This is a genomic window from Paenibacillus sp. J2L1-98 (assembly GCF_056269405.1).
This window is the reverse complement of sequence record NZ_JBWDNW010000001.1, coordinates 345,589-460,931: the sequence shown is the minus strand read 5'-3', so window position 1 is coordinate 460,931 and position 115,343 is coordinate 345,589. Positions and strand designations below refer to the sequence as shown.

Below are 115,343 nucleotides of genomic sequence, written 5' to 3'. Positions count from 1 at the left end.
TTAACCCGCGAAGAAGAAGAGTATTTGCTGGAAAAGCTGCCTACCGGAGATACAGCGATACGCGCGATGCTTATTGAACGCAATTTAAGGCTCGTCGTTTACATTGCCCGTAAGTTTGAAAATACCGGTATTCATATTGAAGATCTCGTATCGATTGGCGCGATTGGACTTATTAAGGCAGTCAATACATTTGATCCGGAAAAGAAGATTAAGCTTGCAACCTACGCCTCACGTTGTATCGAAAATGAAATATTGATGTATTTGCGCCGCAACAGCAAGACACGTACGGAAGTATCGTTCGACGAACCGCTTAATATCGATTGGGATGGAAATGAGCTTCTTTTATCTGACGTTCTCGGAACCGAAAATGATACGATTTACCGCAATATTGAAGAACAGGTTGACCGGAAGCTGCTTCATAAAGCACTTGATAAGCTGTCCGAACGTGAGCGTATAATTATGGAGCTTCGATTCGGGCTTGCGGACGGCGAAGAGAAAACGCAAAAGGATGTTGCCGACCTGCTCGGCATTTCGCAATCGTATATTTCACGGTTAGAGAAGCGGATTATAAAAAGGCTTCGCAAAGAATTTAACAAAATGGTGTAATCCCTTATCCTGCTTGCTGTTGTCGAACGATGTCGCAATAGGAATAAAAAGACCTCTCAAGGAGATAATGTACAGTAATGTTTCTCCTTGGGAGGTAATCACGTTGACCCGAAATAAAGTCGAGATCTGTGGAGTGGATACCGCGAAACTGCCTGTCCTAAATAATGTCGAAATGAGAGAATTGTTTACGGCATTGCAAACCCGCAACGAGTGGGCAGCAAGAGAGAAATTAGTAAACGGCAACCTACGGCTTGTGCTAAGCGTTATACAACGGTTTAACAATAGGGGAGAGTTTGTGGACGACTTGTTCCAGGTCGGCTGCATCGGACTTATGAAGGCGATAGATAATTTCGATCTTGGCCAAAATGTCAAATTTTCCACCTATGCCGTACCGATGATTATCGGTGAAATACGCCGTTACTTACGAGACAACAACCCGATACGCGTATCGCGCAGCTTGAGGGACATCGCCTATAAGGCGCTTCAGGTAAGGGATAGCTTGACGAACAAAAATTCACGGGAGCCGACGATTTTCGAAATATCGGAAGCGTTGAATGTTCCGAAGGAAGACGTCGTGTTTGCACTTGATGCGATTCAAGATCCGGTTTCTTTGTTTGAACCGATCTACCATGACGGCGGCGATCCGATCTATGTCATGGATCAAATTAGCGACGAGCGGAACAAGGACGTATCGTGGATCGAAGAAATTGCGCTTCGGGAAGCGATGCATAAGCTGAACGACCGGGAAAAAATGATTTTGTCAATGCGTTTCTTTGAAGGCAAAACACAAATGGAGGTAGCCGATGAAATCGGCATCTCGCAGGCACAGGTGTCGCGTTTGGAAAAATCAGCCATACAGCAAATGCAAAAGCATGTTAAAACATGAAAAACGGTGCCGCGAGGCACCGTTTTTATTTGCAATAAACTTATGCGATTGCCATCATCCAGGTTGTTAGTCCGCAGAGAACGAGGCAGAGCGGTGAATAAAAAATCGTATCCATGCGTCCGAAAGGGGTATTCCGAATGCTCTTGAAAAAACCGACCGCTCTAAATTCACCGACCGCTCGCAATAGAAATACTACAGCAATCGCCCAGCCTGTGAACGCGGGCAGCCATGACGGCCCGATTGTCGGAATAATGTCGGCAAACATGAGAAGAAGAGCCGCAGCACCCCCAAAAATGAGAATGACTGCAGCGATTTCAGGCCGCCGCGGTTTGAAAAGAGGCTGCTTCGTACCGCTTCTTGTAGGTACAGCAATTGCGAAGCCTCCGCGTCCGCCAAGCAGCCAATAAACATGAATACAACCAACGAGAAACAGCACCAGACCAACGATAGCTGCCAATACCACCTGCATCCTAAACCCCTCCGTTACGATACAATATTTGTTCTTATAAATGTCATCAGCAGGTCGACCTGCTTCTCCGCCTCCAAGGCCGAGAGTGCGTGATACTTGTTGCGTTCATACCATCCCAAATAATAACTGTAAAATAGCTCTGAGGTGCTTCGTGCGTCTTCAGCTATTAAGCCGCACTGCATCAGTAAGCCGCTCATATAGTCTAATCGCTGCTGCTCGATCTGCAGCAAGAGCTCAGCATAGGTTGACTCGGATGCTCCTAATTTACGAAGGTGATAAATAAAATCTTTACCTTCGTTCGAACTGAACATGACGGCAAGCAATTGCCTTACCTTCTGTTTCGGCTCCGCAGCTTGATACTGCTGAATATGAGCAATGATCGAGACGGTTGTTTGTTCGTGCCAATAGTCAATGATGCGGTTTACAAACGAGGAACGGTTTTTGAAATACCAGTAAAAGCTGGTTTTACTGCTTCCGAGCTGTTTGGCAAGCTGCTCGACGACAAGAGCAGCTACGCCTCCTTCAGCAAACATTTGCAGACCGAGCTTAACCCAATCGAGCTCCGTTGCGACGATTTTTGGCATGAAACCTCCTTGTATCTCTTTTATGAAATTTGAATTTTATTGTACGACACCGTACATAAATCATAGCATAGATGATCGGAGTTGAGAAGTATTGTACGCAAGCGTACATAAACATTTCACATTCCCATTTGTGCGGCTCGTTTTTTCGATAAGAAGGACATTTTGGGCGAATTGCTCATATAGTTATAGGAGAGACAAACGGACGATCACTCTACTTGAAAAGCGGTGAACGGAAATGAAAATATCTGATTTCCAGACGAAGGACGTTATCAACATTGTGGACGGCAAAAAACTAGGTCAAATTACCGATCTAGAGCTCGATTTACGGCAGGGGCGGATCGATTCGATCGTGGTGCCGCAATTCACGAAATTTTTGGGGATGTTCGGCGGGGGCGGCACGGAGGTTGTTATTCCTTGGCGGAATATCGTGAAGATCGGAGCGGACGTTGTGCTTGTAAGATTGGATGATACAAAGCAGCTGCGGCCTGAGGAAGATGATTTGCACGCTCGCTCGTAACGCGGTAAACTGTGTCTATGCGTGCGAGACCGGTTTGCTCCGCAAACCTTTAAATAGAGGTGAATGCAATGGAAGCTTTTGAATACTTACAATCAGCGAAGGGTCCTTCGCTTTTTTTGTTATCCGAATGGAATGCCCGGCATGAGCGGTTGACGGCTGGGTTTACTGGACGGGACGGCGGTGTGAGCGCCGCCCCTTGGGCATCATTAAATATGGGTCTGCATGTCGGCGACCTTGATGAGTCGGTTATTGCGAATCGACGTTTATTGGCAGATGCAGTCGATTGGCCCTATGAAGCATGGACCTGCGCCGAGCAGGTGCACGGGAACCGCGTGTTTCAAGTTACCGAGGCTGACAGGGGCAAAGGCAGAGCCTCTCTTACCGATGTATTGAAGGACTGCGACGCGATTATGACGAATGTGCCGGGCGTGCTTTTGGCTTCCTTTTATGCCGATTGTGTACCGTTATACTTCTATGATCCTGAGCATGACGCCATTGCGCTTGCGCATGCGGGTTGGAAGGGGACGGTTCAGCAAATTGCCGCAGAAACGATACAGGCTATGGTAAACGCCTATGGGTCGGAGCCTCAAGCGCTTCTCGCAGCTATTGGACCCTCTATCGGCGGCTGCTGCTATGAGGTTGACGGTCCGGTAATAAACCAAGTACAGCAGCTTTTGGCGGAGCTTGGCTTTCAGGGTGAAGCGGCTGAATCGATGCTCAAGCAATCCGCCAATGGCAAAGCGAACTTAGACTTGAAAGAAATAAACCGACAGATTATGATAAAAGCAGGAATTTTGCCGATCCGTATCGAATTAACAGAGTATTGCACGGGATGCAGGCGGGATCTGTTTTTTTCCCATCGCAAAGAAGGTGGCTTAACCGGCCGGATGGCCAGTTGGATCGGGATTCGGGAGAGGTGAAGCATGGCGTCTACATTAGAGGATCGAATACAGCTCGTTGAAGAGCGAATTAAGAACGCTTGCGACCGCTCAGGACGCAGCAGGGATGAAATTCAAATCATCGCGGTTACTAAATATGTATCGTTAGATACGACCAAGGATGTCTTCGAGAAGGGCTTGCGTCATCTTGGTGAAAACCGTTGGCAGGTCGCGCAGGCGAAATGGGAAGCGATAAGCGGGAGTACTGTTCAAGAAACAGACGAACAGCCTATCTGGCATTTCATCGGTTCGTTGCAAACGAATAAGGTGAAGGACGTCATCGGGAAATTTACATACATGCATTCGTTGGACAGGCTGTCGCTTGCCGAGGCAATCGATAAACGGGCTTCACAGCTTGGTATTGTTGTTCCTTGTTTTATTCAAGTTAACGTCTCTGGAGAAGATTCCAAGCAAGGCCTTGAACCCGAACAGTTATTTCCATTTGTGGAGCAGCTCGAGCGGTTCGCATCGGTAAAGCCAATCGGCTTAATGACAATGGCTCCTTATGAAGCGGAACCAGAGCAAACCAGAACGGTCTTTAGAGCTTTGCGCGAGCTGCGCGATGAATTGCAGCAGCGCTCGGAACATCCACACACCATCACCCATTTATCTATGGGCATGTCGAACGATTTTGACGTAGCGATCGAAGAAGGAGCGACATGGATTCGCCTTGGTACGATATTAGTAGGGAAAGAGGAGGAATAATGGATGAGTGTCATGAACCGCTTTATGAGCTTTCTTGGTTTGCAGGATGAAGAAGAAGTTGTAGAGAAGGAACGTGTTGTACAGCAAGAAGAGCAAGAAGCTGAAACTTCTCCCTTTGAGGCACGTAAAAACACGAAGAGCAATAATGTCGTCAGCATTCACTCGCACTCGCAGAAAAATGTCCGGGTGGTGCTTAGCGAGCCCCGTTCTTATGATGAAGCGCAAGAAATTGCCGACCATTTGCGTTCGCGCCGCGCTGTCATTGTTAATTTGCAACGCGTCCGAAATGATCTTGCTGTTCGTATTGTTGATTTCCTAAGCGGCACAGTGTACGCTTTAAATGGGAGCATCTCTAAGCTTGGTCCAAATATTTTTCTTTGTACGCCGGATTCAGTCGAAATTCAAGGTGCTATAACGGAAATGCTGGCGGAGGAGAACGACTACAACAAAATGAGGTGACCTTGGGTTAATGAATGAAATTTATGGCATTGTGATGCTGGTCCAAAAGATTTACACATTCATGATTATTGGTTATGTACTGCTATCTTGGCTGCCCAATGCTCGTGAAAGCTTTATCGGCGTCTTTCTTGGGAAGCTGGTAGAGCCATACTTAGGGATTTTCAGGAAATTTATTCCGCCAATCGGAGGCATGCTTGACCTATCTCCGATACTTGCTGTATTCGCGCTGCAATTTGTAGCATACGGCTTGATTGCGGTTATTGGATTTTTTATTAATTAAAGGAATGAGATCGTATGAAACAAGGGATATATGATCATTTCCACCCTGATGAGAAAGCTTTCGTAGATCGGGCAGAGGAATGGATAGAGCGGTCCGCACAGCAGCATGAGCTGAAGCGGACCGATTTTTTAGACCCTAGGCAAGCACAAATTTTGACGATTTTAGCCAACCGGAACCCAGACGTTATCATTCGCTTGGAAGGCGGTTATGAACAGGCTGAACGGAAACGGGCCATTATTGGTCCGGATTACCGAATCTTGGACGACGAGCCGGTTGGCATTTCAGTGCTTGCGGTTAATGGGCCCGGACAAGCTCTGCTTGAGCTCGACCATGGTGATTTTTTGGGCGCTTTGCTCGGACTTGGGATTAAGCGCGACCGAATTGGTGACATACATGTACATGAACATTTTTGCCATATTATCGTTATGGATGAAATTGCCGATTATTTAAATATTCATTTGAGACAGGTCCATCGAATGAATGTTCTTACGGACATTATTCCTCTATCTGAACTGCAGACCGTCGTGCCGAAGCTTGAGGAAATGAGCTTGTCAGTCGCTTCCATGCGCCTCGACGGAATTGCAAGCGACGCCTACCGGATTAGCAGGTCCAAAATCGTTGATCCGATTCGTGCTGGCAGGTGCAGGGTTAACTGGAAGTCAGAGGAAGATCCTTCTGAGCAGCTCCGAGAGGGTGACGTTGTCTCAATCAAGGGTCTCGGCCGTTTTAAAGTGCTAGAGGTCGATGGTATGACAAAAAAAGGCAGAATCCGCGTCAAGATTGGCAAATTTATTTAAACGATTGCAGGAATTTACCTGCGGTTGTCGAAAGTGTTCACATCAAATAGTGTAATCCGGTTGCCAGAGTCACAAATACGATGAGGAGGTGCGCCAATGCCGTTATCGCCATTGGACATACATAACAAAGAGTTTGGCCGGAGATTACGCGGCTATGATGAGGATGAAGTCAACGAATTTCTTGATCAGGTCATCAAAGACTATGAATCGCTCATTCGTGAAAATAAAGAGCTTCAAAATCAGATTCTCGGCTTACAGGAAAGATTGAATCATTTTACTAATATCGAAGAAACGCTAAGCAAAACGATTATTGTGGCGCAGGAAGCTGCTGATGAGGTAAGAAACAATGCGAAGAAAGAAGCGCAGCTGATCATTAAGGAATCGGAAAAAAATGCCGATCGAATCATTAATGATTCACTCGCCAAATCACGTAAAGTTTCTCTTGAGGTCGAAGAGCTTAAGAAGCAAGCCTCAGTCTACCGTGCCCGTTTCCGTACGCTGGTAGAAGCTCAGCTTGAGCTGCTCACCGTTGACGGTTGGGATACGCTGGAGCCGAAAGTAAGACAATCCGAGCATGAACTGACGCGCGGCTAGTCTTTTGATAAATAGGCGAATTGACATTTGACATTTAGCCTGTTATTACGCTATAACTAATAGTAATTAATTGATGATCTAAACTTCGTTGATGAGAACGAGTACGTTCTAGGTTCACTCTTCAGAGAGCCGGCGGCAGCTGAAAGCCCGGTGTGTGAGCCATTGCGGAATATCCTCTCTGAGAAGCGGTGCCGAACCTGCGAGAGCAGCAGTAAGTGCTGACGGCTGTCCCCCGTTACAGGGAACGCGAACGAAACGTTCGCGACTAAGGTGCCGCATGAAGCACAGTTCAATCGAGCTGACGGCTTTCATCTACTTGCTTTGTTTAGAAGCATGTGCGGAACAAGGGTGGTAACGCGACTAAGCCTCGTCCCTTCTCATAGGGATGAGGCTTTATTTTTGTTCAATAATAGGAGGCTGGAACGATGCAACGCGTAGACGTTAAGGAACGTGCCCGCAGCCGCGAGCTGCGTGTGCTGGAGCAATGGAAGACAGATGAGACCTTTAAAAAATCGATTACAAACCGGGAAGGCAAGCCTAATTTTGTATTTTATGAAGGCCCCCCTACTGCTAATGGAGCGCCGCATATCGGTCATGTCCTTGGCCGTGTAATCAAAGACTTTATTTGCCGTTACAAAACGATGGCGGGCTACCGCGTAATCCGCAAAGCGGGCTGGGATACGCATGGACTTCCGGTTGAGCTTGGGGTAGAGAAGCAGCTGGGCATTTCCGGCAAGCAGGAGATTGAGGAGTACGGCGTTGAGAAATTCGTCAAAAAATGCAAGGACAGCGTATTTGAATATGAGAAGCAATGGCGTGAGCTTACTGAAGCGATCGCTTATTGGACAGATTTAGATAATCCGTATATCACGTTAAAAAATGAATACATTGAGAGCGTATGGCATATTTTATCGACGATTCACGGTAAAGGGCTGCTGTACCGCGGACATCGTGTAAGCCCGTATTGCCCGGATTGCCAAACGACGCTCAGCTCGCATGAGGTCGCACAGGGCTATGAGGATGTGAAGGATCTTAGCGCGACGGCGAAGTTTAAGCTTGCACAATCAGGAGAATTTATTTTGGCTTGGACGACAACGCCATGGACTTTGCCAGCTAACGTGGCGCTAGCCGTAAATCCTGAGCTTGATTATATTCGCGCCTCCAAAAATGGCGAAGTGTACATCGTTGCCCAAAATTTGGCGGAGAGTGTCCTTAAGGACGGATATGAGGTTTTATCTGTATTGAAGGGCGCCGAGCTTGTTGGCCTTAGCTACGAGCCGCCATTCAAATACGTTGCTCTCGAGAAAGGGCATATCGTCATTGCAGGCGATTTCGTCAGCGACACTAGCGGTACAGGTATCGTACACATCGCGCCGGCACATGGCGAGGACGACTATAGAGTATCGCGCGAGAATGGAATCAGCATGCTGAGCGTCGTTGATTTGGCGGGCCGCTATGTTGCAGAAGTAACGGACTTTGCAGGCCGGTTCGTGAAAGATAGCGAGCTTGATATCGATATCGTCAAAAACTTAAGCGAACGCGGCCTGCTTTACACGAAGGAGCGCTATGAGCATAGCTATCCATTCTGCTGGCGCTGCAAAACGCCTTTGATCTATTATGCAATGGAAAGCTGGTTTATCAAAACAACGGCAGTGAAGGATCAGCTGATCGAGAACAACAACAGCGTAGACTGGTACCCTGGTCATATCCGCGAAGGCCGCTTCGGCAAGTTTTTGGAAGATTTGGTGGACTGGAATATCAGCCGTAACCGCTACTGGGGTACTCCGCTGAACGTCTGGGTTTGCGAAGTGACGGGCAAGGAATATTCGCCTAGCAGCATCGCTGATTTGCGGGCTATGGCAATCGGCGATGTGCCGGAGGATATCGAGCTTCACAAGCCGTATGTTGATGAGATCAAGCTTAAATCGCCATATGCCGAAGGCGCCGAAATGACGCGTACGCCTGAGGTTATCGATGTCTGGTTCGACAGCGGCTCGATGCCGTTCGCACAGCAGCATCATCCGTTTGAGAATGAGCAGCAATTCGCTGAGCAATATCCTGCAGACATTATCTGCGAGGGCATTGACCAAACACGCGGCTGGTTCTACAGCTTGCTGGCGGTATCGACGCTCTACAACGGTAAAGCACCTTACAAAGCGGTTATCTCGACCGGTCATATTCTGGATGAGAACGGTCAGAAGATGTCCAAGTCGAAGGGGAATGTTATCGATCCTTGGGAAATTATCAATGAATACGGAACGGATGCGTTCCGCTGGGCATTGCTGGCAGACAGCGCGCCATGGAACAGTAAGCGATTTTCGCGCGGTATTGTAGGCGAGGCGAAATCGAAGGTCATCGATACGATCGTAAATACTCACGCGTTTTTCGCGCTTTATGCGTCGATCGACGGTTTCGATTATTCTGCCCATGCGGAGATCAAATCGGATAATAAGCTGGATCGCTGGATCATTTCCCGCTTGAACAGCTTAATCAACTCGGTGAACAAAGGGCTTGAGGTTAATGACTTCCTTAACCCTGCCAAATCGATTGAGACGTTTGTTGACGAGCTAAGCAACTGGTATATCCGCCGTTCGCGCGACCGCTTCTGGGGAAGCGGACTTACGGACGATAAATTAGCGGCATACCAAACGCTGCGCAGCGTACTGCTGACACTCTCCCGTTTGATTGCGCCATATGCGCCGCTCCTAGCTGAAGATGTGTACGGAAACCTGGGCGGAGCGGGCAGCGTGCATTTGGCTGATTATCCGAAAGCGGATGAAGCTGCAATCGATGAAACGCTTGAGCGCGATATGGAAAGCGCGAAGCAGATCGTTGAGCTTGCGCGCAACGTCCGGAACGAGACGGGCATTAAGACGCGTCAGCCTTTATCGGAACTGATCGTATCGCTTGACCACGATTTTAACGTTGCAGACTACGAGGACATCGTAAAGGATGAAATTAACGTTAAAGCGATCACGGTACAAAACTCCGACAGCGGCTTCGTTGATTTTACGCTGAAGCTGAATCTTAAGGTTGCCGGCAAAAAATACGGTAAAAACGTTGGACCGATCCAAGCGCAGCTGAAAGGCTTGAATGCCGATGAAACCCGCAGCATCGTAAACGGCGGAAGCTTCAACTTCACAAGCGCAGAGGGCGAGCAGCTAACGATCGCAATCGATGAGCTATTGGTTGAGAAGCAGGCAAAGTCAGGCTTTGCTTCTGCATCCGGTAATGGCGTTACCGTAGCGCTGAATACGGATATTACGCCTGAGCTGGAGCAAGAGGGCTGGGTGCGCGAAGTTATCCGTGCCGTTCAGGACACGCGTAAAAAGCTGGATCTGCCGATCGAGAAACGGATTGATCTCGTGCTGGATGTCGACAGCGAGCTGAAAGCGGCGCTTGAAGCATTCGAAGATGTGCTTCACGAAAACGTGCTTGTACAATCGGTTGCCTATGATGAAACACCAGAAATGGAAAGAGTTACGCTCGGCGAGAAGGTAATAGGGATTTTCATCCGCGGATAAGGATATAGTATATAGGAAAATAACAAGCGAAAAACGAGGCCGTCGCCTACCGGCTGCTGCAGTAAGCGACGTAAATAGTCGCATACTTGTATGAGCTGGGAGGTAAGGCCTCGTTTTATTGTTTGACAAAGGGGATACTCGTATGAAAACAAATAACCCGGAACAGCCGAAAAATTTGAACGAGCTACAAACTTCGTTAAGCATGCTTGATAAGCGCCTTCAGGGGATCGCCGCCGATATGGAGCGCACGCAAATGGCAGAATATGTGGATCTGCTGAACCGACCAAGAACGCTGATTTGGAAAAACCTGCTTGCCGGAACGGCGAGAGGCGTTGGAATCGCAATCGGCTTCACTTTTTTTGCTGCCACCATACTTTATGTGCTGCGAATACTAGGCGCCTTGAACCTGCCGATTATCGGCGACTATATCGCGGACATCGTTCGAATTGTACAAATACAGCTCGAAGGAAAAACGTATTGATCATCCATATTCATTTCCGCCTTGCTCATCGCTTTCAAGGTTATGATCTCCTTCGCCGGTTTGCATGTAATGCATGTACTCCCGGTTGCGAACGACGGAGACATGACGGCCGGTAATGTCGGTCGCAAGAAAGCTCTCAATGGGTTCGACGAAGCCGTCGTTCTCGTAAGCATCGATGCCGACTTGTTCATAATCGGCGACATCCCGGTTTTCCGAAAACGCAGGAGAATCCGCATTGCCCCATTGCTCGACAATTTGCCATGCATCTTCGCCGTCAAAGCCATTGTAGGAGTCTTGCTTGTCCATGCTTGTGCGGCCAAAAGGAGGAGCGAGCACTAATTCTTCAACAGGTCTGCGGTGAGACAATTGCTGCCGCGGCGCATGCTCGATGCAATGAAGCGTATCCGGAACGGCATCCAGCCGTTCAAAAGGAATCGGTTCGTTACATGTCATACATTTGCCGTATGAACCTTTGTCCATAGCATCCAGCGCCGCATCGATGCGGCTTAAATGCAGCTCCTCCTGCTCAAGCAGTGCAACATCCTTTTCACGTTCATAAAGCTCGCTTGCGGTGTCGCCCGGATGGTTGTCGATTGACGTTAGCTCACCGGTATCATCGCGAAGGGAATGTGAAAGGCCGTAATGATCATTTTCAGCGAGCCGGTGTTCGATCTCGCGCTGCTCATCTAACAATCTGCCTTGCAGCAGCTTTAATTGAGCGTTTGTTGGGGTTGTCATTTGGAGCACCCTCCTTAGCAGGGAACATAATTGCTGTATTAGCTTTTGCCGAAAGACGGATTTTAAGTATGGTCTTCAATGGAAGAACAAGTGTCAGATGCTGGCTCTCGTTTGGCCCGGTATGCTACAATTGATTGGTATTTAAAAAGGGCTTGCGGGCTGGTTATCTTTACCGGCGGTTGAGCGTTTTTGAATTGAAACGTTGCTTCACAAAAAAATAGGAGTGATTTTAGATGCGTTTTTATTATTACTGGATAGCCTTATTCGTGTTTGTCCTTGATTTTGTAACAAAGAAATTAATTGAAACAAAATTAAACATCGGGGATCAAATTAGCGTTATCGGTAATTTTTTTCTCATCACATCGCATCGGAATCGTGGTGCCGCCTTCGGCATCCTGCAGGAGCAACGGCTGTTTTTCATCATCATTACGATCGTCATTGTAACGGGCATTATTTGGTACATACAGGCGGTGCGTAAATCTGCCAAGCCGTGGCTGCTAATCGGGCTCGGGCTTGTGCTTGGAGGAGCGATTGGCAACTTTCTGGACCGCGCACGGTACGGCGAGGTTGTTGACTTCCTGCAATTCAATTTCGGCAGTTATGAGTTTCCGATTTTTAACGTGGCGGATTCGGCTATCGTCTGCGGCGTAGCATTAATTTTAATCGACACCCTGTTGTCCGCTAAGGACGACAAGAAACGTATGCAAAATGGAGAGGACAAGGATCATAACAATCATGAGCAGCAGCCTATATAATGAAGAGCCGTTGGAATGGATCGCTGAAGCGGAGCAATCCGGCGAGCGGGTAGACAAGTTTGTAACAGACAGCCTCGATGATCCTGCCGTATCGAGAACGCAAGTGCAGGAATGGATTAAATCCGGCGCCGTTCAGGTAGATGGAAAGATGGCAAAAGCAAACGTAAAGGTAGCAGAGGGCAATCGCGTTGTTCTTCAAATTCCGGAGCCGGAGGAAGCCGCGATCGTACCTGAGAATATTCCTCTAGAGGTTATTTACGAGGATCCGGATCTGATTGTTATCAACAAAAAGCGCGGCATGGTCGTTCATCCTGCACCGGGACATTCGTCCGGCACGCTTGTTAATGCGCTTATGTATCACTGTAAGGATTTGTCCGGCATTAACGGCATGATTCGTCCGGGCATTGTCCACCGTATCGATAAGGATACGACCGGGCTGCTGATGGCGGCCAAAAATGACCTTGCTCACATTTCGCTTGCAGAGCAGCTGAAGGAGCACACGGTAACACGCAAATATATCGCGCTTGTGCACGGCAATTTGCCGCATGATCAAGGGACGATTGATGCGCCGATCGGTCGTGACTTGAACGACCGGAAGCTGTTTACGGTGACTGACCGCAACAGCAGACATGCGGTAACCCATTTTCACGTGCTGGAACGTTTGGGGGATTACACCGTCGTCGAACTTCAGCTCGAGACGGGACGAACCCATCAAATCCGCGTGCATATGAAATATATCGGTCATCCGCTTGCCGGTGATCCGGTCTACGGCCGCAATAAGACGGTAGCCTTAAAGGGACAAGCTTTGCATGCGGCGCTGCTCGGCTTTACGCATCCGCGCAGCGGTGAGCGGCTGGAGTTCGAAATGCCATTGCCGGCAGATTTCGAGTATGTATTGAGCAGCTTGCGGTCAAGGTAATGCGTAACGTGCAAAAGTGCAAACTTTTGACCACTTTATTCATTATTTCAAGCTTAGAAGTGCGTTATTCTAAACAGTAACAACGGAATAAAATGATAAAATAAGGATAGGTGACACTTAATGACATCCATTAATCAAAATTATTTGGAGCTGCAAGGCAGCTACTTGTTTTCTGAAATTGCAAAGCGCCGTACGAAATTTATCCAAGAAAATCCTAACGCCGAAATCATCAGCTTAGGTATCGGCGACGTTACCCGCGGCTTGCCTGATGCAGTTCTAAAAGCTATGCACAGCGCTGTAGACGAGCTTGCGGCTCCTGGTTCATTCCGCGGTTACGGTCCTGAGCAAGGATACGATTTCCTTATTAACGCAATTATTGAAAATGACTATAAAGCGCGCGGCATCGATATCGCTTCTAACGAAGTGTTCGTAAGCGATGGCTCGAAATGCGACGTCGGCAATATTCAAGAGATTTTCAGCGAGAACAGCATCGTTGCCGTTCAGGATCCTGTATATCCGGTATACGTGGATACGAACGTCATGGCTGGCCGCTCCGGCAAATACAACCAAGAAACGAAGCGTTATGAGAACATTGCCTATTTGGAGTGCACAGCTGAAAACAACTTCAAACCAAGCTTGCCGGACCGCAAAGTAGATATCATTTACTTGTGCTACCCGAACAACCCGACAGGCATGACGCTGACGAAGGAAGAGCTTAAAGTATGGGTTGACTATGCGAAAGCAAATAACTGCATCATCCTGTACGATTCTGCTTATGAAGCGTTCATTCAAGAAGAAGATGTTCCGCACAGCATTTACGAAATCGAAGGCGCGCGCGAAGTAGCAATTGAATTCCGCAGCTTCTCCAAAACAGCAGGCTTCACTGGCGTGCGCTGTGCTTACACAGTCGTACCGCGCGAGCTGAAGGGCCTAGATGCTTCCGGTAATGAAGTGTTGATCAACGATTTGTGGAATCGCCGCCACACGACGAAATTTAATGGCGTATCCTATGTAACTCAGCGCGGAGCAGCTGCTATTTACTCGGCAGAAGGCAAAGAACAAATCAAATCTTTGGTTGATTATTATATGACTAACGCTGCAATTATCCGCGATGGCCTTGCATCCATCGGTCTAGAAGTATTCGGCGGCGTTAACGCTCCTTATATTTGGCTGAAAACACCGAATGGCATGGATTCCTGGTCCTTCTTCGATAAGCTTCTTACGGAAGCGAATATCGTGGGTACACCTGGCGTTGGTTTCGGTCAAAGCGGGCAAGGCTATTTCCGCCTGACAGCATTCGGCAGCCGCGAAAATACAGAAAAAGCAGTTGAAAGAATCCGTAAGCTTAGCCTGTAGTAACCATCGCTATCCTTGTATAGCTTATCGGAATTGGACCACACTACGTACAAGCGGAAAAATTCGTTTTTACTTGACATCTTTTGTCGAACGTGGGATAATTCCTATGATATACAGCAGTACCTTTAACTCAGTCCCGAGAGGCTGGCAAGGTAGCGTGAAATACAGGTCAATAGAAGAGAAGAATAGGACATCCTAATGCGCGGTTTTCTGTGACGAAAGCTGCGGTGGCATGTACCCTATCTCTTCATGACTTTTCACAAGCTCCTTGCGATTATGCAAGGAGCTTTTTTGTCGCAACTTGGCATTTGGGCGATTATGGAAGGAGTCAGCGGAAATGACGGAAGAAGAGCATTTGGTCATCATGGATGAAACGGCGATTCGCCGGGCATTAACGCGAATTGCTCACGAAATCGTGGAGAAGAACAAAGGCATCGATAATTGCGTGATCGTCGGTATTCGGACGCGGGGGATATACTTAGCACGCCGGGTAGCGGAACGCATCGGTGAAATTGAAGGCAAGCCGGTGGTCGTAAGCGAGCTTGACATCACACCTTACCGCGATGACCGCAAAGCCGGCATTTCTTCGGACATGGAGGTAGCAGCCGCAATTGGCGACATGGATGGCGTACCCTTCACGGTGGAGGACAAACGGGTTATCTTGTTCGATGATGTGCTGTATACGGGACGTACCATTCGAGCGGCTATGGATGCGCTCATGGATTGCGGGCGGCCTCAAAGCATACAGCTTGCGGTGCTTGTAGACAGAGGACATCGTGAACTGCCTATAAGGCCAGATTTTGTCGGCAAGAATGTGCCAACCTCGAAACAGGAGCAAATTGAAGTGGCGCTTACCGAAATCGATCAAATCGATCAAGTTACGATTATTAACCAGAGGGGGCAGGCTGGATGACGATGACAAAGCTGAAACAACGGAGTTTGCTCGGATTAAAAGAACTAAGCAAAGAAGAGATTGAATCGATTCTCGACCGCGCTGCTTATTGGGAAAATCATTCAACCAAGGTTCATAAAACGATGCAAGGCAAATTCGCAGCCAATATGTTTTTCGAAAATAGCACGAGAACACGCTTTTCCTTCGAAGTGGCAGAGAAACGGCTCGGAACAGAGGTGTTAAACTTCTCAGCCGCAGTATCGAGCGTACAGAAAGGCGAATCGATTTACGATACGGTTCGTACACTCGAATCGATGGGGATCGACGTTGGGATTATTCGTCTGAAGCCAATCGGCGTTCTTGCCGAGCTGGCAACGAAAATCAAGGTGCCGCTCGTTAACGCCGGTGACGGCAACAATGAGCACCCTACTCAAGCGCTTCTCGATATGTATACGATGCGCAAGCATTTTGGACAACTCAAAGGATTGACTGTCTCGATTGTCGGGGATGTGCTGCACAGCCGCGTTGCGAGATCGAACCTGTGGGCGCTGCAAAAATTCGGTGTCAACGTGAACTTCTGTTCGCCGCCGAACATGCAGGCATCGGAGCTGGATGTACCTTATGTATCTATAGATGAAGCTTTAAAATCAGATGTTGTCATGATGCTGCGCGTACAGCTCGAGCGTCATGAGAGCGGCATGCTGAGCTCCGCTGAGAGCTACCGCGAGCACTACGGATTAACGGTGGAACGAGCAAGCAAGCTTGCCAATCATGCGATCATCATGCACCCTGCACCAATCAACCGTAACGTAGAAATTGATGACGAGCTGGTTGAGCATCCGCAATCACGCATTTTCCCGCAGATGGAAAACGGGGTTCCGGTTCGAATGGCCGTCATTGAGCGCGCACTTAGCTAACAGCATTAACATAGAACCGAACAAATTCGGAGGGTGAAATAACAATGTCATTGTGGATTATAAACGGCAACGTATGGAACGAAACTTCGGGCAGCTTAGAAAGTAAGCATATTCGAATCGAAAACGGTAAAATCGAAGCAATCGTAGACGGCGCACAAACACCGGATACGGGCAGCTCAGAAATTTTCGATGCGCAGGGCATGCTAGTATCGCCAGGCTTTATCGATATGCACGTTCATTTACGCGATCCGGGGTTTGAATATAAAGAAGATATCGCGACTGGCACTCGTTCGGCTGCAAAGGGCGGGTTCACAACGATCGCTTGCATGCCTAATACTCGCCCGGTAACAGATACGGCCGAGACGGTTCGCTACATTACGAATAAAGCGGAGCAGGTTGGTATCGTTAAGGTGCTGCCATACGCGTCCATTACAAAAAATGAGCTCGGACGTGAGCTTACCGACTTTGCTTCTCTGAAAGAAGCGGGAGCGATCGGTTTCACTGACGACGGTGTAGGCGTTCAAAACGCTCAAATGATGAAGAACGCAATGGCGCTTGCGAAATCGATGGATATGCCGATCATTGCACACTGCGAGGATGACTCATTGGTTGAAGGCGCTTGGGCATCAGAAGGCGAATTTTCCCGCAAGCACGGTTTAAAGGGTATTCCGAATGAATCGGAAGCGATACATGTCGGCAGAGACGTGCTGCTTGCGGAAGCGACAGGTGTTCACTACCATGTATGCCATGTGAGCACAGAGCAATCGGTACGGCTGATTCGTCTCGCTAAGCAAATCGGTGTCCGCGTAACCGCTGAGGTTTGCCCGCATCATCTGATTTTGTCTGATGAGGATATCCCGGGCTTGGATGATGCAAATTGGAAAATGAATCCTCCGCTCCGCACGCCGCGCGATGTTCAAGCGGTTATTGAAGCGCTTGAAGACGGAACGATCGATATGGTCGTAACCGATCATGCACCGCACAGCGCGGAAGAGAAGGCTCGCGGCGTACAGCTGGCACCTTTCGGCATCGTCGGGTTCGAAACGGCTTTCCCGCTCTTGTACACGAAATTCGTTCAAACCGGACAATGGACACTCGGCTTCCTGTTGCAGCGCATGACTGCGGATCCGGCTCGCGTCTTCCGTCTTCCGACCGGACGTTTAGAACAAGGTGCGCCTGCCGACATTACGATCGTGGATTTGAACAGCGAGCGTACCGTTGATCCGGGCACATTCGCTTCAAAGAGCAGCAATACGCCTTTCGGCGGCTGGAAGCTTAGCGGCTGGCCGGTAGCAACTATTGTTGATGGCGCTGTCGTTTGGTCAGAATAATAACAATTAACTACTTTCTTAAGCCTATATATGGGGAACAATCAACACCTGAGGAGTGATACGGATGCAAGCAAGATTATTGTTGGAAGACGGTACATTGTTTACGGGCCTTTCGTTCGGTGCAGAAGCGCAAATGATGGGCGAGGTTGTATTTAATACGGGTATTACAGGATATCAAGAGGTTCTCTCCGATCCGTCCTACTGCGGTCAAATCGTTACGATGACATACCCTCTAATTGGTAACTACGGCATTACACGCGATGATTTTGAAGCGGTTCGCCCTTTCATTCATGGCTTCGTCGTTCGCCGTCATGAAGAAGTTCCAAGCAACTGGCGCGCTCAATATTCGCTTGGCCAGCTTCTGAAAGAATACGGCATTCCGGGCATTAGCGATATCGATACACGGATGCTTACCCGCAAGCTGCGTAATTACGGCACGATGAAGGGCTTGATCACGACAGGCAACGAGCGCGTGGAAGAGCTTGCTGAGCGTCTTAACATTTCGAAGCTGATGACAGATCAAGTGGCACGCACTTCGACACCTAATCTATTTTCAAGCCCTGGTGAAGGCGAGCGCATCGTACTCGTTGACTTCGGTGCTAAAAGCGGTATTTTGCGCGAGCTTACAAAACGCGGCTGCGATGTAGTCGTTGTTCCTCATAACACAACTGCAGACGAAATTCGCCGATTAGCACCGGACGGCATTCAATTGTCCAATGGTCCTGGGGATCCGCAGGATGTGCCATACGCGGTAAAAATGATTTCCGAGCTGCTCGGCGAATATCCGATCTTCGGTATTTGCCTAGGCCATCAGTTGTTCGCGCTAGCTTGCGGAGCTGAAACAACAAAGTTGAAATTCGGACACCGCGGCGGAAACCACCCGGTAAAAGAATTAGCGACTAACCGCTGCTTCATTACTTCTCAAAATCATGGTTACACCGTTCTTGAAGAGTCTGTGAACAATACGCCATTGACTGTTACGCATATAAATAACAATGACCGCACGATCGAAGGATTGAAGCATAACACATTCCCGGCTTTCTCGGTTCAATATCACCCGGAAGCGGCTCCTGGTCCATACGATTCCAGCTATTTGTTCGATGAGTTCCTGGAGATGATCCGTACGCACAAGAAAAATAACCCACAAAAACCTCGTCAAGCTGTGTTATCGGAGACGTTGAAAGGAGAGCTTCAGTATGCCCAAAAATAATGAACTCAAAAAAATTCTCGTGATCGGATCCGGTCCGATCGTTATCGGACAAGCGGCTGAATTCGATTACGCCGGCACACAAGCTTGCCAAGCGCTCAAGGAAGAGGGCTACGAGGTTGTTCTTATAAACAGTAACCCGGCTACCATCATGACAGACACGAACATGGCAGACAAAGTATACATCGAGCCTATTACGCTTGATTTCGTCTCCCAAATTATTCGCCAAGAGCGTCCGGACGGATTGCTCCCGACGCTTGGCGGTCAAACCGGCCTTAACATGGCGGTTGAGCTTGCTCGCGCCGGCGTTCTGGAACGCGAGAACGTCAAGCTGCTCGGAACGCAGTTGACTGCCATTGAGAAAGCGGAGGATCGCGATTTGTTCCGTGATCTGATGCGCGAGCTGGAGCAGCCGGTACCTGATAGCGATATCGTAACGACTGTCGAGGAAGCAATCAGCTTTGCTAATTCGATCGGCTACCCAATCATCGTTCGTCCTGCTTATACGCTCGGCGGAACGGGCGGCGGTATTTGCGCGAACGAAGAGGAGCTGCGCGAGACGGTTGCTTCCGGTATTCGTTACAGCCCGATCAGCCAGTGCTTGATCGAGAAATCGATCGCCGGCATGAAGGAAGTTGAATATGAAGTTATGCGTGATGCGAACGACAACTGTATCGTCGTTTGTAACATGGAAAACTTTGATCCGGTTGGCGTACATACTGGCGACAGTATTGTCGTAGCGCCTAGCCAAACTTTGTCCGACCGCGAGTATCAAATGCTGCGCTCGGCATCGTTAAAAATCATTCGCGCGCTTAACATTGAGGGCGGCTGTAACGTTCAGTTCGCGCTTGATCCGCAAAGCTATCAATATTATGTTATCGAAGTAAATCCGCGTGTTAGCCGCTCGTCGGCACTTGCATCCAAAGCAACGGGCTACCCGATTGCGAAAATGGCTGCGAAAATCGCGATTGGCTATACGCTTGATGAGCTTGTAAACCCGGTTACGGGTCAAACATACGCGTGCTTCGAGCCAACGCTCGACTATATCGTATCGAAAATTCCGCGCTGGCCATTTGACAAATTCGTTAATGCGAACCGTAAACTGGGTACGCAAATGAAAGCAACCGGCGAAGTTATGGCAATCGGCCGCACCTTCGAGGAATCGATTCATAAAGCGGTTCGCTCGCTCGAAATCGGCGCACACCGCATCCATCTGAAAGAAGCTTCTTCCCTGGACGACACTGTTCTGCGGACACGTCTTGCGAAACCGGATGATGAGCGCATGTTCCTCGTAGCAGAAGCGTTCCGCCGCGGCTATAAGCTTCAAGAAATTCAGACGATTACAAACATCGATTGGTGGTTCCTTGATAAAATTCAATCGATTGTAGCTTTTGAAGACCGTATGCGCAGCGAGTCAACGCTTAATCAACAAACGTTGTACGAAGCAAAACGCAAAGGCTTCTCCGATCGTTCGATCGCAGAAATCCGCCGCGAGGGCTTCCCGAACGGCAGCCATACAACAGAAGAAGAAGTACGCGCATTGCGCATTCAGCTTAACCTGAAACCGGTATACAAAATGGTTGATACCTGCGCCGCTGAATTCGAAGCGTCGACGCCGTATTACTATTCGACATATGAAGTAGAAAATGAAGTTACCGTAACAGACAAACAAAAAGTGCTCGTACTTGGTTCCGGTCCGATTCGTATCGGCCAAGGCATCGAGTTCGATTACTCGACGGTTCATGCCGTATGGGCGATCCAAAACGCCGGCTACGAAGCGGTTATTATTAACAATAACCCGGAAACGGTATCTACTGACTTCAGCACATCCGACAGACTGTACTTTGAACCGCTGTTCTTCGAGGATGTAATGAACGTGATTGAGCAAGAGAACCCGATTGGCGTCATTGTCCAATTTGGCGGTCAAACAGCAATTAACCTTGCGGCGCCGCTTTCCAAAGCAGGCATTCGCATTCTCGGCTCCAGCCTTGAAAGCATCGACGCAGCGGAAGACCGCAAAAAGTTCGAAGCATTGCTTCGCGGCTTGAACATCGCACAGCCTGAAGGTAAAACCGTTACTTCTGTAGATGAAGCGGTTGTTACAGCACAAGGCCTAGGTTATCCCGTACTTGTCCGTCCGTCTTACGTACTCGGCGGCCGTGCAATGGAAATCGTATACTCGGATGAAGAGCTGCTTAACTACATGGAGGTTGCCGTGAAAATCAACCCGGAGCACCCGGTATTGATTGACCGTTACATGCTCGGAAAAGAAGCAGAGGTCGACGCGATCTGCGATGGCGAAACGGTTCTTATTCCAGGGATTATGGAGCATGTAGAACGCGCAGGGGTTCACTCCGGCGACTCGATCGCGGTATACCCGCCACAATCACTTTCGGATGATATTAAGAAACAAATCGTCGATATTACGATCAGCATCACGAAAGCATTGAATGTAGTCGGACTTTGCAATATCCAGTTCGTTATTCACCAAGATAAAGTGTACGTAATCGAAGTTAATCCGCGTTCGTCGCGTACCGTTCCATTCCTGAGCAAAGTAACGAATATTCCAATGGCTAACCTAGCAACAAAAGCGATTCTCGGTACGAAGCTTACAGAGCTTGGTTATGTGGAAGGCTTGTGGCCTGAGGATGAGTATGTATCGGTTAAAGTTCCAGTGTTCTCCTTCGCGAAGCTGCGCCGCGTTGACCCGACTTTGACACCTGAGATGAAATCGACGGGTGAAGTTATGGGCCGCGATGTGCAATATGCGAAAGCATTGTACAAAGGTCTCATCGGTGCAGGAATGAAAATTCCGACAACAGGCGCCATTATTGCTACGGTAGCGGATAAAGATAAGGAAGAAGCAACTGAGCTGCTTCGCGGCTTCTTCAATCTTGGCTACAAAATTATCGCAACAGGCGGAACTGCGAAGGTTCTTGAGGATGCCGGCTTGATTGTTACGACTGTCAATAAGCTAAGCGAAGGCTCACCGAACATTCTAGATCTTGTACGCGAAGGGCAAGCACACTTTGTCGTTAATACGCTCACCAAAGGTAAAACACCAGAGCGTGACGGCTTTAGGATCCGTCGTGAAGCGGTTGAGAATGGCGTTGTTTGTATGACATCGCTCGATACTGTTCGTGCATTGCTAATCATGCTCGAAACGTTAAACTTCTCCTCACGCTCCATGCCAGTGCTGCTTCAAAAGAATTAGGCTCATTGCAGCTTAAAAGTACGGCCAGCGTCATGGCTCCGCTATCATTCACAGGGCTCCCAGCCTTGCGAATGATAGCATGGAGCAGGGCGGATGGCCGTTTATTATGCAAATGAACAGAGAAATGGAGAGATTACGGATGAAGTTGACGAACGAGCAAGCCGCAGGACGGATTATGGTTGCGCTGGATTATCCGGAGGCAGCAGCGGCAGAACGATTAATAGCCGAGCTTCAGGGCATTCCTTGTTATATGAAAGTAGGGATGCAGCTGTTTTACGCCGCAGGTCCTTCATTTGTGCAGAGCTTGAAAGAGCGCGGCTACTACGTTTTTCTCGATGTCAAAATGCATGATATTCCGAATACGGTCAAAGGTGGAGCAGGCAGCGTGACCAAGCTTGGCGTGGATATGTTCAACGTTCATGCGGCAGGCGGCAGCGCTATGCTTGAGGCAGCGCTTGAAGGCGTGGACATCGCGCTTACGGGCAGCGGCCTTTGCAAACCGACCGTTATCGCCGTTACGCAATTGACAAGCACAAGCCAATCGATGCTGAATGAGCAGATCGGTATAAGCGGTACAGTGGAGTCGGCAGTGCTGCGTTATGCGGAGCTTACAAAAAAGGCTGGGCTCGACGGCGTAGTCGCATCACCTTCCGAGGTTGAAGCGATCAAAGCGGCATGCGGCGCTGCTTTCAAAACGGTGACGCCCGGCATCCGGCCGGCAGGCGCTGACGTTAACGATCAATCGCGCATCATGACGCCAAGCGAGGCATTGCGTCAAGGCACCGACTATATGGTTATCGGTCGTCCCATTACTGCGGCACCGAGCCCGCGTGCTGCATTAGAATCTATTATTGAGGAGCTGACATCCTATGAGTAAATTGACATTAACCGAATTGCCTAACCAAATTGCCAAGAGCTTGCTTGAAATTGAAGCGGTAGCCCTGCGTCCAAGTGAGCCATTCACATGGACGTCCGGCATTAAATCGCCGATTTATTGCGACAATCGTCTTACAATGACGTACCCTGCTATTCGCGATCTCGTTGCGGAAGGCTTCGCTGCGATTATTCGCGAGCGTTATCCGGATGCGGAGGTCATTGCCGGAACTTCAACGGCGGGTATTCCTCATGCGGCATGGGTTGCGCAAAAGCTTAATTTGCCGATGGCGTATATTCGTGATAAAGCGAAGGGCCACGGCAAGCAAAACCAGATAGAAGGACGAGTTCTTCCTGGCCAAAAGGTCGTTGTCATCGAGGATTTGATCTCGACAGGCGGCAGCTCGCTGAAAGCGGCGCTTGCCGTTCGTGAAGCCGGCGCAGAAGTATCGGCTGTGCTCGCTATTTTCACATATGAATTCGATACGGCTATTCAAGCCTTTGCAGCTGAGCAAATGCCGCTTGAAACGCTGTCTAACTACAGCGCGTTGATTCAAACGGCTGTTGAGCTGGGCAAAGTAGCTCCTGAAGATGTAGCCGCTTTGCAGGCGTGGAGACAAGATCCGCAATCCTTTGGCAAATAATTAATAAATGGTGAAGCAATGAAGCCAAAAGCTGCTGTCAGTGTGATGCGAAAGCATTCGCTTACAGCAGCTTTTTTTGTTTCCAATTGTTTTGAAAAGTTGTTTAATTTTGACGTAACTTTTTGAGCATGTCCTTCGTCTATCATGTAAGATGAGAATTATGAAAGCTGGTTGAGGAGGGATCGGAAGCGCTAATGGCCATTCCACTTGAAGAAGAAGAGACAACTGAAGCGCGGCTCGAACCCGTTGAAGAAAGGCGTAATCTACTTACCGTTACGGATGTAGAGCGTACTTTTCAAGTAGGAGGTTCGCCGCTGCATGTATTAAAGGGCATTCATATGGAGCTCAAGGAGCGCCAGTTAGTTATGCTTAAAGGCAGATCGGGGTCAGGCAAGACGACGCTGCTGAATTGCTTGGGCGGGCTGGATACTCCCAGCAGGGGTGAGATTTTGTTCAATGGCCTGCCTTTTCACAGTATGAGCGACAATCAGCGAACGATCGTTAGGCGTCAGCATATGGGCTTTATCTTTCAGGCCTTCGCTCTAATGCCCCTTTTATCCGCGCGGGAGAATGTCGAGCTTTCCCTCCGCATGGCTGGCGTTCCGCGTGCACAGTGGAAGGATAGAGTCGCAGAGTGCCTTGAGCTGGTTGGACTCGAGCGGCGTATGAATCATCGGCCTTTCGAGCTTTCGGGCGGCGAGCAGCAGCGCGTAGCTATCGCTAAGGCGATCGCCCACAAGCCGATGCTGCTGCTGGCCGATGAGCCTACAGCAGAGCTTGATTCAGGTATGTCGGCTCAAATTATGGCAGTTTTCCAAAATATCATTCGCACTGAACAAGTTACTATTTGTATGACTACACATGATCCTACGATTTTGGAGGTTGCCGACCATGTCTATGAAATGGTGGACGGGAAATTTATTTAAACGTTCAATGGTTGTTGTTATGAGTGTATCTTTAGTATTCGCAAGCGGATGTTCATTGCTTCCTGCGGAGGAAGAGGAGGAGGTTTTGCCTGAAATCTCTCCGCCGCAAATATCCAAAAGACCGGAGTATGAGGTGACGACAGCGACACTTGAGACGAAGGTGCAAGTCATTGGCAAGCTGATCTCCTTAGAGGAAGAGACCTTATTTTTCACATTGGACGGCAAGCATTTGAAGGAGCTGTATGTGAAAGCGGGTGAGGCGGTAAAAGCCGGTCAAGTTATCGGTGAGCTGGACGTTGACGATTTGGTCAAGACGCTGCGTATGGAAAGGCTTTCTTTTAAGAAAGAGGAAATTGCGATGAAGGAGACGCTGCGTCAGCGCGATGAGATGGACCCGATCGAATTCGAGGAGAAATCGATTGCATTCGAGGAACGCAAGCAGAAGCTGGTCGATATGGAAGAGGAGATCGCCAAGGCAAGCTTGAAGGCGCCATTCAGCGGAACGATCGTTACGCTGAATGTACAGAAGGGCGATTTAATTAAGGCCTATGCGCCGATTGCGATCGTAGCTGACACGAGCAAAATAACGGCAGCTGCGAAGCTAACCAAAACGGAGCTTGAAAAAGTGGCCGTCGGCATGGAGGTTGCAGCCAATATTAGCAATGTGGGCAATTTTACAGGCAAAGTAAAGCTCCTCCCGGTCAAGACGGACGACCAGAATACGGGCGGCGGAACGGGCGGTTTGCCGGAAGAAACGAAGCCGGAGCGGCCTGAGGACTACTTAATCGTCGATCTTAACAAATTGCCAAAAAACTTAAATCGCGGTACGCCATTGTCCATTAACATTATTACGAAGCGAACAGAAAACGCCATCGTTATTCCTCCTTCCACGCTTCGTTCGATCGGCTCCCGTACGTATGTGCAGGTTATTGATGCAAACGGTAAGCGCGAGGTGGACGTAGAGGTCGGTCAACAAACCGCGACGCAGGTTGAGATCCTGCAGGGCCTAAAGCCGGGGCAGAAAGTTGTAGGTCGATAGCTGATGGGAATTCCGTTGTTTCGTTTTTTGTTTCGCAAAATGTGGAACACACGCTGGCTGACGTTAAGCACGCTGGCGGGACTGACCTTAGCGGTTGCATTTGCCACGAGCATACCGATGTACGCGGATGGCGCGCTCAAAAGAGTCGTAGCCGAATCGCTGCAGCAGAAGAGCGCTGGCTTACCGGCCGGTTCGCTGCTCATGAGGTATCAATCACCCGCTGGCGGGAAAACGGATTTACCTTCGTTATCGGAGCTTGAACGTTACATTTCTGAAGGAGTGCCGAAGGAGATTGGTTTTCCTTTTAAAACGTTTGTTAACAGCTACTCCATCCGCAGTACGGAGGTCGTGCCTGAGGATTCTTCGAAGGTCGATGCCGGGCGTAACCGCCAGCTGACGATTATGACGATGTCGGGTCTTGAGACCAACACCGAGCTGACTCAAGGCAGATGGTTTGTGAATGCTGAAGGGGATGGTGAGCTGCTCGAAGCAGTTATGTTCGAGGAAGCCATGTACCGCAACGATGTACATATCGGCGATGTTTTTGAATATCCGGTATACGGCGGATTGGACCTTACGTTGCGGGTCAAAATCGTCGGGGCGGTTAAGCCGCTTACTGATACGAGTTCATACTGGTATCAAGGGATGGAAAGCCTGCTGAACACTTTGCAAATCAGTGAGGTTGCATTTGAGAAGGTGCTGCTGGCTAAGAAAGGCATTCCGCTTCATAATGCCAGCTGGTATTACGCCTTCGATTTATCGGAAATTCAAACGAGCCAATTATCACCGCTGGGCAGAACGCTTGAGCGCTTGAACATTGAATTGTACCAGCGCCTAAAGGATACGAGAGTAGAAATTTCCTTTGCGTCCACGCTTACTGAATTTAAGAAGCAGAGCCTGCAGCTGCAAACGCTTCTGTTCACTCTCGCTGCTCCAATGCTGGCCATGGTATTTTTCTTCATTGCCATGAACGCCCGCCAATCGCTTGATAAACAGCGCAGCGACATTGCCGTGCTCCGCAGCAGGGGAGCAGGAACAAGGCAAATTATATGGATCTATTTGTTAGAAGGTCTGCTGCTCGGCGGTATTGCGCTTGCGAGCGGTCCCTTTATCGGCTGGTTTATGGCGAAGAGTATCGGGTCGGCCAACGGCTTCCTCTCTTTCGTCAACCGAAAGTCGATACCGGTCGGCTTCTCTACGGAGGCTATAATCGCCGGCTGCGCGGCGGTTTTGCTTGCACTTCTTGCAACGGTTATTCCTGCTGTCATTTATGCAAGATCATCAATCGTCAGCTACAAGCAGGAACTGGCGCGCTCTGACCGTAAGCCTGGTTGGCAGCGCTGGTATCTCGACGTATTATTGCTGGCTGCTGCAGGTTATGGCTGGTATATGTTCAATGAACGTCAAATGCTGACATTCAAAACAGGCATGACAACGGATCAATTAAACGTTCAACCGTTTCTGTTTTTTGTACCGGCGATTTCGATTTTTGCACTCGGATTATTTTTCCTAAGGTTATTCCCTTGGCTATTAAGTCTCTTCACATGGCTTGGACGTAAGTTTCTGCCTGTGCCGCTTTATTTGACGCTCACTCAGCTTTCACGATCGTCAAAGGGCTATTACCCGCTCATGATTTTATTAGTGCTAACGCTGGGACTAGGCGTTTACAATGCATCGGCAGCCCGAACGATCGATTTGAACTCGACGGAGCGGACGTTATATAAGTACGGAACCGACGTTACCGTTCAAACGGTTTGGGAAGGTACTGCCGAGACCGTAACGAAGCCGGGAAGCGGCGGCGGCACCGGCGGTGGAACTGGCGGTGGTGGAACCGGCGGAGGGAATGGCGGAGGCTCCGGGGGCGGGGGTCAAAGCGTGCCTACGAAAATTTTGTATAGTGAACCTCCTTTCGAGATATTTCGTTCCCTGGATGGGGTAGAAGCTGCAGCCCGTGTCTTACAGACGAAGGGGAGCGTCGTCATTTCAGGGAAATCAATCGGTCAAGGTACAATCATGGGGATCGATAACGTGGATTTCGCCAAAGTGGGATGGTTCCGCAACGACTTATATCCCGTACATCCGTTTTATTATTTAAATAATCTAGGTCTGTCTGAGCATGCTGCACTTATTCCTTCAAAGGTAGCCGAGAAGTATCAGCTGAAGCTGAATGATCCTGTATCGGTCGGCTTCCCGGAAGGCAAAGTCGATTTTGTAGTGGTAGGGATATTGCCTTACTGGCCTAGCCAATATCCGGACAAATCGCCGTTTATCATTACGAATCTGGATTATATTTACGATCAGCTTCCGATCATCCCTTATGAGGTATGGCTGAAGATGAAGCCTGATGCAAAAGTTGCGCCTATCGTTCAGGAGCTGCAGAAGGCGGGTATAGAGATTGCGTCCGTTAAAGATGTCAGGAGCGAGCTGATCTCGCAATCAAAGCTCCCGACCAGAGGCGGCGTCTTCGGCATATTGAGCTTAGGCTTTCTCGTTTCCGTAATCATAACTTTAGCAGGCTATGTACTCTTTTGGTTCTTTAACTTATCCGGCCGTGTCGTCCAGTTTGGGGTTTTGCGCGCGATGGGATTATCGCGTAAACAGCTTACCGGTATGCTTCTGCTAGAGCAGCTTTTCACAGCCGGTCTTGCGATAGGTCTGGGAGTCTTAATCGGGAAAGCGGTCAGCATGCTCTTCCTGCCATTCCTGCAGACGACTGAAAATGTTGAAGAAACCGTACCGCCGTTCCGGGTCGTATTCGAATCGAGCGACACGAATCAATTGTTCGTCGTAGTCGGATTCATGATGCTGGTCGGAGCATTGCTTCTCTTCCTGCATATTCGCAGGCTGAGAGTGCATCAAGCGGTTAAGATGGGAGAGGAACGATGACAACAGCGATGATCGATTGCGAAGGTCTGGTGAAGATTTACAAGACAGACGATCTGGAGGTCGTCGCTCTTCAAGGCTTGAACTTAAAAGTAAACGAAGGCGAGCTCATGGCCATCATCGGCAACAGCGGCAGCGGGAAATCTACGCTTCTGAATACGTTGGGCGGTCTTGACCGCCCCTCTGCCGGACAGGTGCATGTTGGGCCATGGGATCTGCTCAAAATTAGCGAAGAGGATCTCGTGCAGTACAAGCGGGAAACGGTAGGGTTTATTTGGCAAAATAATGCCCGCAACCTGCTGCCTTACCTCTCCGCGCTTGAAAATGTGGAAATGCCGATGATGTTATCGGGCAAAGTTGATCGCGCATATGCGAAACAGCTGCTTGAATGGGTCGGTTTGAAAGAGCGCATGCATAACAAGCTCCATCAACTATCAGGCGGGGAGCAGCAAAGGGTCGCGATTGCGATTTCGCTGTCGAACCGTCCAAAGCTGCTGCTGGCCGATGAGCCGACAGGCTCTGTCGATACAACAACCTCCGATTTAATTATGGGCATTTTCCGCAGGCTGAACCGCGAGATCGGCATTACGATCGTGATCGTTACGCATGACTTGACGCTCGCGAGCAAGGTCGATCGGGTCGTTGCGATTCGCGACGGTTTAACGAGCACCGAGTTTATTAAACGAAATCCGAATATTAATCTTGATGGAGGTGAGGCAGAGCTTCCGGCTGTTGCCAGCGGACTGCAAGCTGTGCATGAAGCCTTTGTCGTCGTAGATCGGGTCGGACGGTTGCAAGTGCCTAAGGAATATTTATCCGCATTAAACATTAAAGACAAAGCAACGATGGAGTTTGACGGTGAGCGGATTATTATTACTCCGCCTAAATCATTGGGGGGTTAAATCGGATGGATAACAAACGGTTGTCAGGAATGCGGATTCGTAAATTTGCTTTGGTTAGCTTGACCCTTGCTTTGCTTATAAGCCTGCTGGCTGCGTGCAGCAGCGGCTCTGAAGAGTCCGCTGAAAAACGGGTATTACGGGTTGGCGTGCTTTACGGCGGATCGGATAACGAGCCTTATTTCCGTCAGCAATACACAGATATGTACGAAATGTCCCATCCGAACATCGAGTTTGAAATCGTTGGCGCAATCAACTATGATGATCAACGTTTCGAGCAGCAAGATCCATCCAAGCCGGTAACGCAGCCGGATCCTTACGAGAAAATGAAAGAGATGCTAAACGGTCAAAATCCGGTTGATGTGGTCGTCCTGGACTACAACATGCTTCGCCGCCTGACGCAAGACAATCTGCTTCAGCCGCTTGATCCGCTTGTGACGCAGGATAAATTTGATTTAAGCGATTATGTTCCAACTGTTATTGACGGTATTAAGGCGGCAGGCGACGGTAATCTGTACGCATTAACGCCTACGTTCAGCTCTTCTGCGCTTTATTACAATAAAAAATTGTTCGCCGATGCGGGCATACAGCCTCCAACTGATAAGATGCAGTGGGCAGACGTTCTTAACTTGGCCCGTCAAGTTGCCAAAGGAGAAGGCGAGGATCGTAAATTCGGCTTCTCGTTCAACCGTTGGCCATCCGACGGCTTTAATGATACGCAAGTTTACAGCCAAGCGCTGCAATTGAAAATGTGGGATGACAAAGGCGAGAAAATGCTCGTAAACAGCGATCAATGGGAACAGGTATGGAATTCCGTATCCTCGCTTTACAAAGAAGAAATTATTCCGACTCAGGAATACATGCAGAAGATTTATGAGAAGCAAAACGCTGCAGGCGTCAATGATCCTTTCTATGGCGATTTGTTTATCAAAGGCAAAGTAGCGATGACAATCGGCGATTACGGCTATATTAACGAGCTTAAGAGAGCGGCAGACAACGCTTCGAAAATCAAAGATTTTGAACCTGTTGACTGGGATGTCGTAACCGTGCCTGTACATCCTAACGATCCGGATGCCGGCGGCAGCATTAATCTTAGTCAACTGATGGGTATCAACAGCAAGGCGCAAAATGATAAAGACGCTTGGGATTTTATTAAATACTCGAACAGCAAGGAATGGGCTAAGCTGAAATCGCGAAGCCTTTACGAAATGGTAGCGCGTAAAGAGTTCTTGAAGCCAATCGGCGGCATGCAATACAACATGGAAGCATTTACGACGCTTAAGCCTCTGCCGCCTACAAGCACGGATGCGGCTAAACTTTATCGTGAAAAACCAGGTATTTGGGAAGCTCAAAATCCAGGCTATGAGTTATTCCAGGAAGTAATCAAAGGAACGAAGACATCACGCGAGGCGCTTGCCGAGTGGGAGACACGCGGCAACGCAGTGCTGGAACGCTTGAAGACGAATCCGAACGGGGGCATGGACGGCGGAGGCGGCGCAATCGATGTAAAGCCGATGGGTGATTAATTAGCAAAATCGCAGAAAGCCCGCAATCGGCCTGAGTGTCGTTTGCGGGCTTTTACGCGTTAGGTTATTTTTAGGTCTATCCTCTTAGCAGAAACGATTGATAAGCGGTCCAAGAGCCGTTATCGGTTTGATAAAGCAAATGAACGCGATCGATTTTTGAAGTGAAGTCAATGGACTGCATACGCAGATTGCCATATAGATCGTGAAGCTCATCAGCCGAAAGCTGCTGCCCGATCGTGAGATGCGGCGTGAAAACGTATTTAGGCGTTTCGATTGTTAATGGACCGCTGCATACGTCCTCATGGAGCTTCTGCATCGAGGCTGTATCCTGAAGCGCCAGATAGAGCACATGATTGACCGGATAGAAGGTAGATACTCGGTTAAAATAAATGGAGAAAGCCGGTATCGCAGACGTTACCCGCTCTAAATGAGCAACAGCAAGCTGCAGCTCGACATCGTTCCATTCCTCTTCTTCTCGTATTGTCAGATGAGCAGGGATTGCTGAGTAATGCGGATCATGGCGTCTTCGCCAGTTATTCGCGTTATCTTGCACATGCTTTTCCGGAAAAACGACGATTCCATATAACATTGTCTTCAGCTCCTTCATAATGACCTAATTTGAGTATACCCGATTTGCATTTATTATCCCAATTTTGGGGCATTCTAATGGATATAACCTTTATTGAGGCGGCAGAACAGCTGCTTATCCTATCAGACAGTGGGTGATTCGCATGAGATGGGTGTACTGGGTTCGCCTATACGAAACGAAGTTTCAAGCTGGGTGCCTGGTTAGAAGAATGGAAAATGACTGGTGGGTTTACGGCTACGAATGCCCGCGTGAGGTTGAGGTTTTCAAGTCGCGCAAAGGGCGTTTCGGCGTTAGATTTATTCCTTAAAAAACATAAAAAAATAAATTAGAATATTTTGCTTGACTTAAAACACCTCCATATAGTATATTATTTTATGTCGCCATTTCAAGAAGCTTTGCTCAAATGGAAATACGTCGCGGGGTGGAGCAGCCCGGTAGCTCGTCGGGCTCATAACCCGAAGGCCGCAGGTTCAAATCCTGCCCCCGCAACCAACCTTTCGATGAATACGTTGAAATAGACGTTTTTCGAGGGCCCTTAGCTCAGTTGGTTAGAGCGGTCGGCTCATAACCGATTGGTCGGGGGTTCGAGTCCCTCAGGGCCCACCATTAGCAAAACCTTCACAACATGCCGGGGTGGCGGAACTGGCAGACGCACAGGACTTAAAATCCTGCGGTGGGTGACCACCGTACGGGTTCGATTCCCGTCCTCGGCATACCTGGAAAACCTTGAGGAATCAATGGTTTTCACGAAGTACATACGATGTGCATTATGCACAAGCCGAAAAAACCTCCTTTGCAAAATCTGACTAAATCAGATTTTGGCGAAGGAGGTTTTTTCGATCGTCACACTACTCTTGTCTGCTAGCAGCATCTCTGGCAGCATTATGAGCCAATCTGTGCAGAGCATTATTTTTCTTGTGACTGCTAATGTACTTTACGATTACTTCAACCTCAGGGAACCTATTATTCAGGTGATGTATCGCAGCCAATATTTCATACCTTGCTTGTTCATAATACTGATGTGAGAAGTGAGGTTTTGATAAAATTTTTGCTATACTGCTGCAATCCGTAAATATGACAGCGAGTTTCGGTTGATGCTCGGTTAGTGCTTCAGCGAGAATTTCAAGACTGTATACGATCGCTTGCAGCTCGCCGTAATTTGAACCTCCGTCTTGTTCAATTTGCAATTTTTTGGCGGTAACATTTATCGTCCGGTTGTAGACAAAGCAGCAAGCTATTCCATAGTTATTTTGTGCAGCAAAACCAGAGTAATCGCAATAAAGGCAGATCATGCCCTTGTTAACTATATTTTGTCTCAAGCTAGGCTTGGCATAGGCTTTTTTGATCAATAAATCATTGGCAGAATTCACGAGTTAATAAAACCACCTTTTAATGAGGATAGTAATGGTAATCAGTAGTGTCTCACTTTGAAAGTTAATTTATTCTGTCATACATCTATCCCTGTACCGCATACATCTTATTCGATGAGTGAAAACCGCTTTATTGGTTAGCATTGCGCATCGGGCAACAACATTAAAGCATTGTTGGAGGGATTTCTCATGAACGCAGGATTTTGGATTCGATTAGGAGCTTCTTTATTGGATGGTTTAATTGTTGGCATTCCGTTATTTTTTATTTCTTGGTTAATTTCAGGAGGGTTTGAGGGAAGAGAATTTTTTACAGATGTGATTTCATTCCTCTATTCGTTATTGCTTCCGGTATTTTGGAACGGTTACACAATCGGCAAACGGATTTGCAGTATTCAGATTAGAAAGCTTGACGGCTCATCGCCTGGAATAGGTACCATGCTACTGCGCAACGTTGTCGGCGGGCTTGTATATGCAGTAACTTTGGGGATAGCGGTCATCGTCAGCGCATTTATGGTTGGATTACGCGAGGATAAGCGGGCCATTCATGATTTTATCGCGGGGACCGAGGTCGTGCGTGTCAAATAGGATGGGAATGAAGCCTGCTGCGATAAGTCGCAACGGGCTTTTTTATGCTTCTAAGAAAAGTTTTTTGCATTCTCCAATTTGTATGCAGTAAACTAGAAGCTGTAACGCAAACCTGAGCAAATAGGGGAAGTAGGCGGTTGAATGAATCAGCACAAGAATGAGGAGTCTTCGCTCAAGCAAAGCTCACGGCGGTTATATGCAGAGTTGTTCTCGTTGAAGGATACACTGTATAATGATCTGCTGGAAAGGTTTAAGGACGATGTTTCTTTAAAGGATAAGGCAGAGCAGTGGAAAACGGGTATTATGGCAGCATCCATTTCGACTGCGCTCTATAGCTCCATATTAGCCGGCAGCAAGGAGTTTCCTTATATTTATTCCTATCTGAAAATAAAGCTAAAAGCGTATCATCCTGAAGGCGAAGACGCGATCGAGGATTGTATGGGTACTATTTCGAGCCTCCTGAATGGAGCTGCTTATCATCCTGAGTCATTTTCCGGAGGGATCGCGCTGTGGCTTTATTTTAGCATCAGAGGCAGGGAAAATTTTGTTGAGGAAGAAACGATGCCATACATGCTGGCGGGGCAATATATTAATCAATACTTTTACAATTGGTTTGATAAGCAGGTTTAACCGCCTTCAGCGGCATAGAATGGCCCGAATGAGATCCTTACTTTGCCATGATCTGTACGCTTGCGACAGATTGAGCAGGGGAAGGATCTTTTATGCATATTTACCTATCCATATTTTGATTTTGCCCTACATTTTATGACATTGAATTGAAGCTGTTTATCTTTTAGAATGATTGGAGAAAGCGCTTAACTTACTCGTTGGACTATTGTTATTTTCAATTATAGTCATTTTTACCTTGATAATCGTTTGTTTGGCCTAGAAAAAGGAGTGGTTGATTTGAAAAAGAACTGGTATCGCCGAATGCTGCTTTCCTATTTTCCGATTTTTTTGTTTACGGTAACGATCCTTATTTTCATGTCCTTTATTATGGTTAATGAAATCTCCCATAAGGAAACCGTGAAAGCGGATCGGATATCTACCGGCTATATTATGGATACGGTGTCGCGCTCGCTTAGAGGCGTCGAGACCGATGTACTTGAGGAAATGGAGAAAAATGATCGCTATCGCGAATTTCTTAATGTTGAGCATACTCAGGACAATCAAGAAGTGCTCTTTGATGTTGTCGATAGCATGCGGGGGTTGATTGCAAACGATGGTTTGATCGATTCGATATATGTTTACCGGATTGAGGATAAGCAGGTGCTTACGCGCAGCGGACTGGTGAAATGGGAAGATTTTGCGGATAAAGGCTTTATTGAGCAGGCACTCGCTAGTCCGGAATATCAAGGCTGGTCGTCGGTTCGTCCCTTTCATGAGATGAGTACGGAGAAAAATAAGCAGGTTATTTCGATGTACAAAAGACAGCCGCTCCCATTTGGAACGGAAGGGTTTGTCGTTATTAATGTAGATATGTATGACGTCGAGCGGATGATTCGTTCGATGAATAATGACGAGGTGACGTTTCTTACGATTCGCGATGAGGAAGGTCAATTAGTTTTCTCGACGCTGCCCTCCATCCAGAGCGACACAGATCAAGAAAACGGAAAAGTGCTCAACAGATTGAACTCAGATATGCTGGGATGGACTTTTGAGAGTGGGATCGCTGCGGGACAGCTGTTCCTTTGGGTATCGGTCATATCGTATGTTTGGATAGTGATTGGTTTATTAACGGTCATCTTTGCCATTTTTTACATCATCTACATCACGAGAAAAAATTACAAGCCGATCCGGGTTATGATGAACCGGATAGAATCGATTCAACTTCGGAGCGACGGCTTCGGAATGAAGATGGATGAGCTGTCTTTAATCGATCGTACGCTGGAAAACTTGATTCAGCAAACGGAGGATTACGAAAAGGAGCAGCGCGAAAATTTGCTGGTGGGCAGGAAACAGCTATTTTTTGAAATCATTCAAGGAGAAGGGAATCAGCATGTGGAAGAACGCCTGCTGAAATTGAAGCTGCTTCCAGAAGTAAATACGTTTGATCTATTTGCTTTTATGGTAGTAGAGATCGGCCATTACGGTCATTTCCGGAGCGGCTTCTCCGTACGCGATCAAAATACGCTTAAATTTGCTTTAACGAATGTACTGCAGGAGCTGGCACGGGACGACGGGATGCATGCTTGGGCGGAATGGGTCGGCGAGAGCAGAATGGGCATCATAATCGGGATAAGCGGTGCGGAGCAAGCTCCGAAGGATAAAATTCGCCAGTTTGCAGAAAAAGGCGGCGCATGGGTATCTGAAAATCTCCGCATGTCATTAACGTTTGGAATCGGCCCTGTCGTCAAGGGTTGGGGGATGATAACGATATCCTTTAAGGCGGCGGCTGAGGCGATGCAGCATAAATTGTCGCTCGGAAAGGAAGCCGTCATTATGAGCGATGACTTGCCGGGAGATACTAGGCAGAGATCGTATAAGTATTTACAGATGGCTGCCGATCTGGTCAGAGAGTTCCGGCTGTCGACAGGCGAATGGCGCGTATATTTGGACAAGATATTCGAATCTTTGGCATTGGATTGCCTAAAGGATGAAGATATTCGGCTGCTGCTGCAAACGATGATGGACATGCTGGGCAGCGAGCTTGGCAACATATCGGAAGACCTGCAAGAGCATTTTAAAGGGGAAAAGGCCGGGCTCTGGAAGCAAACGGTAGAGGAAACGGTCTCGCTGGATCAGCTTCGCGTTCTTTTCTTCGAGTATTTAACTGAAATGTATCGTCATTACGTCGCTTATTGCGAAACCAAAAACCATCGGGCGATGATTACCGAAATGAAATCGTATATCGAAGAAAATTTTGTGAATCCGGACTTATCTCTTAAGCATTTGAGCGATCGCTTTCAAATCTCGGGCAAATATGCAAGCTACCTGTTCAAAGAAGAGTTCAATATGAAATTCGTTGATTTCATCGTGCAGCTGCGAATGGAGCATGCCGAGGGGCTGCTCGCGGAGTCCGAGGATTCCGTGCAAAGCATTGCTCTCCAGGTTGGCTATGCGAATTCGATTACGTTCGGCCGAGTGTTCAAGCGGGTGGTCGGAGTAACGCCGGGAGATTACAGAAAGCTCAAGCTAAAGCCCGGAAAAGCGCGCCATACCGATATTTTTTGAAAAATGTTTAGTGTACGATAACAGTTGATATAACCAGTTTTTGGATATATCACTTCGGGTTTATCAATTTGAAACTAGTTTATTGCGACTTGTCCGGATGGCGTGCCATACTTTGGTCATTCCGGTACAGGTTGCAATAACGGAAGTGAAAGCGCTATCTTAACAGATCGTGCAGCCTGTACAGAATAACAAACGATATGTAGAAGGGGTTGGAACGATGTTTAGAAACATGAAAAGAAAACGGTACATGGGTTCGAAAAGATCTATCCTTTTGCTAGTCCTAGTATGTTCATTAATTTTCTCTGCATGTTCATCAAAGTCGGAGCCGAAAGCTGAAGAAGGAGCGAACGGCGGTACAACAGAGAAGCCGGTCACCCTTAAAGTTGAAGTGTTTGATCGTGGCAATTCTCCAGCAGGCTACACCATCACCGATAACTATTGGACGAAATGGATTGGAGAAAAGTTCGGTAAGGCGAACAACGTCGATGTTAAATTCGTTCCTGTACCCCGGTCCGAAGAAGTAGAGAAGTTAAATGTGTTGATGGCAAGCGGCAGCGATGTGCCGGATATCGTGTTCACGTACGATTCGAGTACGTTTTACCGCTACGCGCAGCAAGGCGGCTTGACAGATCTTTCCGAATTGATCGAACAGCATGCTCCGAATTTGAAGGCGTTTCTCGGCGAGGAAGCGCTAGCTTACGGTCAGCTTGAAGGCACGCAGTATGCGATCCCGGCAAAGCGGGCGAATTTGGGTAAATATTCTTCCTTTGTTCGTCAGGATTGGCTCGATAAGCTGAGCTTGCCGGTGCCGCAATCGACAGAAGAGCTGTACAACACGCTCAAAGCGTTTAAAGAAAAGGATCCTGGCGCAACGGGCGGCAAAGTCGTACCTCTTGGCATGACGATCGCACCAGCCCAATATGAGCCGCTGATCTGGTCGTTCATTAAGTCAGTGTCGGAAGAAGAGAAATTCACGTTGACTCAGCAGCTTGGCTCCCGCGATTATCCGGTACTGATGCCTGGCTTTAAAGATGCGCTTCAGTTCATGAACAAGCTGTATAACGAAGGTTTAATGAGTGCGGATTTCGGTCTGGACGAAGATAAGAAAAAATTGACTGAGGACGTTACGAAGGGCTTAATCGGCTTCTTTAGCGAGGACGATACGAACATCTATGGGCAGGACAGCACTTACGACCTGCTGCAGAAAAATGTATCCGGCGCTACGATATCCGCAGTTGACGTTTATTCGAATGAAGAAGGCAAGCATCCGAAGCCGAAGTACGCACCAGTAGGCTTGTACCTTATGATTCCGAAGTCGAGTGAGCGTGCAGTCGAAGCGATTAAATATTTGGACTGGATGGCGTCTGAAGATGTCCTGTTCGAGATGCAGAACGGCATCGAGGGCGAGAACTACACGTTGAAAGACGGTATTCCGGTTGCTCTGGAAAACCAGACAGAAGAAGCTAAAAACCGTATGTATAACAGCGGCGATATGACCATTGTAACAAACGGCATGCAGCTCGGCAGCGATGAAAAAAATAATGAAGTAAAGGCGTTACAATTTCCGCAAGCGCAGCAGGACCAAGTTCGCATTGCGCTCAAAATCTCGAATGCGGATACACTCCCGCCGATTCTTACGCCTAGACTGATCGAAGCGCAAACAAAATACGGCACGACGCTGCTCGATAAATTCCATGAAATACTCGTCAAGACGACAATGGCGAAGCCGGAACAATTCGAAAGCACCTATGAATCCATGATGAAGGATTATATGTCAAGCGGCGGTCAGGCAATTCAAGACGAGCGCACAGAAGTTTACAAAGAAATGAAATAAGCACCATGAAGACCGGTGTATGCGGGGAGCAGCGATATGCGACTTTTCCCCGCATGCAAGCCGGTCGTTAAAAGGAGGCAGACCGCTGTGAGCGTTACCGGATATTTACGCAGGAATTGGCAGCTGTATTCGCTGCTTGTTTTACCGCTGGCCTACTTCATCCTCTTCAGATACGGCCCGATGTACGGCATTCAAATCGCATTCAAAGACTTTAACTTTTTCCAGGGGATTAACGGAAGCGAGTGGATCGGCCTGGAGGCTTTTAAAGAAGTGTTCGGGATGCGTGATTTCTACTTAACCCTCCGTAATACGCTTATGCTGAATTTACTGGATTTGCTTGTATCGTTTCCGGCGCCGCTCATTCTGGCGATTATGCTCTACGAGATGCAAAGCGTTTGGTTTAAAAAGCTTTCGCAAACCATTTTGTATATCCCCCACTTTATTTCTTGGGTCATTATAGGCGGTATCGTTTATCAAGTGTTCGGCACACAGTCCGGCATGGTAAATAATATGCTAACATCTTTAGGATTTGAAGCGATTCCGTTTCTGACCGAAAAAAACGATTGGCTGTTTACCTATCTTAGCGTCGGCGTATGGCAAAGCGCAGGCTGGGGGACGATCATTTATTTGGCGGCTCTCACCGGTATTAACAAAGAGTTGTTTGAAGCAGCAGAAATGGACGGAGCAGGAAGGCTGAAACGAATTTGGCATATTACGCTTCCGGGCCTAAAGCCAACCATCGTCACCCTGCTTATCATTAATCTCGGCCATATGATATCGATCGGTTTCGAACGGCCGTATGTCATTGGCAATCTCGCGGTGCGGGAATATTCCGATGTGCTGAGTACATTCGTTTATCGAATCGGGCTTCAATCCGGTCAGTATACGCTGGCGACGGTTGTCGGCTTGTTCCAAGCTGTTGTCGGACTTGTATTTGTTCTCGGAGCAAATTATGCATCCAAAAAGCTGACAGACGAAAGTATATTATAAACTCGAATAATAGAGAGGAGCGTACGACATGAGAGATCGAACCGCCAACCGAGTTTTCGACACAATCAACTTTATCGTTTTAACGACTTGCGTGCTGGTGTGTCTGGCTCCATTTCTTCATATAGTGGCTATTTCACTGAGCTCTACCCGTGCGATTACGTCAGGAGAAGTAAATTTAGTTCCGGTGGAATTGGAATGGCAAGCCTATGTGCAGGTGTTTACCGATTCGTCGATGATTCGTTCGCTTGGCTTCACCATACTGCTCACCTGCTTGTTTACGGTTTTGTGCATGGTGTTGACGATTGCAGCAGGATATCCGCTCTCCAAAAGAAATTTGAAGGGCCGCAAATTGGTCATGTTCATTATCGTCATTACCATGTTTTTCAGCGGCGGCCTTATCCCTGAATATATTTTGATCCGAAATCTGAATTTGCTGGATTCGATTTGGGCGCTTGTGCTGCCGGGCTTAATCAATCCTTTCTATTTGATTATTCTGATCTCGTTTTTCAACAATATTCCGGAAAGCCTGGAGGAATCAGCGGAAATCGACGGCAGCAGCCAGTATCGTACGCTTATCAGCATCGTTCTGCCGCTCTCGCTTCCGGTCATCGCCACGCTCAGCCTTTTTTATGCCGTAGGCCGCTGGAACGGGTTTAGCGATACGCTTATGTACATTCAAAGTCCGGAATTGTATCCGCTTCAATTGAAATTGTACCAGCTTATTCAAAATAATATGGTCACTGAACTGATGCAAATGGAAGGCTCGCAGATGCATAAAATGATGCCGGAAAGTCTGAAGGCGGCCAGTGTTATTTTTGCAACCGTACCGATTCTGATCGTCTATCCGTGGCTGCAGCGTTATTTTGTCAGCGGCGTGATGCTTGGAGCGGTGAAGGGGTAACAACACTTACGAACGTAAGGGGACCGCGAGAAAATGGAGGGGCTTATGGGGAAATCAAAAGGAGAGTATTCGTTCTCAACGTGCTGGAACATTAAACGGCATACCGTCGGAAGCGAGATGATAGAGGAAATTCGCGCGCTTGGCTTTCAACGCGTGGAGCTGAATTATAATGTTACGAAAGAGCTGCTCGCTACGATTGAACCGATGATCGAGCGTGGGGACATCGGCGTCTCCAGCGTACACAATACGTTTCCTCATATCGCCGATCCCGACTATGGCACCGATTCCGTGCTGCTCGGTTTCGACGATGAGGAGAAGCGGAAGCGGGCGGTTGATTTGCTTTTATTGACTGTGGAATATGCCAATCGATATGGGGCTCAGGCGGTTGTCGTGCATCCGGGCGAGGTGCCGTTCGATTATAATATCGATCATGAACTGAAAGGCATTTACAACGAACAGGGCCGTGAATCAAAGGCGTACGTGAAGCTTTGGAATGAAATGCTAGAGCGCCGCGAGTCGCTTAGCGGCCATTATTTGCAGCGCATCCAGCACAGTCTGGAAGAAGTGTGCGACAGAATCGCCGCCAAAGGGTGGGACATCGCGATCGGCATCGAAACACGTTCGAGATGCTATCAAATGCCGACGCTGCGGGAGGCGAAAACGGTCATTGACCGGATGAAAGGCGCACCGGTCGGATTATGGTACGATTTTGGCCATGGCATGATGATGGAACGGATGGGTCTTTACGACAACGCACTGGAAATGGATTCGATCAAGGACAACGTTGTCGGCATTCATATTCATGAAACGATAGGGCTGTCAGACCACTGGTGCCCTTACGTGCACAGCGGCGATATGACCTATTTCGATCGTTTCCTTCCGATTATCGAGGCGGCTCCGGTCAAAGTCTATGAGCTGAAAGCGGCTTGCAAGCCGGAGGAAATCGAGGAGAGTCATGATTTGCTGATCTCAAAGCTTGCATCCATCAAGGTGTAACCTGGATGTGGATCAAATACTCCATTATGCGCCGAGGCTGTTATTCGATGAAAAGGAACCGTTCTATCCGGTACGGGTCGGCGTGACTGTGCTTCGAAACGGGGAAGCTTCCCCATCGTTTAATCGCCGGTTTACGTTCACGGACCCTGCAATCGATCATGTCATCGAATTCGCGATTTAATGGGATTACGATATTCAGCATTTGTATGAATTGGAGCATGTTTGGGTGTATGTGAACGGCGACGGCAGCGTCGCGGACTGCGAAGCGAGCTTTCACGGGCGCTATTTGAAAGCATTGCTGCCGGATAGGAGCAATTTGTTCGGTAAGCGCTTGAAGCTGTACTCGCAGCCGGGTAAGCATGCTTTTTCTCCGCTGCCGGTATTGTTCGAGCTGCTGCCTGATGCGCGGGTCTGTACGAATGAGGAAGCGGGAAAGGACGGATTGACGCTCCCCGATTGGTACGGGGATCGTTTAATCGCTAATGAGGAAGACAATCGGGCTGTGCGAACCTATTTGCAGTCGTTTTACAGGTTTATACCATCCTTTGAATAAATCGAATATGAATTTACCGAATCTTCAAAAACGTTCGTTCCATGGGAACGGTTGTTTGAAGAGATTCCGGATCGGATCGAACGGGAACTGACCAAAATCCGGAGCGTTCTCGAGGATCGGGAATAGCAGAAAGAGAGATGATGAGAATGTATGAGAAGCTGGTCTCTATTAACGATTATTGGGTAAAAGACGGAATCGAAAATCAGGTGATTGACAGCAGCAGCAAATTTTACGGGGGGGTTGCCGATCCCGTGAACGGCATCGCCTGGCCGAGCCATGGCGGAACGCCGATGGTGATGGCGCTATGGGCGGCCGCACTTATTAATGAAGATTCAAATTATTACCACGATAACGAATTGCTCTCGCGTTTGGAACTTGCGGCTCAGTTCTGTTTACGGTTCCAGCATGCCGACGGCACGATTTCGCCCGGATGGACGAATATGCACTCGCCGCCGGACACCGCATTCGTTGTGAGTGGTCTAGCGCAGGTGTACGAGCTGCTGGCCGCTCATGGATGGGAACCTTTGCGCAATGCTGCGGAGGATATCAGGATTTTTCTGGAGCGGACAATACCGGCGCTGCTGACAGGGGGCTGCCATACTCCGAATCACCGCTGGGTTATAACTGCAGCGCTTGGATTTATGTATAAGCTGACAGGAAAACCGGAATTGAAAGAGCGGGCGGACGAGTGGCTGGCGGAAGGAATAGACTGCACGGAAGATGGAGAGTGGACCGAGCGTAGCAACGGCATTTACAACGGGGTTAGCGATATCGTACTGTTTTATGCGGCGGAGCTGTTCGACCGTCCTGAATTGCTGGAGCCGATTCGCCGTAATTTACGGATGATGGCATATTTGATTCATCCGGACGGCGAAGTGGTAACGGATTATTCCGGCCGCCAGGATTTCGGCAGCAAATATAATATGGGGAGCTATTTCCTCGTTACGAAGCTGATGGAGAACCGCGACCGGGATCCGCTGTTTGCCGCGTTAGCAGACCTCGCGGGTCAGGCGTTGACTCATCCCGGCTGGCTCCCCAATAATGCGTTGATCGGCTTTTTACGCTACCCGGAACTTCGCGAACGTACGATCGAGCCTGGCAAGCTGCCGGACCGGTACCGGGTATTTATAAACCGCGACTTTCCCCGGGAGCGCTTTTTGGGTGATATGGAGGCAGCCGGACACGGCGGCCGGATTTATCACAGCCGGCTGCATCCCGATTTCGGCGCTCCGGTCGCCCGGCAGCGGGACGGGGCGACAAGCGTCACCGTCATGACTGAGACGAACTCTTTCTTCGCGCTGCGGCATGGCGCTGCGCGGCTGCTCGCCGTGCAAATAGGCACGTCCTTTGAGCCCGGCTTCGTCAAGCTGAAGCGGATGGAACAGCTGGAGCATGGATACCGGTTAACGGCAACTGAAAAGAAAGGTTATTACAGTCCCGTCCCGGGGGCGCATTTGCCGGAAACGGCTGGCGGACCGGTCAGCCCTTGGTATTTGCTGCCGCATCATCTTCGGGAAATAACACACGAGCAGCACCATCTTATCGAGGTTGAATTAACGGAATACGAACAAGGATGGAAGATCCGTGTTCACTGCGAACAGCCGGAAGTGTTGATGACGCAAATCTCCTTTGTGTTCAGCAGTGAAGGAGATTTATCCGGGAAAGGCCTTGAGCCGGCGGCGGCAGGAACCCTTTTCTGGAAAGAAGGTACAGCTCGTCTTACTTCCGGTAGTGATTGGATTGAACTGGACAGCGGAGCGCATGAACACTGGGCGAAGGCGCTCAACAATACGAGCTATCCGGCAAATTGTCAAACACTGGTCGTCAACCTGATGACGCCGTACGACAGAACGTTCGACATCCGGCTTTCCCGGCTTGACATAAACGAAGGCGATACAGGAACGGTCTCGTCAACTGGAAACGGGGAGATGATTCGATGACCGTCTATATGGAGCCCCGCGAGAGCGTGCGTTATTGGTTCGGCGACGATGAGCGCCGCATATTAGAGGTGTTGTCCGGCCGTTATGTCGGTGCGAACCCGCCCGTTCCCTTTGCGCTCCGCGCTTTTGCCAAATCGGGCGTGCTGCAAAATAGAGAAGGGCTGTACGATATGAATTTGTCGGTCAAGCTGCCGGATGCGAAGAATGGCGAATACGCATACGTGTTCGGACTCGTTTGGAGTGACGACGAGCGTTCAATCGACGGCATCATGGAGCCGTTCGGGCCGGTACGGCTGTATATCAATGAAGAGCAGGTTTACAGGTCGAATGCGGTAGATGAGATGAAACCTGATGCAAGAGTTGTTATTCCGCTGCTTTTCCGCAAAGGCTGGAACGCTGTACTGATCGAAGCTCGCAAGACGGAAGCCGGCTTTGGCTGCCGATTCGGCGCGGAGGAGGCCAAAGTCCGCATCCTGCAGGTGCTTGCTCCTTTTGCCGGTCGCGCGGGGAGTGCGGGTTGGGTTTATGCAGGGCCATTGAAAGCATCGGTGTTTGGCGGCGGAGGAATGTTTCCTGACTACTCACTGCCGGAAGAGAAAAGCGGCTTAACGTGGCAGCCCCGGACGGGTTGGACGGTTGAAGAAGAGAAACTGCCTAATTTCGAGCGGCTGTTTGGTCGTCCTGCGCAGCCGGCTGCAGCATTAGGCTGGACCGCACTGGCTGTGCCGGCCGAAGAAGAAACAGTCATTCTGGAAGGGCATGCCTCAGGGCCGACGACAATTTGGCTGAACGGCCAGCAGGTTGTGGAGCTTGAGGAGGCGGGCCCGTTCCGGACAGCCGTTCCCGCCAGCCACGGGATTCGCCAGCTGCTTGTGCGCAGCGTCAGCGGTCCGAGCGGCTGGGGTTTTGAACTAGGCGCTTTCGCGGGAGCAAAACCGCTTGCATTCGAATTGCCTGTTGCCGTCCATGGAAGCGGCGGAGCATGGTTGTATGCGGGACCGCTGAATTGTGCTGAAAAGCACGATCCTTCGTCTGTCTGTACGACGGCTGCGCTGTTTTCTGCCGTAGACCTTGAAGGCCGCTCCGCCGGCGGCGCATATTGGTCGCTGGATGCACCGGAGACGCGGGTCCGGCCTTACTACGAGAATGCGATGCTTAGCAACAAATGGACAACCGGTACCGCTACGAATTACGGGCGATGGGATTATCCGCTCGGCGTTACGATGTACGGGCTGCTGCGAACCGCTCGCGAGCTGAACCGTCAGGACGTAGCCGATTATGCGCTCGGCCACATCCGCAGCTGCACGGAAATGTACGAGTATTCTTTATGGGATCGGGATGAATACGGATTTCCGTCCGTTAACCACCAGCTTGTCTTAATCCGGATGCTGGACAACTGCGGCTCGTTCGGTTCGGCGATGCTTGAGGCTTATTTGCAAACGAAGGAGAAGAGTTACCTCCTTATTGCAGATGTAATAGCCGATTTCATGCTCCAAAAGCTGGAGCGCAGAGAAGACGGCGCGTTCTATAGGTTGTGCGCAGGCGAGTATGCGGCCGATACGATGTGGGCGGACGATCTGTATATGAGTGCGCCTTTCCTGACGAGGTACGCTGCGGCGACAGGGAAACGCGAAGCGCTTGATGAAGCGGCGAGACAGTTTCTGCTGTTTAAACGCTATTTGTTTATGGAGATGGAAGGCGTTATGTCGCATGTATTCGACTTTAAATATGGCAAGGCGACGCGTGTGCCGTGGGGACGCGGCAACGGCTGGTGTCTGTTCTCGTTGTCGGAGCTGCTTGAGAAGCTGCCTGACGATCATCAGGACCGGGAAGCGCTGCTCGCCATGTTCCGGGACATGTGCGCGGGAGTGGCCGCTTTGCAGGGCGAATCAGGATTATGGCGTCAGGTGCTTAATCAATCGGAGGCGTACGAGGAAGCATCCTGCACCGCCATGTTCGCTTATGCATTTGCAAGGGGTGTGCGTTTCGGCTGGTTGGACAGCAAGGACACCTATACCGGTGCCGCGCTTAAAGCTTGGCGTGGACTGACCGGCGGAGCTATTGACCGGCAAGGCAACGTGCACGGCGTATGCAGCGGCTCGCGTTACTCGTTCTCGCCGGACTATTACATGTACGATCTACGGACCGTCGTTAACGACAACCACGGTATCGGTATTATGATGCTTGCAGGCGTGGAAATAAGCCGGTTGAAAACATTCGTTGACAGGCCTGAACACGCTTCTGCACCAGAAATGGCATTGCAGCGGCAAGATGCATGATGAACGAAATTTCTACGGTAGAATTCGTCATAAAATTGGGAACGGCATTGCTGCTTGGCCTGCTGATCGGCGTCGACCGCCAGCTTCGGCATAAGCCGCTCGGCATGAAGACGAGTATGGTTATTGCAGTGGCCAGTTGTCTGATTACGATTGTATCGATTGAAGCCGCAGGCCAATTGGCCCGCCCGGGCATGACCAACATGGATCCGATGCGGCTCGCTGCTCAAATCGTTAGCGGGGTCGGTTTTATCGGGGCGGGAGTTATTCTCCGAAGAAATAACGATGTCATCTCGGGCTTGACGACGGCAGCGATGGTATGGTCCGCATCGGCGCTCGGCATCGCGTCAGGAGCAGGCTTCTACAAGGAGGCATTCGCGGCGGCAGCTTTCATCATCGTAGCAGTTAATCTAGTGCCGTTCGCGGTCAGGACATTTGGCCCGTTGAAGCTGCGTGAAAGGGACGTTTCGGTGTGTCTGATCATCGATTTATCGACTGAACTGCATGCTGTCATCGAAAACATCCGTTCGGATCATACGGTAAAGCATACGAAAATTAAAGATATTGGCGATGGAAGGCGGGAGCTTCATCTCGTTCTTTCCTCGCCGGACCCTTATCCGACAATAACCGTTTACGAGCAAATGAAACGATTGAAGCGAGTTGTATCCGTCGAAGTAGAGAGCATCAGCTCTTGAGCCAAAGCGTTTGCTTACGAAGACGTAATGTTTCATCTAAATATTCAGAAGTTGTACACTACTTTTCCCTATGCTAGAATCAGTATAAAAGCACAGGAAAACAATGAGTATATGATTCTCCTTCGCAATGATCTGAGCGATCAGGTAATGGTGGGGGAGGTTTTTGCTTTATACGGTTTTAAGGAGACTCTGAGTATGGAGATAACGTTGAACAATGATTGGTCGGAACGGTTAGAAGGAGAGCTTAAAGCGCCGTATATGGTAGAGCTGCTTGCTCTGCTTGAAGATAAATATAAGACGAAGACGGTTTATCCCGAGAAACAAAATATTTTTAATGCGCTAAATTATACATCATACGAACAAACGAAGGTTGTCATTTTGGGGCAGGATCCATATCACGGTCTTCAACAGGCGCATGGGCTTAGCTTCTCTGTGCAGCCGGGCATGAAGGTACCCCCCTCTCTGAAAAACATATACAAAGAGTTAGAAGCCGATATAGGCGCTGAGATTCCAGATCATGGAAGCCTGGTTTCGTGGGCACAGCAAGGTGTTCTTCTGCTTAATACGGTGCTTACGGTGGAGGAGGGCAATCCAAATTCGCATCAAGGAATCGGATGGGAGCAGTTTACCGATTTTATTATTGCCGCGATGAACGACAGAGATAAGCCCGTTGTATTTATGCTTTGGGGCAAGCACGCCGGGGCGAAAGCAGACCAGATTGATGGGGACAAGCATCATATTATATCTTCGCCGCATCCGAGTCCGTTTGCAGCGCGTAAAGGTTTTTTTGGAAGCAAGCCGTTCTCGCGGGCGAATGATTTCCTGCGGACGATCGGGAGCGAGCCTATCGACTGGGCAATCCCCATGCGGTCTTAGCCGGGGAACGAATGAAAAAAAGGCTTCTCCACTGTCTGAACAGTTGCTCTGACAAGTAGAGAAGCCTTATTCTATTGTATTACTCGGCGATGGCAGCGCTGCCTGTCGACGATTCGCTCGATTGGGCCGATACAGGGAGCACCGGCTTTAGCTTTGCGTCTACATAGGTGGAAACCTGTACATCGGTAATGACTTGCGGATACATTTTGTCCGGATCAGGCAATACCGTCTCGACGTAAATAATAGCTTCATTTCCTTCGAAACCAATGGAAGCGATCCGGAGACCGTAGCCGGGATGAGGTGCTTGCGCGCTGACGGTTACTTTATTGATGTCGGAGTTTACAGCAGTTACGGAAAGCTTAAGGTCAAGAGCCGGCTGCTCGGGCAAATTAGGAATAGGAGTCGTCTCCTTCACGAATTTAATGGCATCATAGAGCCAGCCTGCTGCCTCGCTGCGCGTAATAGCTTTCTTAGGATAAAACTTGTTCGAGCTATCCAAAGTGATGATTTTGCTGATGAGCAGCTTTTGAATGCTGTCCATATAATCTTTGTTAACGTCGGCTTCATCCTCTAGCATCATGAAAATTTCAATAAAAGCATAATCGCCTTTCGTCAGCATCGCTTTGAACAAATGATGAGCAAATTGCTCACGTGTCATGATATCGCTGGCTTTGACCGTCTTAGGAATTTCAAGCCCGTTCAGACTTGCGATAATAAACGCTTGCGAATACCATGCATCGTCCTTCAGGTTAGTGAAATAATCGCTCGCTTTAGGTTCTTTAATGAAGCGGATATTATCAATATTGAGTTTTAACCCTTTTACGATCAATGTAACGCCTTCTGCATAAGTGAGCTTGTTTTTCGGATTAAACTTATCATTTTTGTCGTCACTTAGTATTCCGAGCTTTTTAAGCTCAGCAATCTTTTGTTCGTTTGCATCATTTTTTACGTCCTTAAATGCCCAGACGGTTTGTCCGAGTGTGAAGAGCAACATTGCAACCAGCGTCATTATCAATATCGATCGTTTTCTCATACGTTCACCTCTTTTTTAATTTGCTGCAGCACTTATTTGACGCAGCGTTAAGACAAATTGTTGCAATTCATTTAAAATCATTATGACCGGCTGAGCCAGAGAGAAAACGCTGAGCAGAGATTAGGAGGGAGTAATAAAAAAGTTCCCAAAAGTGTTGACTTCGCATCGTTCTCCTGATATATTATTAATTGTCGCTAACATGATCTGGTAGCTCAGCTGGGAGAGCACTATCTTGACAGGGTAGGGGTCACAGGTTCGAACCCTGTTCAGATCACCATAACTTAAATGCCGAAAGCCTTGTCCAGCAAGGCTTTTTTTGTTGTGATCAACCATTGCCATGTCAACATAGTCTCTCATTAGATACCGGAGGAAGCAAGCAATTCTGACTGATTGGTTTTATGAATAAATGAGAGTACAAATTCTTCATTAGCCCGTGTAAGTGAACGTAAAATTCGGCAGCACGACACGAAACCGAGAGAAGGCGTATATTACGTCCTGCTCCGATTTGTGTTGTGTAATTTAAATGAGAGTGTATCAGGACAAAATGCTGCTTAGTTGTAACGATGCCTGCAGCTTACCCAAATCCAATTAAGTTATAGCATAGAAAAATGTCATTAAGAGCACGATAATTATTGGTCAATTAAGGACTAACATAATAATTATTGGAGGCTTGCATTATGGTAAACCGAAATATACAACAGATAGCTGCTGATCTACAGGAAAATCAACATTTACTACAAGCGCAACAAGATGTTCTAAAGGCACATCAACAGTTACAAGTAGAAAATCAAGAATTACTACAAGCAGAACAACAGCTGCAAACGAATATTCAACAAGTACTACAATCACAACAACAAGTTAAGAAGGAACATTATGACGTTCAACAGGCACAACAAAAACTTCAACAGGCACAAGCCACTGCAATGACTTATCAAAATAATCCTCAAAACAAACATCATTAATAGTTTAAAAAGGTTCTTGTGGAATAAAAGAGCCGAAATGTAAAAAAAACGGAACCCAAGGCCGATCATTAAGCATAAGAATGCTAAGATGAAGAGATTCCACGGTATGGCAACAGCCCAATGCCGTGGCCTTTTCAGCATGCGGCTAAAGAGTATTTCACCGTTCTACTTGTAATGTAAAACGGAAGGTGAAGTTAGAAAGTTGAATAATTAATTACACAATAGGACGATACTGAAACATAACGTAATTCATTGATTAGAATTGTGTACACAATTATCTTGTATTTTTTAAAGCGCTTTCATATAATATAAATTAAGCACCCAGACAAAAATGGACGACATCTTATTCGGGAGTTGATGCGCCAATGAATAATGACGGAAGTTTTAATATTGGGTTTCTCTGGGGTATCACATTAAGTATTCCTTTATGGGTATCGCTGATTGGATGGGTATGGTTAATAGTCGATATGATGAAATAATTAAATAGTTATTAATCGACACCCGAAGGGGTGTTTTTCTTTAAATAGAGATGTTCGTATGTATCACCTTGTGGTTTTTGCAGCCGATAAGCGGCAATGTCAGTCTTGCTGGGCCTAACCTGACTAGGTTTAACTTTATTTCAGCCAAATATATAATAATTCCAGTTTATTTCCGGTCGCTCAATCGAGCGGCTTTTTTTCTTGCCCAAAGGAGTTGGTTTCGAGCTGGAAGAGCAATCAAAGCAATCGAAATAATGTGCAGAGCCAAAGTTAAGCGTGCTCAAAAACTTTATTAGCGATGGACATAAAACGGAGCGCTTTATACGAATTGTATAGTATCCAATTCAAAACATGGGAGGTTACGATATGTCGATCCTTACAGTCATTAAGATCAACTGGCATAAGTTGTCGCGTAATTACCATTTGTTAATGTTAGAAGATTGTTTAGATACAGAAGCAAAATATAAACTTAGAATAAAAGCTGAGTACCACGAGAAGAAGATAAACACTTACTGCTAATAACCTGTGTTAATGAGAAATAGGATATTTTCACAACCTAAATGAATAACTAGGCACTAGGGGCTAATGCAGTGGTAACAATGGATGCCCATAAATGGAGTTGCTTCCGGAATTCCGGCAGGAGTTGTATCGATAAATGGTTCCGAGGAAGAAAATGCTAGCATTTTCTGAATAATATGAACGTATGAAAGCACCTTGATTGGTGCTTTTTATAATTGATTTTAAAAAACGGGGTTACTCCTGTATGCGATACCGTTTATGTTGCTACTACGTGGTTAATTATATTGGAAATGAATGATGAGAATTATCGTTGATTGTTTGCTAAGCAGCCTGAATACTCATTGAGGAGATAGTCAAGCTCTTGACTGATTTTAATGACAGCATGATCAGTGAAGTTGTTGCAAGCTTCAAATAAACGAACCATTTCAGCCCGCACTTCTTCAATTTTCTGCCGGTAAAAACAGTTGTCCATATCATAATCCCTCCCGCATTGTAACCGAAAAGTTGATTCTGAAACATCTTCAAGATGAAAGCCTGGCTAAATACGTAAAAAAGGGATGAATAACCCCCTAAGGATTATTTTCCTTTTGGGGGTACAAATTAGATGCGAATATCGATATTCCGGGCATCATACACCTCCTACTTTAATTATCGGCAAGTAGAAGGGATTTTTTCATATCTGTTTAAGATTCATGCGGAATATCGCATTTGTTTCGAATAAAGCGGATTTGGTTGCGAACCCGGTTAATGTGCTGCTGTTGTTCCTCAGATTGCTCACCCTGTGCGCCTAGCTCCAGCCGGTCTAATTCCTGCAGTAAGTTCGGTAAGTCATTAGATGCATTCGAACAATTATATTCGCTCTCTAAATTTTCCAGCATCGCTGTCCCTCCAAATGTAAAATTTGACCATAGAAAAGTTATCTCATGACCGTCATTTAGTATGAGCCGTTCAGCGCTCAATATGCATGTTGGCAACGTATACTAAACAGAAGCATTCCCGCATACCTTTATAGAAAGCGCGCAGGAGGCGGTTTCTGTTGGCTGAACAGTATGCCTATTTGGCATTATGGCTGGTGGGATTGTTTGGGATTATTGGTATTGTCGTTAATGCAGTGGCAAGATTCGTTGAACAGGATTCTCAATCGCATGATGAGCAATTTGTCTGGCGAAGGAGGCTTCCGCCAGAAGCGGTCAAAAGAAAATAAAACGGAAATCCGGCGACCGCACACGATGCGAATTCGTCGGATTTTTTATATTGGCTTTCATTTATAATTAAAGTACTTAGGGGGCATTATAATGGTTGGCTGTACATGATCTGCTTTGAGAGGGGTTAACGATAAATGAGCGATAATATTGGCGGACAAGATACGAGAGAGTCTATTGTTGCAGTGCAGAAAGACGGAGACGGCGACCTTACCGCCTTCAAAACGACAAGCGGCCGTGTGCTTGATTACGCGGCAGCGCTTCAAGAAGTAAAGGCCGGTCATATTGCAGGCGTTAATACTTTCAAGGGCAGGGATGGCGAATTTTATATCCGCGGTGATGCCGACGGTGATCCGTCGAACAACTTGGACCAGTTACCTACGTTTTAGAAACAAATAGTTAATGGGATAAGGCGCCGCATTTCTTAATTGCAGGCGCCTTTCGTATGTTTACATAATCTCATACTGCTTATGCTGCTCAACAATCCGCATATAGCCGGTTTGGCCTTCATACTGCTCTATAGCGTCTCCGTAGTGCATGAGCCATGTTTTCCTTTGAATCGCTTCAGGAAGCCTTAGAAGCTCTTCCAGACTCGCATGAACGACACCTGGCGCTTCAAGCTGGCAATCATGATAAATCGTGGTAACTCCTTCGTCTACTAATTGCTGGAGCAGGCCGGGATCGAATCTCATATCGGCAGAGTAGAAGAAGCGTTGATTAAATAGAAAAGAATAGCTTGGCTTATTCGCTATATGCTTTGTTTGCAATAGCTTAACCGTCAAACCGGGATGCAGCTCGAATTGTACATTCGGCTCGAGAGGGCGGACCTCGAAGAAGTCCTCTAGCTTGACTAACGGCTCCTGTGTTAAACCGCCGCGGAGTGTATGCTCCCATAAAGGTTCAATTAATGTATCCGCAATATAAAGGACCGGCTTGCGATTATATTTGAACATCATTTGAAAAGCGTATTCTTCCAAACCGCCAACATGATCCCCGTGAATGTGACTGATCAGCACCGCATCAAGCTCAGGAAACGTAATGCCCTGCTGATGGAGCGCCTTTGGCAGTGTAATCCCGCAATCTACAAGCAGTCGAAAGCCATTTGTTTCAATTAAGGCATTGTTATTATCGTATTTTTTCGCAAAAGCGCTGCCTGTTCCAATCATTCGTATGTTCATAATACTGCCTCCTTATGCGTTACACATCTTTAATGTACCAAATATTGCGTATCCCTGACAATTCCTGATGCACATTCGCCCTCCCGTACATACAATGCTATAGCAGTACGTTTACTGGAGGCGAACGAGGGATGAGCAAAGGAAAAGGTAAAGTCATTAAGAAGAAGAAGTCGGCAAGCGACCGAAAGCAGTATTATTACAAGCTTGTACTTTCGGATACGTGTGCAGTGTGCAAGACGCCATGCGCAAGAGGCATGCGCTATTTAGCCAGGATGAAACAGCCTGGTGCGGTAGGGAAGGGCGTCCCTTGCGTATTAACTAGAACCTATGGGTAATCATATGATTTCATTTCCGTATTTCCCAGGCAAGCGCATGGTTCAACATTATTTGACAGATCTGGTCGAATAGTGGATTGAGCAAAAATAGTTTCGGAATTAGCGCAACTTTGCATGAATTTGCGAGTATAACCTTTCATCCAGGCTATCGGATGGAGGGCTTACAACTATGAAACACAGAAAAGTTGTTATTCTGCTGTTGTTACTGTCACTTTGGGGAGGAACGATGCTGTTCGCAGACTCTGCGGCACAGAGGGTTCACGTCTTCATTAACGGTATCGAGCAGGATGACGGGGGTTTAATTGAAGACGGTAAAACGTATTTACCGCTTCGGCAATTAGCCACATCTATGCAAGCTATCATCGAATGGGACAATCAGAACAAACGAGCGTCCGTGTATAAGCCAAATGTGCATATGTTTCTTTTCCAAAACAACGCGGTATTCGGAAACGTCGCAAAGGGCTACCAAGCGAAATTTAAAGTGTTTGCTCAAATCGATAATTTGAAGCCGGATATTGCAGCTGTAAAGGTTTCGATCTTCGACCCATACGGTAAAGAGAAAGTGATTCAATCGGAAAGTGTGAATACGTCTAAGGATAATTTCTGGTATGCAACCGATGATATCGATTATAAATTCGAATATAGCGGGAAATATCCGATTCGATTCTTTCTAAAGCTGAAGGGCTCGGATGAATGGATTGCTGTTTCAGAAAAACTAATTTCATCTCTATGATCAGATGGTTTGCAAGGGCGCCCCTTTATTTAAGGGGCGTCTTCGTTTGACCGTTGGTAGAGTGTCATGTTACTATACGAATGTCTGTAAACATTATTGAAATGGGGTAATATCATGAGCGAGCATCAGCATGGAGACGATTGCGGCTGTGGTCATGACCACGAGCATGAAGAGCATGTCTTTATCGTAACTGACGACGAGGGCCAGGAACGTGAGATGGTCATGGTTTATACGTTTGAATCCGAAAACAATGTGTATGCCGTATTGCTGGATCGTAACGATCCGGAAGCGGACGGCGTCATTTTCCGTATTGAAGAAGAAAACGATGAGTCTTTCCTGGTTGGCATTGAAGACGATGCTGAGTGGGATCGCGTTACTGCGATTTATGAAGAAATTGCCCGTACGGAAAGCGAAGGGAAGTAATTCCAGATCGACTTCATTCGAACGATTGGCATCAAAAAGATCCAAGAGCTATGCTCTTGGATCTTTTTTTTGTCAACATATAACTAAACTTAAAGCGTTTATTTCCGGGGATTAAAATAAATCGTTCGGCCATTGAACATGGTGAGCTCCGCTTGCAGCTGCTTGGCTATAAATTTGCACAGCTCGTTTGCTTTCGCCTTGTCGCCGTGAGTGGCTTCGTCCGGTAGAACAACTTGCACGCAAGATACTGCTTGGCCGGCCGCACTCGCTGTTTCGCCCGGCCCGAAAATAATGTGCTTATATTGCGGATTAATGCCCTTCAAATAAAACCAGCGGTCATCATGCTTTGACTCGATCGTGTAAGGGAAAGCGGCTTCGGCGTAATCCCAATCCAATTGAGTGCCGGTAAGCGCGGTTTGCTCCCGATAATGTAAGAGCTGACTTCGTATTTCCTCTAATGTTAGCTTCTGAACGGATGATCCTTGCACGAATTTTATGTAAGCGCTTTGACTCATCGCATATCACCTCTGCCAACATCATAGCATGCACGAAATGGGTTGACAATAAGTGGTACTACGGGTAAATCGGCATATAAAAACACCGACCCTTAGGCATTTTAAAACCTTTGGGTCGGTGTTCGTGCTTCAATTATGAAATTGCCGTTTCTTCCACGATAACTTTGACAAATTCGATGCTGCGATCCTCAGGTCCTTTGACCGGCAAGCCGACTTGGACATGATCGACGATATAGTCGATATTTTTTTGGGTAATAACTTCGCCGGGCAGCAGTATCGGAATGCCCGGCGGATATACATAAATAAATTCCGCAATGATCCGTCCTGCAGACTCCTTGAACGGGACGACTTCCGTCTGACCGTAGAAAGCATCGCGCGGCGATAGAGATAGCTGCGGAATGTCCGGAATTTTGACGACTAATTCACGTGCTTCAGCACCCTCGTGAAACCGTTCTGACAAGCCCCGCAGCGAAATTAGCAATTTTGACACGGAATCAGAGGTATCTCCAGGCGTAACTAAGCAAAGAATGTTATACATGTCGCTCATTTCGATTTCCACATTATAGTTATCGCGCAGCCAATTTTCCGTTTCATAACCGGTAATGCCAAGATGCCTTACATGAATAGATATTTTGGTCGGGTCGTAATCATAAGTAGCTTCATCACCGAGAATATCTTCTCCGAAGCAATACAGGCCCGGTATCTCATTGATTTGCTGACGGGCGTACTGGGCCAGCTCAATTGCGTGTTCAGCGAGAGCATGTCCGTTCAATGCGAGATTGCGTCTCGACGTATCAAGCGAGCCAAGCAAAATATAAGAAGTCGACGTTGTCGTCAGCATACTTATAACTGTTTGGATGCGGTGCGGGTTAACTCTGCCCTTGCGAACATTGAGCACCGAGCTTTGCGTCATAGAGCCGCCAAGCTTATGAACGCTCGTAGCTGCCATATCTGCGCCAGCTTGCATAGCAGACATAGGCAGCTTCTCGTGGAAATGGATGAGCACGCCGTGCGCTTCGTCGACGAGCACAGGGATGTCGAAGCTATGTACAAGATCGACAATCTCTTTAAGGTTGGCACAAATGCCGAAGTAAGTCGGGTTGATAACAAGCACCGCTTTGGCATCCGGATGCCGCTCCAGCGCCTTGCGGACGGAGCGTGTCGTGATGCCGTGGTCGATTCCGAGATTATTGTCCCTTGCAGGCGAAATGAATACCGGTCTGGCGCCTGCGAAAATAATAGCGGCCATAATGGATTTGTGAACGTTACGAGGCACAATGATTTTGTCTCCGGGCGCGCATACTGTTAAAATCATCGTCATAATCGCGCCGCTTGTTCCTTGCACGGAGAAATAAGTGTAGTCCGATCCGAAGGCGTCAGCCGCTAGCTGTTGCGCTTCCTCAATAACGCCTGTCGGCTGATGCAGGTCATCAAGCGGTGCTATATTGATTAGATCGATCGACAACGCATTGTCGCCGATAAATTCGCGAAATTCCGAGTCGCTGCCCAATCCTTTTTTATGTCCGGGAATATGAAACTGTACGGGATCCTGCTCCGCATGGCGGCGAAGCGCGGTGAAGAGCGGGGTTTTATTGTGATCCATCGCTATCATCCCTGCCTTTCATTAGAGGTTACAAACAAAGTTGAGTATAGCAAATACAGGGGGGAATGCAAGCTCCATTTTTGGGATAGGGGCAGGGATGGTCAATTTGTTCGTCAATTGTTCATACATGCTGGTTTGACGGATATGGTAACATAGGTTGGTGGAGGGGTTGCAGGATGAAAGATAGACGCATGCTTATCGTTATGGCTATTTTAATGACAACATTTATTGGGTTCGGCATTATCATTCCGGTTATGCCGGAAATTATTCAAGCCGCGGATCCGAATAAAGCGGAATTACATACTGGCCGGATGCTGGCCATTTATTCCGCCGTTTCGTTTTTCCTATCGCCGTTCTGGGGAAGCTTGTCCGATCGAATGGGCAGACGTCCGATTATTTTAGTAGGCGTTCTTGGATTTGCGGCGAGTTTTTTGCTGTTCGGCTTGTCCTCAGGCAATTTGACGCTCATGTACTTGTCCCGGGTGCTGGGCGGTTTGTTCTCGGGTGCGGTCGCTTCCGTTATCGTGGCGTATGTAGCAGACATAACGCCTCCGGAGGAGAGAACGAAAGGGATGGGGCTCGTCGGCATGTCAATCGGCCTTGGTTTTACGATCGGGCCTGGCTTTGGCGGACTGCTGAGCGTGATTTCGCTTGAAACGCCTTTTTTCACGGCATCAGCCTTGGCGTTAATAACGTTCGTACTCGCTGCAGCGAAGCTGAAGGAATCGCTTGCGCCGGAGCAGCGGAAGGACAAGGCGGAGAAGCGGGTTTCGCGATGGGCTGCTTTTACAGGACCGCTTAAATATTTGTACGTGCTGGCGTTTTTCGTAACGTTCACGCTCGCGGGAATGGAAGCCACCTTGCAATTTTTCGGTATGCGAAGGTTTGATGTGACTCCGCTGCAGGTCGGCATTTTGTTTTTTGTATGCGGGTTTGTCGGGGCGCTCGTGCAAGGCGGAGTCGTACGACGGCGGATTAAGAAAGGAGAGGAGCCGAAATATATTGGCATCGGGCTCATTATTTCAGCGCTTGGCTTTTTTCTCCTATTGGCCGCGCACTCCCTATGGTGGGCAACCTTGTCGCTTGCCGTGTTCGGAATCGGCAACTCTTTGATCAGGCCATGCGTTACTTCGCTCATCACGCAGAAGACGAAGGTCGGACAAGGCGTGGCATCCGGTCTTAGCTCGTCCATGGACAGCTTAGGGCGCATAGCGGGTCCGCTGCTCGGCTCTTTCTTCTTTACCATTGAAATGGGCCTTCCTTACTTGCTTGGCGGTATATTGTGCTTGGCGGCGCTGCTCCTGCTGCTCCGCTTCCGTCAATTGGACAAGTTGAGCTTCCAAGAGGCCGCAGTGGATACTGCAAAATAAACAGAAAACAAGCCGGCTGTTCATCGTAGGATGAACAACCGGCTTGTTTTTGTTTGGGAGCTTAAGGAGCAAGACCTTTCAAAATAAAAGTGATGGTCGCCTCCCGTTCCTTCTCATCATTCCAGCTGCTATCTGTACGATTTGCCGAGAAGGTACGAAAAAGCACATAGCCCATGAGTGAGGATGCGGCCAATCGAATGACGGTATGGGGCGACCAATCGACGATTGCGCCCTGCTGCTGAAACTTTTGAATGTTGATGCTGAATTTTTCCAGCACCTTCGCCAGGATCAGCTTCTGGAATTGCTCCTGAAGGTCGGGATGGAAAGGGATCTCCTGGATAAATATTTTGAATACCTGCATATGCCTCTCTAGGAAAGCGATCCGATTCTCAATAATGGCCCGCAGCATCTGATCGAAGCTGTCAAAGCTGCTATCGAGCACCTTGTAAAAGTCTCGGAGTACGAAAGGAGCCACAAGCTTAGCCATGACGGGCGCTACGATCGAAAGCAGCAAATCCTTTTTCGTTTTGTAGTGGCGGAAAATGGTTCCTTCAGCAACGCCGGCCCGCTGTGCGATTTCACTCGTCGAAGATGCGGCAAAGCCCTTTTGGGCGAAAACCTCCGAGGCAGCCTGCACGATTTTTAATTGCTTATCGGTCATCTTTATTTCTTCATCATCTAGCTTCAACAGCTCCTGCAGCCATTGTTCTACTGGTTCTTGCATCTAAGACACTCCTTCGCTCATACCCGTTCCTACTATTATATCAGAAGCATTTCGCTTCTACATACGGCGGTGCTTCTTCAGCGCCAGCACATTCAAGAGTGCGAACAGTAAGGAGAAGCCGGCTAACACGTAAATATCCACTTGAAAATCCCCCCAGCTCTCGCCCCGGATCATTATGCCTTTCATCGCGTCGGCGCCATAATAGAGAGGCATAACGAGGCTTAGCTTTTGCAGCCAAGGATTCATGGCATCCAAATTAAACAGTCCCGAGAAAAAGGCTTGCGGCACGATGACGATCGGGATGAATTGAATGATTTGAAATTCGCTGCTTGCAAAGGAAGACAGCAGTGTTCCGAGCGTCAATGCCGTTAACGATAACAGCAAATTAATGATCAGCATATAACCAATGTTTCCAGCCATATACAAGCCGAGCACATCTACCGAATACCAGGCGATCAAAGAGGCTTGCAGCAGGGTGAAAATGCCGAATCCGGCTAAATAACCGGCTACGATTTCACTGCGCCGAATCGGCGTCGCTAGCAATCGCTCTAAGGTTCCGCTTGTTCTCTCCCGCAGGAAGGACACACCGGCAAGCAGGAAGACGAAGAAGAACGAGAAGAAACCGATAAGCACCGGTCCAAAAGAATCGAAGGCAGCCATGTCCGGCCCGCCATGCAAATATGAAATGGCGGGAGCGGCGCTTCCTCCGCTCGTTTGCAGTGCATTTTGCAATAGCAGCAGTACGGCTCTGTTAATGGAAGGGTCGCTGCCCTCAAGCATAAGCTCAGGCGTGCCGCCTTGTAATTGCAGGATGGCGTCGAGCTCGCCTGCTTGCAGAGCTGCTAGAGCATCGTCTGCTGAGTTGTAGACGATAACATCGGCATTTTGCTGTTCGAATTTCTCCGTTATGGCAGCAGGAAGACTGACCATGCCTATAGCGGGGGAGACGGCTTGCCCGTCAAATACGAGTTTCATCAAGCTTAAGACGAGGAGCGGAGCAAGAAATAATAAAGCAAGCGTCCGTTTATCCCGGAGAAATTGTTTCACAATCCGAATGGCAAGCGCGCGTATTCTCATGATTCATCGCCTCCATCGCGTCCAAGTGCAATGAACGCTTCCTCAATGGTACTGCAGCCAGCCTGCGCGATAATAGCTTGTGGCGCATCGAGCGCAATGAGCTTCCCGCCTCTTATCAGGCCAAGCCGATCGCATTTTTCCGCCTCATCCATCACATGCGTCGTTACGATTATGGTCACGCCCTGCTTGCTTAGCGCGGATAGCTCTTGCCAAATCGATTGACGCAGGACGGGGTCTATGCCTACTGTCGGTTCGTCCAGTACGAGCAGCTGCGGCTCATGAAGCAGGGCTATCGCAAGCGAGAGCCGGCGCTTCATGCCTCCCGAATAGGCAGCTGCCGGCTTATTTAAATGATCCGTTAAGGCGACCAGCTTGGAAACGGCCTGAATCCGGGCTTGAAGCACGGCGCCTTTTAAACCGAACATAGCTCCAAAAAACGCTAAATTTTGTTTGCCTGTCAATTCGTTATAGAGCGCATCCGATTGCGCCATGTAACCGAAGGCTTTCAGCATTTTCAGCTGGGGTATCGGTTCTCCAAGCATGCTGACCGTGCCTGCATCGGCACGGTCAATACCGGTCATCAGCTTGATCAGCGTCGTTTTGCCTGAACCGGAGGGACCCAGCAATCCAAAAAGTTCACCTCGCGGAATGGAAAGCGTTATATTTTCAAGCACGGCACGACCGCCTAACGTACGGGCAATTCCTTTCACCTCTACAGCGGCGGCAGAACCGAATGACTCATTTGGTGTGGAAATCATCTTAATCACGCTCCTCGAACTCATAATGAGTAAGTACTCACTTTATAATACGGGAAATTGAGCGGTTTGTGAAGTGAGTACTTACTCATTATTTCGGATTCGTTCCTCGGTCTGCAGATGTAGCCGATATCCGACTTAGGGCGAGAATCAATTCCCTACTCTGGACGTTTTTGCTAATGCTTCTATCCAACTATGATTAGAAAAGACAAAACTAATGAAATCCGTAAAGGGAGAAGGAGTCGGAAACAAATGAGTAAATGGACAGAATGGTCGTTCCGAAATAAGGCGGCCATGATACTGATCGTCGTTATGGCATTGGTGATGGGAGTTATCAGCTACTTTAGACTGCCGATGGAGTTTCTGCCTGCAGCCGACAATCCGCAGGTCATGATTACCGCTATCGGTCCGGGGAATGACGCGAAGTCCATGGAGCAGCTGGTCACGAACCCTTTGGAGGAAGCAGTAACGTTCGTGAAAGGGAAGACGGATATGTTCTCGACTTCCGGCGACGGTTATGCACAGGTCAATTTGAATTTTGACTCGAAGACTAATATGAAAGAAGCGAAGGCGGAAATCGAGCGGGCGGTAGATCAGGTGAAGCTGCCTGCAAATGTAATGAAGCCGTTCGTCGTACAATTTAATACATCGATGATTCCTATCGCTTGGGTAACTTTAACATTTGATGAGAGCATGAGCGAACAGGAAAAGGAAGCGAAGCTTAAGGCGTTTACGACTGAGCTTCAGAAGACGGAGGGTGCTGGCCAGGTCAGCATTAGCGGCAAGTCGTCGCCAACGGTTAGTGTTGTTCCGCTTACGGATAAGCTGGCTGAAGCGGGCATTCCGGTGCAATCGCTAATGGGCGTGCTGCAGGGAAGAGGGGTATCTGTCTCGATCGGGGAACGCACTGTGGACGGAGCTGCCGGCAATATTAATGTATATGATCAAGTGACGGATCTAGAAACGCTGCGCAAGCTTCCAGTCGCTGCGGGCGTCAAGCTGGGAGATGTGGCAACCGTTGAGCTCGCGAAGGATCAAGAGAGCATTAGCCGCATGAACGGCAAAGATGCGATTATGTTCACGATCTCTAAATCTGCCGATGCGAATGCCGTTACTGTAGGAAAGGGCATTGAGAAAACGGTTGAACGATTAAACGAAGACGTAGAGGGCATCCATGCATCCATTATTTTGAGCACATCCGATTCAGTCGTCTCGTCCGTTAACAGTATGATGCGTGAAGTATTGCTTGGCGCCTTGTTCGCAACAATCGTTATATTATTGTTCATGCGCAATATTAAAGCAACAATTGTGACGATCGTTTCGATTCCACTGTCGCTTGGCATTACGCTGTATTTGCTTCAGCTCTCGGGCGTTTCGCTTAACATCATTACGCTTGGAGGCGTTGCGGTAGCGGTTGGCCGTCTCGTCGACGATAGTATCGTCGTCATTGAGAATATCTATAGAAGGCTGCAAAAGGAGTCATTCTCCATCAAGCTTATAAAGGATGCGACGAAGGAGGTTGCTTCCGCGATTACCTCGTCAACACTCGTAACGGTTGCGGTATTTTTACCGATGGGACTGCTGCGCGGCTCGCTGCAAGCATTCCTGCTGCCATTTGCGCTAACGGTCGCTTACTCGCTGCTTGCTTCCTTACTCGTTGCGTTGACTGTCGTACCGCTTCTAAGCGCCGTCTTGCTGCGCGGAACGAAGGAGAAGGAGCATGCCGGATCGTCCAAATTCGCTGCTTTCATCCGCTGGAACCTTGCGCACAAGCTGGTGCCGATTATTATTGCGATCGTTCTGTTCGCAGGCTCGATTAGCGCTTATGTGTTCATGCCGAAGGGAGCGCTTGACTCCTCCAGCGCCGAGAACGTTAACGTATCGCTGCAATATCCGAGCGAAACGCCGGCAGATGAAGTGCTGGAAGCAGGGAAGAAGCTCGAAGCCTATTTGACCGCCAACAAAGACATCGAGTGGGTAATGATGATGCTCGGCAACAGCGCCGATGCAGCCCAATACGGAGCAGTTTCATCGCCTACTCTCGTGACGTATATGATTGACATGAAGGATGGCGCCGACGCAGATTTGTTTATGGACAATGTAAGGTCGCAGAAGGATAACTATAAAGGTGCAACCTTGACGGCAAATGCATCCAACTTAATGATGGGCGGCGGATCGTCGCAAATTTTTATCGACGTGACCGGCGACGACCAGGAGAAGCTTGCTCAAACCGCTGAGCAGCTGATTGCAGCCATTAAGCCGATTGAAGGCGTGCAAAAGGTAGAAAGCAATCAGGAGGAGAAAAAGCCGGTTTACTCCTTTAAAATTGATCCTACGCTTGCGAAAGGACAGGAGGTAGCGATGCAACTGCAAAGCATGCTTAATCCGGTTCCGATCGGATCGATTCGCATAGAGGAAAGCGATACGCCGGTAATATTGCAGCCGGTCGTGAACCCCGATTCGCAGGCAGAGCTGGAGCAGTTAATGGTGATGACAGATGCAGGCGCCGCTCCTATATCTCAAGTAGCCGAGTTGGTTCGCTCCGAGGAGCCTTCCCTTTACTATCATAAAGAAGGAAAAACGTATATCCGCGTAACAGCTAACGCTGAGCCTAAAGAGCTTTCAGTCGTCGGCGATAAAATTACCAAAGCAACGAAGGAGCTTAAGCTGCCGGAGGGCGTAACCCTTGCGGTGGGCGGAGCATCAGCCGATCAATCGAGTGATTTTGCGGATTTGGGTTTAACTGCGCTTATTTCCATCGGAATCGTATATCTCATTATGGTGTTAACGTTTAAGACGCTCCGGGCGCCGCTAGCAATTATGATTTCATTGCCGCTTGCCGCTATTGGAGCAGTAACGGGCTTGCTCATATCCGGTGTGACGCCTGATTTCACGGCCATGTTCGGAGCGCTGATGCTGATTGGAATTGTTGTTACGAATGCTATCGTATTGATAGACCGCGTTAAGCAAAATGAGCTGACGATGCCGATTCGCGAAGCACTGATCGAAGCGGCCACGACGCGGATGCGTCCGATCGTGATGACGGCGGTTGCGACGATTTCCGCGATGCTGCCGCTTGTGTTCGGCTCGCATGAATCTGGGAGCATCGTTTCGCAAAGTTTGGCTATCGTCGTCATTGGAGGCTTGACCGCGGCAACGCTGCTTACGCTGATCATCGTTCCGTGCGTGTACGAATTGTTATTCTTCCGCACCTCACGCAAGCAGAGGCGCGCTAAAGCTGCATCCGTGCTAACGGAAGCCGCACCATCGCTGCAAAATTAATATAGTAAAAGGCTGTACCTCAGAGGTCTATATTGACCCTGGGGTACAGCCTTTTTGTTTACTTATACGCTTGCCATACGGTAAAGCGGCATGAGCGTCTCGTAAGTAGAGGAAGCCAGCGCGAGCAGCGCATCGCCGTCGCGGAGGATGGCATCACCCGCCTGCACATGGCGGCCGATTAGCAGCTCCGCCTTCTGAACGTCCCGGAAACGAGTGAGCGCGTCTTTCCAATCCTGCTTCGACATGCCGCTGACCGCCATGGACTCTTTCTTCATATGATCCAGTGAAAGGACAAAGTCTTTTGGAACGGTTGAAATCACATCGTCGATTTGGTTCAGGAAAGCCGTTGCTATATTGGATTTGTTCGGCACCTCATAAATAAGCGCCAGCCATAGAAATAAGTGGTCATCAAACAATCCAAGCTGAAAATGCGGATGTGCTTTGTAGCCGCGTTTATTGCTGCAAATGGCTAGCCAAGTATCCTTTGGCGGGTTTACTTTGCGGCGGGCATGTCTGGCTACATGCAAATACATTTCATTGCCGGCATGAACAGCTGCGTCGACGCTCAGCCGCTCGCCGATTGCGCGAAATTTTGGCTGAATTTGATTTTGAATGGCAGCCATTCTCTCTTCTAGCCCTTGGATCCCAAAAACATCGAAGTCGGCTTGCGTGAAGCCTGCCAGGGAGGCAGTCTGTGTTGTCATCGTATTCGTCTCCTTCAATAAAAGAATCATTGGTGCAATAATTTCAAATAAAAGATTGCGATTTGAGTTCGGTCTCGCAGTTCAAGCTTATTTAATATTTCAGATATATAATTTTTGACCGTGCCTTCGCTTAAAAACATAGCGGCGGCAATTTCCTTGTTCGATTGGCCGTCCGCGATCAGACGGACGATTTGCCCCTCTGCTTGCGTAAGACCGGTAATCGTTACCGGTTTGACAGTTGCGGCGCGAGGCGTTTCTAACATCCCGGCCAGCTTGCGGGCAATATCGGGGTGAATGAGCACAGAGCCCTCATGCACCGTCTTTATGCCGCTGATAATACGGCTGGGAGGAACGTTTTTGAGTAAATAGCCGTTCGCTCCGTTACGGATCGCTTGTGCGATATACTCATCATCATCGAAGGTCGTTAAGAGGAGGACGGAAGGAGGGGGGGCGAGCGCGCGCAGCAGCTTCGTGCCCTCCACGCCGTCACAGACAGGCATGCGAATATCCATAAGCACAACATCGACGGGATGCTGACGGACAAAAGCTTCTGCTTCATGCCCATTGGCACAAACTCCGGCGACATGCAAATCGTTATCCAGCTCCAAAATGACGTTCATGCTCTCTCGAATAAAAGGATCATCATCCACTATCAGCACTTGAATCATCAGCCCGAATACCCCCAGTTCTAAGCGCGCAGTATTGTATCATCGTTAACCGCCAAGCAGCGGCAGCGTCGTCGTAACCGAGAACCGGTCGGATTTCTGCCACTCCAGCCGGCCCCCGATCAGTGCGATTCTTTCTTTCATGCCCTTCATGCCAAGACCTGCCTCAAGGGGCTCGCTTGGCAGACTGCCGTTATTAGCTATCGTAAGCGCGACGCTAGCGGCAAGGAATTCGAGATCAACCGTAACGGCTGTCGCCTTACCGTGCCGAACGGCATTTGTAATCGCTTCTTGCGCATTTTTGAATAAGATAAGCTCCATACTTGGGTAAAGCGGCCTCGGGTTCCCTGTTATCCGGAAGCTAACGGTTATTCCTAATGCTGCTGCTGATTCTTCCACGAGCCGATCAAGCGCATATCGTCTGGCGTCCTTCTCGCCATCAGCTGCAAGCCTTCGCACCGTGCGGCGCATCAGCTCCATGCTGTCCTGCAGCTGATCGCGTATTTGCTCAACCGTTCTCCTTGCCTTTGACGCATCCGCATCGAACAAATGAAGAGCGGCTTCGGACATCATCTTAACACGAATCAGCCTATGTCCCAGATCATCATGAATATCTTTGGCGATGCGGTTCCGCTCTTCGATTTGCGCATTATACTCAACCTGCGAGGCATAATCCTGCATTCTGCGTCTCGCCGCGTCGAGCTCCACATGGCTGGCGGCCAGCGCTTCATATAAGTGTTCTATCTGGTGGCGCTTATCCTCGAATTCATTGGAAGCATAAAGAATGGCCGCCGTAGTGGCCCAGAGCACGGCGACGGCAAAAATAATCTCATTGTCTCTGCCATGCAAGCCGGAAAGTAAAGCCGCGAGTCCGATTGAGGACCATAGGAGGCAGACCATAGGAGCAGGCCTGCTGCGGAATGTCGCAAGAAGCGTGGAGAACAGATAGAGAAACAGGACTCCGCCATACGAATAGGAAAACCAGGCGAAGCCGATCAACTCCGCCAGCAGAAAGAGATTGCTGTATTTGGGAAGCAAGGAGCCGGCTTTTATTAGGAGCAGGGCAAGCAGCACACAGGCCGTGTAGATGGCATAGGAGCCTGCGTTTACGTTCACGATGCTAATAATAGAAGGGACCGCCACCAGCAAAGCCCGAATCCGATACAGCATGATATTCATGTCAAAATAGCTCCCGCAGCTGAATTTGCTTCATTATAGCACAATGTTGCATGGACGAACGATAATGAAAAGAGCTTTTCAACCAACTTTTGTGCTGCAGTCAGCGCTTCAAGCAAGAGATGACTTTAGTCACCTTCAGAAGGTGACTAATGAGACCTGTATCGGTGTCCGCCATGACGTACAATTGGTTTATCAGAAACAAACTGGGAGGATGAGCAAGGATGAGTCTAGTCAAATTTCGCGAAGTCGTCAAAAAATACGATACGGCATTAACGGTTAACCATCTTACTTTAAATATCGGCGAAGGAGAAGTTTTCGGCTTGCTTGGTCCAAACGGCGCAGGCAAGAGCACGACAATCCATATGCTGTCAGGCTTGCTTGCGCCTAGCGGCGGGGACATATTGGTTGATGGCTACTCCATCCGGAAGCAGCCGCTAGAGGTGAAGAAGCGGATCGGCTTAGTGCCGCAGGAGCTGGCTATCTATGAAAATTTAACGACGCGGGAAAATGTAACCTTTTTTGCAAAGCTGTACGGCCTTAGAGGCCCGCTGCTCCGCGACCGCGTAGATGAAGCGCTGCAATTCGTCGGATTGCTGGAGCGGGCCAAGGATAAACCGTCGACCTTCTCGGGCGGCATGAAGAGACGTCTCAATATCGCATGCGCCATCATGCACAGGCCAAAGCTGATTATCATGGATGAGCCTACGGTAGGGATCGACCCGCAGTCGAGGAATCATATTTTGGAATCGGTACGATCGTTGAATAAACTGGGCTCAACCGTTATTTACACAAGCCATTACATGGAAGAGGTTGAAGCGATTTGTACGAGAATCGGTATTCTTGATCAAGGCAAGCTGATCGCAAGCGGTACGAAAGAACAATTAAAGCGTCAGGTAGGGCAGGAAGAGAAGCTTATTTTCGAGATCGACCGGAAATCGGGAACTGCGCTAACGGAGATGGAGGAGCATCCCGGCGTGCAGAAGCTGGATGAGCGCGATAACGGCATGACGCTTGAAGTATCGGTGAAGGAATCGCCTTCCATTTTACAGGATTTATTATTTATTATTCAGAAGCACGGCATAAATCTCCGCAAGCTGACGCGGGTAGAGCCGAATCTCGAGTCGCTCTTTCTGCAAATGACCGGGCGCAATTTGCGTGACGAATAGGAGGGGGTTACTATGCGTGCATGGTGGACGACTGCTTGTTATGAGCTGATCAAATACAGCCGGATGCGTTCCGTACTCATCATATTGATTGGATTGCCATTATTGCTGATTTTGCTGCTTGGAAGCGCGTTTGATACGGAAATTAAGCCCGCTAAGGTCGCACTGTACGTTGCGGATCAGGGAGAAATGAGACCAGGCATCGATTCGTTCTGGAAAGATGAAGCCATCAAGCCATATATCAAGGTTCTTAAAGCTGGATCGGAGGGTGAGGTGCAGGACTTTGTGCGCGAAGGGATTGCCGATTACGGCGTGTTTATTCCTTCAGATTTCTCTAAGCGTTTGCTGGCAGGTGACAAGGCGAATTGGTTAACGTATTCAGGACGCTATGAAGAGAAAAATATAGCAGCGGATACTGTTGTAAACGGCTATATGGCAAAAGTGAATATGCGGATAGCGGCTGCGGAGACGCTTGGCCTTGAACTTGCAGCAGAAGCTGATGAAGCGAATAGTCAGGCTGCGGCAGGTGAATCTCTCATTGCCACCCGTAATCTGGGGTCGGGGGATAGTCAAGAATTCGGCGAGACCTCTGCGATTCAATACTATTCAGCGGCCTACTTAATTATGTTCCTGCTTTATGGCGGTATGTCGGGGGCTCTTGCGCTGCTGAATCAGAGAGAGAGCGGCACGCTGCAGCGGATGTATGCCATTCCGGCTTCGTTTAGAGCGATCATGTTCGGCATCATTGTAGGAGCAGTCATGCTTGCTGCGCTGCAAGCGGTCGTAATCGTAACGTTCACAGCCTGTGTTTACGATGTGGAATGGGGAAGTCATTTTGGATGGATTACACTGATTTGTCTGTTTACGACTGCGGCAGGGGAAGGGCTTGCGATTACGATTGCGTCATTCGCCCGTACAAGAAAAACAACGCAAACCTTGTTTACTATTATTGTATTCAGCATGACCTTTCTGAGCGGCGGAATGATGGCCGGAATTGAAACGATGGTTGGAGGAGCCGACAAATTAACAATAAATCATTGGGCGAATGCCAGCCTGCGAGCGATTATGAGCGGGACGGACACATCGGCCGTATGGAGTGAAATCGGGATGCTTGGACTTATCGCACTCATACTGTCTATAATCGCAGTCGTCAGGCTGCCTAAGGTGGTGAAGCAGCATGCCTAGCTTGCATATCGCAGCACAGCTCATACGCAGGACGATGGGGTCACGCCGCGGGTTGATCATGAACGTGATGCTTCCTGCAATTATTTTATCGATCATGGCAGGGCTGTTCGCCAGCTTTGAAGGAGAGAAAGCGGTCATTGCCGTGAATAACGCGGATGCCGGCATTTTAGGCAGCTACCTTGCCACCTCTTTAGAGCAGGAAAGTCTATACGAGATTCATTTGGAGCCGAATTTGACGGAACTGGAGCTTAAGGACATGGTTTTGGACGGGAAAGCAGATGCCGCCATCTATATCCCTTCCGATTACTCGGAGAAATGGCTGAAAGGAGCCGGGTCCAAGGCGGTTCTCTACCGGATGAATGAGCAATTGTGGAACGCTTCGCTGGCAGCCATGCTGGCGACGGAAGGCAATAAGCTTGCTGCCTCAGTCGCTCTTGTTCAGGGCGCAAGCGCCGGTGCCGGAACAGACTTAACGAAGCTAACCGCTTTACTTGAGGCGCAAGCGTCGCCGAAAGCTGTGGCGGAGAACGCCGACATGAAGCTGGGCAATATCGTTTCCAATCCGATGATGATCGGTCTAATCTTGATGTTTCTTATGCTGCTCGTCAGCCAATCGATCGGCCTCGTGATGGAGGATAGGGAGCAGCGCACGATGGCTAGAATGTTCACCGCTCCGCTGCGCGCTATCGATATCGCCTTCGGCAATTTTATGGGCAGCATGCTTGTGGGCACCTTACAGCTCGTTATCGTGCTTGGCTTAACGTATTTCGTATTCGGCTATTCACCGGGCATCTCTTTCGGGCCGATGCTGCTTGTGCTGGAGTTCTTTTTGCTGTCGGCCGTGGGCCTGGCATCTGCGGTAGCGGGGCTTGTGCGCAACAGCATCCAGCTATCTCAGATCAACACCTTAATCATTACTCCTACCTGCCTGATCAGCGGCTGCTTTTTCCCGCTTTCCTTCCTGCCTGATTTTATGCAAAAGCTCGCTAATTTTACGCCGCAAAAATGGGCCATCGGGGCGATCGACCGTTTAGGCGGCGGTGGCAGCTTTAGTGACATCGGACTGCAGCTTCTCATATTGTTTCTATTCGCAGCCGTAATGATTGCCTTTGGATCAGCCGTGCTTAGACCGAACAGCACGAGCAAATTATGACACACTGCATTCGGCGCCAAAATGTGCTTGACTTCGTTACTGTTATATTGTAAATTTGTCAAAAGTTAACGATATTATAACAGCGTCGACCAAGGCTACGTTAGTCAGCAACCGTTTATAACAGAGAGGAAGCCCACAGGCTGCAAGGCTTCTATGAACGATTGATTAATCCTACCTTGCGAGCTGCAGCGGTATAGATGTAGCAGCCGCAGCCGGAATTTTCGTTCCGTTATCTAATTGAGAGCTGTCCTGATGGTTTGGCGGCTGTATGAGGGTGGTACCACGAACGCATTCGTCCCTTACGAATGCGTTCTTTTTGTTTTTCTACCGGAACCGGAATCTGAACAATCGGAGGGTTATCAACAATGAGACAGAGCCAATTATTAATGCCGACGCTGCGCGAGGCGCCATCGGATGCGGAAGCGGCCAGCCATAAGCTGATGCTGCGGGCAGGATTAATCAGACAGCTTGCGGCTGGCATCTACACTTATTTGCCGCTCGGTCGCCGCGTGCTCAGAAAGCTTGAGCAGATCGTGCGGGAGGAAATGGATCAAGCGGGCGCGCAAGAGGTGTTAATGCCCGCGCTGCAGCCGGCCGAGTTGTGGCAGCAATCGGGCCGCTATGAGGTCTACGGGCCTGAGCTGATTCGGCTGCAGGATCGTCACGAACGGGAGTTTACGCTTGGTCCGACTCATGAAGAGGTGATTACCGCCTTAGTTCGCGGAGAGGTGAATTCCTACAGGCAGCTGCCGGTGATGCTGTACCAAATTCAAACGAAGTTCCGCGACGAGAAGCGTCCCCGGTACGGTTTGCTGCGAGGCAGAGAATTTCTAATGAAGGATGCATACTCCTTCGACAAGGACTGGGACGGTCTTCACCGCAGCTATATGAGCATGTATGAGGCCTATAACCGCATCTTTACTCGCTGCGGCCTCCGTTATCGCGCTGTAGAAGCGGATGCAGGGTCAATAGGAGGCGAAGGCGGGACGCATGAATTTATGGCGCTGGCCGATATCGGCGAAGATACAATTGCCGCATGCAATGCCTGCCGCTATGCGGCTAATCTGGAGAAAGCCGAGTACCGCATAGTGCATAGAGAAAATGGCGGGCCGGCATCGCAGAAGAAAGAGCTTGAACGTCTCCATACACCGGACATTAAGAAGGTGGACCAGCTTGTCGAGGCGTTTGGCCTAGGCGCGGATGCATTTATGAAAACATTAATTTATGTTGCCGACGGGAAGCCCGTAGCCGTCATTGTTCGGGGTGATCATGAGGTAAATGAAATAAAGGTCAAGAATGCTTTGGCCGCAAACAATCTGGAACTTGCGGATCAAGAGACGGCAGAGCGCGTAACCGGTGCGCCGACCGGCTTTGCCGGCCCGATCGGATTAAATATCCCTATCCTTGCCGACCATGCTGTACTGGCAATGGATACGGGTATAGCGGGAGCTAACGAGAAGGACTATCACTTTGGCGGTGTATTCCCGGATGATCATTTGCCGAATGCGCTGGCAGGCGATTATCGCAATGCGATAGCCGACGACTGCTGTCCGCGCTGCGAGCAAGGACGCTTGACATTCCACCTTGGAATAGAGGTCGGCCATGTGTTTAAGCTTGGAACGAAATACAGCGAAGCGATGAACGCGAAATTTCTTAACGATTCGGGTACGGAGCAGCCGTTAATTATGGGCTGCTACGGAATAGGAGTATCCAGGCTGCTCTCCGCCGTTATTGAGCAGCATTCGGACAGCAACGGGATCATATGGCCGAAGTCGATTGCGCCCTATCACGTTCATGTCATTCCGGTGTCTGCGAAGGATCAGGCTCAAATGGATTTGGCGCTGCATATTGCGGCTAGACTTCAAGAGGCTGGGGTAGAGACGCTGCTGGATGATCGCGACGAGCGGGCAGGCGTCAAATTCAAGGATTCCGATCTCATCGGCATACCTCTGCGAATCGTCGCAGGGAAGCATGCCGCTGAGGGTATTGTAGAGCTTAAGTTCAGGAACGAAGCAACAGTACAGAAGCTGGACTTAGAGGAAGCAATAGCGGCAGCGCTAATAAAGTAAGGGAGCAGACCGGAAATTGCCAGCCAGCTGCTATATTTTCCGCAGCTGACTATGGAATAATGAAGCAAAAAGGGAACGAGCCGTTATCATTTCGAGACGGCCGCGCCCTTTTTTAAGTTTAACCGCTTATAATCGTAAAATTAGTCAATAATCCAAGTTGCCATTACATAAGATGGAGTATAAGATGAAGATAAGAACAAATTATCAGAACATTTCGTCAACTAAACTGAGGTAAGGGAGGGATTGCCGTGAATAAAAGCCATGAAGTCGAATACTGCAATTTGGAGCTGCGATTTGACCGCCGGCAAATCCAGAATCTCATCCGCGATCTTATTCAGGAGGGTTACTCCTTGTATTGGAGTGAGACAGAAGGGCAGTTCCTTGTATCCATTCGAACCGGCCGCAAGCTCGTCAAGCTTCAATTCCAGCGAATGAAGAATCGCTATAAGATTGTCGGAGATTACATCATCAAAGACGAGAAATTATCAGAATTGATTGAAAAGTTGATTAATGACACACGTGGACATGCGGTAGTGAAGCGCATTAAAGATCGTCAAATCGTCATTGAGAGTATTATGTTCGGTGAGATTATACGACTCGTGGAGGTGTCCGGTATGGAACATCGGATTATTTATCAGAAGAAGCCTTTCGTTACAATAGAAGAAATGATTAGAGCCTTTCAGTCGAAGCGCGCAGAGGAAAGAGCTGTCGTACTTCGCTATGAGCTGGATTACGAGTTGTCGATGCTGTTTGATGCGCTGCAAGGCAACGATGAGGAAGCGGCTGCTGAATCTAAAGAACGCTTGATTGCACTTCGTTCGGAAATGCTGCAACTGGAGCTCTGATGATAGATGTAGGTCCCCATATGAAAACCTAAAAACGATCGAAAGCTGTGAAGCACCTACAGCCTTTGATCGTTTTTAGGTTGTGCAATTTTGTGAAAACAGGAGATATTTATGTGGTTCATGTTAGGTTTTCGCACATATATAAGATATTCTTTTTGAATCGGTCAATAATTCTGATGCCTTTTAAGCGACATTTTTCCTCTTAGATAGTTTTCTTCTTGCCATAAAAAGAGTAAAATAAAACTATTGTGACCCAAAATAGATGATGAAGGATGGAAAAACCAGATGTCAAAACAGCAAATTGGTGTAATTGGATTGGCCGTAATGGGTAAAAACCTTGCCCTTAACATTGAGAGCAGAGGCTTTACAGTATCCGTATTTAACCGCTCCCGCGAAAAAACGGACGATCTTGTTCAAGAAGCAGCAGGCAAAAACCTTGTTCCAACTTATACGATTGAAGAATTCGTACAATCACTTGAAGTGCCGCGCAAAATTTTGATCATGGTACAAGCAGGTGCGGGAACAGACGCTACAATCGATTCCCTCGTTCCTCATTTGGCTGAAGGCGACATCATCATTGATGGCGGTAACGCTTATTTCCCTGATACAGTGCGTCGCAGCAAAGATCTTGAAGCTAAAGGCTTCCGTTTCATCGGTACTGGCGTATCCGGCGGCGAAGAGGGCGCTTTGAAAGGACCTTCCATCATGCCGGGCGGCCAAAAATCCGCTTACGAGCTTGTTGAACCGATCCTTACTTCAATTTCCGCAAAAGTAGGCGACGACGCTTGCTGCACATACATTGGACCAGATGGCGCAGGCCACTATGTGAAAATGGTACACAACGGAATTGAGTACGGCGATATGCAGCTGATTTGCGAAGCATACGACCTGCTCAAGAACGTTCTTGACGTTAGCGCTGAAGAACTTCACGAAATTTTCTCCGAGTGGAACAAAGGCGAGCTGGACAGCTACCTTATCGAGATCACAAGAGATATCTTCTCGAAATATGATCCTGAGACTGGCAAGCCTATGGTTGACGTTATCCTTGATTCCGCAGGTCAAAAAGGAACTGGAAAATGGACAAGCCAAAGCTCGCTCGATCTTGGCGTTCCGCTTTCAATCATTACAGAATCCGTATTTACCCGTTTCTTGTCTGCTATGAAAGAAGAGCGCGTTGCAGCAAGTAAAGTGCTTAGCGGCCCTGCGAAAACGCCTTTCCAAGGCGACAAAGCAGCATTTATCGAAGCTGTGCGTAAAGCGTTGTTCGCAAGTAAAATTTGCTCGTACGCACAAGGCTTCGCTCAAATGCGTGCAGCTTCCGAAGAATACAACTGGGATCTTAACTACGGCGAAATCGCAATGATCTTCCGCGGCGGCTGCATTATCCGTGCTCGCTTCCTGCAAAACATCAAAGATGCTTACGACCGTGATCCTAACCTGCGCAACCTGTTGCTGGATCCTTACTTCCAAAACATCGTAGAGTCGTACCAAGGCGCATGGCGCGAAGTAATTGCTCTAGCTGTTACAAACGGAGTACCGGTTCCTGCTTTCGCAAGCGCGATCGCTTATTTCGACAGCTACCGTACAGAGCGTCTGCCTGCGAACCTGCTTCAAGCGCAACGCGACTACTTCGGCGCTCACACGTTCAAACGTTTGGACAAAGAAGGCACTTTCCACTTCAACTGGATGCAATCTTAATTCGGGAAGCCGGTTAGAGCATCGGCTTGCGGGGATTGTCCTGATTCAATCCATAGGCTGCTTGACGCAGCCAGTCGCGAAGCCGGTCTGCCTCTTGAGCGGAATAATGTCTGCGATGAATGAGCGACATGGCTGCTTCGGCAAAGAAATGAAAGTTTTGCATTAAGCGTGGCTGCGAAAGATCCAGTAAGGCTGGATCTTCGTCAGCCACCTTTTTTTTAATAAATTCAAGCATCCAAATAACATCGGCGCGACAGAGTGGATGAGCAGGATCGAGGATGCGATTGATACGTTTCTCGGTCGGGTGGGGAGCGGACAAATGAAGATCACTGGTCATCGTTAACTTCACTCCTATCCTTGATTAAACATTATTATCATCCATACGGCATTAGCAACTTTTTTATACCCTACAATTACAAAAAAATGATATGATGTTGAAGAAAAAATGGTTTAGCAAGAACGAAAAGGGTGAAACGGTTACGATGGAAAGGCAGCAATTGAAGAAATTAGTGCTAATCGGGTTTATGGGAACCGGCAAGTCAACCGTCAGCAGGCTGTTATCCGAGAAGCTAGGCTGGAAGCGGGTCGACGGTGATGAGGAAATCGAAAGGCTTGAAAACAAGCGGATTTCTGACATTTTCGCGGCCGATGGGGAAGCGGGTTTTCGGGTAATCGAAACCAGGGTGCTTGATGGGATTTTGGCAAGTGAGGAAAATGCCGTAGTTGCTACAGGCGGAGGTGCCGTACTAAGCGCGGTAAACCGGGAGCTTATGCTGAACAAGGGCTTTGTCGTCGCGCTAAAGGCAAGTCCGGAGCAAATTATTGCTCGGGTGCAGTCGGACACGGAGCGTCCTTTGCTGCAAGGCGATGCAGTGGAGAGGGTTAATCTGCTGCTTGCGCAGCGCAAGCATGCTTACGATTTTGCGCATCTTACGATCGATACGACGAATATGTCAGCAGAAGAAGTCGTTGCAGCCATATTGGAGCAATCGGACATTCAGCAATAACAGAAGTTATCATCACTCCATCGGACTCGCGCCCGGTTTAGGAGTATATATTATTGTTAAGGGAGATCATACGAACTATGGATGTATTCGTAACACCGACACCAAGGCTTGAAGGCGAACTTCAAGCGCTTTCTTCGAAAAACTACACAACCCGCTACCTGTTGGTAGCAGCTCTTGCAGAAGGGACGAGCATGATTTATTATCCTGCTCATAGCGAGGATAGCGATGCGATGCGTCGTTGTATCCGCGATCTGGGTGCGATTGTTGAGGAGGATGACGAGAAAATCGTCATTACCGGTTTTGGCCGTCATCCGAAGCCAGTCGAGCAGTTGGATGTGGGCAATGCAGGCGCTGTATTACGCTTTTTGATGGCTATTGCTGCGTTGTGCCCGGACGTAACCTTCATTAACCGTTATCCCGATTCACTCGGCAAGCGTCCGCACAGCGATTTGATTGAATCGTTGACAGCGATGGGCGTGTCTATCGAGCACAATGACGGAAAGCTTCCTATTCGCATTAAAGGCGGCGCTCCCAAAGGCGGAAAAATTCAAGTATCAGGAAACATAAGTTCACAATTTTTGAGCGCTCTGCTGTTCTTGACTCCTCTATTAGAAGAGGACAGTGAAATCGAAGTGCTGCACGACTTGAAATCGAAGGTTGTAGTCGGTCAAACGCTTGAAGTATTGGAGCAAGCAGGAATTGTTATTCATGCTGATGAAGACTACATGCGGTTCCGTGTTCCAGGCGGTCAAAGCTATGCTGCAAAAACTTATTCCGTACAAGGGGACTACCCTGGCTCCGCAGCAATTCTAGCAGCTGCTGCCGTAACCGAATCGGATGTCATCGTGCATCGTCTGGAAGAGAAGAGCAAGCAAGGCGAACGCGCCGTAGTTGATGTATTGAAGATGATGGAGGTTCCGCTTACGCATGAGAACGGTATCGTTCATGTGAAAGGAAACGGAAAGCTGAAAGCTGTGGAGTTCGATGGCGATCATGCAACGGATGCCGTACTTGCGATGGTTGCAGCGGCTGTTTTTGCCGAGGGGACTTCCCGTTTCTATAATGTAGAAAACCTGCGTTACAAAGAATGCGACCGAATTACCGATTATTTGAATGAGCTGCGCAAAGCGGGCGCGAACGTAGAAGAACGCCAGGCTGAGATCATCGTGCACGGCCGTCCGGAGGGCGTAGAAGGCGGCGTTGAGATTAATGCACATTACGATCACCGCGTCATTATGGCGTTAACGATCGTAGGCTTGCGCGCGAAACAGCCAATCCGCATTCGAGATGCTCATCACGTAGCGAAATCTTATCCGATTTACTTCGATCATTTGAAAGCATTGGGTGCAAATGTCGAGTGGATTGAAGGCTAAATGTAAATGGACGCTATCGTTTTTGTTCAAAAAATAATGATTGAGGTGTTATGATGGCATTTGAGAATCCTACGCGTGAGCAGATTAAGGGTATTTTAGAGAAAAGCACTACAGTCGCCGTTGTCGGCTTGTCGGACAACCCCGAGCGGGTTTCGTATATGGTATCCGAGGCCATGCAAGCGAAGGGCTATACGATTATTCCTGTCAATCCTAACGCCGAAACCATATTGGGACAAAAAAGCTACGCGTCGCTTCAAGATATTCCCGTACCTGTTGATATCGTTAATGTTTTCCGCAGAAGCGAACATACGCCTCCGGTAGCAGAGGAAGCCGTAGCTATTGGCGCCAAAACCTTTTGGCTCCAGCTTGGCATCGCAAATGAGGAAGCGGCAGCTATCGCGGCTGCAGGCGGGTTGGTAGTTATAATGGACCGTTGTATTAAGGTTGAGGATTCTATCCTGCTTCCTGGAGGGAAATCCAAAACATAACTGTTATAAAAAAAGGGACACTCCTACACAATAAGAAGGCTTCAAGAGCGAGTGCCGAATTTGCTGGTTCGCCCGAACAACTAAAGCGAAGCGCGCGGCAGTCACTTGAAGACTTTATGATTGTAATCCAAGGAGGACACGACGTGAATCAATTTTCGCAACAACCGGGTAATTTCCAAGGCCAACAGAGCTTCCTAAACCAAGGTGCACAATTTCAGCCAACAGGCAATGTGCAATCTCACTACCAAGGACAGCTCAGCCAACCGACATTTGGCAGACAAACGAATTCTATTGTTTCGAATGCGCCAGGCGGTTATCAAATGTCTAGTTCCTATAGCCAAGGTGCACAGCACTTTGCTCCGACAGGCTATTCGAATATGACACATCCGGTGGGAACGAACAATTCATTCATCTCGCATCAACCGGTTCAAAGCTACGCTCATTCGCCAGCAACGGCGTTTGGCAACGTTGGTCCGGTAATTTCGCATGTAGGCTACCAAGCAGGAGCTGATAACCAGCAATCACATTATCAGCCATCTTCGAACATTGGATCCCAGTATGCCCAGCATGCATCATCCAATTTCGGGGGCTATGCGCAGTCTAATATGCAAAACAACTATGGCGGTATGACGCAGACTCATTCGAACACACCGATCCACCCTGTATATGAAGCCACAAATGCTTACCAACAAGCGGGACCTGTCATTTCCCAAATAGGCTGGCATTCGTCGGGTGCGGCTAACGCTCCTTATTCCGGTGGCATGCGATAACATCGTTTTAAAAAATAAGAAAAGAATCATCAACATCGGCGGGCCTTTACGGGCTCGCCGTTTTACTTTGACAAAAACGTAGCAAACGCTTAACATCGATATAGATATTATGGACTAGGTGAAAAGTTAACGGAGTCAGTTTTGGATTGCAAAACTAAGCTAATGCTTACGAAGCCAGTTTTGCTTCGCAAAACTTTAGGAGGTGCGGGATGGTTTTCATGGGAAGCCTGCAGCAGCTCGGTAGAGCTTTTATGCTGCCGATGATTGTACTGCCGGGAGCGGCTATATTTTTGAGCTTAAGTAAGCTGCCCTGGGCTTACATAGGCCTGCCAGGTATGGAAGGATATTTATTAGCGGCAAGCGATATCATTTTTACGTTTTTACCATATATCTTTGCGCTTGGCATATCGCTTGGGTTAACTGGAAACGCGCTCGCAGCAGGTATGGCAGCGCTCGTAGGCATGATTATTTACAGCGGCATCACAGGCACTGCCGAGGTTCAAATTGAACCAACCGTGCTAATTGGGACAATTATCGGAATTATATCGGGCTTCAGTCACGAACGCTTCAAAAGCCTGCGTTTACCGGAATACATACAGTTTTTCGGTGGCCCGAGGTTCGTTCCGCTGTTCGTTAGCTTCGTTTCCTTGCTGTTCTCGATAGGAATGATTAAGATTGCCCCATATTTGCAGCAAATGCTTGTGGAGCTGGGGGAAATCGTTGCATCGGGCGGCGGCTTCGGCGTGTTTTTATACGGCTTTGTACACCGCATTCTGGTTGTATTCGGCTTGCACCATTTGGTCAGCCATGTGTTCTGGTTTCAGATTGGCGGCTATAAGACAGCATCGGGACAAATGGTATATGGAGACCTGCCGCGCTTCTTTGCGGGCGATCCGTCAGCCGGCGTTTTTATGGCTGGATTATATCCGACGATGATGTTCGCTCTGCCGGCCATTGCTCTTGCGATTATTCATGAAGCGCGCGAGGATTTGAAGCCGAAAATTCGGAGAACGTTCCTTTACGCGGCGCTCGCTTCATTCCTGACAGGTGTAACCGAGCCGGTTGAATTCGCATTTTTGTTCGTGGCTCCGTTTTTATATGTCGTTCATGCCATATTGTCGGGTATTATCATGTGGGTCACCTATGAGCTCGGCATAAAGCACGGTTTCTCATTTTCGGCCGGGGCAATAGACTTCGTCATTAATGAGCATTTGGCGACTCGGGGCTGGCTCATTATACCGATCGGCATTGTAGTCGGATTTATTTATTATTTCTTGTTTCGCTGGGCCATTCGCAGATTTCGGATTCCGACACCGGGCCGTGAGGAAGGCTCGCAGCTTGACGAATGGGCAGGCGACATTCCTTATCGCGCACCGCTTATTTTGCAGGCCATCGGCGGGAAACAAAATATAGAAAAGATGGAGTCCTGTATTACAAGACTGCGGCTTAAAGTATCCAACGATAAGCTGCTCGATATAAATGCACTTCGCAATTTAGGCGCGGCAGGCGTTATAAAGCTGGGAGGTGGACATGTTCAGGTCGTATTCGGTACCTACTCTGAGCTTATCCGTGAAGAAATGGTCAAGACCATCCATCGCGATCAAGCCCAAGTATTGTTCCACTCGCCCATGCAAGGACGAATGATTCCGCTTAATGAGGTGCCTGATCCGATTTTCGCAGGAAAGCTTGTTGGACAAGGGGTCGCATTCATCCCCGACAAGGGAGAGCTTGTATCTCCGGTTAAAGGTAAAATCATTCATATTTACCCGACCATGCATGCGGTCGGCATTCTTACTCCTGAGGGGCTGGAGGTGCTGCTTCATATTGGGATCGACACCTCGAAGCTGGCAGGCAAAGCCTATTTTAATGCGGTTGTTAAAGAAGGCGACGAAGTCACGCCAGGCATGCTGCTCGTAAAATTTGATCTGCAGCGCGTCCGAAGGGAAAGTAAGTCACTTGCTACGCCGATGGTTATTACGAATTCTGATCTTGTGCACTCGTGGAGGTTTGCGCCGTTCAAAGCGGTGAAAAAAGGGCAGTCCTCGGTAATGTCAGTTGTACTTAAAGAGAGAAATGGTGGAGGGGAAACACAATGATTCAAGGAATAGGAGCGTCAGCAGGCATAGCGATTGGGAGATCGTTTGTGCTTCCGAATTGGGAATGGGAGTTACCGGAGCAAAAAATTGATGTAGCTGATTTTGCCCGCGAGTTCGAACGTGTATACGAAGGCATTCGTACTTCGAAATCGGAAATCGAGCAGATTAAGGATGAGCTGCGCGATGTAGTCGGTTCGGAGGAAACACATATTTTCGATGCTCATATAGCCATTTTGGACGATCCTGTCTTTATGAATGAAATACAAGGCATCATCCAACGCCAATATAAAGCGGCTGAGGTAGCTGTTAAGGAAGCGATTGACCATTTTGTTACGATGTTCGATTTGCTTGATGATGAGTATATGAAGGAACGAGCGCTTGACATTAAGGATGTAGGCAACCGCTTGCTGAAGCATCTGCTTGGCGCACCGGAAATTACGCTGCCTTCGGATACACAGCCTTTTATTCTGATCGCGAAGGAGCTTTCGCCTTCTCAGCTCGCACATATCAATCCTCAGCATGTGCTTGGCATTGTGACGCTCGCAGGGAGCACGACCTCGCATTCGGCTATCATGGCACGGGCGCTCGGCGTACCGCTCGTTGTAGGCGTTGAGACGAAGCTGGAGGAGCCGATTCAGACGGGCCAAACGATTATTATTGATGGCAGCGATGGAACGGTATTTATTGAACCTGTTCAGCAAATCATTGACGCCTATACAGAGCTGCACAACGCTCAAGCAGAAGCGAAAAAAAGGCTGCATGGCATTGCAGGCCACCGTCCAGTAACGCCGGATGGTAAAAGATTGGAGCTTGCCGCTAACATTAGTTCCTTTAAAGAGCTGGAAATTGCTTTGTCGAGCGGGGCGCACGGCGTTGGCTTGTTCCGTACCGAGTTTTTGTACATGGACCGCAATCGGTTTCCGAAGGAAGAGGAGCAGTTCGAGGTATACCGCAGCGTTGCCGAGAAGCTCGGCGGCGAGCCGCTCGTCATCCGGACGCTTGATGTCGGGGGCGACAAACAGCTTGATTATTTTGAGCTGCCCGAAGAGGACAATCCTTTCCTTGGCTATAGAGCGATCCGGATTTCGTTAGACCGGCAGGATTTATTTAAAACGCAGCTGCGCGCTATATTGCGTGCCAGCCATTACGGTCAGGTGAAGCTGATGTATCCGCTAATCTCGTCTGTGGACGAGGTGCGTGCTGCGAATGTTGTATTGAATGAAGCGAAGCGTGAGCTTGAGGAAGCAGGCCACCCTTATGATAAAGGGATTAAGATCGGGATTATGATCGAAGTGCCCGCAGCAGTTATGATTGCGGATTTGCTTGCAGAAGAGGTTGATTTCTTCAGTATTGGAACGAATGATTTGGTTCAGTTCACGTTAGCTGTCGATCGGATGAACGAAGAAATATCTCATTTGTATGAGCCCTATCATCCTGCTTTGATTCGGATGCTGCGAATGACGGTTGAAGCGGCCAAACGTGCCGGAATATCCGTATGCGTCTGCGGGGAGCTTGCGGGAGATTTACGAGCGCTGCCGGTTTGGCTTAGCTTGGACGTGGATGAAATCAGTATGTCTTCGCACTCCATTTTGCAAGTGAAGGAAAGACTGCTTTGTACTTCCCAGGAAGAGAGCAGAGAGGTATTTCAGCAGCTGCAAGCCTGCCGTACAAGCACCGAAATAATAGAACAATTAACTGCCTTTATGCAGCGCATAGATAAAAAAACAGCGAATGGTTAACCCATTCGCTGTACTAATGCGTCCACAAATGCTTTTGCATAGGGAGGAAGATCTGGCGGGCGTCGCGCGGAGATAAGATTTCCGTCTACAACGACGGCTTCATCGTACCATGTAGCGCCTGCATTTTCCATATCGTCACGAATGCCGGGTGTTGAGGTTACTTTGCGGCCTTCTAAAATTTTCGCCGAAATGAGCACCCAGCCAGCATGGCAGATCTGCCCAATCGGCTTGTCTGCTGCATTCAGCTCTTGTACGAGCTGCAATACTTTCGGGTAACGGCGCAGCTTATCAGGTGCCCAGCCGCCTGGAACCAATAGACCGATAATGTCTTCGCTGTTCACTTCATCGAATGACAAATCGGCCACCGCAGGAACACCATATTTGCCGATATGCTTTTTACCTTTCTCAGGACCAGCATACAGAACGGTCGCTCCGGCTTCGCGTGCACGATATACGGGATACCATAGCTCCAAATCCTCAAACTCGTCGTCAAGCAGGCAGATGACGGTTTTGTTTTGTAATGACATATTTACCCCTCCATCTATTAAAGATCTCTATTATTGTAGCGAAGGAGACACAATGAAGCAAACAGTTCCTTTTTCAAGCTCAATTTCATATTTAAGACTGCTGCGATTTTTGCCGGCAGTCGCTTGGATGGCCGTTATTTTTGCACTTTCTTCGAGAACTAGCGATGAGATCAATACATTGCTGCCATTCTTTCAAAAGTATCTTCCCTTTATGGAAGATTTCAATTGGGGCCATTTTGTTTCTTATTTCGTTCTGGCAGCAGCACTTGATTATGGAATCGGCAGAAAGGGAGACCGGTTCTGGATGAAGGTTATCATCGTGCTAATCTGCGGTTTATATGGAATTACCGACGAATTTCATCAATCCTTTGTAGGCGGAAGAATGCCGGACCCGCTGGATGTGCGCAATGATCTAATCGGGGCAGCTTTATGGACAGCATTGTCAGCGGTACCGCCGATACGGAAAGTTTGGAGAAAAGCGGCGCCTTGAACGGAAGATTTGGAGACTCGAAAATATGGTTTCAGTAGTAAAAATTACATAGCATTATAAGCAGGAATTTGTGCGAAAATGGTCGAATAATTTATTTATTGTAACTCTGAAAGCAACGCTTAGCGGCGATAGCTGCTATTAAGAAGGAGTGGACCACTTTGCATAAGCGGTGTCATTGTGGTGACATCATGAAGATGAAACTGCGAACAGTTATTTATTCGGGGAAGGTCGAGATTGACAATGTACCCATTTTTTCCTGTACAACCTGCAACCGCAGTGAGGTGTTTCCGGAGGTAAAGCCGGATTTAACCGGATTAATCGCACAACTCGGAGCTCAACCAGATAAGCAAACATTTCTTTTTAATGAATGTAACGAGTGGGCGAATTTGTTAGTGGAAGCGAAAGCGGAGAAGCTGCAGACGGACCAACCCGCATTCGAGAGATTGATCGAACATCGAATTAACGAGCTGCTTGATTTGTATTTGCTTGCTCAATCTCTTAACGACGTGGCTTGGATTACGGATATTAATAAGAGACTTGAGCAAATAAGCCGTCGCACGCTACTTACATAGCTGCTCGGATTTACCTTTTTAAAGATATCGATTCAAAAGATTAATAGAAACACAGCCAATCATAAATGGATGGCTGGAAGGCCGGTTATTGAGAACCCTCAAGCGAGGGTTCTTTTTTTAGGTATAAACAGCTTATACAGAAGCCGGCGCTGCAGCTCCGTTTTTCGGAATTCTTAAAGTATCCATTTGTTAGTAAATTTTATACAGTTTTTTTCACAATATACCTCATAAACAATGCAAGCCATTTTCTATTGTTGATCAATGAAAAATCAATGAAAGCTCGGAATATCACGGTTTTTGACGTCTTTTGCTTTGCGTTGCCAATCCCTTTATGCTATGATTACGTTAATATATGGCGTACGTAATTTAAAAATCTGAGCTAATGGAGAGAACCACTGTGACGGTAACCATTTATGATGTAGCAAGAGAAGCAGGAGTGTCGATGGCTACGGTTTCACGGGTTGTAAATAACAATCCCAACGTGAAGCCGGCAACACGCAAGAAGGTATATGAAGCAATAGAGCGACTAGGGTATCGTCCGAATGCCGTAGCAAGAGGCTTGGCTAGCAAGAAAACGACTACGGTTGGAGTTGTTATTCCCGACATTTCAAATGCTATTTTTGCCGAGGTAGCGCGTGGAATTGAAGATATTGCGAATATGTATCATTATAATATTATTTTGTGTAATGCGGATAAGAAAAAAGACAAAGAAATCCGCGTCATCAACACGCTTCTGGAGAAGCAAGTCGACGGTCTGCTATTTATGGGCGGAGCAGTTACAGAAGAGCATTTGCAAGCCTTCAAGACGGCGAATGTTCCAATCGTGCTTTGCGCGACTTCAGATGAAAGCGGTCAGATTCCTTCTGTCGACATTAATCATGAGGATGCCGCCTTTGATGCCGTTCAGAAGCTGCTTGATCAAGGCCATAAACGAATCGCGATGATCAGCGGCACGCTGCAGGATCCTTCGATTGGCTATGCAAGATTCCAAGGTTATAAGCGTGCGCTGGAAGGCGCCGGCATTGCCTACGATGATTCATTAGTCCGCATCGGTAACTATCGTTATGAGTCAGGTGCAGAAGCGATGAAATATTTCATCGAGCTGGACGAGCGTCCTACGGCCGTCTTTTCCGCCACTGATGAAATGGCGATCGGCGCGATTCACAGCATTCAGGATTCCGGCTTGAAGGTTCCTGAAGATATTTCCGTAATTAGCGTTGATAATAGCCGGATGGCATCGATGGTTCGTCCTCAGCTTACAGCAGTAGCTCAACCGATGTATGATATCGGCGCTGTTTCCATGCGTTTGCTGACGAAGCTGATGAAAAAAGAAAATGTAGATCATTCCAAAGTAGTACTGCCGCATGAAATCGTTGTGCGTCAATCGGTTGGAGGAATATAAAAGAAATGTCGTTTAACAAAATAGGGATTATTGGCGCTATGGCGGAAGAAATTGAACTGCTGCATGAGCATGTGAACGTAGTGTCTCAGGTGACGAAGGCGGGCATTACCTACTACGAAGGCAAGCTTCATGGTAAATCGGTCATTTATTGCAAATCAGGCGTAGGTAAAGTTAATGCTGCCGTCTGCACGCAAATATTGATTGATCTTGGAGCTGATTGCGTCCTGTTTACCGGAGTAGCGGGAGCAGTTGATCCTCAGCTGAATATCGGCGATATCGTCGTTTCCACAAGCTGTGTGCAGCATGATATGGATTGCTCGCCGCTCGGCTTTGCCCGTGGAACGATTCCGTTTCATCCGAGATCGGAGTTTCCGGCTGACGAAATTTTAATCGGCCTCGCTTCAGCAGCAAGCGAACGCCTATTCTCTGGACGCAGTCTTAAGGGCAAAGTGCTGTCTGGCGATCAATTTATAGCTAGCCGCGAGACGGTAAAGCTGCTCCATGAGACATTGCAAGGGGCATGTGCGGAGATGGAAGGCGCTTCGGTAGCACAAGTGTGTGATATGAATGAAACACCATTTGTTATTATTCGTTCGATGTCGGACAAGGCAGATGGATCGGCCCATGTGAATTTCTCGGAGTTTACGGTAACGGCCTCCAACAATTCCTACCAAATTATTGATGATATCGTTCAACATATTTAATAAATACGGTATGGAAAGAACCAGCTTCAATGCATGCATCGGAGCTGGTTCTTTTTTTGTGGTATGACAATGATTTAATGATATTCTTCATAGGGTTAGGATTTGGAATTTCGCTCGCTTACACAGCATTGGTGGATCTAAATATCTTGAATAACGATACGCTGCATGGCTCTATTCTTGTCGGTGATTTCCGCGCGTCTTGGCATAGGTTCGATATCGGCACGGTCATCCAGCCATTTCGTCGGCAGTTCGAGCGGGCTAATGGATGCCCAGCGCTTGAGCCAGCGATCGGGAAGCAGCGGCTGCTCTCCAGCCGCTATCGCTTGAGCGATTGGATGGTCAATCATCGTAAGCCACACCAAAGACCAAGCTCTAGGTACGACGCGAAAAATATCGTAGCCGCCTCCGCCAAGCGCAATCCAACGTCCCTCTGTATGCTTATGGGCTAATTCATGGATAATGGCAGGTATTTCCGCATAGATCCGCATGCTGCAATGGATGTGAGAGAGCGGATCGTAAGCATGCGCATCGCAGCCGTGCTGACTAATGATGACATCCGGCTTAAAGGATGCTATTACTTTACGCAGCGTGACATTAAAGCTCTCAAGCCAGGATTCATCCTCGGTATAAGGCTCGAGCGGTACGTTATAGCAGGCTCCGAAGCCATGGTCTATACCTTTCTCGTGAACGAAGCCTGTTCCAGGGAACAGAAATTTGCCGGTCTCATGGATGGAATAAGTACAAACGTCAGGATCGTCATAGAAAACCCATTGGACTCCGTCTCCGTGATGGACATCGGTGTCGATATAAAGCACTTTCGCACCGTAAGCTTGACGGATGTGTTTGATAGCGACTGCTGCATCGTTATATACGCAAAAGCCTGAAGCACGGTCAGGAAACGCGTGATGAAGTCCGCCAGCGAGATGATAAGCATGCTTAGTCCGGCCCGTCATAACAGCGTCAGCTGCGGCTACTGAGCCGTTGACGATCGTCACTGCAGCCTTGTGCATACCTGGAAAATATGGCGTATCTTCGGTGTGCAGCCCGAATTGTTGAGCGAGCAAGCTGCTATCCTCGTGATTCGATTGCTCGCTCAATTGCTTGACGGCAGCCAAATAGTCCGTTCTATGCACGAGCGACAGAAGCTCGTCCTCAGAATAAGCGGGAGGAGCTTCTATTTGCTCTTCAGATAAAGCCTGTACTTCATGGAGCAAGTCGATCGTTAGCGTAAGCCGCAGCGGATCGAAAGGATGCTCCTCCCCGAATTTATATCCGCTAGAATCCGAATGATGAATGAAAATAGCATTTGAAGCCATCCCTGTCCTCCTAAAAGGTTTGCGCAGCAAACCTGCATCGTAAGCATAAGCTTAATACATAAACCGTTGACGAAAGCGCACCCTGTCAAAATGCTCAACTGACCGAAGCGGAACTTCCTTGCCGATTCGCACCATAAGGCAATTAGCCGGATGGGAGCAAATTTCGGGATCATCCGTAGCGAACCAGATCATTCCGACCGATTGCATCAATTTTTCCATCATTTTGCGATAGTCCCAAACATTGAGCAGGGTGCCTTCCAAATCCCAATGCCAGTAATATTCAGTCGTAAATACGATCATATTTTCTAATTGATCCTCTGCAAAAGCCAGCTGAATCATACGTTTTCCCAAGCCGCAGCCGCGATAATCATCTGCTACCTCTATCGCACCGAGCTCGATGAGATCTGTCATGCCGCCTTCCGACCAGCGTTCAAGTTCATCGGCGTAGTGGAAGGTGACATAGCCGACGATCAGGTCTCCTTCACGCGCCAAAATAATTCGTCCTTCATCCAATCCGGCGATCTCAACAAGCGCTTCATGCTGTTCTTGCGGTCTTCGGAACGCGTCCAGCGCTTTGTGCATCGTCATTCTCTCCAGCCGTTCCGGCGGAACTGGTCCTTCAATAATAAGCTCACGGCCTGCGTCTAAAGCGAGCTGTTCCCGCTGCAAACGCTTTCGATGATCCAAAGCGGAAGCCTCCTTTGCAGTTCAACTGCTGCCAGATCTCAACTCTCTATAACTCTTTATAACAAACATTTGAGAAATTGAAAAGCGTAGTCGGATAGAAAAAGGATATGCTATAATGAGTTTGGCGGTTTAAGTCATGAGAAACGCGAGTAGATGCCAGCTTATTTGCATTAGGCAATGACTATTTTTTGAAAGCGTATTCTTATGAATGAGTCATACAGATTTGATGGGAGAGTGATAGTGTGATCAACTTGCATCAAGAAAGAATTCCAGCGACAGCACAAAATCCGAATTTACCGAATTATGAAGAAGCTGTCGGCAAATTTGACTGGTCGCAGATCGAGAGTCAATTCAGCTGGCATACGACAGGAAAAGTGAATATGGCTTATGAAGCCATCGACAGGCATGTCGAGCTGGGCAAAGGCGATAAAACCGCACTGCATTACAGCGATAATGAACGCGATGAATCTTACACATTTGAACAGCTGAGCAAGCAATCCAACCGTTTTGCAAACGTTTTACGCAAGCTGGGGATTAGCAAAGGCGAGCGTATCTTTATTTTTATGCCCCGCACGCCTGAACTCTATTTTAGCGCGCTTGGCGCGTGGAAGGTTGGCGCGGTCGTAGGGCCGCTATTTGAGGCCTTTATGGAGACTGCGGTAAAGGACAGACTGCTTGACAGCGAAGCTTCAGCGATTATTACGACCCCTGCCTTATATAAACGTATAAAGCGCGATGAGCTGCCGAACCTGAAGCATGTTATCGTATTTGGCAAGGATGTGCCGAAGGAAGAGGGCATTATCGATTTCGCGGAAGAGATGGCGGGTGCGTCCGATGAAGCCGAAATCGAATGGCTTGATCGCGAAGACGGCCTTATTTTGCACTATACGTCAGGTTCTACAGGGAAGCCCAAAGGCGTCTACCATGTTCAGAATGCGATGATTCAGCATTTGTACACGGGGCAAATTGTGCTTGATTTGAAAGAAAATGATATTTATTGGTGCACCGCCGATCCGGGATGGGTTACCGGTACATCATACGGTATTTTCGCACCGTGGCTGAATGGCGCTACAAATGTCATTCGCGGCGGTCGCTTTAGTCCAAGTGACTGGTATAGCGTTATTGAGAAATACGGCGTGACTGTTTGGTATAGCGCTCCTACTGCTTTCCGCATGCTTATGGGAGCAGGGGATGATATCTCGCAGCAATTTAATCTCTCCAGTCTGCGGCATGTGCTCAGCGTCGGAGAGCCGCTTAATCCGGAGGTTGTTCGCTGGGGGCTGAAGGTATATGGAGAGCGCATTCATGACACATGGTGGATGACGGAAACTGGAGGCCAGCTTATTTGTAACTACCCAAGCATGGACATTAAACCAGGCTCGATGGGCAAGCCTCTGCCGGGTGTTAAGGCTGCGATCATAGATGATAGCGGTAATGAAGTTCCGCCTTATCGAATGGGTAATTTAGCCGTTCAGACTCCTTGGCCGTCCATGATGCGGAAGGTATGGAATAATCCTTCTAAATACGAGGAATATTTTTACCTTAAAGGCTGGTACATCTCGGGAGATTCCGCTTATATGGATGAGGATGGCTACTTCTGGTTCCAGGGACGTATCGACGATGTGATAAATACAGCTGGCGAACGGGTTGGCCCGTTCGAGGTAGAGAGCAAGCTGGTCGAGCATCCGGCAGTAGCGGAGGCTGGCGTAATCGGCAAGCCTGATCCGATGCGGGGAGAAATCATTAAAGCTTTTATCGCGCTGCGGGAAGGGTTCGAGGCATCCGATGAATTGAAGCAGGAAATTTCTCAGTTTGTAAAAGTAGGATTATCCGCTCATGCGGCACCAAGAGAAATCGAGTTTAAGGATAAGCTTCCAAAAACGCGAAGCGGCAAAATTATGCGCCGGGTGTTGAAGGCATGGGAGCTGAACCTGCCAACGGGTGATCTGTCCACGATCGAAGATTAGACACAGAATAGAAGAGAGGATGTCTCCTGACTTGGAGGCATCCTCTCTTTTGCTTATTTCTTCGTATCCCGGCTTCGAATCAGCGCTGGAACAACTCAATCCACTCACCATCAGGTCCGCTTACGAAAAAGTACTTGAAGCCGTTCGGAAGTGTAGTAATGCCTTCATCCACAAAGGAAACATCGAGCTGCTTCAGGCGATCGAACTCCGCTTGCACATCGGGAACAGACACAGCAAAATGATGCACCTTGCCCTCATTCGGAAGGCTGTCGTTATAGCCTTGGATTAACTCCAGATCCGTCTCGCCTGATTGGCCAAAGCCGAGAAAGGCGAGCTCAATGATACCATTGGAATGCGGCGTGCGCCCCTTTAGCTCAAATCCGATAATTTCGGTATAAAAGGCAATGGAGGCCTCCATATTTTTGACCATTACTCCAACGTGATCAATCCGTCTGTTTGTCATCGTAATTGTTCCTTTCTACAATAAGATATAAAATTTTTCCTTCTATTGATCAATGAATTCTATCATAAGGATAAGAAAAATAGCTGTCAAGTAGGGATTCTCGGGATAAATGATACCTATGTGTTTATTTTTGAAAAAAATGGGTTGACATTCATCTGTACAGATTTATAATGATGATAGTTCCGAGTAAACAGGTAGGAATAATAGTGTAAAGGGGGTTAGCTTGTTGGAGAAGAGGAGATTAGGCGATAGTGAGCTATTTCCGTCAGTCATTGGATTCGGCGCATGGGCCGCGGGAAAGGCTGGCTGGGGAGAGGTGGACGATGATGAGGTTGAGGGTGCCATTCGTCGTGCATATGAATTGGGTATTACTTTTTATGATACAGCTCCTGCCTATGGCCTTGGACATTCTGAACAAGTGCTTGGTAAAGTGCTTAAGTCTGTTCGGGAGCATGTTATTATCGCAACAAAAGGCGGCCTAGTTTGGAATGAGCAAGGGCAGTTTAGTGCAGACGTGACAAAGGCGAATATCGTGCGCGAGGTTGAGGATAGCCTGCGGCGTTTAAATACAGACTACATTGATTTGTATCAGATCCACTTACCAGATCCTAACGCTAGAACACCGGTTGAAGAGACGTTTGAAGCATTAAATCGGTTGGTGGAAGAGGGGAAAATACACCATATCGGAGTCTCGAATTTCAATGTGCAGCAGTTAGTAGCCGCTCAATCGGTCAGTAATATTGTGTCTTTGCAATTGCCGTACAATCTGTTTCAGCGAAATGTTGAGCATGCGGCATTGCCTTATGCCAAGCAGCGGAATATCGGATTTATTCCTTATAGCCCGCTGGCGCAAGGCTTATTGACTGGTAAATTCAATTATTTAACGAGAATGCCCAAGTCGGATATACGTGCGCAGCTAAACCCGTTATTTTCTGAAAAACAATTTGTCAAAAACATCGTCATCATCGAAACGTTTACCGGAATTGCCAGGTCTATCGGGAAGCCGCTCAGCCAGGTTGCTATTAACTGGTTGTTGTACCGCAAGGAAATATCAAGCGTTATTGCCGGAGCGAAAACGGTTAAACAGGTGGAGGAGAATGCAGCCGCTGCAACATGGAGCTTATCCAGGGAAGATTACGAGCAAATCGGCCGTCTATTTGAATCGGACTCATCTTATGTTATATAAATGCTCAAACATAAAGAATGGAATGAATTATCCCAATAGTAAGAAGAAAAGGTAGCGGCCTCATGCGAGGCTGCTACCTTTTTGGCAAAATATGAGGGTTTGACTGCACCTATTCGAATGGCGTTTGGCCGTTTAATTAACTTTTTTCCTCGAGGATGGAGCTGACTCGCCTATTGCGTTTTGCGCTGTCACAAAAAAGGTTCCGGATACGAGCGGCGCTACATATTCATAAGATGTTTCCGAGGTGGAAGCGATTTTTGTATACTTCCCATCGTTATTTGCACTGTAGTACAAATGATATTGTTTTACTTGGTCAGATACATTGTTAGCCGTCCATGTTAAGAGAACGCTGAGTTCTGATTTCACAACATGAAAGCCTATAGGTGCTGCTGGCTCCGTTGTGCCCGGTTCATTCCCGCCCCCAGGCTGCCCGGGGTTGATCGGAGAGTTTCCGAATTGAACCAGCTGGCTAGGTGCTGATTCCTTCCCTGCGACATCAACCGCAGTTACGTAATAGGTGTAGCTTTGCGAGTTGGAGGTGTACAGCTTCATGCGCTTCTCATCGCCGGCAATGATGGATTTGCCCTGCTTCTCATAAGCGCCCTGATTAACCGATTTATACACGCGGTAGCCAACAACATCCTTTGCCGAGCTGTCACTAAACGTTAAGATGAGCGCGCCATCCGAAGATTGCAGTTTAACGCTAGCAGGAGGCGGCGGTGCGGCACCGTCATCAACGCGCGGATCAGGCTTAGATGGCGCATTATCTTCTGCATCGGCAGGTAAGTAAACCCCCATTGGACGACGGCTGCTTGCAGGCAGTTTCGACTGCGCTGCTCTGATCTCATCCATAAGGACGTCTAATGGTTTTTTACGTTTTATGACGATTTGTTCCTTAACCATGTCGCTCGGTGTAGCAGGGTTAGGGACGTAGTTTACGCCATTGTACGTTATATACGCCATCTTCACGAGCGTATCATCTGTTTTCTTAGGTATATCCTTTTTGTTAAACCAATCGGTTACGAGCATGCCGGCTTCCCTCGTCAATTGACTTGGAAGCAAGCCGCTTGCGCTGGATACCGTCGCCTTGACGATACCGGAAGGACGTTCGAATTTATCGGTTTCAAAAATTTCAGGCTTCGTTTCGGCCAGCTCGTTCATAATTAAGGCCCATATCGAGCGGGCTCTCGCTTTGCCTTTCTCGGATAAGGAGTTAACCTGCTCCTCATAGCCGGCCCACACGCCTAATGTGATATCAGGCGAGAAGCCCATGAACCATACGTCCCCATAGCTTTGGGTCGAGCCCGTCTTACCGGCAATCGGAATTTCACCGTATTTCTTGAATTGCGACTTCAGCTTGTTAGCGGAGCCGCTTTTGCTGGAAATAACGGTTGACAGCATATCTGTCATGAGAAAGGCGCTTTGCTCCGAGAATACGCGTTTTGGCTCAAGCTTGTGTTCGTATACGATCTTGCCGTTGGCATCGGTAATTCTCGATATCATATAAGCGTCATTGAAAACGCCTTTGTTCGCAATGGAGCCATAAGCATTCGTCATCTCTTCTACGGATACGCCGATGCTTAGTCCGCCAATTACGCCGGTCTGTGCATATGCATCTTCCGGCTGAAGCGTCGTAATGCCGAGCTTTTTGACAAATTCCCAAGCATTTTCGATTTTGACTTCCTCATTAAAGATTTTCAAGGCTGGCAGATTTAATGAACGGTTTAATGCTTCGCGTGCCGTAACGAGACCCGCAAACTTCCGGTTAACGTTCATCGGAATATGAAAGCCCTTCTGACCGTCCTTGAGAACGATAGGCGCATCGTCAATAATGCTGGCAGGCTGGATAAGACCTTGCTCGATAGCCGGCAAATATGCGGCTAGCGTCTTCATAGTCGAGCCGGGCTGCCTTGTCATTTGAGTCGCATAGTTTAGCTGCTCCTCGTAGAAGTCGCGGCCTTCCAACATCCCGACAATTGCACCTGTTTTATGGTCCAGCATGACCGCAGCGATTTGCTCGAGACCTTTCTCTTCGCTGTACGGACTAAAGTTTTCTTCATTACTTCCGATCTCTCGCATGAGCCGGTAAATATCCTTGTCAATCGTCGTATAAATGTGATATCCGCCGCGAAGCAGATGATCACGGGCTTCTTCGATTAGAGCGGCGTTTTCTTTTTTACTCATATCAGCTTTCTTTAATTTCGGGTTCTGCTGCATAAGCATAATTTCAGCCGCCTGACGCTCTGCTTCAAGCATCAGATAAGGATAGGTCGTATAAGCTTTCTCCTTTGGCTTAGCGAGCGATGTCTTAATGTCGAATTTGAGCGCTTCATCGTATTCCTGCTGGGTAATGCGGCCCGTCTCCAACATTCGCTTCAGCACGGTTTGCTGCCGGCCGAGCGCTAATTCGAAGTTTGCTTGATTGAATTGGCCTTTGCCTGTAAAAGCAGTATAAGCTGACGGCCGCTGCGGAAGGCCTGCCAAGTAGGCAGACTGCGCAATATTCAGCTGATTTAGATCAGAGATATCAAATATACCTTTGGCAGCTGCTTTAATACCGAATAAATTGTAGCCGCTGGAACCGTTCCCGAAAGGAACCTTGTTCAAATATGCGGCTAAAATTTCCTTCTTCGTTAAATAACGCTCCATGCGCAGGGATAAAAATATTTCTTTAATTTTTCGGCTGTCGGTTTTATCCAGACTTAGAAATACGCGGCGCGCGAGCTGCTGAGTAAGCGTACTTCCTCCCGTCTGCGTATCCTCGTTAAGAAGCTTTTGCTTCACAGCACGTCCAAGTCCGTTGATGTCCACGCCTTTGTGCTCAAAAAAATTGTTGTCTTCAATGCCGAGCACGGCATTGATTACCTGAGGGGGCAAATCATCATATGTAATAATCATTCGATCCTCAGAAGTTCTAAGCTGTCCGACAAGTGTATCATCATTGAAGTAAACGAAACCGGTAATTGAATTTTCGCTGACTTTGTCTTCAATGACTGTCCGTGGTCTTACTTCTTCATTTTTCACGAGTGCCGCGACATAGCCGGTTACTGCTCCGCCGGCTAGCAATCCGATGAAGATTCCAAAATATACGATCCATTTGACTGTTATAAAAGTTACAATTCCGAATGTACGCCATTTGCTTCTTTTGACTGGCGGCGTTTGACGTTCCTCTTGCATTTTTATGACTCCTCCTCCAAATAGCACACCTATTATAACATAAATCGCCATAGGAACGCATGTTTTAACAGCATTGACTTCCTTTGAGTGCTATGGTATAAAAACTATAAAGTTTCATCTAATCATGGCATTGAAGGGCACAAGTAGACAGCGAATCGTAATTGCAGAGAGCCGGTGGGTGGTGAAAACCGGTATGCGCCGCTTGTTGAATTACCGCCTGGAGCTAAGTGAAGGAACCGTTCTGCTCTTGATCAGCAACACCCAGTGTGAAGACATGGGGCCAGTTGTGCTGAACGAGGCCGTAGTAGTTCACTTCGGAGACCGTCTCCGTTATCAACAACGAAGTGAGAGTATCGCTATTTTCATTGAAAGTTTTCATTGAAATGCAGGCGTACTCTAACGAGGGTGGTACCGCGAGCTAATCCTTCTCGTCCCTTGGGGCTGGAAGGATTTTTTATGTCTATATAGATGCATACGAGGGAGGAAAAGATTTATGGTGAAGTGGGAAAGTTTAACGAAGGAGCAGCAAAGTGAGGTTGAGCGTCAGCTTGCTGTAATCCGCCGCGGCGCTCAGGAAATTGTGCCGGAGGATGAGTTAAAGAACAAAATAGCGAATGCCGTCGCAACAGGCACACCACTCAAGGTAAAGCTGGGTCTTGATCCATCGGCGCCTGATATTCACATCGGCCATACCGTTGTTCTGCATAAACTGCGTCAATTCCAGGAGCTGGGTCATCAGGTTCAGCTTTTAATCGGTGATTTTACGGGCAGAATCGGTGATCCTACCGGTAAATCGGAAACACGGAAGCAGCTGACAGAAGAAGATGTGAAGCGGAATGCAGAAACGTACCAGACGCAAATTTACAAAATATTAGACCCACAGCAAACGAAGCTCTACTACAATTCGGAGTGGCTTGCGCCGCTTAACTTCGCTGATGTCGTTAATCTGGCGGCTAAAGTAACGGTTGCGCGTATGCTGGAACGCGACGATTTCACAAAGCGTTACACGTCAGGCCTGCCCATCAGCATTCATGAGTTTTTCTACCCGCTTATGCAAGGCTATGATTCGGTTGCGCTTGAATCCGATGTCGAGCTTGGCGGTACGGATCAGAAGTTTAACCTGCTCATGGGCAGAACGCTGCAGAAGGAATATAATAAACCTGCGCAAGTTGCTATTATGACACCGTTGATCGAGGGATTGGACGGCGTGAACAAAATGAGTAAAAGCTTGGGCAACTACATCGGTATCGATGAGGAGCCAAGCCAAATTTACGGCAAATCGATGTCGATACCCGATGAGCTCATGTTTAAGTACTACGAGCTTGCAACCGACTTAAGCAACGAGGAGCTGGCGGCGTTAAAATCAGGTCTTGAAGATGGTTCTGTACATCCGCGCGATGCGAAAATGCAGCTCGCAGCAACGTTTGTGAGAATGTACCACGGCGAAGAGGCGGCCAAAGCAGCGGAAAATCATTTTATTACCGTATTTCAGCAGCGCGCTCTTCCGGATGATATCGAAGAGGTGTCTGTATCGCCGGATGAGCTCGATAACGGTCAAATTCGCATCGTAAAGCTGCTTACCGTGCTTGGCTTACAGCCAACGAGCAGTGAAGCAAGACGAAGTGTGCAGCAGGGAGCCGTACGTATAAATGAGGAGAAAATAACGGATATCAATGCCGATGTAGTGCCTCAGGACGGGGATGTGCTTCAAGTCGGCAAACGTAAATTCATAAAAATCAAATTAGGATAATTGTTCTATCAGAGCTTGTTGAATGGATAAAATTCAGCAAGCTTTATTATTTTGGAAACAAAAGACGGTTTTTCAACGTAATAAATAACGGAAGCAATAACAGGATATGGATACATAGAGAGGAGGGGGAAGTTGGAGACGCTATTTTTGTCCTGTCTAATCGGTGGAATTCTTTATGCGCTCGTAAGTGTTGTATTCGGAGATTGGCTCGGGCAGACGCTGGACGGTGCGCTCGATTTTTTATCGTTAGATGGTCATTCTTGGTTGTCGCCGACTGCGCTTGTAGGCGGCATTACCGTGTTTGGAGGAGCAGGAATCATGCTCGGGCGCTACACTGCGCTTGGAGCGGCAGCGATCGTAATTATCGCCTTATTAATTGCTCTCATTGCAGGAACGGCTGTTTTTTTCCTATATATTAAGCCGATGGAGCAAAGTGAAAATTCAATCGCTTTTTCGCTTAATGGTTTGTCCGGCATGCTTGGGGATGTGCTGGTTCCGATCCCGGCGTCAGGCTATGGGGAAGTGATGGTTAAGGTGGGGGCAGGCTTTACGAATCAGATCGCCGCTAGCTTTGAGGGCGTCGCAATTGCGGGTGGCGCTAAGGTTGTCGTTGTTGAAGTCAGAGACAGCACGCTTTATGTTTCGGAAGTGAATTTATTTTAAATCATGTAGTTGAGAGGGGAAATATCAATGCCGGATTATTTTATTATACCTGCAATTGTTGTCGGAGTGCTCGTGGTACTAGGTCTAGCCTTCTGGGCGCGCTATAAGACGGTTAGCCCGGATGAAGCGATGCTCGTAACGGGTTCGTTTCTTGGTACTCGAAATGCAAGCACGGACGAATCGGGCCGTAAAGTAAAAATTATTAGAGGCGGAGGCGCGTTCATACTGCCGATATTCCAGAAGGCCGAGTTTCTGTCCTTGCTGTCGCACAAGCTTGATGTATCCACCCCAGAGGTCTATACGGAGCAAGGTGTTCCGGTCATGGCAGACGGCGTAGCGATTATCAAAATCGGCGGTGCGATTGAGGATGTGGCAACGGCGGCGGAACAATTTCTAGGTAAGCCGACGGAAGCGTTGAAGGGCGAGGCGCAGGAGGTGCTGGAAGGACATTTGCGCGCCATACTAGGTTCCATGACGGTGGAAGAGGTTTATCGTAATCGCGATAAATTTGCGCAAGAGGTACAAGGGGTAGCGGCTAAGGATTTGAAGAAAATGGGTCTCCAGATTGTTTCCTTCACAATCAAGGATTTGCGCGACAAGCATGGATACTTAGACGCGCTCGGTAAGCCGCGAATCGCTGCGGTAAAGCGGGATGCGGAAATTGCGGAAGCCGAAGCGGTGCGGGATGCTAGAATCCAGAAAGCGCTTGCTGCTGAGGCTGGTCAAAAAGCCGAGCTTGTGCGCGATACTAACATCGCTGAAGCAGAGAAAGAGAAGGAGATGAAGGTTGCATCCTTTAAGCGCGATCAGGATACAGCGAAAGCAGAAGCGGATCAGGCGTATTCCATTCAAGAAGCGCGTGCGAAGCAAAGCGTAGTCGAGGAGCAGATGAAGGTTGAGCTCGTACGCAAAGAGCGTGAGATTGATCTTGAAGCGAAGGAAATTTTGCGGCGCGAGAAGCAGTACGATGCAGAGGTGAAAAAGAAAGCCGATGCAGACCGTTACGCGGTTGAGCAAGCGGCTGAAGCGAACAAAGCGAAGCTTCTACGCGAAGCGGATGCCTTGCAGTACCGGATCGAGGCGGAAGCGAAGGCGCATGCTGCGCAGAAGCGCTTGGACGGCCTTGCTGTTGCTGAAGCGGAGAGAGCGAAGGGAACGGCGGAGGCAGACGTTATCCGTCTTCGCGGTTTAGCGGAAGCAGAGGCGAAGGAGAAGCTGGCTGAAGCATTTGAGAAATTCGGTGAAGCTGCCGTGCTTGATATTATTGTGAAAATGCTGCCTGAGCTCGCCGGAAAAATAGCGGAGCCGATTAGCAGCATCGATAAGCTTACTGTCGTAGACACGGGGAATGGCGAAGGGGCTGCGAGACTAAGCAATTACGTTACTTCATTAATGTCTACCGCACCTGAAATGCTGAAGAGCGTTTCCGGCATTGATGTAAATGCACTTATTAAGGGACTGACGTCTAAGACGATTAACGCACCGGCTGGCAGCGTTAGACCTGTCGAAATTGCACCTAAGCTGCCCGACCAATCGTAGTTGCAGACATAAAAAAACCTTGAACCGTATGGTTCAAGGTTTTTTTCATAATTAACGGCTGTAGAATTCGACGATTTGTTTCTCGTCGATATCTTGGGAAAGCTCACCGCGGTCAGGAAGACGAACGAATTTACCTTCCAATGCTTGATCGTTGAACTCCAAGTAGTTCGGAAGGTGATGACGGCCTTCCATAGCTTCTTTAATTGTTCTTAGGCTGCGGCTGCGCTCGCGCAAACCGATAACATCGCCGATAGAAACGCTGTAAGAAGCGATATCCACTTTCTTGCCGTTTACAGTAACGTGACCGTGTGATACCAACTGGCGAGCTCCTGCACGGGAGTTGGAAAGGCCAAGACGGTAAACGAGGTTGTCAAGACGGCTTTCAAGGAGGCCCATGAAGTTTTCACCGGCTTTACCTTTCATTTTTGCCGCTTTGTCAAACAAGTTGCGGAATTGTTTTTCGTTCAAACCGTACATGTGACGAAGCTTTTGTTTCTCTTGCAATTGAACGCCATAACCGCTCAACTTTTTGCGTTGGTTAGGGCCGTGTTGACCTGGTGGAAATGCGCGTTTTGCAAGTTCTTTACCCGTTCCGCTCAAAGAGATTCCAAGGCGACGGCTTAGTTTAAATTTAGGTCCTGTATAACGTGACATACGTAAAATTAACTCCTTCATCAAATAAATTTGTGAATGGGGTTGTGTTTCGCCGAATACGTTCAACGTCCGAGCATGCTCGTCCCTGTTAGGCTAGTCAGCCGCTGGCCTACAGCGAACGTATTTCATGAGGGTGACACAAAACCGTACGCCCATCTATTCATCAATAAATAATATATGAAATATATAGTCGTTGTCAAGGTTTGCACTACAATTTTAATGTTGCAAAAGGGGCGTCAATAGTCCTATATTTTACAGGCGCAGTAGTGCAAAAAACTCAAAAGTGAAGTATGATGATTGTATTATTGAGTGATGTAGGAAGCTCATCTCCTTGTTTGACAGATGGAAGGGTTGGGGCTGCATGGTTGATCGAATGAATAGCAATTTTGCATATCGTAAAACATCAGCAATTGTGAATACAACAGCAGAACTGCAACCGGTTTGGTTCAGTAGTGAAGATATTAGCGATGCGGACGAGCCAATGCTATTTCCTTTGTTCAAAGAAAGTTTTATGCAATGGATAAATGAAGCAGCAGGATTAGCCTCGTTTGAGACCGGTCAATTTGTGTTATTCAATAAACAAGCAGAAGAGGTTGCATCTGCTGGGTTGTATAACGCGGGACAGAAGCGTAATGCTGCGCTTGAGAAGGCCGTCCGCGCCGTTCTGATCAGCGGCCGGCCAAGCATTAGTGAAACAGAAGAGATATCTGTTGCAGCGCTTCCCCTGCAAAGGAGAAACGATGGCGCTGTTTTTTGTATTTTCACATACGTAACTCCAATCGGTTTCCAGACAGACATCACGCAGCTTCATATGTCCTCATGCCCCGATCATGGTTGATGGAGAGGTCGGCGGGGTCATTCTGGTTACGCATAAGACGCCTAATTTTTTCTCTTACGAAAATTATAAGCTGCTTCAAGTGATGAGCACGCACATTGGAATCGCGGTATCGAATGCTTCCCTGCATGCTGAAGTTCGCCGTATGGTCATAACCGACAATTTGACTGGGCTGCATGCCCGTCATTATTTAAACGAGCAAATTCAAAGCCGACAACGCAAGGATCAATTCGGCTCGCTTATCCTCGTGGATGTTGATTTGTTCAAACGGGTAAACGATACGTACGGACATCAAGTCGGTGACCGGATACTCATTCATGTAAGTAACATTATCCGAGAATCCATAAGACAAGGCGACATTGCGGCACACTGGGGCGGCGAGGAGCTTGCCGTTTACTTGCCGGGCATTCGAGCCAAGCAGGCTTATCGCATCGCTGAGCGGATTCGGCTGCATGTCGAACAAGAGACGGAGCCGGTCGTAACCGTATCCTGCGGAGTATCCGAATGGACGTTTGAGGATGAGAAAGTTAGCGTAGAATCTTTGTTTTACCGTGCCGACATGGCGCTGTATGAAGCGAAGAACAATGGAAGAAATTGCATTTTTGTAGGTCAAAGCTAAATAAAGCTCGGTTTTATGCAATAGAACTTAAGGATGCCTTAGCCCGGCATCCTTTTCTTTTTGTTCATGTTTGGAATAAGGAACCGGCAGGATAGAGACGATACTATAGTAACAGGTTGGACGGGAGGTATGATCATGAAACGGAAGCAAGCTGTTGGAGCCAGTATTCTTATTTTAACATGCATATTGACGATGCCCGGCTGCAGCCAAGTCGGTAAGAAGCGTTCACCGGAGGAATGGTTGTCTTTATCCTATTCGGGACTTGCGGCTATGGATCAATATGCTTTTACGGGATCCATGAGTATTAAAACGGAGGATGGCTTGGAGTTTAAACCTGAAGTCTTCGAAGGCAAGGTGGTGGACCATCAGCAATTGACCTTACAGACGAACAGCGAGGAGACGCTGCACTGGAATCCCGTACAAGTGCTTGAAACATTAAATAATGCAAACGAAGAGGTTCGTTTGGCAAACGACACATACGATCCGGAAACGGTTACGCTGATAATAAGCGAGCATTCCAACATCACGAAAAAAAGATGGGAGCAGCGGCTGCGCCAGCAGCTCGATCAGCTCGGGGCCAATATGCCTTCAGAAGGCAGTCCGTACCGCCAGGAATGGAAGGAGGAGCTTGTGCGTTCCCGCAAGCAATTAGACGGTATGCTTGCGTCCATGCAAGCGGCCACGGAGTACGAGCTTGTCATTGACCGGGATCGGATGCTTCCGCTAAAAATGGAGGAAAAGACGTCATTCAGCTACAAGTATGATGAAAAACCAATTTCAGAGGCAAGATATACAACGGTCCGTTTTCAATCCTTCAATGGCGCTTCGAGCGATACTATTCAACAATCAATGAAACGTGTTACGATGGATTAGTTCGCGAATGCAAGTAAGAAGGAGAGGATATGAACATGCGTGATCCGCGATTGCAAAAGCTGGCACAAAATTTAGTCGGTTATTCCATCGATGTTCAGCCTGGAGAAAATGTGTTAATTGACATGATCGGTTCAGAACGAGAGCTGACAAAATGTTTAATAGAAGAGGTTGCGCGGCGAGGCGGCAGACCATTTGTAGAATCGAGCGATCGTTCCGTTCTTCGCACTTTGCTGCAGCATGCTTCCAAGGAACAGATGGAGCTGTGGGCGTCGCTTGATCTGGAACGTATGCGAAATATGCAAGGCTATATTGCTGTGCGATCCGGCGATAATGTAAACGAGCTGGCAGGCATTCCTGATGCTAATATGCGCTTATACGAGCAGATCTACAGAAATACGGTACATATGGAGCAGCGCGTCAAAAAAACGAAATGGGTCATTTTACGTTATCCGAACGCATCGATGGCACAGTTGGCCAACATGAGCACGGAAGCCTTTGAGGATTTCTATTTCGACGTATGTAATTTGGATTATGCTAAAATGGACAAAGCGATGGATCCGCTGCAGGCACTAATGATCAAGACGGACCGTGTCCGCATCGTATCGCCGTCAACCGACCTTAGCTTCTCGATCAAAAATATCGGAGCCAAAAAATGCTCCGGCCACCGCAATATACCCGACGGCGAAGTTTTCTCCGCTCCTGTACGCGATTCTGTGCAAGGAACGATTACGTATAACGCGCCTAGCGTTTATTCCGGGGTAACGTTTCAAAACATATCGCTCACGTTCGAGGACGGGAAAATCGTAAAGGCAGAAAGCAATGACACGGCTCGTTTGAATGAGATTTTAGACATGGACGAGGGCGCGCGTTACATTGGGGAGTTCGCGATAGGATTTAATCCGCATATTTTGCATCCAATGAATGATATTTTGTTTGATGAGAAAATTGCGGGCAGTCTGCACTTCACTCCCGGTCAAGCGTATGAGCAGACAGACAATGGCAACCGCTCCTCTGTTCACTGGGATTTAGTGCTTATCCAGCGTCCGGAGTACGGCGGCGGAGAAATTTATTTCGACGATGTACTTATTCGTAAGGATGGCGTTTTCGTTATTCCAGAGCTGGAAGGACTGAATGCCGAAAATTTGAAATAAGTTCCGATTCTAACATCGCATTCCTATGTAATTGATGGGAAATAAAGTGATTTTCATTTTACCCCTTGCTGGATGTTACAATTCGGGTTATCATGGTGACAAAGGTAAGCTTTACTAATTTAACTGGAGGGATCTCCCATGTCAAACAACGCAGCTATTGTAGAAATTTCCCAAACGGCTAGCCAATTCACTTCGTCCATCGTTCTGCAAGCCGAGAGCAAATATATCGATGTAAAGAGCATACTCGGACTATTCACAACACTAGTGGGCGGACATGCATACGAACTGCATGTACACGGTCCTGATGCTGAAGAAGCAAAAACAGCAATGTCTAATGTATTCGCGAAGCATAACTTGAACGTTACGGTTATTACGGATTAGTAGAAATATAATGTTTTAGAGAAAGCACCCCTTCATTGTTGAAGAGGTGCTTTTCGTTTTGAACTTGTGTAATCCCTCTTTTTCGTCTAATATAAAGGGTATAGAAGATGGCGGATACGCGCACAGGGGGGAAAACGATGTCTTCACCGGAAATTACGGTACAATTGCATGAGAAAGCGCTTCGTCTCCTTCAGGAAGATGCGAGTAAAATAGAAAAATTAATCGAAGTTCAAATGGAAAACTTGACAACCCGTCAATGTCCGCTGTACGAAGAAGTGCTAGATACGCAAATGTATGGATTCTCGCGAGAGATTGACTTTGCTGTTCGCGCCGGCCTAATTGCTGAATTAGCAGGTAAGGAAATAGTGAGTAGGTTAGAACGGAATTTAGCTATGTTATACGAAGCCTTGGAAAGAAAAGAGTAGTCTCCGCGGAGACTACTCTTTTTTTCTTATCTTCTTTATTCCGTATGCAGCTTAGTTTATACAAGATAAAAGGCAACGCCAAGAATGACATAGACCATAAGAAGCAGCACACCCTCGTACCAGTTGGTATGTCCATCACGAGAAACTGATTTAGCGATAAAGACGGATACGCCGATTGCTGTCAGTTCGATAGGGGAGAAGACGATATCCATCGTGTTGCCGAACATGGCGCTGACGAGAATGAGCACGGGAGCTACAAATAATGCAATTTGCAGGCTGCTTCCGATTGCGATTTCGACTGCGGCGCCGATTTTGTTCTTCATGGCCAAAATGACGGCGGCGCTATGCTCTGCGGCATTACCGACGATAGCGATAACGAATGCACCTATAAACAGCTCAGACAAGCCGAATTTCTCACTAAACGCATCAAGCGTATGTACAAGCCATTCGCTCACAAAGGCAACCATAACGGTAGCAAGGAGGAGGAAGAAGATCGACATCCCTTTGGACCAGGCCGGCTCCTCGCCGTGATCCGCGTTCATGACTTCGTCAGAGAGCATATCCTTATGGGTGACCATAGAGAATATCAACCACAATATGTAGGAGATGATCAGGATGCCGGCAACCGCAAGGCTTAGAAATTGATCCTTCTCAATCGTGAATTTTTGCGATACGACGAATACGGCCGGCACGAAGAGGCCGATAACAGCCATGATCATGAGCGTTGAATTGTGATCTGCTAAGCGATTGTTAAATTTCTGCTCCTTGTATTTCAGTCCGCCTAGCAAAACGCTAAGACCGAGCACGAGCAAAAGATTTCCCATGATGGAGCCTGTTATGCTCGCTTTCACCATGTCGAATTGCTGGGCCTTTATCAAGAAAATAGCGATAATGAGCTCGGCGGCATTTCCGAAGGTCGCGTTTAGAAAGCCACCGAGCCGTTGCCCGGCATAGTGCGCCACGCTCTCAGTAGCTTTGCCAAGGAACCCTGCTACGAAAATAATGGCGATCGCTGAAATGATGAACTGTACCGTGTTGTCCCAGTGGGCAAAATGGCCAATCCCGCTGAGTACAAACATGATAATTAACCCGGAAAAAAACAATTTTTGATTCAAACTAAACACCTCTTCGTGATATGCTGAAAACCTGTTAATACTATATCGGAAATTAACACTCAAGTAAACTTTACCCACATACGAAAAAGGCTTTTTTGAGAACACGATCCCGATCCGTAATAAGCTAAAAGCAGGAGTTGCAGGTTATACATATGAAACTTACAAATTCTTATATATAAAAAACGGCTAATTGCTATCATTTAGTAGCGCTGTTCTTGCTTCACGGGTGAGGTTCTATTACAATAAACGTATATGGAAAAATGAGGAGTGAGTCACATGACCGAAGAACTTCAAACAGGTCTTATCCGAATCTCTGATGATGTAGTAGCAACGATAGCTGGACTCGCAGCACTTGAAACGCCAGGTATAGCGGCAATGTCGGGTGGGATATCTGAAGGACTCGCCAAACGTCTCAGCGGCAAAAATGTGCAGAAGGGCGTATCTGTTGAAGTAGGGCAGACGGAAGCTGCGATTGATCTTCGAATCATTGTTCACTATGGTATCCCGATTCAAGAGGTTTGCCGCCAGCTTCAGCTTAATGTGCGTGAATCGGTAGAAAACATGACAGGCTTGCACGTAGTGGAAGTGAACGTAAAGGTTGAAGGGGTTGCCTTTAAAGAGGAAGAGATTGAGGATCCGCAGCAGCTGCGGTTAAAGTAATAAGTTAAGCTCTAAATATGTAAAGCAAAAGACCTCTCATATTGAAGAGGTCTTTTGTTTTGTTGACGCTCGGTTTTGAGTACCGATTTTAGTGCTTTGATTTTCCGTTTTATTCGTTTCTCTCGAAATGCTTAGAAGAACCCCCATACACATGAGACAAATAAGCAATGATGAACCGCCATAGCTTATGAATGGCAGGGTGACGCCGGTCATTGGTATCGCATTGGTAACTCCTCCAATGTTGATGAATGCTTGCATTGTCAACAAGCCGACGATACCGATACCTACGATAGTTCCGTATTCATCCGGACAACGCAGAGCGACAATAAGACCGCGCCATAAAAATAGTAAATAAAACAGCAAGAAAATAGTGCTCCCGATAAAACCAAACTCTTCAGCAATGATCGAGAAAATAAAATCGTTATAGGCGTATTTTAAATAGTGTAATTTTTGAACGCTCTCGCCAAATCCGGCTCCGGTCAATCCACCATGTCCAAGCGCCTGTAGGGAAGACACCATCTGCCAGCCAGTCCCTTGCGCGTCCGCAAGCGGATCGGAATAGGCCGTAAAACGGTCAATTCTATATTGCCATCCTTTTGAGTCAATTGCCATCCATATGCTGATTACTACCGTACCGAGTATCGCGAGAACGGTTCCAATAACAAAAAGATGCTTTAAATTCGCGCCGCCTGCCAAAATCATAATGGTAGCGCATGAGGCAAGAACCATGCAAGAGCCGAGATCGGGCTGCATCATAATAAGTCCGCAAATGAATCCGACTATGACGACAACCGGCAGCAGTCCCTTCTTAAAATCGCGAAATTTCTCACCCTTTTTGGAAATAAGCGCTCCAACATACAAAATTAGCGCAAGCTTGGCTGGCTCGGTTGGCTGAATACCAAGTGAGCCGACACCGAACCAACTTCGGGCACCGTTAACGGATTCACTCACAAAAGGGACGAGGATTAGCATGATAATAACCGGTAAGAAAAAGAGCATAAAGGCTTTCTTATAGAATTGATAGCGAAGGTTCATCATTAACAGCATGACGAAAGTACCAAGGCCAGCCCATACGAGCTGGCGCTTAATGAAGTAAAATGAATCATCAAAGGATACTTTTGCAACACTCGAGCTTGCGCTAAACACCATTACAAGTCCAAAGCCTACGAGCAAAAGAGTTAAGATGAGAAGCAGAAAGTCCGGTCTTCCACGGCTACCGTTCTGCGTGGCTTTCATGTTTCCACCGTTACGCTAGCAGCTGTTTCAATTGTTGTAGTCTTTGCGTCGCCGTATTCAAGATGTGCTGCGGTACCGGGGACTCATACTCAAGACCATGCGGGAATGTGGAGCGTCCGATGTAGACGGATTCAATAACGAGCACGGCATGCGGCGATTCCAGCTTTCCTTCAATCGCGCGTGTAGCAATTCTGAGATAATAATCGGAGCCGCTTGCGCGGTCCTCTAGTTTCAAATCGTATGTAGCGCGATAATATTCCCACTGCCAACGGACAAAGCCAACCTTCTCAGCAGATTCGTCTAAATGGTCCAGTTCGCTTTTAACACCGTTTAAGCCGGTATTTTCAATAATCATGATAGTTCCTCCCAAAGGTTTTGTGAAGCAAAACTGACTTCGTAAGCATATGCTTCCAATTCAAAAGACAGAGTTGTGCATTCTTTTCTCATGATAGTATGTTTCCCCAGCAAGCGCAACCCTTACTCCCAACCCTTACCGCAGACAAAAGTGACATTTTGAAGAAATGTATGAATCCTGTCTATTCAATGGCGTATAAGCTTTCTTAATCAGGCTTTTTTCTGGTAAACTATATGAAATGATCCCAGTCGTCCGGAAGTGAGGCTTCCGGGGAGAGCTAAGTGAAACAAAACGCAAAATTTATGTTTACAGGGGATATTTGTTTCACAAAAATGTTAGGGGGTTTGCGATTTGCAGACAGAGGATATCGTAGATCTGGAGCTTCAGCAGCTATATCCCAAAATGATTAATTGGCGCAGGCATCTCCATCAATATCCGGAGCTGTCGTTTCATGAACGTGTAACGTCTAGCTGGATTGCGAACCAGTTAAGCGATTTGAACTGCGAGGTCCGGACAGGTGTTGGCGGACATGGGTTAATTGCAGTTTTTAGAGGGGATAAGCAAGGGCCGGTTGTCGCACTGCGTGCGGACATCGATGCGCTTCCCATTCAGGATGAGAAATCATGCGATTACGCATCGAAGGTGCCGAATGTCATGCATGCTTGCGGTCATGATGCCCATACATCAACGCTGCTTGCTATTGCGTCATATTATTCGGCTAATCTCGCCGGAATTAGCGGTGAGCGCAGGCTGCTGTTCCAGCCGGCTGAGGAGGTTACTCCGGGCGGAGCGGTACCGATGATTAACGATGGGGCGCTCGACGGCGTAGACGCCATTTATGGCGTACATTTATGGACGCCGCTCGCTCATGGCTTAGTCGCGTCTAAAGCAGGACCGTTCATGTCCGCAGCAGATGAATTCGTTATCGATATTGTCGGACGCGGAGGTCATGGCGGACTGCCGCATCAAGCCGTCGATGCGATTATGATCGGCTCAACGCTGGTTCAAGCGGTTCAATCGATCGTTAGCCGCAATGTGAACCCGCTTCATCCGGCAGTAGTGACGATCGGTTCCTTCCAAGCGGGCTCGACGAACAACATTATCGCAGAACGCTGCAGGCTTAAAGGTACGGTCAGAACGTTTGACGAGAAGACGAGGAAGATGATCCATGAACGTTTGGAGTCGCTTGTGACGCATGTCTGCCAGATGCATGATGCGGAATTCGACTATCAAATGAGAATCGGATATCCGGCAGTGGTGAACGATGAGGCGGAGGCCGAGCGCTTCTTCAGAGTAGGGGAGGGGTTGTTCGGTGAAGCGGCTGTTATTCGGTCGGAAGCGATAACGGTTGCGGAGGACTTTTCCTATTACTTGGAGAAGGTGCCGGGCTGCTTTATGTTTGTAGGAGCCGGAAACGAGAATTGCGGCGCCGCTTACTCCCATCATCATCCGAAATTTGATATCGATGAAAGAGCGATGCTTCGCGCGGCAAGGCTCCTAATCGGAATGGCGGAAGATTATGCCGCCGGAACTGCTCCATCTACTTAAACGTGGATATGTGTTCGCGGGGACGGACATACTAAACCTCGAACTGATTATCGAGGAGGGTATCCACATGAAAACCATTAAACAAATTATGTCCACGGATTGTGTCACAGCTACGCTGCAGGATAACGTATACGAGATTGCCTTGAAGATGAAGCAGCATGATATCGGATTCGTTCCGATTGTAGAAGGCAAGAAGCTGATCGGTGTCGTTACGGACAGAGATTTGGTCGTTCGAGGCTATGCGGAGAAGCATTCCGGATCAACGGCAGTCTCGGAAGTCATGACAACGGATGTTGAGACCATCACTTCCGACACTTCAACAGACGAGGCAGCGGAACTGATGGCAGCCAAGCAAATACGCAGGCTTCCAGTGGTCGAAGGCGGCGAGCTGATCGGCGTGCTGGCAATCGGAGATTTGGCGATTCGTGAAATTTTCGTCAATGAAGCAGGGGAAGCGTTAAGTGCGATTTCCGAACAGGAGCATGCGGCAGTTCACTAATCTGTTCAAATAAATAAGGCTGCCGGAGGCGTATGTACGCCTTCGGCAGCCTTATTTGGTTATGGAAGGCATCCCGGCTATTCATCTTCCCAGACGGCTACTAATTCGTTGTATTCGTTGTAGAGCTCAGCAGGATCCGACTCTTTATTATTCCAAATGTTCGCTGCCCCCCATTGAAGCAGGTCAAAGTCCGAAGATATCGCCTGGTCTGCAGAAGTGATGACCACTTTTTGCTGCGCGTCCAAAACATAATGCTCAAACGGGTAGGTCTGGTTGCCGCGAACGCTGATGAGCTTCCAGCCATTCATGGAAATTATTTCATTTGTCGTATTGGTTATGGTGACAAGCTCAGCTTGTTTGTCTACCTCGATGAGAATGCCGTTTCGGGCCGCTTTCTTCACAGGGAAAACGATATGATTGCTTTCGGAACTGCTGCTCCAAAGACCCTTCTTTGCTTGCTTGGCTTGCTGCTCAAGCTGTTTGTATGCGTTTTCCATCTTGACGTTCGGTTCAACAATCAGCACCTTCGCCAGACCTTGCTCCAGCAGCAGCTCGTTTAATATGCGGCCGTCCTTTAGCTCAACAACTGCAAGCGTACGTTCGTAACGATCCGTCGACTCCTTGTCGAAGGTAAGCCTGACCTCTTGTGATTCAGTCAACAGCTTCTCGGTAAAAGCAGAAGCCTCGGGCCCGAACGCCTCCACTGGGCTATTAGGTTTTTTTGTTTCTGGCGTATCCACATAAAGCAGCCGTATTGTCGTTTCATCGGAACCGGTCTTGATCTTAAAGGTATCGCCGTCAATAAAGCCGGCTACCTGATACCATTGGTTCGTTTGAATAACATTCGAGGAAAGCTCGGAAATGGCCGAACAGCCGGCAAGCGGCATACAAATGAGCATGAGGAGAATGATTATAATTCTTTTCATCGATGCGGTACCTCCAGCCCGGTTTGCGGTCAATATAGGAACTTCTTATTACTATAACACATTTCGCATATGAAAATCGCGCGGAGCAATTTATAGCTCAAGCATAAAAAAGTGTTAAATTTTGCATACTGTCAGGAGAAGAACTCTGTTTAAGCTCAAGCTTACGAATTACGTTTGTTTTACAAACCTGAGCTTATGCTTTCGAAGTACGTTTGTTCCACAAACGTTTAAGGAGGAGAAGGATGCACGATCTTAATGAAAAGCCATTGATCGTTCAATCGGATTTAATGGTACTGCTTGATGAAAGCAAGCCTTTGGCACAGCAGGCAAGAGAGAAGCTCGTTCTGTTCATGGACGCCACAAGAAGAGCAGGCTTTATACATACTTATCGCATGACGCCCTTAACGCTTTGGAATGCGGCGGCTGCGGGAATCGCAGCGGATGATATCGTCCGCTGGCTGTCGGAATACGGACGGTACGAGCTGCCTTTTCAAGCGGAGGTTATGATACGGAAGCTGATTGGCAGGTACAATAAGCTCTGGCTGACGACCGATTCGGGTAAGCTGGTCCTGCATGGTGATTTGTCGATTATGGATGAGCTGAAGGAGCATTCCTCCATTATGAGCTGTGTTGCATTAAAACTGGAGGCCGGTGCCTGGGAGCTGAACGAAAGCTGCAGAGGCGCCTTGAAGCAGGAGCTGACGCGTCTTGGATATCCTGTCATTGATATGGCGGGCTATCATGCCGGCGAAGCGCTTGCCCTGCAGCTGAAGGAACGTACGTCAAACGGACGCAAATTCGAATTAAGGGACTATCAGCAGTCTGCAGTTGAGCTCTTCTATAAGGAGGGGACGGTACAAGGCGGCAGCGGCGTTATCGTACTGCCCTGCGGGGCGGGAAAAACGATAGTTGGAATTGCTGCGCTGGCTCGTTTAGGCAGAGCAACGCTTATTCTAACGTCCAATTCGACTTCAGTTAAGCAGTGGAAGAACGAGCTGCTGGATAAAACGTCGCTGACAGATTCGGAGGTGGGAGAGTACTGCGGCACGTTGAAGCAGGTTCGTCCGGTTACAATTGCGACCTACAACATTTTAACGCACCGGAAGTCGAAGGAGTCTCCTTTTACGCATATGAAGCTGTTCTTTGAGCGGGATTGGGGGCTCATTATATATGATGAGGTGCATCTGCTTCCAGCTCCAGTATTCCGGATGACTGCGGATATACAAGCAACCAGGAGGCTCGGCTTAACGGCCACATTGGTTCGGGAGGATGGCTGCGCCGAGGATGTTTATTCCTTGATCGGTCCGAAGCAATTTGACATGCAGTGGAAGGCGGCGGAGGCCGGCTCTCATATTGCTGCTGTCTCCTGTACAGAAATAAGGGTACCTCTCCATAAAAATAAGGAGCTTGTGTATTCACAGGCCAGCGCTCGATCAAAGCTCAGATTGGCAGCTGAAAATCCCGGTAAAATCCCGGTCGTCCAGAAGCTTTTGCAGGAGCATGCAGGCAAGCCAACCCTCATCATTGGGCAATATTTGAATCAGCTGCATGAGCTGTCCAAAACGCTGTCGGCCCCCGTGCTAACGGGAGAGGTGCCCCAGCAGGAGCGGCAGCAGCTGTATGACAGCTTTAAAGCCGGAGATCTATCGGTGCTGATCGTTTCGAAGGTAGCGAATTTTGCAGTTGATTTGCCTGATGCGGCAGTCGCTATCCAGCTCTCAGGGAGCTTCGGCTCGCGGCAGGAGGAGGCGCAGCGGATTGGAAGATTATTGAGGCCGAAGGCCGGCAATAATTGCGCTTGGTTTTATACGATTGTGACGGATCAAACAAAGGAAACGGAATTCGCGATGAAAAGACAACTGTTTATGCTTGAGCAGGGCTATCAATATGAACGACTAAGCTTGCCGCATGACGATGCCGGGCTGGAGGAGGCTGCGGCTTTATGAGAATGCAGCAGCTGGCAGCTAAGCTTACCTCAGAACAAATGGCGGGCTTTATGCAGGCGCCGGCATGGCATCCAGCCAGTCAAAGGGGGCTGTCATGGGAGGAAGCGGCTGTAAAGGACGGGGCAATAAAAGAGGCTGCAGCTTTGCTGACGCCATATGCAGCGGAGGTATTCAAGGAGATGCTGCGTCTCTTTGCAGCTATGCCCGTTGAAGGAGAGCGGCTCATTAAAGAATTGCGGAGGCACACCGATCTGTCAGGTGCCGAGTGCCAGCTGGGACTAGCAGAGCTTGAGGAGGCAGGCATTTTGTTTTCCGTACGGAAAGTATGGGGGGAGAGTCTGTATTTTGCGCCGGTGGAATGCTTCGCCGGATGGCAGAGGGCATTATTTCCATGCACAGCCGAACCGCTATCCGCCCAAGAGAGGGAAATACTAATGAATGGCGTCATGAGGCCTTATTGCAGACCGTTAGGAAGACAGCTGCTATCTGCTTTTTCGGCATTGGGAAGAAGCGGTTTAGGTCTTACGGTTAGCGGTACGCTTCCGAAAAAAACGGTAGCCAAACTGATGCAAACCGTTGATATCGATGAACGCCATCTAAAAACATTCGATTTAAAATGGTCCTACCCGGACGCTTATCCTTTGACCGTGGCTTTTATTATGGAAGCGGCGTCTGCATTTGGCCTGCTCGATGCTGCGGAAGGATCACTGAAATGGAACGAAGCGATGCTCAGCGGCTGGCTTAAGCTGGAGGAACCAGCACGGGAGCGTCAATTAATGAATTGGTGCCTGGGATTGCTGCTCCCTTCTGGAGCGGGAAGCGCACATTTAGCGGCGGCATTGATTGGATTACGCGCAGGGGAATGGTATTCGGAGCGGAATATGGAAAAATGGCTGCACGAGGCTACAGGAACGGATAAGCAGCCTGATGAAGGCGTTACGGAGCTTGGCTGGTTCGGATTATGGCACAGCATGGGCTGGCTCGAGCTTGTGGATTATCATCAATCCGATGATAAAGAGCTCTATTTCAGATGGAAGTCTTCCGCGCCATTGTCAGACGAAAGCCAAACAGGTATCCCGGAATCTTCTCCTTTCATTGCCGTCCAGCCGAATGGTGAGGTGATGGTTCAGCCGGAATGTCCCTTCCCGGTCAGGTGGGAGCTGGAGCTGCTGGCCGAACGGAGATCGGATGAGCAGATCGCAGTATACCGGCTGGAAGCTGCCTCGATATCCCGCGCATTGGAGCTTGGCAGGACACAGGCAGTTATCCAGACTTTTCTTCAGCAGTCTTCAGGTGGTACAGCATTGCCCCCTGCCGTCGAGGCGTTGTTAGAAGTGTGGACCAGCCGCGCATGCCGCACCGAGTTTGCGGAGGTCGTGCTGCTGCGCTGCGATAACGAAGCGATGGCGGCGATCGTCCAGAATGATCCGGCCCTTGCTCCAATGCTCCTTCAAAAGCTTGGTTCTATAGACTTTATTGTGAATAAGTCTCAGATCAGTGAAATAAAAAGCTTGCTGCAGAAGAGGGGCTATCCAGCCCGTAAGGCGATACAATCAGGCGCGCAGAACGAACAAGCCGGTTATCCAATGCTTCACTCAGGAAGTGAAGACGAAAAAGTTCTGGAAATATACGCAACAGGAATGACTAAAACAGCTGCGCCTTCTTACATTTATGAAGCATTTCCGCTTCACCATTTTGAACTTAATAAACATGCCGCCAGGGAAAAGCTTCAAGCCTTATCTCAATTGGAGAGAGTGCCTGCGATGTGGATAAAGCAGCTTCGCGCATATCACCACTCCACGAGGAAGGAGCTTATAGAACAGGCGCTGCATTGGCAAACGCCCGTACAGCTGCGAATAGAACGCGAGCTTCGTTCGTTTGTTCCCGAGAAGCTTGAGCAGCAGGATGACGGCTGGGCTGTCGTCGGGCTGCTGCGGGATGATCCGCAGCGTGAGCTGATCCGGCTTACCCCGGATATGTGGGAGGAAATGCGGCTCGTCATTCCAGGTCATTGAGCACCAATATAATTTCTATCTATTGGCTAAGCGAATATGATATGATAGTGTAGGAATAAGCATTGAAATGAGGTGGATGAATGCCAACTGCTGGAGGTTTAACGGCTGTTCATTTGGAGCAACCGCAAGGCGGCGTTTCTTCTCTCGATATGGCGTCGCTGCTGCTTTGTGCGTATGAATTAGGTGATTGGATCAATCAATCGGCGGAAGTTGCCGAATATTTATATTGGAAGTCGGCTGTGAATGAGGACGAGGAAGTAAAGCAAATGACGAAGCGATTCGCGAAGGCGAAGGAGCTGTTTGCCGAGTGCGAACGATTTGGCCGCTTTCACCCCGATTATAACGAAGCGAAAGACAAGGTTAAGCAGATTGAACGTGAGCTAAGCGAAATCGAAAGCGTTCGCCGCTTCAAGCTCGCGGAACAGCTCGTAGATGACATGCTTTATGATGTATCCCGCACCATTGCGGAGTCTGTTTCGGACAATATTAAAGTGCCTGGCAACGAAAAGGCCGGCGGCGGAGGCAGCTGCGGAAGCGGCGGTTCATGCAGCTGCGGAAGCGGCGGCTGCGGCTAATACGATGCAATACGAGGGCGTTAGGATCACGCTTATGAAGCAGGCGTACTGCGCAAACGTAAGCATATGCTTATGAAGTAAGGTTTGCTGCGCGAACCTTTTAGGAGGGAAAGGATGTTACCGGATCGAACGGGATATATAGTATGGGTAAGTGATTTGAAAGCGGCTAGGTCACTGGAAAGATTCGGGACGGTTCATTATATGTCGCGGAAGATGCATTACGTCGTGATGTACATGAATGCGGAGCGTTCTGAAGAGGCCGTGCGGCAAATGGGAAAGCTTCCGTACGTTCGAAAGATTGAACGTTCTTACCGGAATGAAATTAAGACCGAGTACAGTAAAGACAGTGAAGACAAAACGAGATTTTACAGCTTATAGAAGCGTGAGCGGTCAGCGCCGTAAATTGACGGTGCTGACCCTTAAACGATAAGTAAGTGCATAAATAAAAAATATATTTATAATATTCATTAAAAGCGCTTCTCAGCGACGAATAACGCTGAGAAGTGTTTTTTTATACAAAAATATCCACAAAATTACAAAAATGGTCTGTCTTTATTTTATTGTTGTAATCTCGGACAATCGTGGTAAAATGGAATTAAATTCATAGTATAAAAGCCCTGGTTCCTTGGAAGGAGTAGGTTGCGAAGTGAAAGATAAAATGACGAGAAGATGGAGTACATATGAGTCGTTTTATATCGATCTAGGCGATAAGAAAGTAGCGGATATCGTCATTACGAACCACGCCAAGAGTCGGTGGTTAGACCGGATCGAAAGCGAGAAAACCGGTTTTGAAGACATTGCTGAATTTCTATGGGAATGTTTGAAGCAAGGACGGGTCGAGTCCTATTACCGCAACGAACAGGATGTCTATTTAATTGACGATGATCTTGTATTTGTTGCTGAATTTGCAGATTCACTTACGGAAACGGATATTACCGGAAGCCCTTTACATAAAATGATCATCGTAACCTTCCTTGGGCGCATGTCAGAAACCATTGAGCTAAGGGATCTTAAGTCCTATTATT

The 115,343-nt window shown here is 48.2% G+C and carries 109 protein-coding genes, 4 tRNA genes, 1 pseudogene and 2 other annotated features (2 of these 116 only partly in view); of the genes and pseudogenes, 86 read left to right on the top strand and 28 right to left on the bottom strand.

The window, feature by feature from the left end; genetic code table 11:
• Positions 1–606, top strand: the 3' portion of a protein-coding gene (gene sigE / locus AC0YNZ_RS02230; protein ID WP_054027973.1) for an RNA polymerase sporulation sigma factor SigE. It extends 117 nt beyond the left edge of the window; the window shows 606 of its 723 coding nt (coding positions 118–723); the start codon falls outside the window, past its left edge; the stop codon is at positions 604–606.
• Between the two features lie 103 nt (positions 607–709).
• Complete coding sequence (gene sigG, locus AC0YNZ_RS02225) at positions 710–1,492, top strand: RNA polymerase sporulation sigma factor SigG (RefSeq protein ID WP_056638991.1); 783 nt, start codon at positions 710–712, stop codon at positions 1,490–1,492.
• A gap of 40 nt (positions 1,493–1,532) precedes the next feature.
• Here sigG and AC0YNZ_RS02220 read toward each other — a convergent pair whose 3' ends face one another.
• Positions 1,533–1,961, bottom strand: coding sequence for a DUF3995 domain-containing protein (locus AC0YNZ_RS02220; RefSeq protein ID WP_475825070.1), 429 nt, complete (start codon positions 1,959–1,961; stop codon positions 1,533–1,535).
• A 14-nt stretch (positions 1,962–1,975) separates the two neighbouring features.
• Positions 1,976–2,545, bottom strand: a complete 570-nt coding sequence (locus AC0YNZ_RS02215; RefSeq protein WP_475825069.1) for a TetR/AcrR family transcriptional regulator — start codon at positions 2,543–2,545, stop codon at positions 1,976–1,978.
• A gap of 235 nt (positions 2,546–2,780) precedes the next feature.
• Here AC0YNZ_RS02215 and AC0YNZ_RS02210 point away from each other — a divergent pair, with 235 nt between their 5' ends.
• From AC0YNZ_RS02210 to AC0YNZ_RS02170, 9 genes are all read left to right on the top strand, one after another.
• Complete coding sequence (locus tag AC0YNZ_RS02210; protein ID WP_056638982.1) at positions 2,781–3,062, top strand: YlmC/YmxH family sporulation protein; 282 nt, start codon at positions 2,781–2,783, stop codon at positions 3,060–3,062.
• A 68-nt stretch (positions 3,063–3,130) separates the two neighbouring features.
• The gene (gene pgeF / locus AC0YNZ_RS02205) at positions 3,131–3,982 is read left to right on the top strand and encodes a peptidoglycan editing factor PgeF (protein WP_475825068.1); all 852 of its coding nucleotides are present in this window, start codon (positions 3,131–3,133) and stop codon (positions 3,980–3,982) included.
• Positions 3,983–3,985: 3 nt separating this feature from the next.
• Entirely contained in the window at positions 3,986–4,705 is a 720-nt protein-coding gene (locus tag AC0YNZ_RS02200) for a YggS family pyridoxal phosphate-dependent enzyme (RefSeq protein ID WP_475825067.1), read from the top strand.
• 3 nt (positions 4,706–4,708) lie between these two features.
• Positions 4,709–5,164: a cell division protein SepF gene (locus AC0YNZ_RS02195; RefSeq protein ID WP_110769204.1), complete on the top strand. Its 456-nt coding sequence runs from the start codon at positions 4,709–4,711 to the stop codon at positions 5,162–5,164.
• A 10-nt stretch (positions 5,165–5,174) separates the two neighbouring features.
• Entirely contained in the window at positions 5,175–5,444 is a 270-nt protein-coding gene (locus AC0YNZ_RS02190) for a YggT family protein (RefSeq protein WP_475825066.1), read from the top strand.
• 14 nt (positions 5,445–5,458) lie between these two features.
• Positions 5,459–6,241: a YlmH family RNA-binding protein gene (locus AC0YNZ_RS02185; RefSeq protein WP_475825065.1), complete on the top strand. Its 783-nt coding sequence runs from the start codon at positions 5,459–5,461 to the stop codon at positions 6,239–6,241.
• Between the two features lie 96 nt (positions 6,242–6,337).
• Positions 6,338–6,835: a DivIVA domain-containing protein gene (locus AC0YNZ_RS02180; protein WP_475825064.1), complete on the top strand. Its 498-nt coding sequence runs from the start codon at positions 6,338–6,340 to the stop codon at positions 6,833–6,835.
• A gap of 79 nt (positions 6,836–6,914) precedes the next feature.
• Positions 6,915–7,213 (top strand) — a binding site (T-box leader).
• Positions 7,214–7,260: 47 nt separating this feature from the next.
• A complete protein-coding gene (gene ileS / locus AC0YNZ_RS02175; protein WP_475825063.1) occupies positions 7,261–10,359 on the top strand; it encodes an isoleucine--tRNA ligase in 3,099 nt (1,032 codons plus the stop codon).
• Positions 10,360–10,561: 202 nt separating this feature from the next.
• Complete coding sequence (locus AC0YNZ_RS02170) at positions 10,562–10,840, top strand: DUF5665 domain-containing protein (protein ID WP_475825485.1); 279 nt, start codon at positions 10,562–10,564, stop codon at positions 10,838–10,840.
• Here AC0YNZ_RS02170 and AC0YNZ_RS02165 read toward each other — a convergent pair whose 3' ends face one another.
• Positions 10,841–11,578: a TraR/DksA C4-type zinc finger protein gene (locus AC0YNZ_RS02165; protein ID WP_475825062.1), complete on the bottom strand. Its 738-nt coding sequence runs from the start codon at positions 11,576–11,578 to the stop codon at positions 10,841–10,843.
• A gap of 233 nt (positions 11,579–11,811) precedes the next feature.
• Here AC0YNZ_RS02165 and lspA point away from each other — a divergent pair, with 233 nt between their 5' ends.
• The 15 genes from lspA (at position 11,812) to AC0YNZ_RS02090 (ending at position 30,959) form a co-directional block, all read left to right on the top strand.
• Positions 11,812–12,333 (top strand): signal peptidase II, encoded by a 522-nt coding sequence (gene lspA, locus AC0YNZ_RS02160; RefSeq protein WP_475825061.1) that lies wholly within the window; start codon positions 11,812–11,814, stop codon positions 12,331–12,333.
• On the top strand, positions 12,314–13,252 hold the full coding sequence (locus AC0YNZ_RS02155; protein WP_475825060.1) for an RluA family pseudouridine synthase: 939 nt from the start codon (positions 12,314–12,316) through the stop codon (positions 13,250–13,252). The genes lspA and AC0YNZ_RS02155 overlap by 20 nt, the downstream gene beginning before the upstream one ends.
• 120 nt (positions 13,253–13,372) lie before the next feature.
• Positions 13,373–14,608, top strand: coding sequence for an LL-diaminopimelate aminotransferase (locus tag AC0YNZ_RS02150; RefSeq protein ID WP_475825059.1), 1,236 nt, complete (start codon positions 13,373–13,375; stop codon positions 14,606–14,608).
• 337 nt (positions 14,609–14,945) lie between these two features.
• Positions 14,946–15,521 carry a bifunctional pyr operon transcriptional regulator/uracil phosphoribosyltransferase PyrR gene (gene pyrR / locus AC0YNZ_RS02145; RefSeq protein WP_475825058.1) on the top strand — a complete coding sequence of 192 codons (576 nt, stop codon included), beginning with the start codon at positions 14,946–14,948 and terminating at the stop codon, positions 15,519–15,521.
• Positions 15,518–16,417, top strand: a complete 900-nt coding sequence (locus AC0YNZ_RS02140) for an aspartate carbamoyltransferase catalytic subunit (protein WP_475825057.1) — start codon at positions 15,518–15,520, stop codon at positions 16,415–16,417. The genes pyrR and AC0YNZ_RS02140 overlap by 4 nt, the downstream gene beginning before the upstream one ends.
• Before the next feature lie 44 nt (positions 16,418–16,461).
• The gene (locus tag AC0YNZ_RS02135) at positions 16,462–17,748 is read left to right on the top strand and encodes a dihydroorotase (RefSeq protein ID WP_475825056.1); all 1,287 of its coding nucleotides are present in this window, start codon (positions 16,462–16,464) and stop codon (positions 17,746–17,748) included.
• 64 nt (positions 17,749–17,812) lie between these two features.
• Entirely contained in the window at positions 17,813–18,958 is a 1,146-nt protein-coding gene (carA, locus tag AC0YNZ_RS02130) for a glutamine-hydrolyzing carbamoyl-phosphate synthase small subunit (protein ID WP_475825055.1), read from the top strand.
• The gene (carB, locus tag AC0YNZ_RS02125; RefSeq protein WP_475825054.1) at positions 18,945–22,169 is read left to right on the top strand and encodes a carbamoyl-phosphate synthase large subunit; all 3,225 of its coding nucleotides are present in this window, start codon (positions 18,945–18,947) and stop codon (positions 22,167–22,169) included. Before carA ends, carB begins: the two co-directional genes overlap by 14 nt.
• A gap of 139 nt (positions 22,170–22,308) precedes the next feature.
• Complete coding sequence (gene pyrF / locus AC0YNZ_RS02120) at positions 22,309–23,046, top strand: orotidine-5'-phosphate decarboxylase (protein WP_475825053.1); 738 nt, start codon at positions 22,309–22,311, stop codon at positions 23,044–23,046.
• A complete protein-coding gene (gene pyrE / locus AC0YNZ_RS02115; RefSeq protein WP_475825052.1) occupies positions 23,039–23,686 on the top strand; it encodes an orotate phosphoribosyltransferase in 648 nt (215 codons plus the stop codon). The genes pyrF and pyrE overlap by 8 nt, the downstream gene beginning before the upstream one ends.
• A gap of 194 nt (positions 23,687–23,880) precedes the next feature.
• Entirely contained in the window at positions 23,881–24,612 is a 732-nt protein-coding gene (locus AC0YNZ_RS02110) for an ABC transporter ATP-binding protein (RefSeq protein WP_475825051.1), read from the top strand.
• Positions 24,578–25,651, top strand: coding sequence for an efflux RND transporter periplasmic adaptor subunit (locus tag AC0YNZ_RS02105; protein ID WP_475825050.1), 1,074 nt, complete (start codon positions 24,578–24,580; stop codon positions 25,649–25,651). Before AC0YNZ_RS02110 ends, AC0YNZ_RS02105 begins: the two co-directional genes overlap by 35 nt.
• A 3-nt stretch (positions 25,652–25,654) precedes the next feature.
• The gene (locus AC0YNZ_RS02100) at positions 25,655–28,537 is read left to right on the top strand and encodes an ABC transporter permease (protein ID WP_475825049.1); all 2,883 of its coding nucleotides are present in this window, start codon (positions 25,655–25,657) and stop codon (positions 28,535–28,537) included.
• Between the two features lie 8 nt (positions 28,538–28,545).
• Entirely contained in the window at positions 28,546–29,436 is an 891-nt protein-coding gene (locus AC0YNZ_RS02095) for an ABC transporter ATP-binding protein (protein ID WP_475825484.1), read from the top strand.
• Between the two features lie 5 nt (positions 29,437–29,441).
• Positions 29,442–30,959, top strand: coding sequence for an ABC transporter substrate-binding protein (locus AC0YNZ_RS02090; RefSeq protein ID WP_475825048.1), 1,518 nt, complete (start codon positions 29,442–29,444; stop codon positions 30,957–30,959).
• Between the two features lie 76 nt (positions 30,960–31,035).
• On the opposite strand, the gene AC0YNZ_RS02085 is transcribed toward AC0YNZ_RS02090, so the two are convergent.
• A complete protein-coding gene (locus AC0YNZ_RS02085) occupies positions 31,036–31,548 on the bottom strand; it encodes a 2'-5' RNA ligase family protein (protein WP_475825047.1) in 513 nt (170 codons plus the stop codon).
• A 415-nt stretch (positions 31,549–31,963) separates the two neighbouring features.
• Here AC0YNZ_RS02085 and AC0YNZ_RS02080 point away from each other — a divergent pair.
• The 3 genes from AC0YNZ_RS02080 to AC0YNZ_RS02070 all read left to right on the top strand — a co-directional run bounded on the left by AC0YNZ_RS02080 (position 31,964) and on the right by AC0YNZ_RS02070 (position 32,261).
• Positions 31,964–32,040: transfer RNA gene (locus AC0YNZ_RS02080), tRNA-Met, on the top strand.
• 37 nt (positions 32,041–32,077) lie between these two features.
• Positions 32,078–32,154 (top strand) — tRNA-Ile (locus AC0YNZ_RS02075).
• A gap of 21 nt (positions 32,155–32,175) precedes the next feature.
• Positions 32,176–32,261 (top strand) — tRNA-Leu (locus AC0YNZ_RS02070).
• 135 nt (positions 32,262–32,396) lie between these two features.
• Here AC0YNZ_RS02070 and AC0YNZ_RS02065 read toward each other — a convergent pair.
• On the bottom strand, positions 32,397–32,918 hold the full coding sequence (locus tag AC0YNZ_RS02065) for an RNase H family protein (RefSeq protein WP_475825046.1): 522 nt from the start codon (positions 32,916–32,918) through the stop codon (positions 32,397–32,399).
• A gap of 189 nt (positions 32,919–33,107) precedes the next feature.
• On the opposite strand from AC0YNZ_RS02065, the gene AC0YNZ_RS02060 reads away from it, so the two are divergent.
• The 13 genes from AC0YNZ_RS02060 (at position 33,108) to AC0YNZ_RS02000 (ending at position 47,738) form a co-directional block, all read left to right on the top strand.
• Entirely contained in the window at positions 33,108–33,503 is a 396-nt protein-coding gene (locus tag AC0YNZ_RS02060; RefSeq protein ID WP_475825045.1) for an RDD family protein, read from the top strand.
• Positions 33,504–33,644: 141 nt separating this feature from the next.
• Positions 33,645–34,133: a hypothetical protein gene (locus AC0YNZ_RS02055; RefSeq protein ID WP_475825044.1), complete on the top strand. Its 489-nt coding sequence runs from the start codon at positions 33,645–33,647 to the stop codon at positions 34,131–34,133.
• 267 nt (positions 34,134–34,400) lie between these two features.
• Positions 34,401–36,677, top strand: a complete 2,277-nt coding sequence (locus tag AC0YNZ_RS02050; RefSeq protein ID WP_475825043.1) for a helix-turn-helix domain-containing protein — start codon at positions 34,401–34,403, stop codon at positions 36,675–36,677.
• A gap of 217 nt (positions 36,678–36,894) precedes the next feature.
• Positions 36,895–38,511 (top strand): extracellular solute-binding protein, encoded by a 1,617-nt coding sequence (locus tag AC0YNZ_RS02045; RefSeq protein ID WP_475825042.1) that lies wholly within the window; start codon positions 36,895–36,897, stop codon positions 38,509–38,511.
• Between the two features lie 87 nt (positions 38,512–38,598).
• Positions 38,599–39,501 carry an ABC transporter permease gene (locus AC0YNZ_RS02040; protein WP_475825041.1) on the top strand — a complete coding sequence of 301 codons (903 nt, stop codon included), beginning with the start codon at positions 38,599–38,601 and terminating at the stop codon, positions 39,499–39,501.
• A 28-nt stretch (positions 39,502–39,529) separates the two neighbouring features.
• Positions 39,530–40,402: a carbohydrate ABC transporter permease gene (locus tag AC0YNZ_RS02035; RefSeq protein ID WP_475825040.1), complete on the top strand. Its 873-nt coding sequence runs from the start codon at positions 39,530–39,532 to the stop codon at positions 40,400–40,402.
• A 45-nt stretch (positions 40,403–40,447) separates the two neighbouring features.
• Entirely contained in the window at positions 40,448–41,398 is a 951-nt protein-coding gene (locus AC0YNZ_RS02030) for a sugar phosphate isomerase/epimerase family protein (RefSeq protein WP_475825039.1), read from the top strand.
• A 7-nt stretch (positions 41,399–41,405) separates the two neighbouring features.
• Positions 41,406–41,579 (top strand): hypothetical protein, encoded by a 174-nt coding sequence (locus tag AC0YNZ_RS02025; protein WP_475825038.1) that lies wholly within the window; start codon positions 41,406–41,408, stop codon positions 41,577–41,579.
• A gap of 45 nt (positions 41,580–41,624) precedes the next feature.
• Positions 41,625–41,951 (top strand): hypothetical protein, encoded by a 327-nt coding sequence (locus AC0YNZ_RS02020; protein WP_475825037.1) that lies wholly within the window; start codon positions 41,625–41,627, stop codon positions 41,949–41,951.
• A gap of 137 nt (positions 41,952–42,088) precedes the next feature.
• Entirely contained in the window at positions 42,089–43,891 is a 1,803-nt protein-coding gene (locus tag AC0YNZ_RS02015) for a hypothetical protein (RefSeq protein WP_475825036.1), read from the top strand.
• Positions 43,888–46,170: a glycoside hydrolase family 88/105 protein gene (locus AC0YNZ_RS02010; protein WP_475825035.1), complete on the top strand. Its 2,283-nt coding sequence runs from the start codon at positions 43,888–43,890 to the stop codon at positions 46,168–46,170. Before AC0YNZ_RS02015 ends, AC0YNZ_RS02010 begins: the two co-directional genes overlap by 4 nt.
• The gene (locus AC0YNZ_RS02005; RefSeq protein WP_475825483.1) at positions 46,170–46,862 is read left to right on the top strand and encodes an MgtC/SapB family protein; all 693 of its coding nucleotides are present in this window, start codon (positions 46,170–46,172) and stop codon (positions 46,860–46,862) included. The genes AC0YNZ_RS02010 and AC0YNZ_RS02005 overlap by 1 nt, the downstream gene beginning before the upstream one ends.
• A 195-nt stretch (positions 46,863–47,057) precedes the next feature.
• Positions 47,058–47,738 (top strand): uracil-DNA glycosylase, encoded by a 681-nt coding sequence (locus tag AC0YNZ_RS02000; protein ID WP_475825034.1) that lies wholly within the window; start codon positions 47,058–47,060, stop codon positions 47,736–47,738.
• 79 nt (positions 47,739–47,817) lie between these two features.
• On the opposite strand, the gene AC0YNZ_RS01995 is transcribed toward AC0YNZ_RS02000, so the two are convergent.
• Positions 47,818–48,771 (bottom strand): S-layer homology domain-containing protein, encoded by a 954-nt coding sequence (locus tag AC0YNZ_RS01995; protein WP_475825033.1) that lies wholly within the window; start codon positions 48,769–48,771, stop codon positions 47,818–47,820.
• 201 nt (positions 48,772–48,972) lie between these two features.
• Here AC0YNZ_RS01995 and AC0YNZ_RS01990 point away from each other — a divergent pair.
• Positions 48,973–49,048 (top strand) — tRNA-Val (locus AC0YNZ_RS01990).
• A gap of 400 nt (positions 49,049–49,448) precedes the next feature.
• Positions 49,449–49,733 (top strand): hypothetical protein, encoded by a 285-nt coding sequence (locus AC0YNZ_RS01985; RefSeq protein WP_475825032.1) that lies wholly within the window; start codon positions 49,449–49,451, stop codon positions 49,731–49,733.
• 1,302 nt (positions 49,734–51,035) lie between these two features.
• On the opposite strand, the gene AC0YNZ_RS01980 is transcribed toward AC0YNZ_RS01985, so the two are convergent.
• Entirely contained in the window at positions 51,036–51,203 is a 168-nt protein-coding gene (locus tag AC0YNZ_RS01980) for an aspartyl-phosphate phosphatase Spo0E family protein (protein WP_475825031.1), read from the bottom strand.
• Positions 51,204–51,414: 211 nt separating this feature from the next.
• Positions 51,415–51,609: a DUF2524 domain-containing protein gene (locus AC0YNZ_RS01975; RefSeq protein WP_110769155.1), complete on the bottom strand. Its 195-nt coding sequence runs from the start codon at positions 51,607–51,609 to the stop codon at positions 51,415–51,417.
• 158 nt (positions 51,610–51,767) lie between these two features.
• Between AC0YNZ_RS01975 and AC0YNZ_RS01970 the strand changes: the two genes are divergently transcribed.
• Positions 51,768–51,935: a hypothetical protein gene (locus AC0YNZ_RS01970; RefSeq protein WP_181425939.1), complete on the top strand. Its 168-nt coding sequence runs from the start codon at positions 51,768–51,770 to the stop codon at positions 51,933–51,935.
• A gap of 135 nt (positions 51,936–52,070) precedes the next feature.
• Complete coding sequence (locus tag AC0YNZ_RS01965) at positions 52,071–52,322, top strand: DUF3892 domain-containing protein (protein WP_475825030.1); 252 nt, start codon at positions 52,071–52,073, stop codon at positions 52,320–52,322.
• A 60-nt stretch (positions 52,323–52,382) separates the two neighbouring features.
• Here AC0YNZ_RS01965 and AC0YNZ_RS01960 read toward each other — a convergent pair whose 3' ends face one another.
• Positions 52,383–53,111, bottom strand: a complete 729-nt coding sequence (locus tag AC0YNZ_RS01960) for an MBL fold metallo-hydrolase (RefSeq protein WP_475825029.1) — start codon at positions 53,109–53,111, stop codon at positions 52,383–52,385.
• Positions 53,112–53,242: 131 nt separating this feature from the next.
• Between AC0YNZ_RS01960 and AC0YNZ_RS01955 the strand changes: the two genes are divergently transcribed.
• The 3 genes from AC0YNZ_RS01955 to AC0YNZ_RS01945 all read left to right on the top strand — a co-directional run bounded on the left by AC0YNZ_RS01955 (position 53,243) and on the right by AC0YNZ_RS01945 (position 54,602).
• Positions 53,243–53,446: a hypothetical protein gene (locus tag AC0YNZ_RS01955; RefSeq protein WP_475825028.1), complete on the top strand. Its 204-nt coding sequence runs from the start codon at positions 53,243–53,245 to the stop codon at positions 53,444–53,446.
• Positions 53,447–53,615: 169 nt separating this feature from the next.
• Positions 53,616–54,179 (top strand): stalk domain-containing protein, encoded by a 564-nt coding sequence (locus AC0YNZ_RS01950; protein WP_475825027.1) that lies wholly within the window; start codon positions 53,616–53,618, stop codon positions 54,177–54,179.
• A 114-nt stretch (positions 54,180–54,293) separates the two neighbouring features.
• Positions 54,294–54,602, top strand: coding sequence for a DUF1292 domain-containing protein (locus AC0YNZ_RS01945; RefSeq protein ID WP_028611181.1), 309 nt, complete (start codon positions 54,294–54,296; stop codon positions 54,600–54,602).
• Positions 54,603–54,700: 98 nt separating this feature from the next.
• Here the strand turns inward: AC0YNZ_RS01945 and AC0YNZ_RS01940 are convergent, their stop codons facing one another.
• A complete protein-coding gene (locus tag AC0YNZ_RS01940) occupies positions 54,701–55,117 on the bottom strand; it encodes a DUF1885 family protein (protein WP_475825026.1) in 417 nt (138 codons plus the stop codon).
• A gap of 133 nt (positions 55,118–55,250) precedes the next feature.
• Positions 55,251–56,720: an aminotransferase class I/II-fold pyridoxal phosphate-dependent enzyme gene (locus AC0YNZ_RS01935; protein ID WP_475825025.1), complete on the bottom strand. Its 1,470-nt coding sequence runs from the start codon at positions 56,718–56,720 to the stop codon at positions 55,251–55,253.
• Positions 56,721–56,896: 176 nt separating this feature from the next.
• Between AC0YNZ_RS01935 and AC0YNZ_RS01930 the strand changes: the two genes are divergently transcribed.
• Positions 56,897–58,090 (top strand): MFS transporter, encoded by a 1,194-nt coding sequence (locus AC0YNZ_RS01930; RefSeq protein ID WP_475825024.1) that lies wholly within the window; start codon positions 56,897–56,899, stop codon positions 58,088–58,090.
• 61 nt (positions 58,091–58,151) lie between these two features.
• On the opposite strand, the gene AC0YNZ_RS01925 is transcribed toward AC0YNZ_RS01930, so the two are convergent.
• The 3 genes from AC0YNZ_RS01925 to AC0YNZ_RS01915 are packed head-to-tail and all read right to left on the bottom strand — an operon-like array spanning position 58,152 to position 60,649.
• A complete protein-coding gene (locus AC0YNZ_RS01925) occupies positions 58,152–58,814 on the bottom strand; it encodes a TetR/AcrR family transcriptional regulator (protein WP_475825023.1) in 663 nt (220 codons plus the stop codon).
• Positions 58,815–58,871: 57 nt separating this feature from the next.
• The gene (locus tag AC0YNZ_RS01920) at positions 58,872–59,891 is read right to left on the bottom strand and encodes an ABC transporter permease (protein WP_475825022.1); all 1,020 of its coding nucleotides are present in this window, start codon (positions 59,889–59,891) and stop codon (positions 58,872–58,874) included.
• Positions 59,888–60,649 (bottom strand): ABC transporter ATP-binding protein, encoded by a 762-nt coding sequence (locus tag AC0YNZ_RS01915; RefSeq protein WP_475825021.1) that lies wholly within the window; start codon positions 60,647–60,649, stop codon positions 59,888–59,890. Before AC0YNZ_RS01915 ends, AC0YNZ_RS01920 begins: the two co-directional genes overlap by 4 nt.
• Before the next feature lie 249 nt (positions 60,650–60,898).
• Between AC0YNZ_RS01915 and AC0YNZ_RS01910 the strand changes: the two genes are divergently transcribed.
• A complete protein-coding gene (locus AC0YNZ_RS01910) occupies positions 60,899–63,928 on the top strand; it encodes an efflux RND transporter permease subunit (protein ID WP_475825020.1) in 3,030 nt (1,009 codons plus the stop codon).
• 62 nt (positions 63,929–63,990) lie between these two features.
• Here the strand turns inward: AC0YNZ_RS01910 and AC0YNZ_RS01905 are convergent, their stop codons facing one another.
• Genes AC0YNZ_RS01905 through AC0YNZ_RS01895 form a run of 3 tightly spaced genes read right to left on the bottom strand, consistent with a single transcriptional unit; the run spans position 63,991 to position 66,476 of the window.
• Positions 63,991–64,632: a DUF1054 domain-containing protein gene (locus tag AC0YNZ_RS01905; RefSeq protein WP_475825019.1), complete on the bottom strand. Its 642-nt coding sequence runs from the start codon at positions 64,630–64,632 to the stop codon at positions 63,991–63,993.
• 26 nt (positions 64,633–64,658) lie between these two features.
• The gene (locus AC0YNZ_RS01900) at positions 64,659–65,300 is read right to left on the bottom strand and encodes a response regulator transcription factor (protein WP_475825018.1); all 642 of its coding nucleotides are present in this window, start codon (positions 65,298–65,300) and stop codon (positions 64,659–64,661) included.
• 45 nt (positions 65,301–65,345) lie between these two features.
• A complete protein-coding gene (locus AC0YNZ_RS01895) occupies positions 65,346–66,476 on the bottom strand; it encodes a sensor histidine kinase (protein ID WP_475825017.1) in 1,131 nt (376 codons plus the stop codon).
• A gap of 221 nt (positions 66,477–66,697) precedes the next feature.
• Between AC0YNZ_RS01895 and AC0YNZ_RS01890 the strand changes: the two genes are divergently transcribed.
• The 6 genes from AC0YNZ_RS01890 to gndA all read left to right on the top strand — a co-directional run bounded on the left by AC0YNZ_RS01890 (position 66,698) and on the right by gndA (position 74,589).
• A complete protein-coding gene (locus AC0YNZ_RS01890) occupies positions 66,698–67,642 on the top strand; it encodes an ABC transporter ATP-binding protein (RefSeq protein ID WP_475825016.1) in 945 nt (314 codons plus the stop codon).
• 12 nt (positions 67,643–67,654) lie between these two features.
• Complete coding sequence (locus tag AC0YNZ_RS01885; RefSeq protein WP_475825015.1) at positions 67,655–68,824, top strand: ABC transporter permease; 1,170 nt, start codon at positions 67,655–67,657, stop codon at positions 68,822–68,824.
• Positions 68,817–69,977 (top strand): ABC transporter permease, encoded by a 1,161-nt coding sequence (locus tag AC0YNZ_RS01880; RefSeq protein WP_475825014.1) that lies wholly within the window; start codon positions 68,817–68,819, stop codon positions 69,975–69,977. The genes AC0YNZ_RS01885 and AC0YNZ_RS01880 overlap by 8 nt, the downstream gene beginning before the upstream one ends.
• A 365-nt stretch (positions 69,978–70,342) precedes the next feature.
• Positions 70,343–72,046 carry a proline--tRNA ligase gene (locus AC0YNZ_RS01875; RefSeq protein ID WP_475825013.1) on the top strand — a complete coding sequence of 568 codons (1,704 nt, stop codon included), beginning with the start codon at positions 70,343–70,345 and terminating at the stop codon, positions 72,044–72,046.
• Positions 72,047–72,294: 248 nt separating this feature from the next.
• The gene (locus AC0YNZ_RS01870; RefSeq protein WP_475825012.1) at positions 72,295–72,891 is read left to right on the top strand and encodes a hypothetical protein; all 597 of its coding nucleotides are present in this window, start codon (positions 72,295–72,297) and stop codon (positions 72,889–72,891) included.
• A gap of 285 nt (positions 72,892–73,176) precedes the next feature.
• Positions 73,177–74,589 (top strand): NADP-dependent phosphogluconate dehydrogenase, encoded by a 1,413-nt coding sequence (gene gndA, locus AC0YNZ_RS01865; RefSeq protein WP_110769135.1) that lies wholly within the window; start codon positions 73,177–73,179, stop codon positions 74,587–74,589.
• A 13-nt stretch (positions 74,590–74,602) separates the two neighbouring features.
• Here the strand turns inward: gndA and AC0YNZ_RS01860 are convergent, their stop codons facing one another.
• Entirely contained in the window at positions 74,603–74,926 is a 324-nt protein-coding gene (locus tag AC0YNZ_RS01860; RefSeq protein WP_475825011.1) for a hypothetical protein, read from the bottom strand.
• Between the two features lie 145 nt (positions 74,927–75,071).
• On the opposite strand from AC0YNZ_RS01860, the gene AC0YNZ_RS01855 reads away from it, so the two are divergent.
• From AC0YNZ_RS01855 to ptsP, 6 genes are all read left to right on the top strand, one after another.
• Positions 75,072–75,596 carry a shikimate kinase gene (locus tag AC0YNZ_RS01855; RefSeq protein ID WP_475825010.1) on the top strand — a complete coding sequence of 175 codons (525 nt, stop codon included), beginning with the start codon at positions 75,072–75,074 and terminating at the stop codon, positions 75,594–75,596.
• 77 nt (positions 75,597–75,673) lie between these two features.
• Complete coding sequence (gene aroA, locus AC0YNZ_RS01850; protein WP_475825009.1) at positions 75,674–76,969, top strand: 3-phosphoshikimate 1-carboxyvinyltransferase; 1,296 nt, start codon at positions 75,674–75,676, stop codon at positions 76,967–76,969.
• A gap of 53 nt (positions 76,970–77,022) precedes the next feature.
• Positions 77,023–77,457, top strand: coding sequence for a CoA-binding protein (locus AC0YNZ_RS01845; protein WP_475825008.1), 435 nt, complete (start codon positions 77,023–77,025; stop codon positions 77,455–77,457).
• Positions 77,458–77,600: 143 nt separating this feature from the next.
• On the top strand, positions 77,601–78,227 hold the full coding sequence (locus AC0YNZ_RS01840; protein ID WP_475825007.1) for a hypothetical protein: 627 nt from the start codon (positions 77,601–77,603) through the stop codon (positions 78,225–78,227).
• A 209-nt stretch (positions 78,228–78,436) separates the two neighbouring features.
• A complete protein-coding gene (locus AC0YNZ_RS01835) occupies positions 78,437–80,323 on the top strand; it encodes a glucose PTS transporter subunit IIA (RefSeq protein ID WP_475825006.1) in 1,887 nt (628 codons plus the stop codon).
• Positions 80,320–82,062: a phosphoenolpyruvate--protein phosphotransferase gene (ptsP, locus tag AC0YNZ_RS01830; protein WP_475825005.1), complete on the top strand. Its 1,743-nt coding sequence runs from the start codon at positions 80,320–80,322 to the stop codon at positions 82,060–82,062. The genes AC0YNZ_RS01835 and ptsP overlap by 4 nt, the downstream gene beginning before the upstream one ends.
• Here the strand turns inward: ptsP and AC0YNZ_RS01825 are convergent.
• Positions 82,059–82,589: a type 1 glutamine amidotransferase domain-containing protein gene (locus tag AC0YNZ_RS01825; protein WP_110769128.1), complete on the bottom strand. Its 531-nt coding sequence runs from the start codon at positions 82,587–82,589 to the stop codon at positions 82,059–82,061. The two genes, ptsP and AC0YNZ_RS01825, sit on opposite strands and share 4 nt — an antisense overlap.
• A 52-nt stretch (positions 82,590–82,641) precedes the next feature.
• On the opposite strand from AC0YNZ_RS01825, the gene AC0YNZ_RS01820 reads away from it, so the two are divergent.
• From AC0YNZ_RS01820 to AC0YNZ_RS01805, 4 genes are all read left to right on the top strand, one after another.
• Complete coding sequence (locus AC0YNZ_RS01820) at positions 82,642–83,079, top strand: VanZ family protein (RefSeq protein WP_475825004.1); 438 nt, start codon at positions 82,642–82,644, stop codon at positions 83,077–83,079.
• Between the two features lie 194 nt (positions 83,080–83,273).
• Positions 83,274–83,651 (top strand): hypothetical protein, encoded by a 378-nt coding sequence (locus AC0YNZ_RS01815; RefSeq protein ID WP_475825003.1) that lies wholly within the window; start codon positions 83,274–83,276, stop codon positions 83,649–83,651.
• 397 nt (positions 83,652–84,048) lie between these two features.
• On the top strand, positions 84,049–85,053 hold the full coding sequence (gene ccpA, locus AC0YNZ_RS01810; RefSeq protein WP_110769125.1) for a catabolite control protein A: 1,005 nt from the start codon (positions 84,049–84,051) through the stop codon (positions 85,051–85,053).
• Between the two features lie 5 nt (positions 85,054–85,058).
• A complete protein-coding gene (locus AC0YNZ_RS01805) occupies positions 85,059–85,757 on the top strand; it encodes a 5'-methylthioadenosine/adenosylhomocysteine nucleosidase (RefSeq protein WP_475825002.1) in 699 nt (232 codons plus the stop codon).
• Between the two features lie 137 nt (positions 85,758–85,894).
• On the opposite strand, the gene AC0YNZ_RS01800 is transcribed toward AC0YNZ_RS01805, so the two are convergent.
• Positions 85,895–87,073 (bottom strand): acetoin utilization protein AcuC, encoded by a 1,179-nt coding sequence (locus AC0YNZ_RS01800; protein WP_475825001.1) that lies wholly within the window; start codon positions 87,071–87,073, stop codon positions 85,895–85,897.
• Between the two features lie 51 nt (positions 87,074–87,124).
• Entirely contained in the window at positions 87,125–87,760 is a 636-nt protein-coding gene (locus tag AC0YNZ_RS01795) for a GNAT family N-acetyltransferase (protein WP_475825000.1), read from the bottom strand.
• A 242-nt stretch (positions 87,761–88,002) separates the two neighbouring features.
• Between AC0YNZ_RS01795 and acsA the strand changes: the two genes are divergently transcribed.
• Positions 88,003–89,727 carry an acetate--CoA ligase gene (acsA, locus tag AC0YNZ_RS01790; RefSeq protein WP_475824999.1) on the top strand — a complete coding sequence of 575 codons (1,725 nt, stop codon included), beginning with the start codon at positions 88,003–88,005 and terminating at the stop codon, positions 89,725–89,727.
• A gap of 79 nt (positions 89,728–89,806) precedes the next feature.
• On the opposite strand, the gene AC0YNZ_RS01785 is transcribed toward acsA, so the two are convergent.
• A complete protein-coding gene (locus tag AC0YNZ_RS01785; protein WP_475824998.1) occupies positions 89,807–90,190 on the bottom strand; it encodes a VOC family protein in 384 nt (127 codons plus the stop codon).
• 226 nt (positions 90,191–90,416) lie between these two features.
• Here AC0YNZ_RS01785 and AC0YNZ_RS01780 point away from each other — a divergent pair, with 226 nt between their 5' ends.
• Positions 90,417–91,376 (top strand): aldo/keto reductase, encoded by a 960-nt coding sequence (locus AC0YNZ_RS01780; RefSeq protein ID WP_475824997.1) that lies wholly within the window; start codon positions 90,417–90,419, stop codon positions 91,374–91,376.
• A gap of 132 nt (positions 91,377–91,508) precedes the next feature.
• On the opposite strand, the gene AC0YNZ_RS01775 is transcribed toward AC0YNZ_RS01780, so the two are convergent.
• Positions 91,509–94,553 carry a transglycosylase domain-containing protein gene (locus AC0YNZ_RS01775; protein WP_475824996.1) on the bottom strand — a complete coding sequence of 1,015 codons (3,045 nt, stop codon included), beginning with the start codon at positions 94,551–94,553 and terminating at the stop codon, positions 91,509–91,511.
• 121 nt (positions 94,554–94,674) lie between these two features.
• Positions 94,675–94,992: a binding site (T-box leader), on the top strand.
• Between the two features lie 57 nt (positions 94,993–95,049).
• On the opposite strand from AC0YNZ_RS01775, the gene tyrS reads away from it, so the two are divergent.
• From tyrS to AC0YNZ_RS01760, 3 genes are all read left to right on the top strand, one after another.
• Positions 95,050–96,303 carry a tyrosine--tRNA ligase gene (tyrS, locus tag AC0YNZ_RS01770; protein WP_475825482.1) on the top strand — a complete coding sequence of 418 codons (1,254 nt, stop codon included), beginning with the start codon at positions 95,050–95,052 and terminating at the stop codon, positions 96,301–96,303.
• 132 nt (positions 96,304–96,435) lie between these two features.
• A complete protein-coding gene (locus AC0YNZ_RS01765) occupies positions 96,436–96,966 on the top strand; it encodes an NfeD family membrane protein (RefSeq protein WP_475824995.1) in 531 nt (176 codons plus the stop codon).
• 27 nt (positions 96,967–96,993) lie between these two features.
• Positions 96,994–98,505 carry a flotillin family protein gene (locus tag AC0YNZ_RS01760; RefSeq protein WP_475824994.1) on the top strand — a complete coding sequence of 504 codons (1,512 nt, stop codon included), beginning with the start codon at positions 96,994–96,996 and terminating at the stop codon, positions 98,503–98,505.
• A 51-nt stretch (positions 98,506–98,556) separates the two neighbouring features.
• On the opposite strand, the gene rpsD is transcribed toward AC0YNZ_RS01760, so the two are convergent.
• Positions 98,557–99,159: a 30S ribosomal protein S4 gene (gene rpsD, locus AC0YNZ_RS01755; protein WP_475824993.1), complete on the bottom strand. Its 603-nt coding sequence runs from the start codon at positions 99,157–99,159 to the stop codon at positions 98,557–98,559.
• Between the two features lie 361 nt (positions 99,160–99,520).
• Between rpsD and AC0YNZ_RS01750 the strand changes: the two genes are divergently transcribed.
• The 6 genes and pseudogenes from AC0YNZ_RS01750 to AC0YNZ_RS01725 all read left to right on the top strand — a co-directional run bounded on the left by AC0YNZ_RS01750 (position 99,521) and on the right by AC0YNZ_RS01725 (position 103,443).
• Positions 99,521–99,997 (top strand): hypothetical protein, encoded by a 477-nt coding sequence (locus AC0YNZ_RS01750; protein ID WP_475824992.1) that lies wholly within the window; start codon positions 99,521–99,523, stop codon positions 99,995–99,997.
• Positions 99,957–100,613 (top strand): annotated as a pseudogene (locus tag AC0YNZ_RS01745) (GGDEF domain-containing protein); the annotation flags it as partial. The gene AC0YNZ_RS01750 and the pseudogene AC0YNZ_RS01745, both read left to right, overlap by 41 nt.
• A 135-nt stretch (positions 100,614–100,748) precedes the next feature.
• The gene (locus tag AC0YNZ_RS01740; protein ID WP_475824991.1) at positions 100,749–101,486 is read left to right on the top strand and encodes a hypothetical protein; all 738 of its coding nucleotides are present in this window, start codon (positions 100,749–100,751) and stop codon (positions 101,484–101,486) included.
• A gap of 35 nt (positions 101,487–101,521) precedes the next feature.
• Positions 101,522–102,637, top strand: a complete 1,116-nt coding sequence (locus AC0YNZ_RS01735) for an aminopeptidase (protein WP_475824990.1) — start codon at positions 101,522–101,524, stop codon at positions 102,635–102,637.
• Between the two features lie 138 nt (positions 102,638–102,775).
• Positions 102,776–103,018, top strand: coding sequence for an HPr family phosphocarrier protein (locus AC0YNZ_RS01730; RefSeq protein ID WP_475824989.1), 243 nt, complete (start codon positions 102,776–102,778; stop codon positions 103,016–103,018).
• A 137-nt stretch (positions 103,019–103,155) separates the two neighbouring features.
• Positions 103,156–103,443, top strand: coding sequence for an Fpa/YlaN family protein (locus AC0YNZ_RS01725; RefSeq protein ID WP_056636681.1), 288 nt, complete (start codon positions 103,156–103,158; stop codon positions 103,441–103,443).
• A 56-nt stretch (positions 103,444–103,499) separates the two neighbouring features.
• Here AC0YNZ_RS01725 and cax read toward each other — a convergent pair whose 3' ends face one another.
• Positions 103,500–104,558 carry a calcium/proton exchanger gene (gene cax / locus AC0YNZ_RS01720; protein WP_475824988.1) on the bottom strand — a complete coding sequence of 353 codons (1,059 nt, stop codon included), beginning with the start codon at positions 104,556–104,558 and terminating at the stop codon, positions 103,500–103,502.
• 276 nt (positions 104,559–104,834) lie between these two features.
• Between cax and AC0YNZ_RS01715 the strand changes: the two genes are divergently transcribed.
• A complete protein-coding gene (locus AC0YNZ_RS01715) occupies positions 104,835–105,218 on the top strand; it encodes an Asp23/Gls24 family envelope stress response protein (protein WP_056636685.1) in 384 nt (127 codons plus the stop codon).
• Between the two features lie 36 nt (positions 105,219–105,254).
• On the opposite strand, the gene ftsW is transcribed toward AC0YNZ_RS01715, so the two are convergent.
• Positions 105,255–106,454 carry a putative lipid II flippase FtsW gene (gene ftsW, locus AC0YNZ_RS01710; protein WP_475824987.1) on the bottom strand — a complete coding sequence of 400 codons (1,200 nt, stop codon included), beginning with the start codon at positions 106,452–106,454 and terminating at the stop codon, positions 105,255–105,257.
• Between the two features lie 10 nt (positions 106,455–106,464).
• Complete coding sequence (locus tag AC0YNZ_RS01705; protein ID WP_475824986.1) at positions 106,465–106,809, bottom strand: YugN family protein; 345 nt, start codon at positions 106,807–106,809, stop codon at positions 106,465–106,467.
• 402 nt (positions 106,810–107,211) lie between these two features.
• Here AC0YNZ_RS01705 and AC0YNZ_RS01700 point away from each other — a divergent pair, with 402 nt between their 5' ends.
• Both AC0YNZ_RS01700 and AC0YNZ_RS01695 read left to right on the top strand, forming a co-directional pair.
• Complete coding sequence (locus AC0YNZ_RS01700) at positions 107,212–108,357, top strand: amidohydrolase (protein ID WP_475825481.1); 1,146 nt, start codon at positions 107,212–107,214, stop codon at positions 108,355–108,357.
• A 67-nt stretch (positions 108,358–108,424) separates the two neighbouring features.
• The gene (locus AC0YNZ_RS01695) at positions 108,425–108,856 is read left to right on the top strand and encodes a CBS domain-containing protein (RefSeq protein ID WP_110769110.1); all 432 of its coding nucleotides are present in this window, start codon (positions 108,425–108,427) and stop codon (positions 108,854–108,856) included.
• Positions 108,857–108,933: 77 nt separating this feature from the next.
• Here the strand turns inward: AC0YNZ_RS01695 and AC0YNZ_RS01690 are convergent, their stop codons facing one another.
• On the bottom strand, positions 108,934–109,782 hold the full coding sequence (locus AC0YNZ_RS01690) for a thermonuclease family protein (RefSeq protein WP_475824985.1): 849 nt from the start codon (positions 109,780–109,782) through the stop codon (positions 108,934–108,936).
• 242 nt (positions 109,783–110,024) lie between these two features.
• Here AC0YNZ_RS01690 and AC0YNZ_RS01685 point away from each other — a divergent pair, with 242 nt between their 5' ends.
• From AC0YNZ_RS01685 to AC0YNZ_RS01665, 5 genes are all read left to right on the top strand, one after another.
• Entirely contained in the window at positions 110,025–111,728 is a 1,704-nt protein-coding gene (locus tag AC0YNZ_RS01685; protein WP_475824984.1) for a DNA repair helicase XPB, read from the top strand.
• Positions 111,725–113,743: a helicase-associated domain-containing protein gene (locus tag AC0YNZ_RS01680; RefSeq protein WP_475824983.1), complete on the top strand. Its 2,019-nt coding sequence runs from the start codon at positions 111,725–111,727 to the stop codon at positions 113,741–113,743. The genes AC0YNZ_RS01685 and AC0YNZ_RS01680 overlap by 4 nt, the downstream gene beginning before the upstream one ends.
• A gap of 80 nt (positions 113,744–113,823) precedes the next feature.
• The gene (locus AC0YNZ_RS01675) at positions 113,824–114,318 is read left to right on the top strand and encodes a YlbF/YmcA family competence regulator (RefSeq protein WP_475824982.1); all 495 of its coding nucleotides are present in this window, start codon (positions 113,824–113,826) and stop codon (positions 114,316–114,318) included.
• Positions 114,319–114,432: 114 nt separating this feature from the next.
• Positions 114,433–114,696, top strand: coding sequence for a YlbG family protein (locus AC0YNZ_RS01670; protein WP_110769105.1), 264 nt, complete (start codon positions 114,433–114,435; stop codon positions 114,694–114,696).
• A 268-nt stretch (positions 114,697–114,964) separates the two neighbouring features.
• Positions 114,965–115,343, top strand: partial view of a hypothetical protein gene (locus tag AC0YNZ_RS01665; protein ID WP_475824981.1) — the 5' portion only. Its footprint extends 59 nt past the window's final position; only the first 379 of its 438 coding nucleotides appear in the window; it begins with the start codon at positions 114,965–114,967; the stop codon falls past the right edge of the window.

Bases quoted from the DNA above. Each gene is read 5' to 3' on its own strand.
- AC0YNZ_RS01705 (WP_475824986.1), bottom strand. From the start codon at position 106,809: ATGATTATTGAAAATACCGGCTTAAACGGTGTTAAAAGCGAACTGGAC.
- AC0YNZ_RS01860 (WP_475825011.1), bottom strand. From the start codon at position 74,926: ATGACCAGTGATCTTCATTTGTCCGCTCCCCACCCGACCGAGAAACGT.
- AC0YNZ_RS01700 (WP_475825481.1), top strand. From the start codon at position 107,212: ATGATTAATTGGCGCAGGCATCTCCATCAATATCCGGAGCTGTCGTTT.
- AC0YNZ_RS01930 (WP_475825024.1), top strand. From the start codon at position 56,897: ATGAAAGATAGACGCATGCTTATCGTTATGGCTATTTTAATGACAACA.
- AC0YNZ_RS01760 (WP_475824994.1), top strand. From the start codon at position 96,994: ATGCCGGATTATTTTATTATACCTGCAATTGTTGTCGGAGTGCTCGTG.
- AC0YNZ_RS02190 (WP_475825066.1), top strand. From the start codon at position 5,175: ATGAATGAAATTTATGGCATTGTGATGCTGGTCCAAAAGATTTACACA.
- AC0YNZ_RS01920 (WP_475825022.1), bottom strand. From the start codon at position 59,891: ATGAGAATACGCGCGCTTGCCATTCGGATTGTGAAACAATTTCTCCGG.
- AC0YNZ_RS01900 (WP_475825018.1), bottom strand. From the start codon at position 65,300: ATGATTCAAGTGCTGATAGTGGATGATGATCCTTTTATTCGAGAGAGC.
- AC0YNZ_RS01750 (WP_475824992.1), top strand. From the start codon at position 99,521: ATGGTTGATCGAATGAATAGCAATTTTGCATATCGTAAAACATCAGCA.
- AC0YNZ_RS01690 (WP_475824985.1), bottom strand. From the start codon at position 109,782: ATGAAAAGAATTATAATCATTCTCCTCATGCTCATTTGTATGCCGCTT.
- AC0YNZ_RS01885 (WP_475825015.1), top strand. From the start codon at position 67,655: ATGCGTGCATGGTGGACGACTGCTTGTTATGAGCTGATCAAATACAGC.
- AC0YNZ_RS01680 (WP_475824983.1), top strand. From the start codon at position 111,725: ATGAGAATGCAGCAGCTGGCAGCTAAGCTTACCTCAGAACAAATGGCG.
- AC0YNZ_RS01735 (WP_475824990.1), top strand. From the start codon at position 101,522: ATGCGTGATCCGCGATTGCAAAAGCTGGCACAAAATTTAGTCGGTTAT.
- AC0YNZ_RS02060 (WP_475825045.1), top strand. From the start codon at position 33,108: ATGAACGCAGGATTTTGGATTCGATTAGGAGCTTCTTTATTGGATGGT.
- AC0YNZ_RS02005 (WP_475825483.1), top strand. From the start codon at position 46,170: ATGAACGAAATTTCTACGGTAGAATTCGTCATAAAATTGGGAACGGCA.
- AC0YNZ_RS01855 (WP_475825010.1), top strand. From the start codon at position 75,072: ATGGAAAGGCAGCAATTGAAGAAATTAGTGCTAATCGGGTTTATGGGA.
- AC0YNZ_RS02105 (WP_475825050.1), top strand. From the start codon at position 24,578: ATGTCTATGAAATGGTGGACGGGAAATTTATTTAAACGTTCAATGGTT.
- AC0YNZ_RS01945 (WP_028611181.1), top strand. From the start codon at position 54,294: ATGAGCGAGCATCAGCATGGAGACGATTGCGGCTGTGGTCATGACCAC.
- AC0YNZ_RS02185 (WP_475825065.1), top strand. From the start codon at position 5,459: ATGAAACAAGGGATATATGATCATTTCCACCCTGATGAGAAAGCTTTC.
- lspA (WP_475825061.1), top strand. From the start codon at position 11,812: ATGCGTTTTTATTATTACTGGATAGCCTTATTCGTGTTTGTCCTTGAT.
- AC0YNZ_RS02055 (WP_475825044.1), top strand. From the start codon at position 33,645: ATGAATCAGCACAAGAATGAGGAGTCTTCGCTCAAGCAAAGCTCACGG.
- AC0YNZ_RS01935 (WP_475825025.1), bottom strand. From the start codon at position 56,720: ATGGATCACAATAAAACCCCGCTCTTCACCGCGCTTCGCCGCCATGCG.
- AC0YNZ_RS02140 (WP_475825057.1), top strand. From the start codon at position 15,518: ATGACGATGACAAAGCTGAAACAACGGAGTTTGCTCGGATTAAAAGAA.
- AC0YNZ_RS02085 (WP_475825047.1), bottom strand. From the start codon at position 31,548: ATGTTATATGGAATCGTCGTTTTTCCGGAAAAGCATGTGCAAGATAAC.
- AC0YNZ_RS01730 (WP_475824989.1), top strand. From the start codon at position 102,776: ATGTCAAACAACGCAGCTATTGTAGAAATTTCCCAAACGGCTAGCCAA.
- AC0YNZ_RS01740 (WP_475824991.1), top strand. From the start codon at position 100,749: ATGAAACGGAAGCAAGCTGTTGGAGCCAGTATTCTTATTTTAACATGC.
- AC0YNZ_RS02135 (WP_475825056.1), top strand. From the start codon at position 16,462: ATGTCATTGTGGATTATAAACGGCAACGTATGGAACGAAACTTCGGGC.
- AC0YNZ_RS01800 (WP_475825001.1), bottom strand. From the start codon at position 87,073: ATGGCTTCAAATGCTATTTTCATTCATCATTCGGATTCTAGCGGATAT.
- AC0YNZ_RS01950 (WP_475825027.1), top strand. From the start codon at position 53,616: ATGAAACACAGAAAAGTTGTTATTCTGCTGTTGTTACTGTCACTTTGG.
- AC0YNZ_RS02170 (WP_475825485.1), top strand. From the start codon at position 10,562: ATGCTTGATAAGCGCCTTCAGGGGATCGCCGCCGATATGGAGCGCACG.
- AC0YNZ_RS02095 (WP_475825484.1), top strand. From the start codon at position 28,546: ATGATCGATTGCGAAGGTCTGGTGAAGATTTACAAGACAGACGATCTG.
- AC0YNZ_RS02015 (WP_475825036.1), top strand. From the start codon at position 42,089: ATGATGAGAATGTATGAGAAGCTGGTCTCTATTAACGATTATTGGGTA.
- AC0YNZ_RS02210 (WP_056638982.1), top strand. From the start codon at position 2,781: ATGAAAATATCTGATTTCCAGACGAAGGACGTTATCAACATTGTGGAC.
- AC0YNZ_RS02000 (WP_475825034.1), top strand. From the start codon at position 47,058: ATGGAGATAACGTTGAACAATGATTGGTCGGAACGGTTAGAAGGAGAG.
- AC0YNZ_RS01915 (WP_475825021.1), bottom strand. From the start codon at position 60,649: ATGATTTCCACACCAAATGAGTCATTCGGTTCTGCCGCCGCTGTAGAG.
- AC0YNZ_RS02110 (WP_475825051.1), top strand. From the start codon at position 23,881: ATGGCCATTCCACTTGAAGAAGAAGAGACAACTGAAGCGCGGCTCGAA.
- AC0YNZ_RS01965 (WP_475825030.1), top strand. From the start codon at position 52,071: ATGAGCGATAATATTGGCGGACAAGATACGAGAGAGTCTATTGTTGCA.
- AC0YNZ_RS02045 (WP_475825042.1), top strand. From the start codon at position 36,895: ATGTTTAGAAACATGAAAAGAAAACGGTACATGGGTTCGAAAAGATCT.
- AC0YNZ_RS01880 (WP_475825014.1), top strand. From the start codon at position 68,817: ATGCCTAGCTTGCATATCGCAGCACAGCTCATACGCAGGACGATGGGG.
- carA (WP_475825055.1), top strand. From the start codon at position 17,813: ATGCAAGCAAGATTATTGTTGGAAGACGGTACATTGTTTACGGGCCTT.
- AC0YNZ_RS02150 (WP_475825059.1), top strand. From the start codon at position 13,373: ATGACATCCATTAATCAAAATTATTTGGAGCTGCAAGGCAGCTACTTG.
- AC0YNZ_RS02165 (WP_475825062.1), bottom strand. From the start codon at position 11,578: ATGACAACCCCAACAAACGCTCAATTAAAGCTGCTGCAAGGCAGATTG.
- pyrE (WP_475825052.1), top strand. From the start codon at position 23,039: ATGAGTAAATTGACATTAACCGAATTGCCTAACCAAATTGCCAAGAGC.
- AC0YNZ_RS01820 (WP_475825004.1), top strand. From the start codon at position 82,642: ATGAAGCAAACAGTTCCTTTTTCAAGCTCAATTTCATATTTAAGACTG.
- AC0YNZ_RS02010 (WP_475825035.1), top strand. From the start codon at position 43,888: ATGACCGTCTATATGGAGCCCCGCGAGAGCGTGCGTTATTGGTTCGGC.
- ileS (WP_475825063.1), top strand. From the start codon at position 7,261: ATGCAACGCGTAGACGTTAAGGAACGTGCCCGCAGCCGCGAGCTGCGT.
- pyrR (WP_475825058.1), top strand. From the start codon at position 14,946: ATGACGGAAGAAGAGCATTTGGTCATCATGGATGAAACGGCGATTCGC.
- AC0YNZ_RS01975 (WP_110769155.1), bottom strand. From the start codon at position 51,609: ATGCTGGAAAATTTAGAGAGCGAATATAATTGTTCGAATGCATCTAAT.
- AC0YNZ_RS01685 (WP_475824984.1), top strand. From the start codon at position 110,025: ATGCACGATCTTAATGAAAAGCCATTGATCGTTCAATCGGATTTAATG.
- AC0YNZ_RS01695 (WP_110769110.1), top strand. From the start codon at position 108,425: ATGAAAACCATTAAACAAATTATGTCCACGGATTGTGTCACAGCTACG.
- AC0YNZ_RS02195 (WP_110769204.1), top strand. From the start codon at position 4,709: ATGAGTGTCATGAACCGCTTTATGAGCTTTCTTGGTTTGCAGGATGAA.
- AC0YNZ_RS01910 (WP_475825020.1), top strand. From the start codon at position 60,899: ATGAGTAAATGGACAGAATGGTCGTTCCGAAATAAGGCGGCCATGATA.
- gndA (WP_110769135.1), top strand. From the start codon at position 73,177: ATGTCAAAACAGCAAATTGGTGTAATTGGATTGGCCGTAATGGGTAAA.
- AC0YNZ_RS01890 (WP_475825016.1), top strand. From the start codon at position 66,698: ATGAGTCTAGTCAAATTTCGCGAAGTCGTCAAAAAATACGATACGGCA.
- AC0YNZ_RS01895 (WP_475825017.1), bottom strand. From the start codon at position 66,476: ATGAATATCATGCTGTATCGGATTCGGGCTTTGCTGGTGGCGGTCCCT.
- AC0YNZ_RS01835 (WP_475825006.1), top strand. From the start codon at position 78,437: ATGGTTTTCATGGGAAGCCTGCAGCAGCTCGGTAGAGCTTTTATGCTG.
- AC0YNZ_RS02030 (WP_475825039.1), top strand. From the start codon at position 40,448: ATGGGGAAATCAAAAGGAGAGTATTCGTTCTCAACGTGCTGGAACATT.
- AC0YNZ_RS01905 (WP_475825019.1), bottom strand. From the start codon at position 64,632: ATGACAACACAGACTGCCTCCCTGGCAGGCTTCACGCAAGCCGACTTC.
- carB (WP_475825054.1), top strand. From the start codon at position 18,945: ATGCCCAAAAATAATGAACTCAAAAAAATTCTCGTGATCGGATCCGGT.
- AC0YNZ_RS01955 (WP_475825028.1), top strand. From the start codon at position 53,243: ATGAGCAAAGGAAAAGGTAAAGTCATTAAGAAGAAGAAGTCGGCAAGC.
- AC0YNZ_RS02100 (WP_475825049.1), top strand. From the start codon at position 25,655: ATGGGAATTCCGTTGTTTCGTTTTTTGTTTCGCAAAATGTGGAACACA.
- AC0YNZ_RS02220 (WP_475825070.1), bottom strand. From the start codon at position 1,961: ATGCAGGTGGTATTGGCAGCTATCGTTGGTCTGGTGCTGTTTCTCGTT.
- aroA (WP_475825009.1), top strand. From the start codon at position 75,674: ATGGATGTATTCGTAACACCGACACCAAGGCTTGAAGGCGAACTTCAA.
- AC0YNZ_RS01715 (WP_056636685.1), top strand. From the start codon at position 104,835: ATGACCGAAGAACTTCAAACAGGTCTTATCCGAATCTCTGATGATGTA.
- AC0YNZ_RS01980 (WP_475825031.1), bottom strand. From the start codon at position 51,203: ATGGACAACTGTTTTTACCGGCAGAAAATTGAAGAAGTGCGGGCTGAA.
- AC0YNZ_RS01845 (WP_475825008.1), top strand. From the start codon at position 77,023: ATGGCATTTGAGAATCCTACGCGTGAGCAGATTAAGGGTATTTTAGAG.
- AC0YNZ_RS01925 (WP_475825023.1), bottom strand. From the start codon at position 58,814: ATGCAAGAACCAGTAGAACAATGGCTGCAGGAGCTGTTGAAGCTAGAT.
- AC0YNZ_RS01995 (WP_475825033.1), bottom strand. From the start codon at position 48,771: ATGAGAAAACGATCGATATTGATAATGACGCTGGTTGCAATGTTGCTC.
- AC0YNZ_RS01725 (WP_056636681.1), top strand. From the start codon at position 103,156: ATGTCTTCACCGGAAATTACGGTACAATTGCATGAGAAAGCGCTTCGT.
- AC0YNZ_RS01825 (WP_110769128.1), bottom strand. From the start codon at position 82,589: ATGTCATTACAAAACAAAACCGTCATCTGCCTGCTTGACGACGAGTTT.
- pgeF (WP_475825068.1), top strand. From the start codon at position 3,131: ATGGAAGCTTTTGAATACTTACAATCAGCGAAGGGTCCTTCGCTTTTT.
- AC0YNZ_RS02090 (WP_475825048.1), top strand. From the start codon at position 29,442: ATGGATAACAAACGGTTGTCAGGAATGCGGATTCGTAAATTTGCTTTG.
- AC0YNZ_RS01875 (WP_475825013.1), top strand. From the start codon at position 70,343: ATGAGACAGAGCCAATTATTAATGCCGACGCTGCGCGAGGCGCCATCG.
- ptsP (WP_475825005.1), top strand. From the start codon at position 80,320: ATGATTCAAGGAATAGGAGCGTCAGCAGGCATAGCGATTGGGAGATCG.
- AC0YNZ_RS01670 (WP_110769105.1), top strand. From the start codon at position 114,433: ATGTTACCGGATCGAACGGGATATATAGTATGGGTAAGTGATTTGAAA.
- ftsW (WP_475824987.1), bottom strand. From the start codon at position 106,454: ATGAAAGCCACGCAGAACGGTAGCCGTGGAAGACCGGACTTTCTGCTT.
- AC0YNZ_RS01775 (WP_475824996.1), bottom strand. From the start codon at position 94,553: ATGCAAGAGGAACGTCAAACGCCGCCAGTCAAAAGAAGCAAATGGCGT.
- AC0YNZ_RS01675 (WP_475824982.1), top strand. From the start codon at position 113,824: ATGCCAACTGCTGGAGGTTTAACGGCTGTTCATTTGGAGCAACCGCAA.
- AC0YNZ_RS01985 (WP_475825032.1), top strand. From the start codon at position 49,449: ATGGTAAACCGAAATATACAACAGATAGCTGCTGATCTACAGGAAAAT.
- AC0YNZ_RS02200 (WP_475825067.1), top strand. From the start codon at position 3,986: ATGGCGTCTACATTAGAGGATCGAATACAGCTCGTTGAAGAGCGAATT.
- AC0YNZ_RS02155 (WP_475825060.1), top strand. From the start codon at position 12,314: ATGAGCAGCAGCCTATATAATGAAGAGCCGTTGGAATGGATCGCTGAA.
- AC0YNZ_RS01805 (WP_475825002.1), top strand. From the start codon at position 85,059: ATGTCGTTTAACAAAATAGGGATTATTGGCGCTATGGCGGAAGAAATT.
- pyrF (WP_475825053.1), top strand. From the start codon at position 22,309: ATGAAGTTGACGAACGAGCAAGCCGCAGGACGGATTATGGTTGCGCTG.
- AC0YNZ_RS01785 (WP_475824998.1), bottom strand. From the start codon at position 90,190: ATGACAAACAGACGGATTGATCACGTTGGAGTAATGGTCAAAAATATG.
- AC0YNZ_RS02215 (WP_475825069.1), bottom strand. From the start codon at position 2,545: ATGCCAAAAATCGTCGCAACGGAGCTCGATTGGGTTAAGCTCGGTCTG.
- AC0YNZ_RS01940 (WP_475825026.1), bottom strand. From the start codon at position 55,117: ATGAGTCAAAGCGCTTACATAAAATTCGTGCAAGGATCATCCGTTCAG.
- AC0YNZ_RS02180 (WP_475825064.1), top strand. From the start codon at position 6,338: ATGCCGTTATCGCCATTGGACATACATAACAAAGAGTTTGGCCGGAGA.
- rpsD (WP_475824993.1), bottom strand. From the start codon at position 99,159: ATGTCACGTTATACAGGACCTAAATTTAAACTAAGCCGTCGCCTTGGA.
- AC0YNZ_RS02035 (WP_475825040.1), top strand. From the start codon at position 39,530: ATGAGAGATCGAACCGCCAACCGAGTTTTCGACACAATCAACTTTATC.
- AC0YNZ_RS01960 (WP_475825029.1), bottom strand. From the start codon at position 53,111: ATGAACATACGAATGATTGGAACAGGCAGCGCTTTTGCGAAAAAATAC.
- AC0YNZ_RS01815 (WP_475825003.1), top strand. From the start codon at position 83,274: ATGAAACTGCGAACAGTTATTTATTCGGGGAAGGTCGAGATTGACAAT.